The following is a 112,749-nucleotide window of genomic DNA, read 5'->3' as shown; positions in this document are numbered from 1 at the left end:
CAGCGGCATGAGCTTCCTGCTGCGTTTTACCGTATTCAACATCCTGCCGACCCTGATCGAGATCGCGCTGGTCGCGGTGATCCTGCTGATCGCCGTGGGGCCGGTGTTCATGGTTACGGTGCTGGTGGCGGTCGCGGTCTACATCGCGTTCTCGATCTGGATCACCGAGTGGCGCACGCGCTTCGTGCGCGAGGCCAACCTGCGCGACAACGAGTCCAACACCCGCGCGATCGACAGCCTGCTGAACTACGAGACGGTCAAGTACTTCGGCAACGAGGCCTTCGAGGCCGAGCGCTACGACCGCGGGCTGGCGGCCTGGGAACAGGCGCGCACCAAGAACGTCCTGTCGCTGGTGCTGCTGAACTCCGGCCAGGCCCTGATCATCGCCGCCGCGATCACCGTGATCATGCTGCTGGCCACGCGCCAGGTGGCGGCCGGCGAGATGTCGCTGGGCGATCTGGTGATGGTCAACGCCTACATGATCCAGCTGTTCATGCCGCTGAACTTCCTCGGCTTCGTCTATCGCGAGATTCGCCAGTCGCTGGCCAACATCGAGCGACTGTTCGGCCTGCTGGAAAAACCGGTTCAGGTGGAGGACCGCCCGGATGCCCCCGATCTCGACGTCCGGGCGGGCACAGTACGCTTCGAGCATGTGGATTTCGGCTACCACCCAAACCGGCGCATCCTCGAGGACGTCTCGCTGGAGATCCCGGCCGGGCACAAGCTGGCCGTAGTGGGCCCCAGCGGGGCCGGCAAATCCACCCTGGCGCGCCTGCTGTTCCGCTTCTACGACGTCGACGGCGGGCGCATCACCATCGACGGCCAGGACATACGCGAGGTGACGCAAGCCAGTCTGCGCCGCGCCATCGGCGTGGTGCCGCAGGACACCGTGCTGTTCAACGACACCATTCGCTACAACGTCGCCTACGGCCAGCCGAGTGCGGACGAGGAAGCGATTCGCCGCGCGGTGCGCCTCGCGCACCTGGACGACTTCATCGTCCAGTTGCCGGACGGGCTGGATACGATCGTCGGGGAACGGGGACTGAAGGTCTCGGGCGGGGAAAAACAGCGGATCGCGATCGCCCGCATGCTGCTGAAGGATCCACCGATCCTGGTCTTCGACGAGGCGACCTCGTCGCTGGATTCGGGTTCGGAGAAGGCGATCCTGCGCGCGCTGAACGAGGTCTCGGCGCGGCGTACCACGCTGGTAATCGCGCATCGGCTGTCGACGGTGATCGATGCCGAACAGATCGTGGTCATGGAACACGGCCACGTGGTCGAACGCGGCACGCACCGCGAGTTGCTGGCCCTGAACGGTGCCTACGCGCGGCTATGGCGCCACCAGCAGGAAGAGGCCGAGCAGACTCATCCGGCGACGACGGGCGAGTAGCTCAGTCGTCGACGTCGGCCTCTTCCATCCAGGCGGCCTGGATCGCCTCGAGGATGCGCTCGCCGGAGCGGTTCGGATCGTCGTCGAACTCCGGCAGTTCCATGACCCACTGGCGCAGGTCCATGAAGTTGATATTGCGCGGGTCCACGTCGGGGTGCTCGTCCGCCAGCTGAATCGCGATTTCCTGGGTATCGGTCCACTTCATTGCCGTGCCCTCAGTGGTTCTCGGAGACCTGGTTGATGGTGTACTTCGGCAGCTCGACCACTAGATCGGTGTCGGCCACGACCGCCTGACAGGAAAGCCGGGAATCCGGCTCCAGGCCCCAGGCCTTGTCCAGCATGTCTTCCTCGTCCTCGGTCGGCTCCTCAAGGCTGTCGAAGCCCTCGCGCACATAGACGTGGCAGGTCGTGCACGCGCAGGACTTCTCGCAGGCATGCTCGATCTCGATCCCGTTTTTCAGGGCGAGATCGCAGATGCTGATGCCCGGATCGGCCTCAATGGAGGCCCCCTCCGGGCAGAATTCCTCGTGGGGCAGAAAGATTACCTGGGGCATGTTGTCAGTTCCCTGCGTCGTATTCGCTAACGTTGTGTCCGGCGAGCGCGCGCCGGATGCTGTCGTTCATGCGCCGCGCGACGAAGGCCTCGGAGGCCTGTTCCACGCGCTTGCGCGCCGCCTCGATGGCGTCGGGATCGGCACCCTGCTCGCGTTCGGCACGCAGCGCGTCGCGCGCCTGCTCAATGGTCTGGCGCTCCTCAGCCTCGAGGTAGCGATCGCCGTCCGTCTCCAGCGCGGCATCCAGCGCCTCGAGCACGCGGTCGGCCTCGACCTGCTCCTCGCGCAGACGCCGCGCCTCCATGTCCTCGCGCGCGGAGGAGGCGGAATCGCGCAGCATCTGCTCGATCTCGCTGTCGGTCAGGCCGTAGCTCGGCTTGACCTCGATATGCGCCTCCACGCCCTGGGTCTGCTCGCGCGCGGTCACGTTCAGCAGGCCGTCGGCATCGACCTGGAAGGTCACGCGGATACGCGCGGCCCCGGCCACCATCGGCGGTATACCGGACAGGGTGAAACGTGCCAGCGAACGGTTGGCATCGACCACATCACGCTCGCCCTGCACCACGTGCAGCGACATCGCGGTCTGGCCGTCCTTGAAAGTGGTGAAGTCCTGTGCGCGGGTCGCCGGGATCGTGGTGTTGCGGGGGATGATGAATTCGACCAGTCCCCCCATCGTCTCCAGGCCCAGCGACAGCGGGATCACGTCCAGCAGCAGGAGCTCGGTATCGGGCTTGTTGCCGGCCAGGATATCCGCCTGCTGGGCGGCCCCGATGGCCACCACGCGATCGGGATCGATTCCGGCGTGCGGCGCGCGACCAAAGAATTTCTCCACCGCCTCACGGACCGCCGGCATGCGTGTGGAACCACCGACCAGTACGACCTCGTCGATCGCATCCGGCGCCAGGTCCGCATCCTCCAGCACCTGTCGACAGGACGCCATCGTGCGATCCAGTAGCGGCCGGGCCAGTTCCATCAGCGTCGCGCGGTCAACCTCCGCCGTGTGGATCGAGCCATCGGCGCGCACGACCTCGACGCGGGTGCTGTCGGCGTCGGTCAGGGCCTCCTTGGCCTCGCGCGCGGCCAACAGCACGCGGCGCAGGCGCTGCGGATCGCTCTCGCCGGCCATTCCGGCCTGGTTCAGTAGCCAGTCGGCGATCGCGCGGTCCACGTCGTCGCCGCCCAGGGCGGAATCGCCCCCGGTGGCCAGCACCTCGAACACGCCCCGACGCAGCTGCAGAATGGAGATATCGAAGGTCCCGCCACCCAGGTCATAGACCGCAATGGTGCTCTCTTCGCCCTGGTCCAGGCCGTAGGCCACCGCGGCGGCGGTCGGCTCGCTGATCAGGCGCAGAACATTCAGGCCCGCCAGTTGCGCCGCATCACGCGTCGCCTGGCGCTGGGGATCGTCGAAGTACGCGGGCACGGTGATGACCACGCCTTCCAGCTCGTCACCGAGCGTGGCTTCGGCGCGTTCGCGCAGGGTATGGAGGATGTCGGCCGAGACCTCCACCGCCGTCTTGTCCCCGGCCGCCGTCTCGATCCGCGGAACGCTGGAGTCCCCGGTCTTCAGCCGAAACGGCAGCTCACCGGATAGCGTGGCTACATCCGCCGCGCCCCGGCCGATCAGGCGCTTGACCGAGGCAATGGTGTTGTGCGGATCATCCGCCGCGTGCTCTGCCGCCGCGTGCCCGACGCTCACCGCGTCCGGCGCGTAGTGCACGACCGAAGGCAGGATATGCCGGCCCTGCTCGTCCGGCAGGGTTTCGGCCACGCCACTGCGCACGGTGGCAACCAGCGAATGTGTGGTGCCGAGGTCGATCCCGGCCGCCAGGTGCCGCCGGTGCGGGGCGGAGTCGGCTCCGGGTTCGGTGATCTGCAGTAACGCCATCGAAATTCGGCTCCTTCACACGGCGGCGGCTCAGCCGCGCGCCAGGTTCTGTCGGGTTCGTTTCAGCTCGGCCAGCAGGCGATCGAAAAAGCGCAGCTCGAACACGCGGTCCTTGGCCTGTGCCCCAGGCGATGCCGGATCGGCCAGGGCCTCGGCGACCTTCGAACGCGCTTCGTCGCGGGCCTTCTCGAGCTCCATCCCCACCGCGTCCAGTTCCTCGCGGTCGCCGGCGGCTTCGGCCTCTTCCAGCCGTTCACGCCACTCGATCTGGGCCTCGATGAACTCGATGTTCTGGCTGGTATCGCGTTCGGCATCGAACTTGATACCAGCGCGTTCCAATAACGCCACCGCACGACGGTAGTCATCGTCGAGGATCGCGTAGGCCTCGTTGACATCGGCCGCCATGGCCGCGGCCATGCGCCGCGCCTGGTCGCCCTGGAGGACGAAGCGGTCGGGGTGCAACTCGGCCTGCAGGCGCTTGAAGCGCTCGGCCAGCTGCTGGCGGTCGATCTCGAAGGCGACCGGCAAGTCGAACTGCTCGAAGGGGTCGGTCATGACGTCCTGTTGTCCTCGCAACGAACTGGCTTCAGGCGCGGACACCCAACGCAAAACGGGGTGGGACAGTGGTTGCCAGGCAACCACCATGCACCACCCCGGATGCGTGCATCAGTCAGATGCTGAAGCTTTCACCGCAGCCGCACCGGGCCTTCTCGTTCGGGTTGTTGAACCTGAAACCCTCGTTCAGGCCTTCCTTGCCAAAGTCCAGCTCGGTGCCGTCCAGATAGACCAGCGATTTCGGGTTGACCACGAGCTTCACGCCACGATCCTCGAACACCGTGTCGGTGTCTTCGACATCGTCGGCAAACTCCACTACGTAGGCCATGCCCGAGCAGCCGGTCGTCCTGACCCCGAGGCGCACGCCTACGCCCTTGCCACGCTGGGCAAGAAAGCTCTGGATGCGCTCGGCCGCCGGTTCGGTGAGTGTAATCGCCATAGGCACCTCAGGCGGTCTTCTGCTCGGCCTGCTCGCCCTGATCGTGCCGCTCCTGATAGTTGGAGATGGCCGCCTTGATCGCGTCCTCGGCCAACACGGAGCAGTGGATCTTCACCGGCGGCAGGGCCAGCTCTTCGGCGATCTGGGTATTCTTGATCTGGCTCGCCTCTTCCAGGGTCTTGCCGCGCACCCACTCGGTGAGCAGCGAGCTGGAGGCGATGGCCGAGCCACAGCCGTAGGTCTTGAACTTGGCGTCTTCGATCACGCCGTTGTCGTTGACCTTGATCTGCAGCTTCATTACGTCGCCACAGGCCGGGGCACCGACCATACCGGTGCCGACCGTGTCGTCGTTCTTGTCGAAACTGCCGACGTTGCGCGGATTTTCGTAGTGGTCCAGAACCTTGTCACTGTAAGCCATGACCGTTCTCCTGTTGCGTGTTACGCGTTGCGTTCGTGGTGCCGAGTCGGTGGCCTAGTGGGCCGCCCACTCGACGGTGCTCAGATCGATGCCATCCTGGTACATCTCCCACAGCGGGGAGAGCTCGCGCAGCTTGGCGACTGCGGCGCGCACGATCTCGACCGTATGGTCGACCTCCTCCACCGTCGTGTAGCGACCGATAGAGAAGCGGATCGAGCTGTGTGCCAGCTCGTCGTCGCGGCCCAGTGCGCGCAGCACGTAGGACGGCTCCAGGCTCGCCGAGGTACAGGCCGAGCCGGAGGACACGGCGATGTCGCGCAGCGCCATGATCAGGCTCTCGCCCTCGACGAAGTTGAAAGAGACATTCAGATTGTGCGCGACCCGGTGCTCGGCATCGCCGTTCAGGTAGACCTCTTCCATGCCGTCGAGGCCCGCCCACAGGCGGTCGCGCAGCATGCGGATGCGCTCAAGTTCGGCGCCCATCTCATCGCCGGCGACGCGGAAGGCCTCGCCCATGCCGACGATCTGGTGGGTCGCCAGCGTGCCGGAGCGCATGCCGCGCTCATGGCCACCGCCGTGCAACTGCGCCTCGATGCGCACCCGCGGCTTGCGACGCACGTACAGCGCACCGATGCCCTTCGGCCCGTAGACCTTGTGCCCGGAGAAGCTCATCAGGTCGACCGGGAGTTTGGACAGGTCAATCGCGACCTTGCCGGCGGACTGGGCCGCGTCCACGTGGAACACGATCCCATGCTCGCGGCACAAGTTGCCGATCGCCTCGATGTCCTGGATCACGCCGATCTCGTTGTTCACATGCATCACGGAGACGACGATCGTGTCGTCACGGATCGCGTCCTTGAGCTCCTGCAGGTCCACCAGGCCGTTGTCCTTCACGCCCAGATAGGTGACCTCGAAGCCCTCGCGCTCCAGCTGGCGCGCGGTATCCAGCACGGCCTTGTGCTCGGTCTTGACCGTGATGATGTGCTTGCCCTTGCGCTGGTAGAAGTGCGCGGCACCCTTGATCGCCAGGTTGTCGGACTCGGTGGCACCGGAGGTCCAGATGATCTCCTTCGGGTCAGCGCCAACCAGCGCTGCAACCTGCTCGCGGGCAGTTTCCACGGCCTTTTCCGCATTCCAGCCAAAGCTGTGGCTGCGCGAAGCCGGGTTGCCGAACAGGCCGTCCTTGGTCAGGCAGCCCGTCATCTTCTCGGCCACACGCTCGTCGACCGGCGTGGTCGCGGAGTAGTCCAGATAGATGGGCAGTTTCAGGTCACTCATTACTCGTTCACTCCTTTCGCAGCCGCCTAGGCGGTTGCATTGCTCGGTTTCGTCGCACCGCCCTTGAGGGCGTCGCCATGCATGACGACTTCTTGCACGCCGTCCTGCGCCATTTGCGCTCGGTGCCGCTCCAGCACGTCGGCCAGCGTCCGGTTGCTGAGAAAGTCATAGACCTGCTGGCTCAGATCCGTCCACAGGTCGTGTGTCAGACAGCGCGACTCCGAATTGCAGTTGGCCTTGCCACCACAGCGCGTTACGTCCACCGGCTCGTCCACCGCGACGACGATATCCGCCACCGTGATGCCTTCGGGCTCCCGGCTCAGCGCATAACCGCCGCCCGGGCCACGACTGCTGTTCACCAGCCCCTGCCGGCGCAGCCTGGAAAAAAGCTGCTCCAGATAGGACAACGACAGTTTCTGGCGCCGTGCCACCTCGGCCAGCGATACCGGGCCGTTCTCGGTGTGCATCGCCACGTCCAGCATGGCGGTGACGGCGTAGCGTCCTTTGGTCGTCAGTTTCATGGCTGTGTGTGCTTCTCGCTCATTTGCCGCGCAGCTTAAAATACCCGACCAAAACGATCAAGTATTCCCCTGCTGTTTACGTTCTTGTTGGTTTTCCGGCCGCGCAGGAACCTCGCATTCGTCCGGCTCCAGTCCCTCCAGATCGCAGGGCTCGATCGGCCTCGAGTCCGCATCGCCCACCACCTCGCCGGGATCGATCCCCGCGCGTTTCAGGGCCTGGCAGGCCTTGTCCATGCGCTCGTCCAGCTCGTGCACGCGATGCACGATCCGGTGAATCGCATTGGCCACCGGGTCGGGCATGTCGCGGGCCACACCATAGGCATCGAAACCCATGCGGTCGGCCATCTGCTGAAAACGCGGATCCGGCTCCGGTCGCGGACCGATGACCCGCGCCGGGATTCCCACCGCGGTCGCATCCGCCGGGACATCCTTCAGCACCACGGCATTCGACCCGACGCGCGCGCGCTCACCAACGTGGATCGGACCGAGCAGCTTGGCCCCCGCACCGATCACCACCTCGTTGCCCAGCGTCGGGTGGCGCTTGCCGCCCTCCCAGCTGGTACCGCCCAGGGTCACCTGGTGGTAGATCGTGCAATCGTCGCCGACCTCGGCGGTTTCACCGATCACCACGCCCATGCCGTGGTCGATAAAGAAGCGCCGACCGATCTTTGCGCCCGGGTGGATCTCGATTCCGGTCACCCATCGGCTGAAGTTGGCGATCACCCGCCCCAGCCAGCGCATACGATGATTCCACAGCCAGTGCGCCAGCCGGTGATACCAGAGCGCATGCAGACCGGGATACGCCGTCAACACCTCGAAGGCGTTGCGGGCGGCGGGGTCGCGTGCGAACACGCAGCGAATGTCCTCGCGCATCCTGTCAAACATGGTCCGGCCTCATTCCTGAGTCATTTACTAAGGTATCACTTACGTCCGCGTCCCGCTTCAGCGGCCACGCTCAGTGTGCGTCAATATTCCGCGCAACATGCGCACCTCGCTGGCACTCAACCCCGCACGCATATAGAGGTGGCGCAACCGCCTCATCAAATGACGTGGATTCTCGGGATCGAGCACATCGATGGTCGTCAGCGCCTGTTCGAAATGGCTGAACAGGCCTTCCATATCCGCCTGAGTTGCCAGCGGGTCGCGCGCATCGCTGGGCTCAACTGCCACCGGAGCCGACGCCCCGGCCAGGGCCGCCATGCGCAGCGCATAGGTCATCACCTGCACGCTGCCAGCAAGATTCAGGGAGCTGAAATCCGCTACGGTCGGGATCTGGACAAAGGCATTGCAGTGATCCAGCTCGGTATTGGTCAGCCCGCTGTGCTCGCGCCCGAACACCAGCGCCACCGGCCGCTCGGACGCATGCGTCAGCACCTGTTCGGCCGCGACATCCGGACCCAGCACGGGTACGGAGTGGGTGCGCAGCCGAGCGCTGGTGCCGATGACCCACACACAGTCCGAGACCGCAGCCGCCAGGTCGTCCACCACCCGTGCCCGCACCAGCAGGTCATCGGCCCCGGAAGCCAGCGCCGTGGCGTCGGCATGCGGAAACCGCTCCGGCGCGACCAGGACCAGATCGGCAATCCCCATGGCCTTCATTGCGCGAGCGGCGGAGCCGATGTTGCCCGGATGCGTCGTACCGACCAGCACGACCCGCACCCGCCCAAGGCATTCCTCCATTTGCGGGACCCCCTTCATTCAAGGCGTCGGATTGTACACACCGGTGCCCGCGACTTCCCAAAAAAGAGCCGCTTGTGTATTGTTCGCGGCCTTTCCGCGGCGCGTCCACGCGCCTGCGGGACACCCCGCAGAACACCAGGAGACACCCCATGCACCCCATGCTGAACACGGCGGTATCGGCGGCCCGCGAGGCCGGACGCATCACCACCCGCGCCTGGGGACGGCCGGATCGCATGAACACACGCGAGAAGGCCCGCAACGACTGGGTGTCGGATGTCGACCTCTCCGCCGAGCAGGCCATTGTGCAGACCCTGCGCCGCGCCTACCCCGACCACACCATCATGGCGGAAGAAAGCGGCCAGCAAGACGGGGCCGACGCCGAATACGTCTGGATCATCGACCCGCTGGACGGCACCACCAACTACCTGCGCGAGATCCCGCAGTACGGCATCTCCATCGCACTCAAGCACAAGGGGCGGCTGGAACAGGCGGTGGTCTACGACCCGCTGAAAGAAGAGCTGTTCACTGCGACACGGGGCGCCGGGGCGTTTCTCAACAGCCGCCGGATCCGCGTCTCCGACCGCAAGGACCTCAAAGGCGCCCTGCTGGGCACGGGCATCCCCTTCCGCGAAGGCCAGGATCTGGAGCGCTACCTGAGCAGCCTGCGTCACCTGGTGCCGGGTACCGCCGGTGTGCGCCGTCCTGGCTCCGCCGCGCTGGATTTGGCCTGGGTTGCCTGCGGGCGCTTCGATGGTTTCTGGGAGATGGGCCTGCAGGCGTGGGACATCGCGGCAGGCCTGCTGCTGGTGCAGGAGGCGGGTGGCGTGGTCAGCGACTGGGCCGGTAACCCGGACGTGCTGCGCCGCGGCGATGTCGTCGCCGCCAACCCGAAGGTGCTCAAGGCCATGCTGCAGCGCCTGCACCAGGCCGAAAAAGAACGCAGCGCCCAAGCGAGCGATTAAACCCCTCCCTTCGATCGCCCTGCCGGGCTAACGCCCCGGTAGGCGCGCACCCGGCCACCTTCCGCGCCGTTGAGGCTGGGCCTAGTTCGGAATCCGGTGTTTACGTGCCGTCGATCCGCCGCTGGCGATCAGTCGCGTTCCTGGAACCAGAGGATGAGCCGCGCGTGATGCTTCGGCTGTCCCTCGACTCCGCGCCCCGGGCGCAGGTCATACTCCTCGAAGGCAGTCTTGAGCGTCTCGCTCTCCTCCAGCCACTCTTCGGTCATCCGCAGGATGAGCGTGGTGGGTGACGGCCGATGCACCGCCGGATGGAAGCGTTGCGAGATCATCCCCGGCAACGGGGGTTCCGGCTCGGACCGAAAACCGTCGTCGTCAAGGAAGCGCTCCCAGGCCGTCTCCAGCAGGGCAATTGCGGCACCGCGATCACCACTGTCGCGCGCGGAATCCCAGTCACGCAACCCTTGGGCAACATAGGCGTAATCGTTCAGCGTTGCCTCGCCCGCGTCTTCGCTCGGCAAGCCCATCAGGGTCGGCAGTTCATCGGGTGACCCGGCCACCTCCAGCAACCACGAGCGCACGGCCTCTCCGGCCTTCTCGAAGCGCTCGTCGTGGTCAGCCGCCAGCGCCAGCGCGGACAGCAGAAGTCCATGGGCCCCGGTCAGGACCTTTTCGTCGCGCGGCAGACCGCGCTCTTCTCGGGCCACGATCAGGGCTTCGCGGCCACTGTCGACCTTCTCCTGTACCGCCTCCTCGTCGAGTTCGAAGCGTTCGGCCAGTTGCGCGACCGTTTCACCGCTCCGCGGGAGGTAGCCCAGATCGAACACCGTGGCACCTTCCATCCCGAAGTAGGCACGCACTAGTTCGGGATTCTCGTGGTCCGCCAACGCGGACTCCAGATCTTCTTCCGGCCACAGATAGGCTCCGCCTTCGCGGCCTTGATCGTCCACTGCCGAGAGACTCGCGGCAAAGCCACGAAAGCCGTCCGGACCGGGCTCCGCCTGGTCCCCAAGATCATCCTCACGCAGCGCCATGTCGCGTTTGACGAAGTCCAGGTTTTCCAGACCCAGTTCGATCCAGTCCTGGCGGTCGAAGCGCTCACCCGCCTTCAGGTATACCCAGGCCAGCTGTGCCTGATCCTCCAGCATGACCTCGAAATGCGGCTCGCCCCAGTCGGGCGTATCGGAATACCGAAAGAAGCCGCCGCCCAGCACATCGCGCAGTCCCGAGCCACCCATCTCTTCCAGCGTGATATCGAGGAACTCGGGGACCCAGCCCGGCGCCTCGCCAATGTATTCGGCCTCCAGCAATGCGCGCAACCAGGGCGAATGCGGAAACTTGGTTGAGCTGCCAAACCCACCCTGGAGGTCATCCGCTTCACGTTCCATGGCGGTCCACAGGACCTGCGGCAGACGCGCCGCCCGGCTGTCGGACAGGGGCTCTTCACCCTTGCGCAGTCGCTCGGAGAGCTCATCACTGCCGCGGCGGGCAAGGTCGACCAACGCATCGTAATCCGCCTCCAGGCGTTCGGTGATGCCGTCCAGAAACTCCGCAAAATCGTCACGCGGGGCGTACACCACACCGGTAAGCGCATGACCGTCAGGGGTCACCACGACGTTCAGCGGCCATCCCGCGCTACCCGCCGTCGCGCGCTGGAACTCGAGCAGATAGGTGTCTAGCGCCCCATTCACCTCGCGGTCGACCTTGACCGGAATGAAATGCTCGTTCAGACGCTCGGCAATCCCTTCGTCCTTGAAGCTCTCGTCCTGCATGACATGGCAGTAGTAGCAGGAGTAGTACCCGCTGGAGATCAGCAGCGGGCGCTGTTCCTCGCGCGCCTTGTCCAGCAAGGCTGGATCCCAGGCGCGCCACTTCACCGGATCGTCGACATGCAGGCGTAGATACGGAGAAATGCTGTCCGCCATCTCGGGGTTGGCCTGCACCGGTACGGCTACGGCCAGGCACAGGGCCGACAGTGTGGCCAGCACGGAACCGCTCCGAATGAACGGATATCGCATGTTGTTCCCGCCCTGCGACATGACTCGCCTCCATTTAATTCTTCATTGTGCTGTTAGGGGACTGATTCCTGCCGGGGTTCATTCCACCTGGAACGCCCCTATGGATGTACGGGCTCGAACCGGGCGCAACCTTCCTGCAAGGCGCGACCCTCGCCGCTATGCTGCGCTTGGCGTATGAACCCAGGACGCTCCCACCACCGAATCAGTGTCAGGGTTGACGGCATCCGCCGTCCCGACCGAAGCTTTTCCCTGGCACCAGGTACATGATCCGTACAGATGCTGTACAATCTGACCATGGCCAGCGCGACTCAACTGAGCACCCATGATCAAGAAGGTCTCTACCCCATCCGCCACGTGTGCGCGGAGACCGGGATCAACGACGTAACCCTGCGCGCCTGGGAACGCCGCTACGGGCTGATCCGCCCGATGCGCACCCCCAAGGGACACCGACTGTACAGCGCGGACGACATTGCTCGCATCAGGCGCATCCTGGAGCTGCTCGGTCAGGGCATTCCGGTTTCTCAGGTCCATCGGGTTCTCGCCAGTGAAAACGCCGTTACCGCTCTGCCCTCTTCTTCGCAGCCCGACTCCACCACGCCCGCACGCCGCAACCGCGCCGGCTCCAGCGAACCGGGCGTAGCCCCGCATACCCTCGACCCACTGGCCGAGGCACTGTATGCCTCTGTCGTGGACCTGGATGCCGGGCAACTGGAACGCACCTACGCACGGCTGGTCATGCGCCACGGCTGGGACGGGGTGCATGAAAGCGCCTTTCTCGAGGTCTACCGGCGCCTGCGGGGGGAATCGCGACACACGCCTGAAGGGGAAGTACGCCTGGCGGTATTTGCCGCCTGGGCTACCGCGGCTTTCTCCGATCAGTTGCGTGCCGCAATCCGCGCCTGCGAAGAACCCGCGATTCCCTGTCTGGTGCTCGGTGGCGGGCATCAGCAGGTGGGCGGCATGCTCCTGCAACTAGCCTGCGCCCGGCGCGGTCTGAAAACGCTACCGCTGTTCGACGCCACCAGCCCCGAGGCCCTGGACACCCTAGTGCAACGCCTGTCCGCTCCTGCCGTCATCATCCACGGTTCCTCGCAGCTGATGCGTTCCCCCGAGCTTCCACGGGTCGAGGCCATCCTTGATCACCCCGGACCGCGCTGCTATCTGGCAGGCTCGGCCGCTCTGGAACTCTCGCAGGCAGAACATCGGCGCGAGATCGAAGTGCTGCCCGGCGCACCCCTCGAAGCCGCCGAACGACTCAGCCGGCAACTCCTCCTCTGAACCGGACACCCACTGAATCGCGGTCCGAGAGCCCCCCGACGCGCGAACGGCAGCATCAGGAAGAACACCCCTGATGCCCGGCCCCACTCTCGTCTGGCTGCGGCAAGACCTGCGCTTGGCCGACCAGCCCGCACTGCACGCCGCCTTCGAACGTGGCGGAGCCGTGGTCCCGGTCTTCATCCATGCCCCGGACGAAGACCTGCAGTGGGCACCCGGAGCCGCGTCCAACTGGTGGCTGCACCACAGCCTGGAAAAGCTGAATGAGGCACTTGAAGGGGCCGGCAGCCCTCTGATCATTCGCGCGGGTTCGAGCCTCGACACCCTGCGCGAGCTGGTCGCCGAGACCGGGGCCGAGGCCGTGTACTGGAACCGTGTCTACGAACCGGCCCGCGTCCTGCGCGATCAGGGCGTCAAGGCCGGGCTGCGCGCCGATGGCCTGGAGGTTCGCAGCTTCAACGCGGCCTTGCTGATCGAGCCCTGGGACGTCGAGACCGGACAGGGTAGCCCGTACAGGGTGTTCACTCCGTTCTGGCGCGCCTGCCTGCAGCGCGGCATTGAAGAGGACCCGCTCCCCGCCCCCTCCCGCCTGCCGGGGCCCGCGAAACCACCAGCATCCCTGACGCTCGACGACCTGGCACTGCTGCCACAAATCGACTGGGCCGGCGGCCTGCACGCCACCTGGACGCCCGGCGAGCGTGGCGCCCGGGACCGCCTGGAGCGGTTCCTCGGACGGACGATCACAGGTTACTCCGACAGCCGGGACCGTCCGGACCAGGACGGCACCTCCGGGCTGTCACCCCATCTGCATTTTGGCGAGGTCTCGCCGCGCCAGGTGCTGCGCGCGCTGCGCGATGCCGGCATCAGCCCGGAGCAGAAAGGACCCGAGTCCTTCGTGCGCGAGCTTGGCTGGCGCGACTTTGCACACCATGTGCTCTATCACTTTCCACACACGCCGGAGCAGCCCCTGAACCCGCGCTTCGAGGATTTCCCCTGGCGCGAATCGGAGGCCGATCTCGCCGCTTGGCAGCAAGGCCGCACCGGTATCCCGATCGTGGACGCGGCGATGCGCCAGCTGTGGGAAACCGGCTGGATGCACAACCGGCTGCGCATGGTCGTCGGATCCTTCCTGACCAAGAACCTGCGCCTGCATTGGGGGCATGGTGCCCGCTGGTTCTGGGACACCCTGGTCGACGCCGATCTCGCCTCCAACACCTTGGGCTGGCAATGGGCCGGTGGTTGCGGCGCCGATGCCGCACCCTATTTCCGGATCTTCAACCCGCAACGCCAGGGGGAACAATACGACCCGGACGGCCGATTCGTGCGACGCTTCCTGCCGGTGCTCAAGAAGACCAAAACACGGTATATTCACGCCCCGGGCGCCGGCGGCACCCAGGACTATCCCGACCCGATCGTCGACCTGAAAGCCAGCCGCCAGGCCGCATTGGAGGCCTTCGAGGCCGTCAAGAAGACTTCACCCAGTTAAAGAACAATCCAGCAAGGCCCAGACATGACCTTTTCCGAACGCAACCTCGACTACCCCAAAGGCGTCAGCTACAACTTCAGCCGCCACGACAAGACCACCCCGGTACGCGTGACCCATGAGGGCAAGCGCTACGTCGGGCAGATCCTGAACTCCAAAGCCCCCTATCGCATTCGCGTGACCGAGGAGATCATCGCGCCCGGCTCCGCGCGCTTCATCCCGGTACGCGAGATCCAGGTGCAAACCCTCGAGGGCGTCGAGTACCTGCACAAGGGCTACCACGGGCACTAAGTCGCCCGCGGGGGGGTCATCCAGCCGGCTCCTCCCCGAAGGAGTCTGGGGCATGGGGACTCGTGTGCAGATGGGCCCCATGCCCTAAACTCGGAGCATAGTCACGACAGAAACCGACCTGGCGTCGGCAAGGGGTTCGCCATGAAGTATCGGCTGATCGGCATTCTCGGCACTGTCCTGCTGGCTTTTCTGCTCACCAGCCCAGCGGCGGCGGAAAAGCCTTCCGACGAGCGCGCAATTGCGGGGCTGGAACACGGCCAGATCCTCTGGGACATCACCATCGGCGACCCTGAACGCCTGATTGCCCGGCTGAGCGTCATCGAAGAGACCTACGAGGACATGGTGCGCCAAGGCCTGGAGCCGAACATGGTGTTCGCGTTTCGCGGTGGTGCCGCCGCGCTGATCGCGCGCGATACCGAGCACCTCGAGATCGAGGACGTCTCGGCCGTGCGCCACATCCATGACCGTCTGGCCGACATCCAGGAACTCGATGGCGTCCACATGGAGGCCTGCCACATCGCCACCCGCCGCTTCGATCTCGGGCAGGAAGACCTGATTCCGGGCATTAACCTGGTGGGGAATACCTTCCTCTCCATCATGGGCTACGAGCAGCAGGGATACACCACCATCCGGATCGACTAACCCGACGCTCTAAATCCCGTTACAATCCGGGTAGTATCCTTGCTCGCAGTCTGGGGTCGCGGGCGAATCGCACAATAAACACCGGGCCCACAGCGGCGTTGTCTTCGTCCGCTGGCGCACACCCGGTATTGGCGACAGGGAGAGATGGTTGGCTCATCTGGAGATCACGACCTTTGGCACGGTCGGCGTGCGGGTCGAGGGCCGTGATATACCCGCCCTCTCCGGCACCAAACTGGGTCTGTTGCTGACCTATTTGGCGGCCGAATGCCCACGGCGTGTGCCACGCCAGGAACTGGCGCGCCTGTTCTGGCCCGAGCTCGACACCAACAGCGCACGTGTCAACCTGCGTCAGGGGCTTTTCCAGCTGCGGCGGCAACTGCCCAAGCAGCCGCCAGCCACGCTGGAAGCCACGCCGCGTTATGTCCATTTTCAGCTACAGCCGGCGGCGGACATTGACTTCCTCGCCCTGCACCGGCTGCGCGCCGACCGCAGCCATCTGAGCCCCAGCGAATTGGCCGAACAAGCGCTGGCCGTGATCCGGCGCTATCGCGGTCCCTTTCTCGATCCTGTTCGGGCACTTCAGGACCTGCCCGAACTGGCCGCCTGGGCGCAGACACAGCGGGATCATTACTGGTCCCAATTGCTGAACCTGATCGAGGAAGACCTCGAAGACCTCTGTCATTCCATTGATGCCGAGCCGCTGCTCGCCGAAATCCACCGGCTGCTCGCACTGGAACCGCATGAAGACGCCCTGCACCGCCTTCTAATGCTGACCCTGTCGGGCATGGGACATCGTGAGCGCGCGCTGGAACACTTCCGGCGGCTGGAACGCCGGGCAGACGCAGCGCCCGGCAACCTGCTGGTGCGCACCCGCGACGAGATCCTGGCTCCCGCCCAGAAGAACCCTGCGCAAGCGGCACCGTCGAACGCCGCATCCGAGCCCGCCGCCCTGCGTGCCGAACGCCGTCGAGTCACGGTCGTGGCCTGCCTGGTCCAGCCCAACACCAATCTCGATGTCGAAGTGCAGCATGAGCGCATGCAAACCGCGCTGGAACAACTGGATCTGGTGCTACTGAACCACAGAGGCCACGTGATACGCGCCCACGGAAGTGGTCTGCTCGCCTACTTCGGCTACCCCGCGGGCCGCGAGCAAGCCACCGTCGACGCGGTCCACGCCGCGTGGCAAGTCCTGCAAACACCACCAACCAATTGTCAGCTACGCGTCAGTGTCCACTCTGACCTCATCGTAACCGGCGTCGACCCTGATACCCCCGACCCAGCCGGCCAGCTCAGTCAGCATGCACAGACGCTGGCACGTGCCGCCGACATCGGAACGCTTGTGGTTTCCCCACCGGTATACCAGCGTGTCTCGGGGTATTTTCTGTTCAGCCCGCTCGACGGTGACGGCGAGCTCGAAGGAAGCTGGCGCGTCGCTGGCGACCCCGGCCCCCTGGATCGCGTCGACGCTCAGCATGTACGTGGCCTGACCCCCCTGGCCGGGCGTACGGAGGAGCTTGAATGCCTGCTGCAGACCTGGCACCAGACCCTTGATCAGGGCCAGCCACACTTTGTGCTTATCCAGGGGGAAGCGGGGCTGGGCAAGAGCCGTCTCGCCCGGCACCTGGACGAGCGTATCCGTGGGCAGGCCCGCTCGCGCTTCTTGCTGAAGTGCCGCGAAGACCGCTCGCGTCACCTGCTGACGCCCGTACGTCAGGCACTCGCCGCCTGGATCGGGCGCGGGACAATGAACGCCAGCCGGAAACGACGTCTGGCACGCGCCCTGGGCACTATCCAGTCACTCGAACCTGATACGGCCGACGCCCTGACACACTGGCTCACGCACCCGGACAGCAATGGGCTCGAGTCGCTGGCCGAACAGGGGCTGGACAGGGACCGAATCATCGATGTACTCGTTGAAGTCACCCGGCGACGCGCGAGCCGCGGGCCCATCCTGCTCATCTGCGACGACCTGCACTGGATGGACTCGGGTACGGCCGAGTTCCTGAGACGCCTGCATCAGCGCCTGCATGACCGCCCGCTGATGGCCCTGCTCACCGCGCGCATGAGTTTTCGCTCCAACTGGCGCGACGTACCCCTTGAGCATCTGCGACTGCACGCATTGTCGGATACGGCCGCTGGCGAGCTCGTTGAGCGCATCGACACGCAGCATCGTCTGTCGACATACCTGCGACAGCAACTCATCGACCGCGGCGAAGGGGTCCCCCTCTTTCTCGAGGAGCTGACGCGTTACGCCCTGGAAGCGGCACGTACCGGCGCCCTTCCCGACAGCCTGCCACCGGGGCTCGCGAATCTCCTGGTGGCACGCCTGGAACAAACCGGAACCGCGCGCGGCCTGGCCCATGCCGCGGCCGTGATCGGGCGCGACTTTGATACCCGGATTCTGAGCCTCCTCCTGGGGCAGCCGGCTGACGAAATCCGCCGCCAGCTCAGCCGCCTGACGGGCCGTGGATTCATCGAACCCGTCGGCGTACTGGATGGCGTGCGCTACCGCTTCCGCCATGCGCTGTTCCAGCAGGCTGCCTACGAATCGATGCTGGTTGTCGACCGTGCACAGCTGCACAGTCGGCTGGCTGACCTTCTCCGCGACGGACCCAGTCTGGACAGCGTCGACTGGGACCAGGTCGCCAGGCACCTCTATCATGCCCGGCGTTTTGACGAAGCGGTGCCCGCCTGGCTCCAGGCGGGCGAAACTGCGTTTGCGCGTGGCATGCTGCTGGAGGCCTCTCATTACTTCGAAGACGCACTGAGTTGCCTCGATCGCGAACTGGTCGACGAGAAACCATCGGAACAGCGCGATACGCAAACCCTGCGCGCCCTGGGGGGACTTGGGGCCTCGAATCTGGCGCTACTCGGCTACGGCTCCAGTACGGTCCACGCCATATTCGAACGTGCCTTGCGCATCACCGCGCCCCAACGCGACGGAGTGCAGTATTTCCGTGTGCTCTGGGGCCTGTGGCATGGCGCTGGCTCCTGGTACGGCTTTGAGGAAGCCCACCGCCTGGCCGACGACATGGAACAGGTCGCCGTTCAATCCAATGACCGCATGCTACAGATCGCTGCGCATTATGTTCAGGGCAACACGCACTTCTGGAGTGGGCAGTTCCCGCTGGCATTGGAACACCAGACCCGGGCGCTCGATCTGTACCGCGCGGACGATCACCCTCATCTCGTCGCGCGCCACACCGAGAACCCCGCGATCAGTGCACGAGGCTTCATGGCCTGGACACTTCTGTTCTTTGGTAACCATGCCCGCGCCTGGGACGAAATGGACGCCGCTTGTGCCGAGGCAGCCGAACTTGAACATCGCCCCACAGAGGCCTTTGTCTACGCGTTCCGGGCAGCGCTCGGTTTCTTCGCGGACGACCCCGACGAGGCGCTGATCTCGGCCCGCCGCACACTGGCGATCGCCGAGGCCTACGACTATCCCTTGTGGCGGGCCTCCGGCCTGGCACTGCAGCACTGGGCCCAAGCCCGGCAGGGCGACGCCTCCGCCGTGGCACCGCTCCGGGAGCAGGCAGAAGCGCTGCGCCACATCATGGACGGCGTCAGCACCATTTTTCAGTTGTTTGTACTCGACGCACTGCATGCCACCGAAGCCGACCCCTCCGACCGGCTCGAGATTGCGACAGAAACATTGCAAAACTGCCTTAAACGGGGCGACCACGGCTTCGAGCCCTCGACCCGGCGGCTACGTGCCCATGCGCTGCTCGAACGCAGCGACGGCACCGACAGCGAAGGCTGGCAGGAACTGGAGCGAGCACGCCGTCTGGCCCACGACCACGGCAACCCGAATATCGAACGATTGACCCTGCTCGACTATGCCCGCTTCACTCGGGACGACGTCTGGCGCCAGTGGAGCGAACGCGAGATCCAGCGCATCAACCGCTGCATCATCCCGCGCCGACCCACACCCGAAGAGAGGCTGCAGCAGAACCCGCGGCTCGCCTGAGCCGATTCTGGGGGAAACGCTGGCTTGATCAGCGGAAAAAGAAAAGGCCCGAACCTTTCGGTTCGGGCCTTTTCCGAATAATGGCGTCCCCACGGGGATTCGAACCCCGGTCGCCGCCGTGAAAGGGCGGTGTCCTAGGCCTCTAGACGATGGGGACGTAGAGGCAACGTCTTGTTGCTAGTTCGGCGGGCCCTGCGGCCGGCCGCTTCCTCTGCCTCCGGCCGTCTCACGATAGATAATCGTGGTAACGACACCGGTAAACACCAGAAGAAATCCGATCGGAACCGCCGCAATCAGGGGCTTGGACCAGGTTTGTTCCCCGGTGAACATGAGCCCGAAACCGCCGAACAGCCCAACCACTGCGATCACCAGACCCACCCAGATGGATATAACCCCAAAACGATGCATCGGTGATCTCGCTTACACCCGAATTTGGTGGAGCCAGGCGGGATCGAACCGCCGACCTCCTGCATGCCATGCAGGCGCTCTCCCAGCTGAGCTATGGCCCCGTGTCAGGCGAGCGCGTACTGTAGCCAGCACCCCCTGGAGTGTCAACCCGCCTCCGCCGAAATTTTCTGGAGCGCGCGGTCGATCCGGGCGAGTGAACGCTCGCGCCCGATCAGGACCAGCGTATCGTCGATCGGCGGCGATACCGTGCCCCCGGTCAGGGCCACGCGCAGCGGCTGTGCAACCTTGCCCAGCTTCAGATCCAGACGCTCGGCGGTGTGCAGCACGACCTCGTGCAGCGGCTCCTTCTCCCAGGCGCCGAGCGCGCTGAAACCGTCGTGCAAAGTCTGGAGCACGGCCTCGGCATCGGCCGTGAGTTGCTTGCGCGCAGCCTTCTCGTCGTACTCCTCGAACTCGCGGTAGAAGTACACGCTGTTCTCGGCCATCTCGCGCAGGGTGCGCGCCCGCTCGCGCTGGGCAATCACCACATCGCGCATCGCTGGGCCATTGGACGGGTCGATCCCCAGCTGCCCCAGGTGCCAGCCGAACTCCAGCGCCACATGGTCCGGGTCCAGCGACTTGATGTAGTGCTGGTTCAGCCACAGGAGCTTGTCGGGGTTGATCGCGGAGGCGGACTGGTTCACGTCCTGGATGTCGAACAGGCGTACCAGCTCGTCCACCGAAAAGATCTCCTGATCGCCATGCGCCCAGCCCAGGCGCACCAGGTAATTCAGCAGGGCCTCCGGCAGATAGCCCTCGTCGCGATACTGCATCACCGAGACCGCGCCGTGGCGCTTGGAGAGCTTGGCGCCGTCCGGGCCCATGATCATCGGCAGGTGGCCGTAGCGCGGCGGCTCCACGCCCAGCGCCTTAAGAATGTTGATCTGGCGCGGGGTGTTGTTCAGGTGGTCATCGCCCCGAATCACATGGGTAATCTCCATATCCATGTCATCGACCACCACCGTCAGGTTGTAGGTCGGCGAGCCGTCGGAGCGGGCGATGATCAGATCATCCAGTTCGCTGTTCTGGAACGCGACCTTGCCGCGCACCATGTCGTCGACGATGGTCACACCCTCGTCCGGCGTGCGAAAACGGATCACCGGCTCCACGCCCTCGCGCGGCTCGGTGCGCGCACGGCAGCGGCCGTCGTAGCGCGGCTTCTCCTTGCGCGCCTTCTGCTCCTCGCGCATCGCATCCAGCTCTTCCTTCGTGCAGTAGCAACGATAGGCGTGGCCCGCGGCCATCAACTGGTCGATCACTTCCTTGTACCGATCGAAGCGCTCCGTCTGATAGAACGGCCCGTGATCGTAGGTCAGCCCCAGCCAGTTCATGCCCTCGAGGATCGCGTTGACCGATTCCGCATTGCTGCGCTCCAGGTCGGTGTCCTCGATACGCAGCACGAACTCGCCACCGTGGTGGCGCGCGTACAGCCAGGAGAACAGCGCGGTGCGGGCACCGCCAATATGCAGATAGCCGGTCGGACTGGGGGCAAAACGGGTACGAAAACTCATGCGTCAGACACTCGATTCCGGTGGTCGTGAAAGGCGCACAGGGTAGCAGAAGCGCCGCGGACCGACCGCCCGGAAACGAAAAAGGCCGGGGACAAAGCCCCGGCCTGCAAGGATCCCCACAAGGAGAATTCGGTCACGCGCGTGCGCGTTTACGGCAGGGCTGGGATCTCGAAGCGCGGCATCTCGCCGGTCAGCGCATGCATGAAGGCCTCGATGTCCGCGACCTCGTCATCGCTGAACTCCATGCCCAGCATCTCCTGCCCCATGATGCGGATCGCCTCGTCCAGCGTCGCGGTCTCGCCGTTGTTCATGTAGGGGTAGGTCAGCGCCACATTGCGCAGCGTCGGGGTCTTGAACGCGAACTTGTCGGCCTCATCGCCCGTGACCAGATAGCGGCCCTTGTCCTCCGAGCCCGGTACCTGGATACGATGGAAACCGCTGTCGGTCAGCGCCGGCCCGCTGTGGCAGGCCACGCAGCCGTTATCGGCGAACAGCTTCATCCCGCGCATCTGCTGATCACTCATCGCGCCCTCGTCCCCGGCCAGCCAGCGATCCAGCGGCGAGTTCGGGGTGTTCAGCGTGCGCTGGAAGGTCGCCAGGGCCTTGGCCACGTGGTCGGTATTGATCACGTTGTCGCCGTCATAGTCAGGATAGGCAGCCTCGAACTTCTCCTGGTACTCGTTGAACTCCTCCAGGCGCGCGATCGCCTCCTCCAGCGGCATCGCCATCTCGATCGCGTCCTGGATCGGACCCAGGGCCTGGCCTTCCAGATCGTCCTCGCGGCCATCCCAGAACTGCGCGGTGAAGAAGCCGGAGTTCAGCACGGTCGGGGTGTTGCGTTCGCCGACCTGGCCGTCATGGCCGACCGCGCGCGGGATGCGGTCCGCCCAGCCCAGCGCCGGGTTGTGGCAGGTCGCGCAGGAGATCACGCCGGAGCTGGAGATCCGCGGTTCGAAGAACAGCATCTTGCCCAGCTCGATCTTCTCCTTGGTCATCGAGTTGTCCGCCGGGATCGGCGGCAGCGCCGGCAGCGGCTCGAACACGTCGCGGTATTCGGAATAGTCGGTATCGGCCACGGCCGGTGCCGCCGCCCCGAATGCGACGGCCGCGCAGGCCGCCAGCGCCGTCATGCGGAATCCGGAAAGCGTTTTCATACAGGTCTCCCTTGAGCAATGGACATCTGAGAAGCGGGCATCGGTGCGAACCGATATAGACTCGGTCCAAACCACCTGAAACCCACCCTACAGACGTGGGAACCTGGTCGCGATCAAAATCCGGCTCGGGGATGATCTGGATCAATTATCAGCCTCCAGGGGAAGCCGAGTTTGCGCCCAAAACACCGTTTCCCGGGATGCCCGGGCAACCTTGACCCCCTCAAACCGTTCAATTACGGTTCGCCTCTCTCCAGGTGCCCCGGCGTTCAGTCGCCGGGGATAATCGGGAAGCCGGTGCGCGAATCGACATTCGCAAGGCCGGCACTGCCCCCGCAACGGTAGGCGGAGACGGGCGGATCCAATGCCACTGCGGTGCATCCCCGGGATGCCCGCGGGAAGGCGATCCGCCCTGGATGCATCGCGCATCCACTCCGCGAGTCCGGAGACCGGCCTGGAGGACACCCGACGCCGCGGTGGGCGGCCGAGCGGGCCAGACCGGCGTGCTCGCATCGCCCGGCCTCCCCTGCTCCCTGTCCAGCTTCCGGCGTCGTTTCATCCACGGCGTGCGGGGTAGCGCGCCTAGGGAGCACCACAACAATGAAAAATGCCCAACTTCAGCCGGTGCGGCATGCCGTCCCGGCGCTGTCCATGCTGTGCCTGATAACATCGGCAAGCGTCGGCGCCGCGCAGGCCAGTTTCGAGTTCGGCGACGCGGATGACGGGCTTCAAGTCACCCTGGATCCCTGATCCAGGGCCGCTACAGCTATAACCGCGACCCGGACGGTTCCAGCAGCGAATTCGACGTCCGCCGTGCCTGGCTAGACACCTCGGGAACTCTGGTTCACCCCGATCTGAGCTTCCGCCTGCAGCCGGACTTCAGCAGCGGCGAGCTGTCCATGCGCGACATCTGGTTGCAGTACGCACTGGGTGAACACCTGGGCCTGCGGGCTGGCCAGTTTACGGTCCCCTTTGGCCTGTCGCGGGATATCGGCGGACCCAACCGCCTGTTCACCGAACTGAGCATCGCCGGCAACCAGTTCGAGGTTCCGGCCGGCCGCGACACCGGTATCGCCCTGCTGGGCGGCGCCGGCGACGACAGCGCATGGGCCATCGGCGTGTTTGACGGTCGCGGGCGTCTGGATCAGCGCGACGATCGCCCCTCCACATCCGGCCATCTGTTCAGCGCACGCGGCGCATGGGCCCCGGTCGGCATGGTCCCGCGTGACAACACCACGGTGGGCCAAGCCGTGGAGCGCACCGTCGCCCTGGGAGTGGGCGTACAGGCCGCCAACCGTAACCATCTGCGCGACTGGAGCCGCGGTGTGGAAGACACCGTGGACAACCAGCGCGCCGACTGGGTGACCACCACGGCCGATGCCGTAATCAAATTTGGTCATACCTCGCTCTCACTGGCCGCTTTCCGGCGCGACGTCTCGCCAGACCAGACCGCGAGCTACCACGACCTGGGTGCGGAGCTGGAGCTGGCGCAATCACTGCCAATGGAGGGACTGGAGTTCGCCGCGCGCCACGCCGTATTGCGCCACGACGCGGGCGACGACCTTGGCACTGACGAGCGCTGGCAGCGCGAATGGGGCGCCGGCCTGAACTGGTACCACCGAGGTCAGCGGCAGAAGACCCAGCTTATGTGGTTCGACCGCGACGCCGACACCTCGGACTGGGAGTTGCACCTGCAGCACCAGTTCCGCTTCTGAACGAACAGGGAGAATCGCCATGAAACGGACGCAATCCACCCATCAAGCTCTGACCACCGCCCTCACCGCCGTGCTGGTACTGGCTGCCGCGGCAGGCCCGGCCACCGCCGAGGTCAGCGTCGCGATGCCGGGCCCCTGGGGCGACGACTTTGCGGAGACCCTGGACGATCCGGCCGGAGTCGATGCCAGCGAGGCCTTCCAGCGCTTTCGTCAGCAGAGCATGCAGGGCAATTCGGCCGTCTACCGGAGCATCGAGCAGATCTTGCGCTATGACGCTCCATTCGCAGGGCAACTGCCCGACCTTGCCCGCGAACTGGCGCGCAGGGGCGACGACATCGAAACCTGGTTCGCAAAGGAGACACCGGCTCGTGAAGGCGAGCCGGGGGCGCTCCCCAAGGCCTGGGAGGACCCGGAGTTCTCCGCATACAAGGCGGCATTCCGCGAGGCCACGGCCGAGCTGCAACGAAAAGTCGACGCGGCCGACGACTTGGAGGACGAGAGCTTCCAGGTGCGCGCAACCGAGGTCCTGAACGGCGTGCGCCACCAGTGCCTCGCCTGCCACGACAACTACCGCCGTCGCTGAATCACTCTGACACCCGGGGCCGCCGCTTGGCGGCCCCTTTCCCGATCAGCCGCCCGACACTCAGTCGCCATCCATGCCACGGTAGCGGCGCACATGCGCCGGGTCGTACAGCGCACTGTCGCGGAAATCGCCCGGATCCAGAGCCGGGCCCACCAGGATCAGCGCCGAGCGCCGCATGGTCAGGGCCTGCGCCCGTTCCGCGATATTCCCCAGCGTACCGCGCACCACGGTCTCGTCCGGCCAGCTGGCGCGAAACACGATCGCCACCGGGCAGTCGCAGCCATAGTGCGGCCGCAGGTCCTCGACCACGGTCTCGATATTGTGCAGCGATAGGTGGATCGCGAGGGTCGCCCCAGTGGCGGCAAAGCTCGCCAGCCGTTCGCGCTCCGGCATGGAGGACGCCCGTCCCGGCGTACGCGTCAGCACCACCGACTGCACCACCTCCGGCACCGTCAGTTCCCGCCCCAGAGTCGCGGCGGCAGCGGAGAACGCCGGCACGCCGGGCGTGATGCTGTAGTCGATCCCGGCCGCCTCCAGCCGGCGGATCTGCTCCCCCAGCGCGCTGTAAACCGACAAATCGCCGGAGTGCAACCGCGCCACGTCCTGACCCGCCGCGTGGGCCCGTTCGATTTCCTCCATGATCGCGTCCAGCGTCAGCGGCGCGGTGTTGACCACGCGCGCCCCCTCCGGGGCATGTTCCAGCACCGCCTCCGGCACCAGCGAACCGGCATAAAGGCATACCGGGCAGGCCGCGATACGATCGCGCCCGCGCAAGGTCAGCAGATCGGCCGCACCGGGCCCCGCTCCGACAAAATGAACCGTCATCAAAACTCCTCGAAATTCCCGTCTGTCCCGTTCACCGTCCGCACGGCCACCGCGCAGCTCGCCCGTGCCGAGAGCCGCCGCGGCAGCAGCAGGCGCGCCCCGTCGCCGGCCACCGCCAGCGCCGCCGCCTCCGCCACCGAACCGACCCCGGCGGCGGCACGCGAGCGCGAGGAGTCCGTGGACAGGGCAGCGTCGTGCTCGGCCAGCGCGGCCGCCGACCCGAACACCGGCTCCAGCTCCAGGTCGCGCGCGGCCGTCAACAGCACCGGGCTGTCGCCCTTGTGCGCCGGGGCCGCCAGCTGCCGGGTCACGACCGCCTCGCCGCCCCCCGTCCGCAACATGGCGTGCGCCTCGGCCAGCACCTCGCGGACCAGTGCCTCCAGCTCGCCGGCCGTGCAGGCCGAGGCGAAGCCGACGCCGGGGGTCACCCGGACACGTGCCCCGCTCAGCGTTTCCCTCAGCTCCGGCGCAGCGACCACAGGGTCACCGGCCGCAGCGGCTTCCAGCCGGCCATGCCGCCCAGCGGCTCCGCGCGGCTGACGTTGATCCGCGTGAGCTCGCCGCCGTGGCGCTCGTGCGCCGCCGCCAGCACCGCATCCCCTTCCACGGTCACGCTGCTGGCGACCAGCCGCCCGCCCGGGCGCAGCTGGTCCATGCAGTGCTCCACCAGCCCCGGCGTGGTCAGCCCGCCGCCGATGAAGATCGCGTCGGGTGGCGGCAGGTCTTTCAATACCTCCGGCGCCCGCCCGTGGATGCGGCGCAGCGCCGGCACCCCCAGCGTGCTGGCATTTCGCGCGATGCGTTCCAGGCGCTCCGCGCGCGGCTCGATCGCCACGGCGGTGTTGGCCGGATCCGCCAGCATCCACTCGATGCCGATGGCTCCGGAGCCGGCGCCCACGTCCCACAGCCGTTCGCCGCGTCCGGGCGCCAGCAGGGCCAGCGCCACCGCCCGCACCTCGCGCTTGGTGATCTGGCCGTCCTGCTCGAACTGCGCCTCCGGCCGGCCGGCACTGGCCGCCAGCACCTGCGCCGCCGGATCGGCCCGGCATTCCAGCGCCACGGTGTTCAGCGCCTCGATCGCGACCTCCGGCCAGGCCCCGGCGCGCGCGCTGACGACCGCCTCGCGGTCCGCGCCCAGCGACTGCAGCACGGTCAGGGTGGAATCGCCGAAGCCGAGCCCGGTCAGCCAGTGCGCCAGTTCCGCCGGGGTATCCCCGTCGCGGCTCAGGATCAGCAGCCGCGCGCCGTCATGCAGCCAGGGCCGCAGCGCCTCCATCGGCCGGCCGTGCACCGACAGGCAGCGGGTCTGCTGCAGCGGCCAGCCCATGCGCGCAGCGGCCAGGCTGAACGCCGAGGGCGCCGGCCAGACGCAGGTCTGCGCGACCGGAAAACGCCGCATCAGGGTCGCGCCCACCCCGAACCAGAAGGGGTCGCCGCTGGCGAGCACGCACAGCGGCTGCCCGGCGCGCGCCTCGATCCAGTCCAGCGCGGTCTCCAGCGGCGCCGGCCACACCAGGCGCTCCTGCCCCGGCCGCGCCGGCAGCATCTCCAGATGCCGTGCGCCGCCGATCACCGTCGCCGCGGTGTCCAGCGCCATGCGGGCATCCGGGGCCAGCCCGGCGAGCCCCTCCGCGCCCACGCCGACGATATTCAGCCATGGCGCTCGCTCCTCGTTCGTGGCTAGACTGGTCATCCTCATGAGCTCCCGTTCATCCTCCGATACCGGCACCGGGGCGGCGCGCCCGCGGCAGATCCTGCTGCTGGGCGGCACCACCGAGGCCGCGGCGCTGGAACCGCTGCTGGACGGCCACCCGCGGCTGCACGCCACCGTGTCGCTGGCCGGACGCACGCGCAGGCCCGCGCCCTCGCGACTGCCGCGGCGCACCGGCGGGTTCGGCGGCGCCGACGGCCTCGCCGCCTGGCTGCGCGACCACGCCATCGACGCCGTGGTGGACGCCACCCACCCGTTCGCGTGGCAGATCTCGGCCAATGCCGTCGCCGCCACGCGCCGCGCCGGCGTACCCCTGGCCCGGCTGACCCGGCCGCCGTGGCAGGCCGGCCCCGGGGATCACTGGCTGCGCGTGCCCGACCTGGAGGCCGCCGCCCGCGCGCTCCCCGGCCTCGGCCGGCGCGTGCTCATCACCACCGGGCGCCAGCACCTGGAGGCCTTCGAGGCGGCGCCCGAACTGGACTACGTGATCCGCACCATCGACCTGCCGGAACCGCCGCCGGCGCTGCCCCGGGTCACCTGGCTGCGGGCCCGCGGCCCGTTCAGCCTGGCCGACGAGCACCGGCTGCTGGAGACCCACGCCATCGACGTGCTGGTCACCAAGGACAGCGGCGGCGCGGCCACCGCCCCCAAGCTGCAGGCCGCGCGCGAACGCGGCATCCCGGTGGTGATGGTGGACCGGCCGCCGGACGTCCCCGGGGTGCCCCGCTTCCACGCCCCGCAAGCCACCCTGGAGTGGCTGGAAGACCTCGCGCGCGTTCACCGCGACTCCGCCGACTCGACATAGCGCGGGGTGTACACGTGCCGCCGGCCGGAGGGGCGCTCCAGCACCCGGGTCGAGGCGGCGCCCACGATCACCAGCGTGCTCATGTTCGCCGTCGTCGGGTCCACCTCGCCGAGGGTGGAGATCTGCACGTCTTCGCGCTCGCCGCGGCCCACCGCGGTGGCCAGCACGACCAGGGTGTCCGGCCCCTGGGCCTCGCGCACGATGCCCAGGGCCTCCCCCAGCTGCCATGGTCGCGCGCGCGAGATCGGGTTATAGAACGCCATGGCGAAGTCGGCCTCGGCCGCCAGCCGCACCCGGCGCTGGATCAGCGACCACGGCTTGAGGTTGTCCGACAGCGAAATCACGCAGAAATCGTTGCCCAGCGGCGCACCCAGCCGCGCGGCGGCGGCCTGCATCGCCGAGACCCCGGGAGTCACGTCCACCTCGACTCCCGCCCAGCGTTGTGCCTGCGCCCCTTCCAGCGCCTCGAAGATCGCCGCCGCCATGGCGAATACACCCGGGTCGCCCCCCGAGACCACGACCACGTCCCGCCCCTCGGCGGCCATGTCCAGGGCGTGCATCGCACGCGCCAGTTCCTCGCGGTTATCCGAGGCGTGAACACGGTGATGAGGGCCCGCAATCCGTTCCAGGTACGGCCCGTACCCCACCAGATCGGTGGCCGCTTCGAGACGGGCAGCGACCTCCGGTGTGATCCATTCCGGCCCCGCCGGACCCACCCCGACCACACTCAACCGACCGACCACCGGACCGCCATCCCCGATCATCGCCGAACCCCTCGCCCGGGGATCACGATCATCGAGAAATAGGGCACCCGTTCCGGGATCTCGGACAGCGGCAGGACCCGCTCCTCGGCAGTGCTCGCGCGTTCCACGTACCAGGCGCGCTCACTCAGCCCCAGCTCCTGCAGGGCACCGACCACCGCATCGCGATGGGTCCCCACTTTCATGATGACCGCTGCATCCGTCCCCTGCAGGGCCTGGCGCAGATCGTCGATCGGCATCGTGCCCGGGATCACGGTCAGCAGGTCATCGCGCATGGTCAACGGAGTTGGCAGTTGGGCGGCAGAGGCCATCATCGAAGTCACTCCGGGCACAATACTCGTACGAAAGCGCTCCTTGAGCCGCAGGTATACGTGCATGAAGGAGCCGTAGAAGAACGGGTCGCCCTCGTTCAGCACCACGACCGAGCGCCCGGCTTCCAGTTCGGCCGCCAGCTGCTCGGCACAGGCGTCGAAGAACTGTTCGATGCGGCGGCGGTATTCCTCGGAGCCGTGCGGAATCTCGTTGGTCACCGGGTACTCCAGCGGCATCTCGCACTGGCCGGTACCCAGGTGGGCGTCCACGATCGCACGCGCCTGACCGCGCCCGCCACGGCGGCAGAAGTAGGCCACTACCGGGCTCTGTGCGATCAGCCGCGCGGCCTTCAACGTCAGCAGCTCGGGATCGCCAGGCCCGGTGCCGACTCCATACAGGCAGCCCGCCTCCGGGGATGCATTCGCAGGGGAAGAAGTCGTCATATCCGGTCACTCGCAAAGGCGTTGATGGCCGCCGCGGCCATGGCACTGCCACCGCGGCGTCCGAAGATGGTCAGGTACTCGAGGTCCAGCGGGCTGGCAGCCAGCGCCTCCTTGCTCTCCACCGCACCGACAAAGCCCACCGGGATACCGAGTACCGCGGCCGGACGTGGCGCGCCCTGGTGCAGCATCTCCAGCAGGTGAAAAAGGGCCGTGGGTGCATTCCCGATCGCCACCACCGCACCCTCCATATGCGGTCGCCACCATTCCAGCGCCGCCGCCGAACGCGTTGTGCCCATACGCTCGGCAGCAGCCGCCACTCCGTCCTCGCGCAGGCTGCAGATCACCGGGTTATCCGCCGGCAGCCGGGCCCGCGTGACTCCATGGGCCACCATGTTGCTGTCACACAGGATCGGCGCGCCGGCAGCCAGCGCCGCGCGAGCCGCCCCGGCCACGCCAGTCGAAAACCCGACGTCCTGCGGCAGGTCGGTCATGCCGCAGGCGTGGATCATACGGACCACCGCAGACACCAGATCCTCCGGAAAACGATCCAGCGCCGCCTCGGATCGAATAATCGCGAAGGACTCCCGATAGATGGCCGTCCCATCGCGCTCATAATCCGGTACGGCCCCGGCGGTATCGCTCTGCGTCATGTTTCGTCTCCGTTATTCACCATCGCGTTGAGGCGCCGACCCAGCCCGGCCGGTCCCAGCCTGTGCAGGGCCGCGAGCATCCCGACGCGCTCTGCGTGCGTAATCTGTTCAAGCGCCGACAGGGCCGCTCGCAGCTGATCCGGCGAAAGGCCCACAAGTAGGGGCTCCCAGTGCGCCGGTGCACGTTGCAACGACAGGTCGTAATGCCCCGCCCGCGCCGCAAGGACCACCCGGGCATTCGCGGGCCTCCCGCAGTGTTTCTCGCAGCCACTGACATGCAGATATTCGTCACCGGCCAGCAGTCCGCGGGCGGCTGGCCCGAGCATCGCGGCGTCCGCCCGCGTGAATGTCGTACCCGCCGAGCACCCCGCCTGACCGACACAGGCGCTCACCGCGAGGCGAGGATCCCTTGGATCCGTTACACCGCCCCATGCAGCCAGCCGGTCCAGGGCGATCGGCCGCGCCCCGACCAGCAGCACGCTGCGCCAGGGGGTGAGCCGCAGGCGCCCTTCCCCGCCGCGGATCTGCTCGGCCAGCCCCCGCAGGGCCTCGGCGCGCAGGGCTCCGAACGGAAACGCGACCCCGAAGGCGTCGCCATTCAGGCCCGCGCCAATCCCGGAGTCGGCGTTTTCGCTGCTCCGTGCCGCAATCGGATCCCCACCCGGAAGGACTCGCTCCAGTCCGGGAGGCGTCAGGGCCTTCGCGCCGAACCGAGCCAGGGCGCCGGGCAAGCGCCCCGGCGGATCCGGATCCCCCTGGCGCAGCGCCAGGAATTGCTCGAGGACTTGCAAGGCGGCGTCCACAGCCTTCTCCGGGCGTGCCCACCCAAGCACCGTCGCGACCTGAGCCGACGCCCCGACGGCCACGCGAATCCACACGCCACCCGGTCCCGTACAGGCCTCCAGCCGAAGGTCCGCCGGCACCCGGTCCAGCGGCAAATCGCCACCCGCCTCCACCAGCACCCCGACCTTCGGCGGCAGTGCGCGCAGGCGCGGGGTTGCGCCCAGTGCCCGCGCAAGTTGCCGCGCGATGGGCTGTACATCCATGGCGGCCTCCGGGTCGATATCCGTCGCCGGTGCCACCAGCACATTGCGCACCGCCTCCGCCTCGGGATCGCGATCCGCCAGACCCGCCGCCTCCAGTTCGGCCCGTGCCGTCTCCAGGCCCGGCGTGTCCAGACCGCGCAATTGCAGATTGCCGCGACTGGTCAGCTCCAGGTCACCGGAACCGAAACGCAGCGCCACCTCGGCGAGGATGCGCGCCTGCGCCGCGTCAAGCCCTCCGATCGGGTGACGTACCCGCATCAGAAGCCCGTCTCCGGTCGTCATGGGCGCAGCGACTCCGGGACACGCCCGGCGCACACGCGGATGCTCGGCACCCAACGGCTTCGGACCCCTGCTCATGACCGGATCCGCACGCCGCGAGCGACCAGGGTCCAGGCCACCCCGCCGACAACCAGGGTGGTCCCCACGAGCACCCAGAAGGTTGTGGCCCAGGCGAAGGACCCGATCCCCAGCAGACCGTAGCGAAAGCCCTCGACCATGTAGTACAGCGGGTTCAGCGCTGCCAGCGACTGCCAGGGCTCGGGCATCCGTTCCACCGGATAGAACAGCCCTCCCAGATAGATCAGGGGGGTCAGCACGAACGTCGCCACCACGGAGGTGTGGTCGAAACTGCGCGCGTACAGGCCATTCAGCAGGCCGGCCAGGGCGAACAGCGTGGCACTGACCAGCGCGATCCCCAGAGTCGCCGCCAGGTGGTGCAGTTGCAGGTTGGTAAACGGGATCGCAACCAGCGCCACTAGCGCCCCGGCCAGCAGACCGCGGATCACCCCGCCGGTTGCAAAGCCCGCCACGATCAGCCAGGCGGGGAGTGGCGCAACCAGCAATTCCTCGATGTGCCGCTGCAGGCGCGCGCCATAGAACGCCAGCGTCACATTGCTGTAGGCGTTGGTGGCCACGGCCAGTATGATCAGGCCCGGCAGGATGAAATCGGCGTAGTCGACGCCACGCATGGTGCCCAGCTCGCGCCCGACCAGGTGGCCAAAGATCACCAGAAACAGAACGGTCGTCACCACCGATGGCAGCAGGTTCTGCACCCAGGCACGCAGGAAGCGGCGCACCTGCTTGATCACCATCCCGCGGTAGGCAAATCCGTAAGCCGCGAGCCTCATGTCCCGGCCCCCTGCGATGCACTGGCACGTTCCGCGATGCGCTGCAGGAACAGCGACTCGAGCCGGTTGCGCTTGTTGCGCAGGCCCGCCACCCGGACACCGTACACACCGAGACGCTCAAAAAGCGCGTTCACCTCCATGCCCTGCGGCAGGTCAATCTCCAGGGTCCAGCGATCCACCCGCCGGATCGCCAACCCTTCCAGCTCGGGGCACGCATCAAGGGGGGCGCTCAACTCGAGCACCAGGGTCTGCACGTTCAGTCCGTGCAGCAGTTCGCCGGTCTCGCCGCGCGCAACGATCTCGCCCTGATCCAGAATCGCAAGCGAATCGCACAGCGCTTCCGCCTCCTCGAGGTAGTGCGTCGTCAGGAGGATGGTCACACCATCCGCATTCAGCGCACGCAGCAGTTCCCAGGTTGTATGGCGTCCCTCGAGGTCCACCCCCGCGGTCGGCTCGTCCAGCAGCAGCACGTGCGGGCGGTGCACTAGCGCCCGGGCAATCATCAGCCGGCGCTTCATTCCGCCCGACAGCCCCCAGGCGGACTGCCGCCGCCGGTCCGCCAGGCCCACCTGTTCCAGTACCTGGCCAGTACGCTCGCGCGCCCGCCGCGGGGACAATCCGTAATAGGCCGCCAGGGCTTCAACAATCTCGCCCACCGGCTCGAAGCTGTTGAAGTTGATCTCCTGCGGCACCACGCCCATGCAGGCCTTCGCCGCAACCGCCTGTGTCGCCACGTCGAAGCCGCAGACCCGGATCGACCCGCGATCGGCCCGCACCAGCGTGGTCAGCAGTCCCACCAAGGTCGTCTTGCCGGCCCCATTCGGCCCCAGCAGGCCGAAAAAGCGGCCCGCCGGGACTTCCAGGTCCACGTCCGCCAGCCCGACCCGGCCACCGGCATAGCGCTTGGCCACCGACTTCAGGGCGATTGCCGGGGCCATCATGGCGCCAGCCCCCCGGTGTCCCTGGCCAACCCGACGATGCGTCCGGCCCGATCCACCGCGCAGACCTCCAGCGCCGTGGTCTCCGGCAGCATCCCGCGCGCCCGCTTCCAGGCGCGCGCACTGATACGGTCGGCCAGCGCCACACCCTGCTCCAGGCAATCCGCAAGCGCCTGGGCGCTGGTATTCGCCGCGCGGATGCGCGCGACTAGTTCCTGGCTGCCTCCCAGATCCGCCGCCTCCTCCGCCAGCGCGTCGAGATCGATGCGCGACTTGCGGCTGTGGGCATCCAGGTGTCCGGCCGCGAATTTGCTGAGCTTGCCGAACCCCGCGGCCAGCACCACCGCAGGCAGAGGATGACGCCCCAGGTACTTCAGTGCCGCCCCGAACAGATCCCCCATCTCGATCAGCGCCATGTCGTCCAGGCCGTACTGTTCGCGCATCGCCGCCTCGCTGGTACCCCCGGTGCAGCAGGCCACACGCGGACAGCCGTTGGCGCGGGCCACGTCTATGGCCTGATGAATGGATGCGATATAGGCGGCGCAGGAGAACGGCCGGACGATGCCGGTGGTGCCCAGGATCGAGAGCCCCCCGAGGATCCCCAGGCGGGCGTTCATGGTCCGCCCGGCAATGCGTTCGCCACCGTCCACGCCGACCGTGACCCTGAAGCCCCCGCTGTACCCAGCGGCTGCAGCCAGTGTCTCCAGATGCCCCTGGATCATGCGTCGGGGGACCGGATTGATGGCGGGCTCGCCCGGCTCCAGCACCAGGCCCGGGCGCGTGACCGTCCCGACCCCGGCACCCGCCACGAACTCGACACCGGGCGCACCGCACAGATTCACCTCCACCCAGACCCGGGCCCCGTGGGTGGCATCCGGGTCATCGCCGGCATCCTTGATGACCCCGGCAACCGCGCCGCCCGGAGTGGGTTCGAGGTCGTTCAGTGTCAGGCTCACGACCTGCCCCTTCGGCAGGATGACTTCCACCATCTCGAGCCGCCGCCCCTCCAGCAGCCAGCGTGCGCCGGCAACGGCACCGGCGGTCGCACACACACCGGTGGTCAGCCCCGTGCGCAGACGCCCGCTCGTCTCGGGCGTCTCCGGGCGCATTCCGCCCGCCGAGCTGTTCTGCTCAGCCGGTTTCATGCGTTCCCGGGACGGACTCGGCACCCTGCGTGGCGATCGTCTCGCGCAGGCGCACGACCTCGCCCACGATCAGCAGCGCCGGCGACTGGATATCCAGATCCGCCACCCGCGCGGGGAGGTCGGCCAGAACGCCTTCGATGACACGCTGGCCCGGGCGCGTCCCCTGTTCGACCAGCGCCGCCGGCATCGCGCCGTCCGCACCCGCCGCCATCATCTCGCCACAGACCTCGGCCAGGGTATGCAGCCCCATGTAGACGACCAGGGTCTGCTGCGGATGCACCAGCGAGGCCCAGTCCAGATTGGTCTCGCCGGCACGCCGGTGGGCGGTCACGAACTGGCAGCGATAGGCGTGATCGCGATGGGTCAGCGGGATCCCTGCATAGGCTGCACAGCCACCGGCTGCGGTAATCCCCGGCACGATGCGCACTGGCACCCCGGCGGCGGCAATCGCGGCGGCCTCCTCGCCGCCCCGCCCGTAGACAAACGGGTCACCCCCCTTCAGGCGCACCACGTAGTGCCCCTCCCGGGCCAGCGCGACCATGCGATCGTTCAGATCGCCCTGATCACAACTGTGCCGCGAGCGCGCCTTGCCCACGTACAGACGCTGCGCCTTGGGGTTTGCCAGATCCAGGATCGCCTGCGGGATCAGGCGGTCGTGCAGCAGGATATCCGCGTGCTGCATCGCGCTGAGCGCGTCCAGTGTCAGCAGGCCTGGATCGCCCGGCCCCGCGCCCACCAGATCCACGCACCCGGCCCGCCGCTCGCCGCGAAACGGGAGGGTCACCCCAGGGCGTGCACCGGATCCGATCCTGGCCACCTTGTGCTGCCCTGTACCGCTCATGCCTGGAACAGTCGCGCCGTGGCCTGCGGGTTGGAGGGGAACCAGGCATGCAGATAGGTCGCGGTCAGGCGCCCGTCACGATAGATCGCCTCGCCCTGCGACCCCGTCCCGCGCGCACGCCAGCAATGACCATAGGGCTCGAGCCCGACCTCGGAATGGGTGTGATGGAAGGTGTGCCCGCGCAGCTCGCCCTCCGGCAGCGGGGCCGCCTGGAGCCCCAGACCCTGCAGGCGGTCTGCCAGCTGGGCCTTGCCCGGCACCAGCCCGGCCATGGCCGCGGCATGACCCTCGCGATTGGCCAGTTCATCCAGCAGGTAGAGAAAGCCCCCGCACTCCGCCAGGATGGGGCGACCCGCCGCATGATGGGCCTCAAGGTCCGACTTCAGGACAGCATTGGCGGACAGCTGATCCAGATACAACTCGGGGTAGCCACCCGGCAGCCAGACGGCATCGGCCTCTGGTAACCCGTCCCCCGCAAGCGGGGAAAAGAACCGCAGTTCGGCGCCCATCTTCTCCAGCAGGCGCAGGTTGGCCGGATACATGAAAGCAAAAGCCGCATCCCGCGCGATCGCAATGCGCACGCCGGACAGCGCCGCCTCGATCGGCGCAATTGTTTCCGGATCAAAGCGCACCGGCTCCGGGAGCCCTGTCACCCCAGCCTCTTCAATCGCGGCCGCTGCCGCCTCCAGCCGCGCATCCAGATCGGCGATCTCGCCGGCCTGCACCAGCCCCAGGTGACGATCCGGGACACTCAGCGTTTCGTTACGCTGCACGGCACCAAAGAAGCGGATCGCCTCCGGGGTGCAATCCTCCAGCATCCGCGCATGGCCCGGACTGCCCACCCGGTTGGCAATCACGCCCGCGAAGGACAGACCCGGGCGGTAGGTCGACAGGCCATGCACCAGCGCCCCGAAGGTCTGGCCCATGCCGCTGGCATCCACCATGGCCAGGATCGGCAAGCCGAAGGCCTGGGCCAGATCCGCACCGGACGGATCCCCGTCAAACAGCCCCATCGAGCCCTCCACCAGGATCAGATCGGACTCCTGGGCCGCCTCGTACAGCATCGCTCGACAGGCTTCTTCCCCGACCATCCACAGATGCAAGGCGTCGACCGGATGCCCGGATGCCTGTTCCAGGATCATCGGGTCGAGGAAGTCGGGGCCGGTCTTGAACACGCGCACGCGCAAACCCTGGTTGCGGTGGTAACGGGCGATGGCGGCGGTGATCGTGGTCTTGCCCTGCCCCGAGGCCGGGGCCGCCACGAACGCCGCGGGGCAGCTCACACTCACAGCTCGATCCCCTTCTGCGCCTTGATGCCGGCCTGAAAGGCATGCTTGACCACGCCGATCTCGCTCACGGTGTCGGCCGCCTCGATCAGTGCCTTCGGCGCGGCGCGGCCGGTGGTAATAACATGCTGCATCGGCGGGCGGTTCGCCAGGTCTTCCAGCACCTCGGCCACATCCAGGTACTGGTACTTCAGGGCGATATGCAGCTCGTCGAGCAGCACGAGGTCGACATTCGGGTCGCGCAGCATGTCGCGGGCATGCGCCCAGGCATGGCGGGCGGCTTCGGCATCCTTCTCGCGATCCTGGGTTTCCCAGGTATAGCCCTCGCCCATCACGTGGTACTGCACGTTGTCCTGCCCTCGGAAGAAGGCCTCCTCGCCGGTGGCGAACTGGCCCTTGATGAACTGCACGATGCCGACCTGCATCCCGTGCCCGAGGGCCCGGGCGACCATGCCGAAGCCCGAGGAGCTCTTGCCCTTTCCGTTGCCGGTAAGGATCAGGAATACGCCCTTTTCTTCCTGCGCCTCGGCAATCTTGCGGTCCACGATCTCCTTCTTGCGCGCCATACGCTGGGCATGGCGTTCGGCGCGTGCCGCTTCGGTGTCGTCGGTCATGTTGATGTACTCCTTGAGCTTATTGCGTATTCGGGGCGCGTAGTACGGCCTACTCGCCGATCAGAATCATTCGTCCAGTCTCCGGGTCACGGTAGACCTGCCCCATCGACTCGAAGCCGGAGCCGGCCTCCCCGGCACCCTCGGGCGGGTCCGGGATCTCGCGTCCGGGCTCGATCTCGGCGCCGCCACTGGCCGGTTCAAGGCCACTCCCCGAGGCGGCCATCACCACCATCAGGCCCACGGCGAACACGAGCATGATGTCGGCCAGGTTGGCCAGTGGCCCCATCGGCTCTTCGTCGGGGGCATCGAAGCGGCTGGCGCGGTAGTGCGGGACCCTCATGCCGCCGCCTCCAGGCGCTCCATCGCGGCGTCATACCAGCGCCGCCGGAGGCGTCCGAGCAGGAAGCCGAGGATGCCGACCAGCAGCCCCAGCACCGTGGTGTTGAACGCCACCGTAACGGCCTGGGCGAGGATTTCCAGCTCGCCCCGGCCCATCGCGGCCAGCCCTGGACCCAGCGGGATCAGCGTCCCCATCAGCCCGAGCATCGGGCCGATGCGTGCCAGCAGATCCGCGCGGTCAATGCGGCGCCGTGCGCGGTAGGCCAGGCGCTCGGCGTCACCGGTGGCCTCCAGCCGCCGCACCCCGCCGGAGCGTTCGCCCAGTGCGAGCCCAAGCTCCCAGACAGCGACCGCCACCAGCACCAGCAGGCCGACGATCACCGGCTCCAGCAGCCAGCGCACTACGGTGTCCATCAGTTCCATCGTGATCGAGAACGGCATTCGCGTTTACCTCACTAACCTTTGTTCGGCGCTTCTCACCTTCCTGTGTAGGAGGCCAGCCCTCTGGCCGATGGGGTATATCCGGCGGCCCATCGGCCAGAGGGCTGGCCTCCTACAGGAGATACCCAAGGGGGGGGGGTTATCGGCGGCGGCCTGCGGCGATACCGCCGATCAGCAACAGGAACAGCGCGGCGGCGACCAGCCAGGGAATCCAGGGCATGCCGGCCGCCTCGTCGCCGGTCTCCTGGCCACTCTCGGCCTCGGCCGCTTCCGGCAGCTCCTGCATCTCCCGGGCGTCCGGGTCCTCCAGCGGCTGGATCTCCGTGACACGACTGGGGTCGGCCTCCGCCTGTGCGCGATCGATCTGCGCGGACGCGCGCACGGCCTCGAAGGCCTCGCGCAGTTCGGGGTCCTCCAGGCGTTCGGCCACCTCGTCCAGCATCGGGTGGTCGGGGCGTGTATGCCCGCTGCCCGGCAGGCCGTGTTCCGCAACCAGTTCGGCGAAGCGTTCGGACAGGGCGTCCAGTACCTCCGGCTCGGCCTCCCAGAACCCGCGGCTGGCAGCCACCAGATGCACGGCCTGCAGGTGGGTCTTCACATGCACGTTGTGGCCGTCGGCGAGAAATTCGTCCACGCCCAGTCCGTGCCGGTCCTGCAGGTAGATGTCGTGCACCTCGTCCCAGACCCAGGAGCGCACGATCTCGGGGTTGGTGGCCTGCCAGCCCCACAGGTTGTCGACGAAGTCGCGGGCCATGGTGCGGGCCCCGGCATAGCCGTGATCCATCAACGGTTCGATCCACTGCGGGTTCAGGTTCTGTCCCTGCAGTTCGCGCATCAGCGCGCGCCCCAGCGTCTCCACCTGCGGGTTGTCCGGGTCGGCATGCTGCAGCACGCGGTTGTCCGGCACCTCGCCGCGCAGGCTTTCCACGGCAGTGGAGAGCCCGCCCTGGAAATCGAAGCCGTCGTCGTTGTCCAGCAGCCCGTACAGGTGCGAGGCGCGCCCCAGATAGGTGCGCCCGACCCCGGCCACGCGCGACTCGAACGCCTCGTGTGCCGCATCTCCGGATGCAGTCGTGCCGTAGGCATGCCCCATGCGGCGCAGGTAGGCCGCGCCCAGTTCGGCGCGATCCTCCCAGGCACCGGACCGATCCGCGAGGCGGTTGACCCCGGCGCCGTACGCCCCCGGTGCGGTGCCGAACACGCGCAGCGCGGCCTGCTCCCCGGCGGAAGCACCGTCCAGCCCCGCCGCGCGCAGGGCCTCGGTGTCCTCCACCCACTGCGCGGCGACATCATTACGCGCCAGCGACTCGTCGCCGGGATCGCGCAGATCCTCCGCCAGCGGAGCCAGGGCCGCTTCCAGGGCCTCTTCCAGTTCCGGGTGCTCCTCGAGGATGGTCTCCGAGGCGCCATCCAGCGCCAGCCGTGCGGCCCGGTCCAGCCACACGAGCTGGTCCTCGTAGAGATCGCGGAACAGCCCCGAAGTGGTAAACAGGGCATCCCGGCGACGGTCGCGCCCGGCCTCGTCGAGATCCATGCGCTCCAGGCCCTCGACGATCCCGCGACTGTTCCAGGCAGGCCGGATTCCAAGCATGTCCATGCCGAAGGCGATCATCACCCCCTCGTCACGCACGGTGTCGGAGGCCCAGAGGATGATGGCCTCGCTGCCATCCGCTTCCGGATCACCGTGCTCGCGGGCATCCGCGGCGAGTTCCTGACCGATACCCCAGGCGATTCGTGTTGGCACCAGGTCCGCCGACAGGGCATGGAAGTTTGTCCCAGTGGGCAGTACATCCGGCGTGCGGATCGGATCGTTGCCCTGACCCGGTGGCACGAACCGACCCTCCAGGGCGGCCAGCAGATGGGCGCGTTCACTGGCGGGCGAACCCCGTAGCCTGGCGTCCCAGTCGTCACCGGCCTCGCCATCCCCGGCCATCGACTCGAGCATGGTGTCGACGGCCTCGTCCGACCAGTCGCGACCGAACACATGCAGACCCAGCGGCATCTGGTCCTCCTGCATGTCGGTCAGGTAGTGGCCGATCTCGTGCACCAGCAGCTCTTCATCCATCTCCGCGAGCGGAGTGTCACCGTGCCCGTGGTCGTGCCCGTGGTCGTGGTCGTGGTCGTGGTCGTGGTCGTGGTCGTGGTCGTGCCGACGATCATCGTCTTGGCCATGGTCGTGGTCATGGCCGTCATCGTGCTCATGCCCGTCGGAGTGGTCATCGTGGTGCCCATCTCCGTCGTCGTGGCCGTGATGGTGATGGCCCCGAGCCAGTTCGCGTTCGATGGTCTCGGTCAGGCCCAGCTCGTCGATACGCTCGCGCAGGGTCTGGGCGGCGCGCGAGCGGGTGGCTGCATCGGGCTGGGCCGCGGCCTCGTAGGTCTCCACCAGCTGGCGCAGTTCCAGCAGGCTGTCGTAGAGCTCGGTGGCCGCCAGCGGCGGCGTCAGGTGGCTGATCATCACGCCCATTGAGCGGCGCTTGGCCTGGATGCCCTCGCCGACGCCATCGACGATGTAGGGATAGATGATCGGCAGGTCACCGCCGAGGATCTCGGGGTAGTCGTCCGGGGCCAGCCCCGCGCGGCGGCGCGGCAGAAACTCGCGGGTGGAATGGCGGCCGACATAGACCAGTGCATCCGCCTCGAAGTGATCCCGAATCCAGTGGTAGAAACCGGCGTACTGGTGAGTCGGCGGGAAGGTCGTGTTGGCATGCAGCAAGCGCTCGCTGACCTCCCACCCGCGCGGCGGCTGCGGGCCGATGAACACGTTGCCGAACTCGATGCCGGGGAAGAGCATCTCGCCGTTGCGCGTCATGGCCTCGCCCGGTGGCTCGCCCCATCCGGTCAGACCCGGGATGCCTGTACGCACCAGGGCCTTGCGCAGCTGCTCGGTGGTTTCGTGTTCGTCTTCACCGGCCAGCGTGGCCTCCCAGGCGGCCTCGTACTGGGCAAGCAGATCCAGCGCCCGTTCCTGGGCATCGTGCGGGTAGCTCTCGAGCATATGCCGCAAATCACCGACACCGCTTTCCAGCGCGGCTTCCGCCAGTTCGTGCTTGTCCGCGTCCCGGGCCGCCTCCAGGCGTGCCTGCAGGTAGCCGATCGGTCCGTCGACCAGCTCTGCCTGCACCGCGGCGGGCAAGCCGTCGAAATATGCCTGGTACTGATCGCGATCCAGCGAGGCGACCCGGCCGGCGATCGCGTCCAGCGCATCCGCCTGTTCCGGCAGATTCACCGCCCGGTCCTGGATCATGTCCAGCAGGGCCTCGGCATCCTCCGGCACCTTGTCCCCGAGGTCATACCCGGCGGCCTCCAGCCGTTGCAGGATCTCCAGCAGTGATTCCGGGACATCCAGCTTGTCGGCGCCAATGTTCTGGCGACCGGGCGGATGGTTGTAGTAGACGACTGCAACCCGCTTGTCCGCGTTGTCCAGCTGACGTAGCCGGTTCCAGCGCTGCATCCGGTCGGCCAGGGCCTCCACCCGCTCGCCCACCGGCTCGGGCAGGGCCAGCTGCACACCGGTGCGTTCGTCCTGCGTGGGCTCGCCCGCGGTCGCCAGCACCATCGGCTGGCTGGCGCCCTGCAATTCCGGCATGGCCACGTGATAGTGGACCTTGTCCCAGGGGATGCCCTCGTGCGAGAGCCGCCACTCGGTCTCGCTCACGTCCGCCAGACGAATCCCCTTGACCACCGGGACATCCAGCTCGGCGAAGGCCTCGGCCACCGCCTCGCGATTGCCACCGCCGCCCACAACGAAGTCCTGCAGGCTGACGATCCCGCTCAGTTCGGCGGGTGCCGCCGATGCCGCGAGATTCTCGACCGCCTCGCGACTGGCCCCACCCCAGCGCGCGAGTACCGCGAAGCACTGGATATCCCGGGCCTCAAGCGCCTCGCAGGTCGCATCCAGCAGCTCGCGGTCACCGGGACGGTCACCGGTATCCAGGTCCAGCACGACCACGGCCGGCCTGGCATCCAGGCCAAGATCCTCCGGATCGGCCACCGACTGGCCATCCCGGTAATAGCGGATGGTCTCGCGCGGATCCGGTTCCGGCACCTCGATCGAGTGCCCGCCCCGAGCGGCCAGCCAGCGCATCATGCCCTCCATGTTCTCCGGTGTGCGGCCCTGATAGAACGCACGTCCGGTCAGCCAGTCGGCCTGGTTTGAGAAGCGCTCCTGCTGCCGGGCCAGGTGCTCGCGCGGATCCTCGCCCGCTTCAGGGTTCTCGGTCAGTTCGGTCCGGGCCTCCTCGTCCAGTTCCTCCAGCACCACCTGGCCATCGATGCGGGACAACGCAGTTAGGCGCCGTTCGCTGTTGATCGCGAGGATCGGCGCTGACTCGGCCGGTGGCTCTTCGCGCAGCAGACGTTCGAGACGACCGGCCTGGTCCCCGAACACCGCTGCCACGAGCACCGCGTCGGCATCGCGCCACAGCGCCTGGATTGACGAGTCCGACTTGTCCGCCAACTGCTCCGGCGTGCGCAGCACCACCTCGGCATCCGGCACGGCCTCCAGGAATCGATGCGCACCGGCGGCTACCTCGGGGGCCGAGCGCTCGGAGACGATGCCGACGATCTGGGGTCCTGCCCAGGCGGGCGCGCTCCACAGTATGACGATCAGCAAAACCAGGCTGCGTTTCCAGAAGGACATGCGATGAACCCCGAAGAAAATCCGATGGGGCGACGCGACCGGTGCAATGGTGGCGTCGCCAGTCAGTTATGCGCAGGAGGGTGCCGTGGAAACGGCACCCGAAAACCGGCAGACGCGGGCGGTCTCAGCCGCGCTTGTTGGCCGGCTGCCAGAGGACTTCCGCACCGTTCTCGTGACGCGCAAGGACACGGCAGAGCACGAACAGAAGATCCGACAGGCGATTGATGTAGGCCAGCGAGCTTGGCCGCAGCGTCTCATGGTGATTCACCGCCACCAGACGACGTTCCGCGCGCCGGCAGACCGTACGGGCGATGTGGCAGTCGGCCGTGGCCGGGCCACCGCCCGGCAGGATGAACTCTTCGAGCGGCGGCAACTCGGCGTTGAAGCTTTCCAGCTCCACATCGAGCCGCTCCACAGAGGCATCCGGCAGTGCCTGATGCCCCGGCACTGCCAGCTCCGCCCCCAGGTCGAACAGCTCGTGCTGAACCAGAGCCAGCACGCGCCGAACCTCTTCCGGGAGATCGTGGACCAGCACCCGGCCCACGACACTGTTCAGCTCGTCCACGTCGCCAAACGCCTCTACGCGGTGGCTGTCCTTGTCCACCCGCGAGCCATCGCCCAGGCCGGTCCGGCCTTCGTCACCCGTACGGGTCGCAATCTTCGACAGTCGATTACCCATGCATCACCTCTGCTGGTAGCGCAGCTTCACGAACGCCGCCCGCCCCGGCTGGTTATAACCGCGAGCCATCTCGTAGTCCTTGTCGAACACGTTATTGACCGTCGCCTGAATCTGCCATTCCGGCGCAATCTGATAGCTCGCACGCAGGTTCAACAGTCCGTACCCGGCAAGCCGTTCCTCATTGTCGCGATCATTGTAGGCACGGCTCTTGGCGATGACCGAGCTCCCCATGGAGAAACGCTGGAACTGGCGATCCAGATCCACGCGCGCCGTGACGGGCGAGCGGCGACGCAGTTCGTTTCCAGTCTCCCGGTCTTCGGCATCCAGGAAGGTCAGGGAGGCGCGAGAGACCCATTGGGCTCCGTCGTAACCCCCTTCCAGTTCGACGCCGCGAATCCGGGCCTCGTCCACGTTTTCTGCCCGAAATGCGATGGGATCGAAGGTGATCATCTGGTCGAGATCGGTCTGGAAGATGGCGGCATCGGCATAGTACGGCCCGCTGGTGTAGCGGGCGCCGAACTCAAACGTGCGGGAGGTCTCCGGATCAAGATCGGGGTTTCCGAACCCCGGGAAGTAGAGATCATTGAACGTAGGTGCCTTGAACGCCGTGCCGTAGGAAGCCCGCAACCGAACCGTTTCCGAGGCCTGCATGCCCCATGCGACCTGACCGGTCGTCTTGTCCCCGAACTGCTCGTTGTCGTCGTAGCGCAGGCTGCCTTCGAGATCGTGGCGCCCAAGATCCACCTGCACCACGGAGTACGCTCCAACGTTGTAACGCGAACCTTCATCGTAATCGGTGTCGCTCTCGACGCGGTCCTCGTGCGCATCAATACCAGTCACGAGGTAAACGCGATCCCCGAAATCGATATCGTTGCGCCAGTCGATCATGTCGCGACGTGTATCGAACTGGGAAAAGAATTCGCCGTCGAGAAAATTCTCCGACTCGTCACGGCTGTGGCCAACCGACAGTTCCGTCTGCCACTGCCGCGTAACCGGAATACGGAAGCCAGCCCGCAAGGCCGCATGCACAAAGTCCGAGGAGTCCGGCGAGAACTGGGAATCGGTATCGAACTCGGTTGAACCTTCCGAATACAACATATTCCCGAAGACCTCCGCACCGTTGTCCAGACGGTGGGTCACCTTGGTCGCGAGCGAGGTGTTGTCGTAGCCGTCACGGTCGTCATCGCCAACGTCATCCTGGACGTTGATGCCGTCGGTCTCGAAGTGGCTGAGCGAGAAGCTGTAGTTGGTGTTCTCGGTTCCGCCGGCGACACCCACACCCGTTTCCCAGGTGTTGAAGCTGCCGCCCCCGACAAACGCGTTCACCCTTGGCGGTCCCTTCTTGCCCTCGCGGGTAAAGACCTGCACCACGCCGCCAATGGCATCGGAGCCGTAGATGCTGGTACGCGGCCCGCGGACGATCTCCACGCGCTCGATCTCCTCCGGCGGCAGGAACTGCCAGCTTGCCCCGCCGCTGGTGGCCGACCCCATGCGCACCCCGTCGATCAGGAGCAGGGTGTGGTCGGAACTGGTGCCACGCGTGTGGACCGAGGTGGTCTTGCCGAAGGCACTGTTCTGGGAGGTCTCGATCCCGGCGCGGCCTTCCAGCAGGTCGGTGAACTGCTGCGGCTGCAGGCGCTCGATCTCTTCGCGGTCGATGACGGTGACCGAGGACAGGGCCTCGTCGACCGTCTGCGCGATACGCGCGGCCGTGACCTGAACCACATCGAGGGTGTGCGCTTCGGAATCGGAGTCCGGTGTCTCGGCCAGAAGCGGAGTCGTGGCCAGCAGGATGGCCGTGGAAAGTGCTGTGCGTTTCATGTCGTCCGTGTCTCCCGGCGAGCCGCCCGCACGCCGTAAATTCGTCGGGACCACGCAGACAGGGGGAGACAAACACGGGGGAGACCGGCAACAACCGACTAGCGGCCGGGCCGACCATCCGCCTCGCATGCCCGCCGCATGCCGCGCGATCATTCCCTGGCCGGTCTCCGGGCTGACGAACGTTCCGGTGCGGCGCCTTCCCGAACGATTCCGTTCAGTGGCGTATGCCGCGACCATCAGAGGCCATCAGGGCCTCTCGCTCGATCACCGTTGCGGGGGCAGCGTCGGATTCGTCCCGAGTCACCCACAGCCGTGGGCGGACTCACCGATCTTCCCGTTTAACCTCCGGCGAGACACGCCGGCGGGCACCAGAAAACGCACGAAAGCCTACACAATTGGTCAAGAAATTGCCAGGCCCGCAACGTGGCCCCGCGTCAGGAGTGCTGCGCATCCGCCTGCAGATAACGCGCTCCACGCTTGAGCAGCCGACCCCAGGCCTTGTCCTGCAACATGGCATCGAACTCTGGTGAGCGCTCGGCACGCAATGCCACCGGCGGCGTCTGTGCGCCCTCCTCCACCGGGTGCGCCGCCAGCATCTCCAGGCGCTCCGGATTGGCGCCATATTTTTGAACCAGAAATTCGCGCATGGAGTCGGACAACGGCAGGTAGTAGATGCGTGTCAAGCGCAGTGCCAGCCACTCCGCCGTGCGCCCCAGGTCCTGGCGCACCAGGCGTACCATCGCCGAACCCAAACCTGCCTTGGCATCCGCACTCATGCCGACATAAAGCCCACCCAGATAGGCCGCCGGATTCGCATAGATCGCTCGCTGAATACTGGGATTGGTCAGATCCACCAACGGCTCCAGAATCAATGCCAGCTGGATACCGATCCGCTTGGCAGCTTCCTCCTCCAGGGGGTGCCCCGCAAGCTTGAACAGGTCGCCCTCGCGCTGGATGCCGAGTTCCGACAGGTACTCGCAGAAACGATCGGCAAGGCGCAGCTTCTGGTCGTCCGTAAGTTCAATCACTTCTTCGCTGACCCGGATGCCCCGTGCGCTGCGCTTGAACCAGCTCTTCTGACCCTTCTTCTCGACCTCCTTGCGCCGTAATGCCTCCCAGCGTTCAACTGCGGTGGCGTAACGGCTCTGGGCCTGAATGAGTTGGTCACGTGCCGCACGCAGGCCCTCGACGTAACGCAGTGCACGCCCCAGCAGTCGGCCTTCCGGCGAATGCACAGGCGGACGAGACTGCTCCAGCTGCAGCAGGGTCCGCAGTACTTCACGCCCCATCTCGAGGGTTGGCTCGCGCAGCACCTGCGGGTCCAGTGTGCTCACCGGATGTTGCGCCAGCAAGGTTGCCAGCGACCGTAGCCGGCTAACCACTGCAGCCTGCGCAACACGGAAGCGATTGCCCTGGTGCTCAAGCCGGTCCAGTGCATTACCGAGCCGCCAACCTCCCGACCACTCGAAACTCAGCCGGCGGATCTGCCGCCCATTGACCAGCTCAAAGGCGAGCACGAACACGGCCTGTGCATCTTCCAGCGTACAGCGGGTCAGGTCGTCCGAATCCGCCGCCGAGAACAGGCGATCCAGAAACTGTTCGATTCGTCGCACGCCATCCTCGCGGGTTGGCGCAAGACCCTGCAGGCGGTCACGTAACGGATCCGCCAGTTCGGGGGCATCATGGTGCAGTTTTTCCAGCGCGGCCAGCCGTGCATCCACGGTTGCATCGACCAGATCGGCCACGCGCGAGCGCAGCCCCAGCCGACGGTAGATCTCGATCTGCTCCGCGGCTGATGCAAGGCTGGTATCACCGGTCATCTCGCGCACCGCGACCGCGACCCCTTCCGGCGAGATGTCCACCTCGTGCAGCAACACCTCGGCCGCCTTGCGTCGTCGCATGTCCGGGGCCATCTCGGCCATCGCGAGATCACGCGTAACGAAAAGCAAATCCGGTAACAGGTCGATCGTGTTGCGCAACTGCTCGCGCGAACGCTCCTGACGCTTGCCACGCGTGGCATCGGCAATGAAACGCGCCAGCAGACCAATCACCCCGAACAACAGGGTGTAGACGGCAAAGAAGATAAAATTCTGAGCGGGAGCGGCGTGGCCGAAGCCCAGGAAGTAACCCCCCTGCATGGCGAGGAAGGTCACCGGACCTGCGGCCCACAACAGCTGCAGCATGTTCAGCGACCAGGGCACCTTGCGCGCACTGGCCGCGACCTCGGTGATCCGGCTGCGCCCGGCCGCCTCGATCAGCACATGCTCCTGACTCGGGCTCGCCGCCTCCGGGGCCTCCTGCTGCTGCCGCTTGCGAAACCTGCCAAACACCCGTCGTCCCTGCCCTTCAGCGTTTTGGTGAAGTGTAGGGAAAACAGCAGGGTTGCGGGCGGCCGCTTAGCGGAAAATGCTCGGTCGAATGCTGAATACGCTGGAGCTACGCCGCGCTACGACTCTGGGAAGCCGCCTCACCGGGCGGCGTAGAGACCACCGCAGGCGCCGTATCGGAATACAGATAGTCACGGGTCAATGGCACGGCATCCTGTCGCTTGGCCATCTGGATATGGAAGACCACCTGGCGCCACCAGCGGAACGTCGCCTCGCAGCTGGCCAGATAAAACTCCCACATGCGGCAGAAGCGTTCGTCAAAGTGATCCACGGCCTCGGCGCGGACCTTCTGGAAACGGCGGTACCATTCCGCGAGCGTCTCGGCATAGTGCAACCGCCAGAACTCGATATCGGTGGTATGCAGCGGGGTCGGCTCCAGCGCCTCCATCACCTCGGACAGGGCCGGGGTGTAACCACCGGGGAAGATGTACCTGCTCAGCCAGGGGTTGGTCGTACCCGGTGGCCCCTGGCGACCGATCGTGTGCAAGACAGCCACGCCGTCCTCCTTCAGCAGGTCGTTCACCCGCTGGAAGAAGGTGCCGTAGTTGGGCACACCGACATGCTCGAACATGCCGACACTGACGACCCGGTCGTACTGGTCGTTGTGTTCGCGGTAGTCCTGATAGAAGAAGCGAACGCGATCATCGAGGCCCCGGCGTTTCGCCTCCGCCTGAGCCACTCGCAGTTGCTCTCTTGAGAGGGTGATCCCGTCCACCTGGACATCGGCATTCTCGGCCAGATGGAAGGCCAGCCCACCCCAGCCACAGCCGATATCCAGCACCCGCTGGCCGGGCTCCAGCACCAGCTTCTTGCGCAGCATCGCGCACTTGGCCTGCTGGGCTTCCTCCAGGGTCATGTCCGGACGTTCGAAATAGGCACAACTGTAGAACATGCCGTCGTCGAGAAACCGGCGGAACAGCCATTCATCGACGTCGTAATGATGGGAGATATTCTGGTAGCTGCGCGCGATGCGGTTTCCCTGCTCGAGAATCGCGCGGAACATACACACCAGTGGGTGCACACGGCGCTGAAACATGGGCGCGAAGTTGCGCATGGTCACGTCCAGAAACACCCGGATGCCTTCGGGGCCAGGCGACCAGAGCCCATCCATGTAGGTCTCGCCAAGCTGGAATCCGGGATCGCGCGCGATGCGCTTGAGCGCGGCCCGATCATGGAGTTGCAGCGTTATCTCGGGCGCACCTTGCCCGAAATGGCGCTCGCTCCCATCCGGCTCGCGCAGGATCAGCGTGCCGTGGCGCATGTATTCGTTCAGCATCCGTTCGATCATTGCATCCCTTCCCTTGCGAATCGTCTGCTATATTAAACAGAGTCTAGATATCGCAGCCGCTCCGCCGCAAGCCTCTGAAATGGCTGATCCCAGGCATTCCGAAAGGTTCCTCACTCACCATAACGGAATTCATAATGCGGGCCACCTTCTGCCAGCAAGCGCGAGCGCTTCCCTCGCCGCAGCCAAAACCGCTAACCTGAGCCCATGACACTGCGCCCGACCCAAGCCTGCGAACACTGTACTCTGCGTCAGCTCTGCCTGCCGGTGGGGCTGCCACAGCACGAACTCTGGCAACTCGACGAGATTGTTCAACAGCGCCGTCCGATCGAGAAAGGGACGGCTCTGTTCAATATGGGTTCGCGCTTCGATACCCTGTTCGCCGTCCGTACCGGCGCACTGAAAACCGTGCTTAACACCGACGACGGCACCGAACAGATCACCGGCTTCGCGCTCGCTGGCGATCTGCTGGGCCTGGACGCGATCCATTCCGGCCAGCATCCGGTCAGTGCCGTCGCCTTGGAATCCACCAGTGTGTGCGCGGTCCCGTACACCCATGTGGACGATCTCGCCGACCGGCTACCTACCTTCCGACAGCACATGATGAACGTGATGAGCCAGGGACTGGCCCAGGACGAAAGCCTGCACGCCCTGCTCGGACAGCGCACAGCGGAACAACGCCTGGCTACCTTTCTGGTAACCCTTTCAGAGCGTCATCGTGCGCGAGGTTTGTCAACCGAACGCTTCTATCTGCCGATGTCGCGTGCCGACATCGCCAACCACCTGGGGCTAACCCAAGAAACCATCAGCCGCCTGTTTACCCAACTGCGCAAACAGGGCGTGATCAGCCTGCACACCCGGGATCTTGAGATCCTCGAGCCGCAGAGCCTCCGCAACGCCGCTGGCGTAACCATCACACCCGCCGCCAGCAGTGCCTGAGGCTGCCAGGCCACACGACTTCGACAGCTTCTGGGATTTCGCCCTGCGAATCTGGGCCTCCGCACCAGCCCGGGAACGTCTGTTGCGCTGGCAGGAGAGCTATGACGTCGATGTCATCCTCGCCCTGTTCGCCCTGTGGTACCCGGGCGGCATACGCACAGGGGACTGGGAAAAGCTGGTGAAGGCTGCGGCGAACTGGCAAGAACAAACCACCTCGCGCGTGCGCGCGCTGCGCCGCCGCCTCAAACCCGAAGGCCCCCGCCAGCCGAACCGGGCGGCGCTGTACGCCGCCACAAAGGAGCTGGAGGTCGCATGCGAACGAACGGCTGCGTTGCGCCTGTTTCAGTCCGCCCAGAATCTCGGTGATCCGGCCACGACCCCCAACCTCACGCGGCGTCTGCGGCTCCTGTTCCCGGGCCTGACCGTGACCGAGATCCGGCACGGGATACCCCAACTCACACAGGTCGGCTGCACATAGGCTATCCTCCCGGCACATTTTCTACAGGCAAGCGGCATGTCGGACGATCTGCGCAACCAGCTCCTGAAGGCCGGGCTGGTGGACGAAAAACAGGTGCGCAAGGCCAAGAGCCAGAAGCACAAGGCCCAGAAGACACAACCGAAAAAGAAAAAGGGCAAGCCCGCCGACGCCGAAGCCAGCGCCGCTGCGGCTCGCCAGGCCGCGCAGGCCCAGCGCTCGCGGGAGAAGAACCAGGAACGGCAGGAAAAGGCCGAACGCCGTGCGCGCCGTGCTCAGATTCGCGAGCTGGTCAACCAGCACCTGGCCCCGATCCCCACCGGCGACGCCGCGATCGACTACCACTTCCAGTTCGACGGACAGATCCGCCACCTGCCGGTGACCGAGGACACACGCAAGCGGCTAGTCGACGGGCGCGCGGCGCTGGCCGGCCTGGAGTTGCACCCGAGCAAGGGTTTTCGCGTAATCCCGCGCGAGATCGCGGACAGGATCCGCGAGCGGGACGCCGAATGGCCGCTGGTCATCCCGGCCGAGGAAAGCGGTGATACCGAGCCCGATCCGGACGACCCGTACAAGGACTACGTCGTCCCCGACGACCTCATGTGGTAACGCCTCACTCGGGGCTCATGCCTTGCCGGTATCCCCTCCGGCCTGGGCAGTGGGGAGTTCGGCGAAATGCTCGCGCGCGCGGGCAACCAGCTGGGCCGGAAGCCCGTTCTTCTCGGCAATCGTAAGACCAAAGGACACACCCGGCTCGCCAATCAGCAGCCGGTAGGTCGGGGACAGCGTCTCGGCATCGAACTGCATCGAGGCGTTCACGATGCCCGCGTGCTGGGCGGCATAGTCTTTCAGGGGCGCCAAATGGGTATTCACGATCCCGCGCGTGCCACGCGCACGCAATTCGTCCAGCATCGCCATCGCCAGCGCCGCGCCCTCGTCCGGGTCGGTGCCCGTACCCAGCTCGTCCAGCAGGATCAAGCTCTCCGGCCCGGAGTGGTCGAGGATTCGCTTCAGGACCTCCACATGGCCGGCAAACGTCGACAGGTGGTGGAACAGGCTCTGGTTGTCGCCGACATCGACCATCACCTGGTCGAAGCGCCCGATGCGACAGTCCTGTTCGGCCGGGATATGCAGCCCGCACCAGGCCATGGTGACCAGCAGCCCGAGCGTCTTCAACGCGACCGTCTTGCCGCCGGTGTTCGGCCCGGTGATCAGCAACAGCGGCTGCTCGCCATCCAGCCGGATCGACAGCGGCACGGGCTGCGGCCCGTTGCCCTCGGCGAACTGCAACAGCAGCAGCGGGTGGTAGGCCTCGGTCAGCTCCACACCGGCCTCCGCCTCCAGCCGCGGGGCATGGGCATTCATCTGCGCGGATAGCTGCGCGGCGGCGGATGCCAGGTCGATCCAGGTCAGCGCGGTCAGCATCAGTTCCAGCGGCTCGCCATACTGGCGCACCACGTCGGTCAGCTCGCGCAGCAGGCGCTGCTGCTCGGTATTGATCTGGCCGTTGACCGTATCCAGCTGGTTGTTCAACGGCACCGCCTCGATCGGCTCGACGATCTGGTCGCGCCCGCCCATCGCAGTGCCACGGCGCACGCCCTTGACCGCGTTGGCCGCCTCGCCGTGCAGCACCATTACCGCGCGTTCCTGGTGCCACTGCACCTTCAGTGCGTCCTCGCCCTTTTGCGCGACGTCGGAGGCCGCCAGGCGCTTTTTCACCACCGCCTCGACCTCTTCGCGCAGGCGTCCACGCTGCTCGAAAGCCTCGACCAGCGCGGGACTCGCGTCCTCGCGCAGCGACCCGCCGGGGTTCAGACACGCTGACAGGCGCTTTTCCAGCCCCTCGGGCGGGTACAGCTTGTTCAGGTCCGCCGGATAGATCTCGGGGGTGTCCGCCAGTTGGTCCGCCAGCTCGCGGGCCTGACGCATGATCGTCTGGAGGTTGTGCAGCGCCTGCACCGGCAGCGCGGACCCGGGGTTGGACGCCTGGCGCAGCGCCGCGCGCACGTCCGGCAGTTGCCCGAGACGCGGCAGGGTGCCGGCATCCAGACGCTGGCGCGCGACCGTCACCGCGGTCTGCAGCGCGCGCGCCGCATCCAGATTCGGTGCCGGTTCCAGCCCGCGCGCGGCATCCGCGCCGTAGGGCGTCGCGGTCAGGCGCTCCAGCAGACGCTGGATCGCGGGGAATTCGAGGGCCTTCAGATCAACCTGCATGCGATTACCGCCGCTTGTAACATGGATTCCTTCATTAAATGCCTGTTTTCTATGCATATTTTGATATATAACACATTCTGACCAGATATCCGTACATTTCTAAGTCGAACTCCCTTACAACTCAGAATACCGGCAGCCCAACCCCCGATACCACGCTCCAGCTTCCTAACTGGATGCGCAATTTACCTTGGAAGCTATCAAAACTGCGCTTCTGGTGTTTGACACAGGGTCTTCGGTATCGAAATCACCGGGTCGGAAGGCCTACACCTGTCAGGAGGCAAAAGGCAAGGTCTGACCCCATCGCACGGGTTACAGTATCCTTCGCGGGATGGCTTCCCAACCAGAGCCGGTTTCCGGTTCGGCAGACGACGTTGGCCACGGATTCAGGGAACTCGAAAGAGAAAAGCACCAATCCACAGTTTCGCGAGTCTTACTTATGAAGATGCCGCAACGACCTAGAAACCACCAGCTTGAAACCGAATCTGTGAGGGCTCTTCAAGCCATTATACCTTCTACGTGGGTGCTTCGGCTCTTCGACAGTGACTACGGGGTAGATGGTGAGATCGAAATTTTCTCGAATGACGGTCACGCCACTGGAAAGAAATTACTAGTTCAACTAAAGGCGACGGATAACGAAGAACCCAAAACGCCCTTAAAGGTCCGACTTAAGCGGGCCACGGTCAACTATTTGTCCTCGTTTGAATCTCCCGCCCTAATAGTTTTATATATATCGACCGAGGAAAGCCTGTATTTTCGGTGGCTCCACTCATTTGATCCCTACTGGGAGAGCGATTCGGACAAAAGTCGAACCCTTAAATTCGCTAGTGAACACCTGTGGACTAGCGATAAGAACGTAGTTGTTGAACGCGATTTAGCTGAATTTCTAGAGCTCAAATCCGGAGGTTGCGCGTTCCCCAAGACTGTTCCGATTTTCGTTACCCATGATTCTCCAATAGCAAACTCTGCCGCGCATTTCTTCGCTGACTTGGTTCATGAGGGTGAGCCCCATCAACACCTCGTGCGCTTTACGCTTAATGAGGAAACAGACAACAAGCCACCAAGCCATATTGTTTTCGATGCAGAGAAATTGCATCTGGTCCTGGCCAACCGGACGGCTGCTTGCCTACATTTCAAGGAACGGATGCCAGTAGAAAATAACGAATGCCTCCTAAGTGATCTCTTCATTATGGTTGGATTAGGATTCCAGGCATGGGGTTACCCAGTACAAGCAGCCCAGCTCATCTATGGCAGCCTACTATCCTCGTCCGTCCAGTATGTTCCGGAGATAGTCGCATCTATCACCGACATTCTCATTGGCGCCCGAAAGCTAGATGAATTGCTCGATGTTGTCGAGGGGCTTTATGGGGATCCCGATCACGTCGGGTCGACGGCGCAAATAGCTCTGTCACGGGTACTTCGGTTTTATTCGAATGTCAGTTCGAGAGAGTTGGCAGCTCTGTCCGCTTCGCTTCACAGGATAAGCTTGTCTCTCCAGGAAAGAAAGGCTTATGGTGTTGCGGCCACGATAGAGTACAACCACGCGAACATCCTGCGCAAAGAGAAGTCACAGCGCAGAAATGCGGTGCGCCACTATTTCAGAGCTAGACAGCTTTACCCGGCTTACGCGAAAAAAGACTATTGGCTGTCTGAGCTAGGTAGGTGTTTGTTCGGTCTTAGACATTACAGGTTTTCTTCGAGACTATATAAGGCGTCGCTAGAAATTGAGTTCAGTGTCGAGGTTCAAGGGTTATACGCGGACGCGTTGCTGTATTCAGGAAAGGTGGCGCAAGCGCGCGCAGAATTCAAGTCCTATCTTGATAATGAGGCCGAAGGGAAACTGGTGGCGGAATGGCATTTGAAGTGGGTGTGCACTAAGTGGATTATAGATGTTCTAGGTGTTAGAAAACAGAGTCCTACCTACGAAGAAGCGGAAACGGGACAACTGGAAAGCGCAGACAATGACGAGGTCTTGAGGTTCCTTGCGGAAAGAAATATAGTTGAAGGGGAGGCGTGGTTTCGCGTCGGGCGCCGTTTCATGGAGGCTGAAAGGTACGCGGACTCCATTATATGCTTTGTGATGGCGGCATTTTGCGGGCATGAAGAGATGAGCTCCTGGGTTAACTCTTATGTTTGTGCCGTTGCAGACAATAATAGAGCTGCCGAAGCGTTGGTGTTTAAGTGTGCCGTTGATACGATGGGAAGAGATTTCATTCTTTGCTTGTCGGAATTGTCGGGCCAGACGGAGGAGAATCAGACCCGATTTCAACTCGCTATGGTGGATGCCATGGAGACATTGACTGAGCGTCCGGATCGTAAGTCTTCGTTTGAGCTTCGTCTGCACTTCGAGGATGGAACCGATCTTCGGAAGAGGGACGACAATTAATGTGAACGCCATGGGAACGCCTTGGGGTCAGACCTTGCCTTTTGCCCCTTGCCTTTCGCCCCTGTGGTGGTACGGAGGGCAAAAGGCAAGGTCTGACCCCTTCGATGCGCTTCGGGGTCACAATCGAGACCACTGGTTGCTTTAAACTGTTCTTCGAATTCCAGCCAGTCCTGCGCCGTCGCGGCGACGTGAGCGGCAACGCTCACTTCTCCGGTAAAGATAGAGATCTTGTCGCGCGGCACCCACTGTTCCCGCTGCTCCTCGAGGTTCCCCGCACTTTCGACGACCAGTTCGGTTTCACCATCGGGGGAGAAGCTGTGCATGGCTTCAAGGAGCGTCGTCTTGCCACTCTCGTTTAAGCCAACCAGGGTGTGCACGCGCGCGGCATCACTGTCGCGGAACTTGACGGTAGCCGCGCTCACTCCCTTGAAGTTCTTGATGTCGAACCCGGTTATTTTCATTAGCCACCAAGGTTTGTATCTGGAAGGGCTTGATCGAGGGTGCCACAGCACGGGCTGAGAGCCTAACGCCGTTCTTCAGCCAGGACGGCGCAGCGGAGCGGAGCCGCTGCTGGCTGTAAGGCATATTAGGAGCGTCCATCTCATGCAGCTCGATCTCGGCTCATCGTATCTTCACCCGGCCATCACCGAGCAAAGTGGCACACGCAACCCCAAAAGAGTACTGCCGGCATAGACCCTCTATAGACGCCCGCTCTGCCGGCGATATTCTATCACCGAAAATGATCCTGGACGCGCCTCTCTCCAGCTCAACATAGGAATCCTTTCCAATCAGTCGGTACTCGCTCTCATAATGCCAGCAACGTTGTTTCTTGCGGAGCAGTGTTAACGCATCATCGTCATCGCTGATTGCAAACCCTGACGGATACTCTACTGGATAGAGCCGGGGATGATCGTCGGGAATTTCAACCTCGACAGCAACGCCACGAAACGAATTCGCATAATGCACCCACATCAAAGGGTGGGAGTTATCTATAGACAGCGAACAGACTCGCAACCCATCGAGAAAATCCCGTCTCCCATCACTTCTACGAGCAACCTCAGAGAGGCATTCCACATCAAAGCTTTCCCTTGAAAACCCCTCCCATGGATTAAATCCTAACAGCCCCACTAATGGGTCATTCAGCCAGTTGTACGGCGCGCAGAACAGTCGCTTGTTGGTAATCAGGTCGATGACCTCGGGCCCGAAGCTCGCTTTATACTTCCACAGTCGCATCAGGCAGTGCTCCTAACGCCCCACTCACCGGGATTTTGGGAGCGGAGCGAGTAAAATTTCCGTGTGCAGTGGTTTGTTAGACTTTTTTGTCATCGTATATGACATGAACAGGGTATGTAGCTGACCATTTTTCAGAGTCCTTAGGAGCCCAAGTTACAAGAATGGCTGCCTTCCATTGCGTCAAGTCTTCAATATCCATAATCATATTTTCCGTTCCCCACAGTGCTAAGTATAGGTCAGCATGCCGGTAGTTCTTTAGGGTAGAGTGAGAGCAAAGGCTAAGTTTTTTACCATCAGCCAGCAGTAACACTCTGTCTTTAATTAGCTTTTTAGATAGCTTTTCGCCTAAGACCTTAACTAAAAGGGTGTCTTTTACTTGGCCTATTTGTGGAACCACAATCACCGCATCGCTATGGTCACCAAGTAATGCCATCAGTTTCGCAAGGCCAAATTCTGTTCCTTCGATATTGTCACCATATGACTGAACTAAAAATCGCTCTCTTGTCATGAAACTCTCTTTTCTAGTTAATGGCTAACAGTGTATTAGACAGAATCGGGGATATTGGGGTTATACAGATTCTGGATAACACCGACATGGCAGTGATATGCCGCAAGCAAGGCGATCCATACCGTCCGGTTACCAACGCGCAGATGGGAGACCGCTTGGCAACCGAACTGCGGAGTGGAGGTGTTGTGCGTTTCAGCCCCCCGGGTTGCCGAAGTGAGCGCCAATGCCCTGAGACGCTTGTTCATGAAGCGGGCCTCGGGGGGGTAGGGCGTTGATCCCCTGTCCCGGCGGTCAGCAGCCGCAGGATCAGGAGAGCGAAGTCGCGCTGGCGCTTCGGGTCGTCCAGGACCTGCATGGACAGTTTCTCGTGGTCGGTCATGGCGTCGAGGACGGTATCGGTGACGCGCTTGGGGAACAGGCCGTGCATCACCTGGTCGGGGCTGTGGTTCTCGACCTGGGCCATCACAGCGTCGTCGCGGCGGATGCGGTCGGCGATGCCGTTGGCGAACTGGAGCTTGTCTTCGTCGCTCACCTCGGCGCCGAACAGTTCGTTGAGCTGGTCGATGATCTCGGAGAGGCGTTTCTTTTCCGGGTCGTGGGGCTTGCCGGAGCCGACGTCGGAGACGGGCTTGAGGCCGTCATAGTCGGCGCCCTCCTCCGCGAGGCTCAGGCGCTGTTCGGCGCGCTTGTTCAGGCGGTAGTGGGTCAGCTCCAGCTCGTCGACGTCGATGGCGTCTTCTTCGATGTTCTCGATGCGCAGCAGCGGGTGCAGGGCGCGGGCGTAGACGTTGAGCTGTTCCAGCTCGCGGTCCTCGAAGTCGACGATCTGTGACAGGAATTCGTAGCTGCGTACGAAGCTCTGCAGGTTCTTGCGGAACAGGTCGAGCTCGTCGCGGGTGGTGTGGGCGTCCTTCAGCTCCTGCTCGGCGCGGCGCAGGCCCGCCTTATCATTGTTGCGCTCGGCTTCGGCATGGGCGGCCTTCCAGGTCTGGATCTGCTCCAACACCGCCTTGTAGCGGGTGTGGTAGCGCTCCTTCGCCGGCTGGCAGTAGTAACTGAGCTGGCTGGCGCCGGCCTTCGGATCAAAGAAGGCGCGGGCGAAGTTCTCGACCTCGTCCCAGTGGTAGATGCCGGCAGCGTCCAGGCTCTTCTGCAGGTCGTAGACGATCTGATGGTCGGAGACGTCGGCCAGTTCGGCCTTGTTGTAGTACGGGCGGAAGGCCTCGAGGATGTCTTCGGCATCGTTGAAGAAGTCGAGGACGAAGGTGGCCTCCTTGCCCGGGAAGGTACGGTTCAGCCGCGACAGGGTCTGCACGCACTCAACGCCCTGCAGCTTCTTGTCCACGTACATGGCGCAGAGCTTGGGCTGGTCGAACCCGGTCTGGAACTTGTTGGCGACGATCATCACGTTGTATTCGTCGGTCTTGAACGCCTCGGCCAGGTCGCGGCCCTTCAGCCCCGGGTTCAGCAGCGAGCTTGTCTCGGTCACCTCCTCGGGGATCACCTCGTCTGCCAGTACGGAGCCGGAGAAGGCGACCAGCGCGTGCACGTCGGTGTAGCCCTTCTCCTCGATATAAGCGCGCATGGCCAGCGCGTAGCGCACGGCCTCCTGGCGGCTGCCGGTCACCACCATGGCCTTGGCCTGGCCGTCCAGCAGGTGGCGCACGTTGGCGCGGAAGTGCTCGACGATCACCTCCACCCTCTGCGAGATGTTGTACGGGTGCAGGCGCACCCAGCGGGCGATCTTCGTCGAGGCCTTGCGCGACTCCACCTCCTGCTCGTCGGCGTCCGGGTGCGCCAGCTTCCAGGCGGTGGAGTACGTGGTGTAGTTCTTCAGCACGTCGAGGATGAAGCCTTCCTCGATGGCCTGGCGCATGGAGTACAGGTGGAACGGCTCGGGCTTGTTGTCCTGTGATGCCGGCAGTTCCGGATTCGGCGGGCGGCCGAACAGCTCCAGAGTCTTCGCCTTGGGGGTGGCGGTGAAGGCGTAGTAGCTGATGCGCTCGGCCGGCTTGCGCGCGGCCACGGCCGCGTCCAGCAGCTCCTCGGCGCTGATCTCCTCGTCCTCCGGCTTGTCCGTTCCCAGGATCGCCTTCAGCTTGGTGGCGGAGGAGCCGGTCTGTGAGGAATGCGCCTCGTCGGCGATCACCGCGTAGCGCCCGGCGGCCAGGTCCGGGCGCTTGTCCAGCGCGTCGAACAGCGCCGGGAAGGTCTGGATGGTCACGATGATGATACGGGTCTGCTCGGCCAGCGCCTCGGCCAGTTGCTCCGACTTGCTCTGGCTGCCGATATCGCGGGTGATCGGCCGCACCACCCCATGCGCGTGCTCGAAGTCGAAAATAGTCTTCTGGAGTTGACTGTCCAGCACCGTGCGGTCGGTGACCACGATCACGGAGTTGAACAGCTTGTCGCCCGCATCGTCGTATAACGCAGAAAGCTGGTGGGCAATCCAGCCTATGGAGTTGGATTTGCCGGAGCCGGCGCTGTGCTGGATCAGGTAGCGCTGCCCGGCGCCTTCCTCCCGCGTCGCCTCGATCAGGCGGTTCACCACGTCCCACTGGTGGAAGCGCGGAAAAACCAGCAACTCTTTCTTGCGCCGTTTTCCGTGAAAGTCTTCCTCCGGTTTGTCCTCCAGGTGCAGGAAACGGCCGATGATCTTCAGCCAGGCATCCGGCTGGAACACGCGCTGCCACAGGTAGCCGGTGGCGTAGCTGTCGGGGTCCGGCGGTGCAGGGTTGCCGGCGCCGCCCTCCTCGGTGCCCCGGTTGAAGGGCAGGAAGAAGGTATCCTTGCCATTCAGGCGCGTGGTCATCGCCACCTGGTCCTGGCTGACCGCAAAGTGCACCAGTGCCCCGCGCTTGAAGGTCAGCAGCGGTTCCGGCTTGCGGGTGACCGGGTCCTTCAGGGGGCGGTCGCGCCGGTACTGGCGCTTGGCGTTCTCTACCGACTGCTTGAACTCGCTTTTGAGCTCCAGCGTGGCGGTGGGGATGCCGTTGACGAACAGCACCAGGTCCAGCCGCGGGTTGTACTCGCCGCTGCGCGCATGCGGCGAGTAGGAGACCTCCGGCACCACCCGCAGGCGGTTGGCGCGGTACCGCGCCAGGGACTCGGGGTTCATCTCGTGATCGGGCTTGAAGCTGCACAGCTCCAGCTTCACCCCAGGGGTCTTCACCCCGTGGCGCAGCACCTCCAGCGTGCCGTCGCGCTCCAGCTCGCGGGTGACCGCGCGCACCAGGGCCTTTTGCGGGTCTTGCGGGTTCTTCGCGGCGAACTTCTCCCACCGCTCCGGCCAGGCCTCTTGCAGGTAGGCGACCAGATCCTCGGTGTACAGCGCATGCGCGGCGTCGTACCCGCCTGCCGGACCGGTCAGCCAGCCATCGGCGGTCATCGCATCGATGATGTTCTGCTGAAACTGGGCTTCCTTGCTGTCCGCCATTCGCCTTTCCTGTCGACTCTGCCCTGACTCCAACCCTAAACCTGAACGTATCGTCCATCGAGGGCAACCCGCGTAGCGGAACCCTGCGCGTGACCAAAGCCACGACGTCCGCCAAAACAGCTAGACGTCAATTTCATCGAGCTGAATGATTCTGACTCTACGCCCGGTCATGGCTTTCAGTTCTTCGTGCATGGAAATCTGCTCGTCCCGCAATTGATCCTTTGCGCCTTTCACCTCGGAAAAGAACCAATCGCCGGTCTCTGGGTGATAGGAGAACAGGTCGGGGTGACCAGAACGAGCACCCATCAGATAGCCAAAGACATCGCCCGGAACCATCTCTTCGAACAATGTGATTTTCCTGGGATGGCTTTTGGCGCAGTACTTTTCCATGAGGCTCTTGTAGCCCGTCGCCTCAAAAAGCAGCACGGCGCTCAGCCACTCGAAGAAGTGATACTGTCGTTGATGCGCTGTCTGGAGAATTCGCACGTCGTCCGAGTCAAACAGACCCGGATATCGCTGCACCCACTCTTCGCTTAGCTCTCCTGCCCTGAATTTTTCCCGCCTTTCGCGGTGGAAGGTGAACCGAAAATCCGGAGACGTCGCCACTAGGAATACCTCCGATCCTGCTGGATCTCGCTAATGCGGCGCGTCCGTCCTTGTCGCACTCGCCGGCAATGCGTTGCGTCAATGTAGTAGCAACGTGGCTTCGGCTGACTCATCGGCATTTCGACCTCCTTCCTACTCTTCTCGGGTATCCGTAATGGCATCTGCCGCTTCGGCGACCAACTGCTCCTGCCATTCGCCGTAGGTTTGGCCCGTATCCTCAAGCTTCCATTCCGTGCGGCCGCTAGCTGAGCGGCCGATCACCACCGCTGCCGCCGCGCTAGGGCTCGAGAAGGCGTAGTCCCGGGAGAACCTCCGCTGCCCGCCCTCATCTTCGACCAGCACACCATTTTCCAAAAGTTGCTGATAAAGGCGCTGATAGTTATGTCCCGGGGCAGTCCACTCGGCCCGGGCCAGGGACCCCTCCAGCACGAAAAACTCGCCGTCAACCTCCTGTCCATACGCGGTGATCCCGTATTTCGGGAAGCTCAGACGGAAGCACGGCGAGGCCTCGGGTGCCGCATCGGCCCTGGCGACGCCTTCCAGCCCATCGCGGGAAGGCGGCCGGGTGGCGTCGCGCAAAAACTCGAAGCCGAGGACGGGCAGCACGGTACGGATCTGTTCCAGGAAGAAGGCCATGTCGGCCTGATCGGCCTCGGGCAGGCCGATGTAGTCGTGGCGGGTACCGTTGATCAGGGTGCAGCGGCCCACGCGCTGGGCCTGCTGGATCAGCAGGCTCTCCAGGTACTTCACGTGGGCCTTGGTCAGGTTCTGGTCCTTGCTGGTGATCAGGCAGACCTTCTCCCAGAAGTCCTTGCCGCCCTGCTCCTCGGTGCGGTTGTGCTGCTTGAGCCGCTTGCCGACATCATCCGACTGGCCGATGTACACCTGCGGGCGGGCACTGTTCTCCGCGTCCGGCCCCACCAGAAAGTACACGCCGGTGCGCCCGCACTCCGGGCGCTGCACCAGCTCGCTCAGCTTGCCCCGCGGCCCGGTCAACACATGCCCGGTCCAGTTCATGATCTCCGCCGTCAGCAGCCCGTGCGGCGTGCCGTCCACCAGGAACAGACGGATGCTGCGGCCCTGGGTCATTCGGCACCGCCTTGCGCCGAATACCCGGCCGACTCCTCGGCGACCATCGCCAGCTCCGCTTCTTCCGCCTTGGCCCCGGTCGACCAACCACCAACGTCGACCTTACCGGTGACGGCGGCGGAGACAAGGGACGTCTTCCTTTCCTCCATCAACGCAATGCTTCGCTCGCATTGCTCAATCAGAAGTCCGACCTTTTCTAGCTCTAACTCGACTCTCTTACCAAGCTCGGATTGAACCTCAATATCCGGCAGCGAAATTCTAAAAGACCGAATCTGCTCAGGGCTGATGTGTGGGACGCTTACGCCAGTGAGGTCGGTTTCCAGTTCGCGCTTAAATTCTTGGCTGACGAGGATGAGCCAGAGAAATCCCGGATCAAGCCCCTCAATTGCTCGAATCCGAGCTACCCGTTGAAGCAATAACGCCGGTAAATCCTGGCGAGAAACCCTAGCCACGCGGGTGCCGCCTCCAATCCACGGCCGATCCATGCCCAAGACCACATCCCCCTCCCGAAGAAAATAGTCCTCTAGACCGGTCGTGCTTTCCTCGGGCCAAAATACAGCCTCATTCCATCGGATTTCTCCGACCCCGACATTGATGCCCCTCAACAGGCGAATACCATCATCAAAACGAAAGCCTTGACTGGGAAATGCGTATCCAGGAAGCAAATCGATGTAATACCCGAGACGGCCTGGAGTCTTACAGCCATGATCGGTGACGGCGTGAGAGATCACCGCCTGCCGCTTCTCCTTCAGCAGCTCGATCAGCCGCCGTTGCTCCTCGATCAGCGCATCGATCTTCCCGATCTCGTGGTCGAGGAAGGCGGAAATTTTTTTTTGCTCGCTCAGATCTGGAAGAGGAACTGGGGCGTCTTTAAAGTCACCCCTCGACAGAACCATTCGTGTTGTCCCAGTAGCTACACTACTAAAATAAGATCTCGCGTTCTGGGAGTTAAACCAGTGGCAGAGATAACGTGGCTCACATGGAATCGACGCTCTAAATCGAATCAAATGGTAACTGTAAACAGTAGCGCGCTCCGTTTGCCCAACGACCGCCGCGTGACCCACGTCGTCAGCCGTCTCGGAGCTTGGCGTCAAAAGGATATCCCCTGCTTTCACGGAGTGCTCTATAACTTTACTGGGCGGGGCTGTGGTTTCCATAAGTTCGTTGCCGCCACTCAACACCTTCCCTTGGCTTCGATAGACATCGAGATAATTGAACATCTGGACCGAGTGTTCGCCTTCGACTGTCTTTTTGTCGATGCCGCTTGCACTAAAACGGCCCAGATTGCGCGCGCGGCAGACACCCCAGTTCTCAGGTACCACCCCCAACCATTCGACGCCGGAGTCCTTGTACTCGGGATACTTCGGGAAGCTCACGCCGACAGCTCCTCGATCATCTGCTTGATGCGGGTGGTGACGGCCTTCAGGTCGGCGTCGATCTCTTCCAGCGGCCGCGGGGGCTGGAACACGTAGAAGTGGCGGTTGAAGGGGATCTCGAAGCCGACGACGCCGATCTCACCGTCCTGTTCGTCGCGTTTGTCCTCGTCGATCCAGGCGTCGGGGACGTGCGGCTCCACCTCGCGCTCGAAGTACTCGAACACGTCGTCGCCCAGCGGGACGTTCTCGGTGTCACGCAGGTCGCTGTCCGGTTCCGGGTTGCCCTTCTTGTCGGTGCAGATGTCAGCTTCCGGGTCGCGTTCGCTCAGGCCGTTCCACACGGCTTTCAGCGCGGCGGCGGGCAGCTTCACGTCCAGCGCCTTCAACTGGGCCTTCAGGTCAGTCAGGAAGGTCTCGCGGTTGGTGTATACGCGCTCGGCGTCCAGCCGCTCGCAGGCGGCCTGCACGCCCAGGCGGGTGGTCTCATCCAGCTTCTGGATGGGCTTTTCGGCCAGCATGCGTTCGATGCGCTCGGCGCTGGCCTGGAAGTTCAGGCGCAGCGGGCGTTCGACGGTGATGCGGCGGTAGCCGAAGGCCTCGTTCGGGAAGATCTTGCTCTTGTCGCTCTCCTCGAAGGCGCCGTAGCTGCGCACGATTGCGTCGATGTTGGCGTCGTCGATGTACTGGCGCTTGGAGCCGAGCGACTTGCGCATCTTGGCGTAGCGCCCGGTGGCGTCGATGAGCTGCACATGGCCGCGGCGCTCGGCCGGCTTGTGGTTGTTCAGCACCCAGATGTAGGTGGCGATGCCGGTGTTGTAGAACATGTCGGTGGGCAGGCCGATGATGGCCTCCACCATGTCGTGCTGCAGCAGGTAGCGGCGGATCTCGGACTCGCCGCTGCCGGCCCCGCCGGTGAACAGCGGCGAGCCGTTGAGGATGATGCCGATGCGCGAGCCACCCTTGCGCGGGTCGCGCATCTTGCTGACCAGGTGCAGCAGGAACAGCAGCGAGCCGTCGGACACGCGCGGCAGGCCGGGGCCGAAGCGGCCGTTGAAGCCCTTGTGCTGGTGCTCGTCCACTACCTGCTTCTGGACCTTCTTCCACTCCACGCCGAACGGCGGGTTGGCGAGCATGTAGTCGAAGTGGTCGTCCGCGTGCTGGTCGTCGGACAGGGTGTTGCCGAGCTTGATGTTCTCGACGTCCTGGCCCTTGATCAGCATGTCCGCCTTGCAAATGGCGTAAGACTCGGGATTCAGCTCCTGCCCATGCAGGGACACGCTGACATCCTGGCTGATCTGCTGGATGTACTCCTCGCTCTCGGACAGGAACCCGCCGGTGCCGCAGGTGGGGTCGTACACGGTGACGATGCCGTGTGGCTGGAGCTTGTGGTCCTGCCCGGTGAGCACCAGCGAGGTGGTCAGGTGCACCACGTCACGCGGGGTGAAGTGCTCCCCGGCGGTCTCGTTGGAGCTTTCCGCGAACTTGCGGATCAACTCCTCGAACACCAGCCCCATGCCGAAGTTGGACAGCCGCGCCGGGCGCAGATCGATGGCGGCAAAACGCTGCACCACCTGGTACAGAAGGTTGTTGCTGGCGAGCTGCTCGACGTAGTCCTCGAAGTGGAAGTGATCGAAGATCTCGCGGGCGTCCTTGCTGAAGGACTCGATGTAGCTCATCAGGTCCTCGGCCGTCTGCGTATCCGACAGACTCGCGAGCGACAACGGCGAGGTATTGAAGAACGGCTGATCCGCTTCGCGCAGCAGAAACTGCTCGCGGACCGCCTCCGACTTGTTCTCGTGCTCCTTGGCAGCAGCCAGCACGCCATCCTTGGTCGGCTCCAGCACGCACTCCAGCCGCCGCAGTAGCGTGAACGGCAGGATCACCCGCCCGTACTGCGACTGCTTGAAGTCCCCCCTCAGCAGATCCGCCACCGACCAGATCCACGCGGCGGTCTCCGAATGATTCTCCGTGTTCAAGCCCTGCTCCCCTGTTCTTTTTCCCATGCCCGGGACCAAGTCCCAGTGATGGGAACATTGTTGCAGTAAACGAAGGCCGGCGGCGAACACCGGAAAGACAACCGCGCACGGCACGTGCCCCTTTGGGTCGGACGCCGCACCTGGGGGGCAGCCCTGCGGATCCACGGTCCAATCTTGCTTTTTGTCTTGGGCCCGCCAGGGTGGCAAGAGGCAAGGTGTGATCTTCTGGCACGCAGTACGATCCAACATCCATAGTTGGAAGACAGGCCCCGTGAACCTCCGCACCCGGTGGATTCAGTTACCACCGAAAGGCTGGATCCGCTATAGTTCCACTGTCCCCGCTCTACCGCTGGTATCGGGCATTCGAGACTGCGTCCAAGGTCTGTCCGGCGCAGCCAAGCCAGGACACTTCCGATGAAGGACCGGCCTGGTTTGCGGCATAGCCCTCTTCGCGAGGGCTATTTTCTATCTACAGGAACAGGCTGGCTTTTGTCAGGATTTATCGCCCGAGGAGGTTCGGCGCCTCTGGCGTGCCAAGGCGAGGTCCTTGCGCTCCAGATACAAGGCCAGGGCGATCACGCCCGCTACACCCACGACCACAAGCGCGAACAGGAGCCAAATCATGGCTTGACCCGCTTCGTGGCAGACACGCAGGGGTGCCAGTACGAGGACTCTGACAAGTACGCCAATGCGGTACTCCTGTAAAAGGAACCCAGACGGTTCTGCCGTACCCGGGGGGGCGACGCAGGGAGATTCGACGAAACACATGCGCATGCCCCGAGTGTAGCAATCTCATCACTGGCAGGACGCGATGCGCGAATTGACGGGGCACTGCCTCTCTTCTTGGCTAAACAGAATAACCCGCACGCTTAGCTCTCAGATCGTTTGAGCCGTCTTGAGTACATCAGATTTCCACCGGTCCGGCAGCGCCCCGGGCGTCAGCACGTCGACCTTCAACCCAAGCAACTCCGTCAGCTCCACTTGCATGGCGCCGATATCTAAGAGCGACGTTTCCTCAGTGGTGTCTACGAGGATGTCCAGGTCGCTATGCTCCGTATCTGTTCCGTCAAGGACAGACCCGAAAATACGGGGATTCACCCCGTGATTCCGCTCGACGATGCGTCGTATGTCCTCCCTGTGTTCTTCAAGTGCGGCTGACGGTTTCATGCGTCCAGTCTAGCGATTCCCAGAGGCCTGACGAGGCCCTCGCGTCAAACGATCGCTTCGATAAGCCCCGGGCCGTCCTCGGCAGTCCGGTTCGTGCGGCGGGTTCTACCCCGGTTTCAGTACATGTGCTTTGTGCCTTGGGGCGCTGCTGTCCCACTTGCGCGGCCCTCAGCCGCAGGGGTATCTGGGGATCGGCTGCTCACCATTCGGTTGCACACTGATAGAAGCCGTCCTCGCCGTGTTTCAGGAACACGTCATGGAGTACGTGGCTCATCTCGGACCGAGGCAGGTCGTGGTTACGCCCGAAGCCCTTCAAGTCCCAGCCTTCTGCGCGAGCACGATCCGCTGTCCGTTGGCATACCCCGATCATGTAGTTGGCGGCGTGTTTGCGGTTCAGATTGCGTTGCGCCATCGCGTCGGTCGCGCGAGCAGCACCTATCCATAGGAGTCGGCAGCAACGAGAAACGGAGAAGTGTCGAAGCAGATCGGTGATGAGCTCCTTCAAAGCCGTTTCCCCCGGCATAGGGAGGTTCCGTTTCTGCATGCTCATGCTACAGAACTCCCAACTTTCGGCGTGACTAAGGGATTGCGCCACATCCATCCAGTGCTGGCGCCATTCTTCCGGCCATGCTTCTGATTCCGCTGTTTCGATGATCTGGCGTATGAACTGCGTGGGGGAGGGATGCAGAACTATCCAGCTCGCGCGATCGGGCCACCAGGAACGCTCTTTACGCGCGCTCTCGGGAAACCCTTCGGAGTCGGGACACGGGGCAACAAGTTCTTCGTCGAGCAAGGTATTCAGGAGATGGCGCTGATAGTGGATCGCGGCTGGCGTCCAGGGAGCCCCAGAGGCACCCCAGGGACGCACGTTCTCTTTGTCATCCCACCCGCCGCTTCGTACCAACGCGATCAATGCCACCGCGGCCTTCAGCGATAAGTCGCCAGGCTCGATCTGGCGCCGCTCATAACTCCAATGGCGAGAGCAAAATCCCGCGATTTCGTCTTGTTCTCGCCGGGCCGCCTTGGCCGCTTCGTCCGCCCTTTGACGCTCGCAGGCGGGACAGTGGCACGGTGCCCCCTCGATGTGACCGCAGTGGGCACAGGATGCCGACGGCTTCACGCCGGCCAAGTGCTGGGTTCGCGACTGTCTTTCCTCCCAAAGGGGAGAACTGCAGACGTGGCACGGCTGGTCAAGCCGCTTGGCGGGGAACTGTCGCCAGAGTGTGTTGGTACTGCACTCGAGACCGAACCGCTCAATCAGCTCGTGCACTTGATCACCGCGGTAGTACCGAGCCATCAGTTCGGAGAGCTGATCCTCAGTGAGGTGGTTGAGAGCTTCGTTCTGTCCCATCGGGGTGCCGGTTTATAGAGCCCGGTGAGACTTTACGCAGAATACGCCCCGATTGTCACTCATAGGACGTGGCGGGCGGGTGGGTTGCTGGCTAGCGTCGCTCGGATGTCCGACAGACTGACAGCCAACGACAAAGAGCAGCTCCGCCGGTTTGGCCAGCGGATCGCGGAATTGCGGGGCCAGAAAGGTTGGTCGCAGGAGCGTCTGGCGCTGGAGAGCGGACTTGCCCGAAGTTATGTCGGCGGAATCGAGAGGGGGCAGAGAAACCTCGCACTGATCAATATCCTTCGGCTTGCGCGAGCGTTGGCAGCCTCTCCAGCCGACTTGTTCGCACACTGCGAGGCCTAGTCATGGTGGTCGTGGTGTGGCCTCGGTGTCAGACCCCAGCGATCGATAGCCGAGCAACCGCTGGGCACTGCTACCGAGAGGACATCGGCAGTATGTGGGAGCACAATCGCCGGAAAGTCCGGCCATCCGCAGGCACCGGCACCTCGGCGGTGAGCTATGCCTTGGCGATCGAGATTCCCCCACTCCCTTGCAGTGAGGGGCGAAGGACGGGGGTTTAAGACCCTATGGTTTGGTTCAATTTGACGGGAAAACGGCCACCTTTGTGCTTCCCGCGATGGCCCGCAGATGCTCGTTTTCCACCTTGAGGGTTGCCAGCTCAGAGGCCATATCCTGGTTGAGTTCACGGCAGCGACTGAGTTCTTGGCGTAAGGCGGTGTACTTGGCCCGTAGCTCCCGCAGAGCGGCATGCTTCTCGTCGCGCTGAGCCCGTGCCACCTTGTTGACGGCCTCACGGATGCGCTCAGCGAGCGCCGGGTGATTGTTATGGATCGTGGCTCGGCTGACCCCGGCTTCCTCCGCCACGGACTTGATTGAGAGCTTGCGACCGGGCTTGACCACCTTCGGGCGGCCTTGCTCGATCCGAACAATGGCCTGGCGTATGGCTTTCGCAGTAAACTCGCCCCGCGACTGGGGCTGAGCATCCTTTTCAGATGTCGTCATTGGCAGTGCGCTCCTCTGTCGCCGCTTCGGTGTCGGAGAGGTCCTGTTCTGCGACCCCAAGCTCGGCCAGAACAGCCTTGCAGCGTGCAATATCACGCTCGACCCGCTCCGCGCCGCCGGGACCAATGTCGGTCAGCTCAAGCAGTTCGAGCTGCTGTTTGTAGATGCCTTGCCAGACTGGCTTGTGCGCCTCGTCGATCACCGCGTTGGCACAATCTCCGCATCGTGTCTTTTCGACGCCCTGGCCACCGTTGCAGCCACCGGTGTCGGCGGTACACCAGGCCACGCCGGTCGCACGCACATGAACCAGGGGGCTCAAGGTCTTCGCCATCTCGGCGCGGCTCTCCTTGGTCACCAGCGCCTCGTTCTTCGCGCGGAAGGTCCGGATCGGTTCAGCCGCACCACCCGTGAGGATCGCGTCAGGCTGCAACCAGTGTTCTAACAAGTCGTGTTTGATGTCCAACGCTGCCGAACCGACTTCATCGTATAGCTCGGCGTCCTGCTCGCGGTTCATCGCATACAGGCTGGTCATATCGAGCGACCAATGCTTGAAGTGGTCTCGCAGGTAGCGCAGATCCCCGAACGCGCTATGCGCCGCATAGACGGCAAAGGTGCGCCGGAACTGATGCGGTGCGAAACGCCAGTCGAGTCCGCACCCAGCGGCGAAGGCGTTCAGGCGGTAGATGACCCAATCGCCTGAGATCGTTCCGGTCCGACGGTCTCTCGTGTACCTAACTAGGAAAAGGCGATGGGCGTGTTCGCGCCGTCGTGTAATCTCGGGGTCGTTTGGATTGTCCCCGCCCAAAGCGCTCATCGATTGCTCTAGGCGAGCTTGCAACGGACGCGCCAGGCGTTCGGCCACCGCAATCGCACGGTGGGTGAGTTCGGTCACCAACCACTCGCAGGGACCCGTGCCGGTCTTGTAGGAGACGCCACGCAGCCAGTGGTAGGTGTCTCCTTCATCATCCTGCTTCGTGTACGCACACCCATTTACGAGCGAACACAGCTCGGAAACACGGATGCCACTCGTCACCAGGATGATCACCATGCACGCCGTTTGCAGGTGACGGGCTGCATCGTTGATCTCGCCGCTCGTCCAGCCTTGTTTGGCGAGGCGGGGGGCGATGAAACCTGAACTTCGGCCCTGCGCCTGCCACCCCGCGATCTGCGCCTGCAATCCGATGATCTCATCGACTCGATCCAACTTGTCCACGGCCGCCTGGAACAGTGTACGCAACACCTCATCCGGGATGATGGCGGTCTTGCTTTTCTGCCGGTACAGGTTGTTATCGCCCGTCAATCCCGCCAAGTGCATGGCGGATGATTCCGGCCACGGATGGGGCATAGGATCGGCGGTGTGCTGGCTGAGAATATGGAGGGTTTCGATTGCGCTGAAGCGCAGTCGGAGGGTGCTAGCCGAAAGATTCTCTCCCCTGTGGAACTCGACATATTGCTGCGCCACCAGCGGTGTCACCACTCGCAGCGAGCTGACGCCTTTGTCATCCAGCCAAACCAAGAACTGGAGTGTGTTCTTGAAGAACTGTAAGACTGTGCCTCCCCTTGGCCGGACGCGACCCTCTACGCCCAACAGGATGTAGCGCGCCATGCAGGCGCGCAGGGTTTCCCGATAGGCGGTGGGGACCCGTGCAAAGTGCAGCTTCTTTTCGCTGTCCCTGAAGCTAGCGGCAAAGAGGCTGTCGGGCAGCGTCCAGACCGGATCGCCGTAGCGGCTCAGGACGTGCCAACTGCCGTCTGTCAGCCGCATGCCGGTGATTACCGCCTCGGCATCGATAGCGCCCGTCTGAGCGCTCTGGAGGGCTTTTTGCTGCTCCGCGCGGAAGGCGGCTTCGTTCATGCCGCCCCCTCCAGAAGATCCGGATCACGCCAGAAGGGATGCGGGTCCACCTTGGCGCGCTGGCGCTGCATCGCCACCAGTTCGTGGTCGAATTGAGGGGCGATCTCTCCATCAATGATCCGGATGATATGCCCGTAGACCCGCTTCCATCGGCTGGCCCCCATGGAGTCGCGCATGCTCACCAACATCCAGTAGAGGCTGTACACGCGGTGGAGATCATCGCCGGTCACGATGAATGACCGGCACCGAAAACACGCCAGAAACTTCTGACAGTGTTCGCCATTCTTCTTCGGCGCATGCTCGCCGTGCAGCGTGTCCCGGCAGCGGGCGACCGGCGTGTTCTCAGTCGGCAACGTGGAGACCTTGCCGCCCCGAGACAGCAACTCATCGGTGCGGACCTCGCCCATCAAGCGCCAGTCGCGTTCAGCGGTCTCAGGCGCCTCCAGATAGTGGTCGTTGGATATCCGTATTGAATGGTTACCGAGCTTGGCTGTTAAAAACGGGTCCTGGCCGGAAAGGGCGAACAGCCGATTCTCGAAGGTCTTGCGCAGCCGCATCAGGTTCACTTTGAGAGGCTTGCCGTCGGCATCCCGCAATGCATGGCGATTGAGGAATTGACCGACGCATGTGGAAAGACGCCTGTCCGCCAAAGGGACATTTTCCCCCACGTAGCCGCCGCCACCCCGGCTCTCGTAGACGAACAACCGCTTCGGGTGCTTGCTGGCCTCGCGCGGACCGGCGTTGCGCGCGCGCACGAGGTCAATAATTCGGGCCACATCGGGCAGGGCCGTGACCATGGTCTCGATCTCGGAGGTGCGGCGCAGGCTTTGGATGTGCGTTGCGTTCCCGCGACGCTTATAGCTGATCAGAACGAACCGTTCCGCCTTGATCGGGTGCGGCTGCAAGCAGTCCGTGACCAGTTCCAGTGCGGGGGTCGGATTGAGGCCGGTACGCGCCGCAATCGCCAGCACACAGACAGACAGATCCTCGCTGGTCAGTGGGCCGCTGCCGCGTACGATCACCCGCATGTCGGCTTGCAGGGCCTTCAGGACGCTGCGGCGCTCGGGCTCGCTCAAAGGCGACTGCCCTTTCGTGGATCGGTTGGAATGCGGAAACGGATTGCGAGGAAAGATGCCCTTGGCGATCCAACCCGCCTCCCCCATGGCGACCAACACCGACTTGGCATGGGTGTAAAGATTTTTTTGGGACGCGAGCTTGCGGTCCGATTGCCGAAGATGCGCCACGAAATGCTCAATCAACGCACCGTCGAGATCGTCCAGCCGCAAGTCGCGCCCCAGCGCAGCGGCCATCGTGGCGCAGAACGGTAGAAAGCAGAACAGGCCGCTCTTGTGGTAACCGACTATCGTGCGTGGGCTCAGCGTCTTGCCGTCACTGCCGACGCTCGCCTGAGCCATCCGCTCCAGGACGCGCTGTGCGGCGTACACGACCGCATCGCAGCCGCGTCCGTAGTATTTGCTGAAGTCGAGATTGCGAATGCCGGACGAATTCTGCGGCAGCCTAACGACCGTCTGCGCTGGGGGCAATGCGGCCAGGTCCAGTATGTCGTCGGTGTCCGCCCGATCCGGTCGGGAGGCGCTGGATCGCAACGATTTCTTAGCCATCCGCGACCTCTCGGCTCATGACATCAATCTCGCTCTGATAGTCGTTCATCAGCGCGTCTTCGAGCTCCGAGAAGCAGTGCAGGTACTTTTCCGTCGTGGTCACCGAGGCGTGGCCTAGGCGGTCGCGCACGTACATCAAGGCATGCGTCTGCGCCTTGGCCTGCATCATCGCGTACAGCGTGTGCGTGGCGTAGGTGTGCCGCAGTACGTGGACATTGACGTAGGGAATACCCGCAGCAGAGGCGCCCGCCTTCTTCACGATGCCCAGGATCGTCGCGCCGTCATTCGCATACGGCAAGCCATCAGCCGTGAGAAACAGCGTGGGCTGGGCTTCCCCGGAAATGCTTTCCAGCCGGTGTCGCTCCCCGATGACGTACTGCCAGAGGTCTTCCATGACCGTTCTCGGTACATCGATGCCTCGGGGCTGGTGGCACTTGATCACCATATCCCTCGGATCGAGATTGACCCGGATAAACGAGCGATGCTTGGTATAGGACACCGGGTTGATCACATACTTCAGCGGAAAGCTCGCCAGTTCCTCACGGCGCAAGCCCGTAGTGAGCGCCAATCGCACCATCAGGCGGTGCGTGGGGTTCTTGATCGCGTCGAGCAGTTCCCGCGACTGGTATTTGCTCAGCACCTTGATGACGGTCCGCGGGGTCTTGAGCATGATGTCGGCGCTTGTGCGCTCGCCGCCACTGGCGTCTACATGTGCAAGAAATCCCTTGGGCTGCCTGACCGTGACGGTCTCGATGTCGTACGGGACGGTTTCAACCCAGCCCTTGTTCGCGGCATGCCGATAGTACGCACACAGTAACCTCAGCCGGGCATTGATGGTGACGGCCGATAGGCTGCCGCCCTCCGAACTCAGATTCCAGTCCCTGAACTCGGCCAGTATCGTGGATTCCCGATCATTGCCAACGTCGCGCCAGTCGATGGCATTGGCTTCACACCAACCGAAGAACTGGTAGAGCGCTTTTCCGTATGTCACCCAGGACTTCGGGCTCTGAACACGCCCACGCTTGATCAGGTAGGTGATGCAGAAGTCGAGAGCCTCACTGGCCACCCTGCCTTCATCCGTGATGAGAATCGGAAAGCCGGTGTAGCTATGACCGTTGAGCCGGAACTTCCCGGTGCTATAGAAGAGCTCCATGCTGACACTCTATCAGCCCATGTATCACTCTGCCACACGGGAATCATGACATACCCTTGTGCATGAATTCTCTATCGCAGCCGAGGTCCGGGGCCGGATGAGGCCGGCGCCCCGGTTTACTCCTCGGCTTTCTTGAACATCCCGAGGTAGGCCTTCTTCTCCAGCAGCGGTTCGCGCATCACCGCCAGCATGTCGTCCAGGTGCTCCGGCGTGCTCATGCCGACCAGGGATGTTCCCAGCCCCGGCGTGGAGCGGTTGAACTGCATTGCGCGCTGCGCCGGATTGGGCAGGTTCGCCAACTGCTGCTCGACCACTTCCACCGACTGCTGAGCGAGGTGTCCCTTCAGCATGGAATGGGAGGCGAACATGTACACCTCCAGCTGGTGCGCGGCCTGCAGCGGGCTGGCCACATTGCCCTGCCCGGTCGCGGTATTGAAGCGGGTAAAGCCTTCCAGCATCACCTGGTTGAACGGGAGCATCCCAATCTTGAAGTGGTGCCGGGCGTGGTCGTCGCCGGTCACGGTCTGGGCCGCCCGTTCGGCCAGACCCTGCATGGAGGTCAGCGACTGGAACACGGCGGCATCGGTCTCCTCGCGGAAACCCTCGAAGGTGGAGATCCCGTAGGCGCGGATCTTCTTCTCCCGCGCAGCGCGCTCCAGCACCTCGAAGACCGGTTCCAGCTTGCGGTTGGTCGCCTCCTTGCCGATCTGGTGAATATGCACCTCGGGCTGATCGATGATGAAGGCATCCAGCGTCTCGACCCCCATCAGCGAGCGCGACAGCTCCAGCTGGTAGTGGATGTATTCCGGCGTCAGCAGGTGCGCGCCCTTGGCCAGATCGTCCCGCGTGCCCATGCCCTGGGACTCGATCTCGCGCTGGAACCAGGCATCCATGTCCTCCGGCGGACCACCGCGCAGCGTCAGGAACCCGCCCTTGGAGATCAGGAACATCGCCTCACGCGGGACTCCGGCCTCCAGGGCCGTGCGCACCCCTGCCCCAACGGCCGCCAGCGAACGGCCGTAGCGGTAGTGGGCACCGGTGTCCACGACATTGATGCCCTCGGTCAGCCCGCGGGCGACGATCGCGGAGATCGCGGCATCCACCTCGGCTGTGGCGGCACCGCCAAAGGTGCCAATGCCCAGGCTGGACAGGCGCATCTTGGCGCGCGAGAACTCGCTGTAGTGCCCCTCGGCGGCCTTGCCCTCGGCGATGTAGTGCTCCGCATATCGGCGCGTCGCCTTGGCGTTGGCGTATCCGGGAATCAGTTTCTGCGGCGATTCCATAAAGCTCCTCTGCACAGTCCGGAGAGGGCCGGTACTCGTCGCATACCGCCCGCTCGCATCCATCCGGAAAACGCGAATCCTACGTCACCCGGGCCTGATTGCTAAAACCCATCCAAACCGGCGAGTCTCCCGCTCGGCGGGACTCCGCCCTGGGTGGGACCTGCAACCCTTCTGCGATCATGGTTGCGCACCCCCCCGGGGGATTGGTTCATAATGGTGGCGGACGCGTCGCTGCGGCGTGCGAAAGTGGCCTGGTGGTACCCTTGAGCCTTAATTCTTCACCACGGGACCGAGCACTTCCGTTTCGTTGCGCATGTCCGTCATCGAGCGGAAAGCCTTAAGATTCGGAGGCTTCTCCCACCTGAACCGTTGGTTCAAGGTCGATGGTCACTCCGGCGCCCGCGGGGCGCGTCCACCTCATTTTTTGCGGATCGTATGTCCAGGGACGAGACCTCCTTCACGCCTGACGAACTGCGCCAGCTGCGCCTGCGCCTGCGCCGCGAGCGCGCCGCCCTGTCGGACGAGCGGCTCGAGATCCATTCCGCCCTGATCTGCGATCACCTGCTACGATGGTTCCAGCGCTGGCAGCCGCATTGCATCGGCGCCTATCGCGGCCTGCGCGGCGAGGTGGACCTGACCCCGCTGACCGTGGCCCTGGCCCGACGCGGCACCCGCATTGCCCTGCCGGTGATGGATGCCAAGCGCCCCGGACGCATGCACTTTCACGCCTGGGGGCCGGACGCGCCGCTGTGCCACAACGGCTTCGGCATCGCCGAGCCCTGCCCCGATGCCCCGCGCATCTGGCGCCGCGAGATGCAGGTGGTACTGTTGCCGCTGGTCGCGTTCGACCACGCCGGCAACCGCATGGGGATGGGCGCGGGCTACTACGACCGCTACTTCGCCCGCCGCCGCTTCGGCATCCGCCGACCCAAGCTGATCGGCGTGGCCCATGCCCTGCAGGGGGTCGAGGCCCTTCCCAGCCAGCCATGGGACGTCCCGCTGGACGGCGTGGTCACCGAGGACGGCTGGCATGCGCTCCCCCGCCGCGCGCGGCACAATACGCACACCTGACCCACACGCCCGATCCGGCACGAGGAGCCCGCATGGCCTACTGGCTGATGAAATCCGAGCCCGACGAGTTCAGCATTGATGACCTGGAACGCGTGGGCGTGGAGCCCTGGGACGGCATCCGCAACTACCAGGTGCGCAACATGATGCGCGACGAGATGAAGAAGGGGGATCTGGCCTTCTTCTACCACTCCAACGCCAAGCCACCGGGCATTGTCGGCATCCTGCGCATCGAGAAGGAGGCCTATCCGGATTCCTGCGCCTTCGACCCCGAGGATCCGCACTACGATCCGAAGAGCGACCCGGACAATCCGCGCTGGCTGCGGGTGGACGTCGCCTTCGAGGAGAAGTTCGGCGACATCATCACCCTCGACTGGCTGAAGCAGCAGCCACAGATCGAGGACTGCCCGCTGGTGCGCCGCGGCAACCGCCTGTCGGTGATGCCGATCACCCAGGAGCAGTGGGACTTCATCCTGAGCCATGCCCAGCGCGGAAAGTAGCCGCGTGGCCACGCTCTACCACTTCCCGCACGACGCAAAAGCCGACCGCCTGCGCCTGGCCTGTGGCTACAAGGGTGTGGAGCTCGAAACCGTCGCGCTGGACTGGTTCGACGACGAGACCTTCTTCGAGCTGGGCGTGGCCCGCCAGTCGCCGATCCTGCAGATGGATGACGGCGCCTTGCTGACGGACACATTCGCCGCGCTGCGCGATATCGACCGCCTGTTCCCGACCGGCGAGCCCCTGTCGGAAGGCGTAATCCCCGAGGATGCCTGGCAGGCCCTGATGGACTGGCGCAGCAAGGTCGATGTGGTGCTCGATCGACTGTACGCCCCCTTGGCGCCGGGCTGCCACGGCATCGGCGAGAGTGCCGAGGCCCTGGCCGACTACAAGGCCCAGGTGCAGCACCGCTTCGGCCTGTCGCTGGAAGAACTCGCCAACGACCGCTACGACGGCTACAACCAGCTGGCGAAGCTGAGCCGTCTGCCGGATCTGGCGAAACACCTCGCCGCAAGTCGCTTCTATCTCGGCCATCCATCCATCGCCGACTGCGTGATCGCCGCCGACCTCTACCCCCTGCAAATGCACGACGGCATCAACCTGCCGGTCGACATGCTCTACTACCTGCGCCGTGTCGAGGAAACCTTCAACACGGCCCTGGACACCCAGTGGCTCGCCCGCTGAAGTCGTTCAGCCGAAGCGGTAGTGCTTGCGGATGTCGCGGTGGATCTCCCAGGTGCAGCCCATGCCCTCGGGAAAGGTCACCAGGTCGCCTTCGCCGACCGTCACCGGCTCGCCACCACCGTCCGGAGTGACCGTCACCTGGCCCTCCAGGATGTAGCAGACCTCGCGCTCGTCGTAGTGCCAGGGGAAGGTCGAAACCTCCTTCTCCCACACCGGCCAGTCGAATACGCCGAGACGTTCCAGATGCTCCTGCTCCGGCCGATGGATCACTTCAATGGACATCGCGTTCTCCTCTATCCGGGAAAATGGCAAGCCTAACGGGGCCGCGACCGAGCGCCAAAATGCCACCTATCCGCCGGAGCGAAACAGCCGCCTCTCACCCGGGTAAAACCAGCGACCCAGCAGCAAAACGAAGGCGATCACACCCAGGGCGGCCGGCAGATATTCGAGCCAGAGGCCCAGCTCCCAGGCGATATAGGCGGCGACCAGGGCCCAGAGGAAGGGGATGACCGCCAGGATCAGCGCCGGGCGCGGCTGAGCCAGCAGCAGGATACCCAGGGTAACCAGCATGGTGGGGCCGGGCACCACACCCACGTACTGCGCCTGTGCCCAGGGTGTCCCGAGTAGCAGGACCTCCAGCAGGGCATGGCCCACCGTCGCATAGGCGATCACCACGATCGCGAAAACGCCGGCCACACCGCCCGGCCAGCCAAAACCATGACGTCCCAGCAGGGTGAGGGCGAACAGAAGCATCAGGCCCTGTGCGACGAACACGCCCGCCAGACGAGTCGCCCAGAAGTGGAATTCCGCCAGCACGCCCCCGATGAACACGACCCCGATCCAGATCCACAGCACGCCGAGCAAAAGGCCCACGACACGCCCACCCCCCCGGCCGCCCACCAGGGCCATCGCCAGTGCGACGAACACCATCAGCGCCGCGACCCCATGCAACGGCCAGATGGCGCGATTGTATTGCCCGAAAATCGACAGCAGGGTTTCGGCGGCGAATGGCAGCATTCGGGCTCCCGGGAACGATAAAGGGTTTAGGAGAAATTTCTTTAGAGTGCTTCGACGTAGCCGATCATGCGCTGGCGCATGTCGTCATCCGGCATCGGGCCGTAGAGGGCTCCCATGTTCTCCCGCATGTGCTCCACGACCGAGGTGGCCGGGATCGCGCAGGTGATATCGGGGTGCGAGACGATGAACTTTAGCAGGAATTGCGGCCAGTTCTCGCAATCGATCTCCTCCGCCCAGTCCGGAAGTGGCTCGTTCTCGAAGCGGTTGATCAGCTCCTTGCGGCGGAACGGGCGGTTGGCGATCACGGCCACCCCACGCTCGCGGGCCAGCGGCAGCAGGCGGTCCTCTGCTTCGCGGTCGAGGATGTTGTAGGTCAGCTGCACGAAATCCAGGTCCTCGCGATCGAGGATACGTTCGAGTTGTTCGTGGCGGCGGCCGTGGGAGGTCGTGACCCCGATATAGCGGATCTCGCCTGCGTCGCGCTTCTCGCGCATCGTCTCCAGATGCGCCTCCCAGTTCTGCAGGTTGTGCACCTGCTGCACATCCAGAGTGTCCAGCCCCCACAGGTCCAGCGAGTTCGCATGCTGATTACGCCCGGTGCTGGTGCTGCCCGTCCAGATTTTGGTCGCCGAGATCAGGCCTTCCGGATATCCCAGTTCCTGCAGGCAGTGTCCCACCACCGCCTCAGCGCGCCCGTACATCGGCGAGGAGTCGATCATCCCGCCACCGTGTCGAAAGAACGCATCGACAATCTCGGTGCGCAGCGCGAGGGCATCCGGGTCATCCGCGACGTTGAAGGTGATCCAGGTGCCCATGCCGATCACCGGGAGCTCCTCGCCCGAGGAGGGAATCGCCTTCCTGTTCGGTTCGCGTTCCTCGCCGGCCGCACCCGAAAGCGGCCAGCCGGTACCGGCGGCGATGGCCGAGCCGGCCATCCACTGGAGGAAAGTACGGCGTGATCGCTGGTTGGGGCGTTTCGACATGGGTTGGCGACGCATGGAACCTAATCACGTGGTCCCCTCGAAACCACTGGAAGTTCCAGACCCACAGAATTTCGGCTCGCCACAACGAAAACGGCCCCGGGCAAATGCCTCGGGGCCGAGACAGGCGAACGCGTCGCCCGGGGCTTCCGCCGGACTAGATGAACAGGCAGATGTCCGACTCGCCGGCGAACTCGAAGAACGCGGCGGCGCCGGCATACTCAATGCCGTCAATGAACTCGCTGGTGTCCATGTCGAACAGGTCCACTGTCATCTGGCAGGCGATCATACGCACATCGGCCTCCTGGCAAAGTTCCCGCAAATCCTCGAGATCCGAGACGCCTTTCGCCTTCATCTTCTTTTTCATCATCGTCGTCATCATGCGTTGCATGCCGGGCAGACCCTGGAGCATGACCGGCATGGGCATGGGCATGGGCATCCCCGGGTTGCCCAACGACGTGACCTGCAGATCCATCTTCTTGCGCAGCAACTGCAGCCCGTAAAAGGTGAAGAACACTTCGACTTCATAGCCGAGCGCGGCCGCGGTCGAGGCCAGGATGAACGGGGGATAGCCCCAGTCCAGACTGCCCTTGGTCGCAATAATGGCCAACTTCTTGGTATCGCTCATTCACTCCTCCTTGGTGGTGGAGGATGGGTTCGCCACAGCCCCCTGCGCGTGACCCACCCCCTGTGGACCGAGGTCACCCCTTGCGACCTCGATACTTGGACAAAGCAACGGTAATTCGGACCTGCTATTTGGAAGCCAGGCGTGCCTTGCGCCAGTCCCGAATCAACGCGCAACCCGCGCAGATTCCGAGCGCTGCAAGACTGGCCCACACAGATATCGGGACCAGTATCATGGCCAGCGCAAAAAGCAACCAGGCAACAACCGTCATGGTGATACTCCGTCATGGCCCCCGCCCCCCGACGAGGAAACCATGTATCGCGGATCTTACAGGGAGACGCCTTTCAGCGCCTCCTGGCGCACTTAGGGACGCTCCGCGGTCGCGTCCCGGGACGTTTCGGTAGCCGGCGTGTGCTGCTCGGCGTTACCGGCCGACTCCGATACAGTATCCGATTGTGCGTGGCCTGCCGAGCGGTGCACATCGGCGGCCGAGGCACGGCCGCCCGTGCGGGACACGGGCCGGGCATCCACGAACTGGTTGTTCAGGCGCTGGATATATGCCTCGGCGCGGTCGCGCAACGCATGCAGGCGGCCAATTTTGCGCCGGCTCAGGCCCAGCGGGGCACGGCGCAACATCAAGCGCCACGGGCGCGTGTTCTTTTCAAACGCGGCCCGCCAGTTACCTGCCGCCGACTCCGTCGGCAACGTGCGGGCGACGCGACGGGCGACCCAGCGGCGGTTGAAAAAGTGGAGCCCGACCAGCACAAACACCAATGCAGCAGCACCGATCGACGTCCAGATCGGGTGATCCCCCATCGACGCCCAGGCCGAACCGTCCATCCAGGGCCCGAATCCGCCTGCCGTGTTGTAGCCAATCACGCCCAGGATCACGGCAATCACCGCGAACATGGCGGCATCGACCTGCATGACCCGGCGCCGCCACCGCTCAAGGGCCCGACGCAGGGCCGGTAGTGCATCCATTTCGATGGATTCGGCGATCGCCTGCAGGGATCCGAGGATGCGGTACGAGCGTGACGAGCTGATTTCCTGGATCTTCTCGTGGATCTCCGCGCGGTCGCGCTGCGACTTCTCCTCGTAGCGTTCGCGCACCTGCTCGTCGCCGATCTCGACCCCGGCGCTTTCGTTGAACATGCAGTAGAAACGCCCGGTGGCATTCCCCTGGCGCACGACCGCGCGCTGCCAGGCGGAGACGACTTCCTCAAGATTGTCCTCACGCCAGGTGGTATCGATCTGGTTAAGCACAAACACCAGCTTGTTGAAGTCGTTGCGCTCGGCAACCCGGTTGACCAGGTGTTCCAGCGTGTCGCGCATCGCGCCTGGCTCCGGGTGCCGGGCGTCGAAGAAAACGACTACCAGGTCGGACAGATCGATGATGTGGTCGGTCAACTGCAGGATCGTCGCGCGCTGCTCGTCGGCGTCGAACCCGGGCGAATCGATCAGGATTCGCCCACGCAGGCGCTCGGAGTTGGCCGTCTTCATCGCCAGAAAATGGTCCACCGTACGGCCACCACCATCGGTGATGCGCTCGATCTCGTCAGATACGCGGTAGAACGGGAAACGCGGATCGCCGTCCAGCGCCAGCCCCGGCAGCTCCTGCACCCGTTCGCTGCCGCCATAGCTGATGACCGTGAACTTGTCATCCACCGCCTGCGAGCCGCTGCGCTGCACAGTGGTGCCGACGTACTCGTTGATGAACGTCGACTTCCCCGACGAAAACGTCCCCAGTACCGCAATCATCGGCCACCAGGAGATGGTAAAGGCGTAGGAATCGTCCTGCGGATTCAGCAGCCCGGAGGCATAGCCGACCCGGTCGAGTTCGCGAAAGGGATCGACGACCCCCTTGAGGACCGGATTTTCTTCGGCGAGGCGATCGCTCAGCAGCTTGAGCTGCTTGCGGACGCGGCGACCAGGACGATTAAACATGCGGACTCCGTTGCGGCGGCGGCCGCCCGGCAGACACAGCTACTATGTGCCCGCCGAACGCCTCCGCGATGTGAGTTGGCTCCATTCATCATACCCACTGCGTCCACACCTGTGTGGCTCGCAGTCAGGACCTGGTCCCCACTCGGGGCCCAGAACGTCGGAACGACGTTTACGGGTTCAAGTTCTGCTAACGGTATCCATCCAGGTATGCCGAACCCTCTTCATGATGCCGCTCGTATACCGGAGTGAGGCGCTCGATCATGCGCTGCCGTTCGCGCTCGGGCAGCACCTCCAGTGCGCCCTCCCAGGCGTCCATCGCACCTTCGATATCGCGCATGGCAAACAGCGCGTTACCCAGTTCGCCATACAGATCCGCTCGCTGCACCGAATCCTTCGGCAGCGCCTCCAGACCCTCGCGCAGCACGCCCACCGCCGCGCGCGGACCCCCACGCCAGTAGGCATCACGCCCGGCCTGCAGAGCCGACTGGGCAAACTGCGCGACACGCTCGGCGTCCGCCTCGACCGCCGCATCACCTTCAAACGCAGGCTCGCGCTCGGCCGCCAGGTCCGGTGCCGGATCGACCTCCGCGTCTTCCTCAACGTATGGCTGATCATGCGCGGCCCCCGTCATGGGGTCAGGATCTCCCTCTTCCTTGAGGTCCCGGGCCGGCCCCGGACGGACATCGTCCTTCGCGACCTCATCCTCCGCATCGGTGTCGTCCGCCGGCACGGCATCGGCCTGCTCGGCCGCCTCGTCCTCGGGGACCGCTTCGGCGCTCGGGGCGAGGAAATCGCGCGCCGACCACGCGATGAACCAGAGCACGATCACGATCACGATGAAGTAGCGATTGATGAAACTGCGCGGCTTTTCTGCTTTATCCATGCGTCACCCGTCGGTTTGCCTTCCAGGTCAATCCTACATCCTCTGTAGCGGTCCGCGCACCGCGCGTTTCTTGCGCGAGGCGATCAGTCATTCATCTCCGGCGTAAGCTCGGTATCGTCATCGAAGGATGGCTCTTCGCCCATGCCACCCTCGGTAGGTGGCGGATCACCTGGACCATCTCCGCTTCGCTCACCCGGGGGCTCGGCATCGCGAGGTGGCATGTCCTGCCCTGCTGGCGGCTGGCCTTGCGGTGGTTGCCCCTGTGGGGGATCCCCGGCGGGGGGCTGACCTTGCGGGGGCTGACCTTGCGGGGGCTGACCTTGCGGCGGCTGACCTTGCGGCCCCTGTCCCGGTGGCGGGCCTTGTGGATCGCGGCCCCGCGGATCACGAGCACCCGGGGGCTCGCCTGGTTCGGCGTCGCGCTGTTGCGGGTCACGCTGCTGTGGCGGCTCGCCCTGCCCGGGCGGCGGGGCACCTCCCGGGGTACCACCCGGCGATGCCCCGCCCGGGGGACCTCCGGGTGCGCTACCCGGAGGGGGCCCACCCGCGGGGCCGCCCGGATCGCCACCCGGGGCCTGAACCTGGTCCAGGCCGTGTCCCCGCTCGCTCTCGAATGCGGGACGCTCACCCAGACCGGTGGGTCCGGAATAGGGCGCAAGGCCGGAGTTGTCACCGGGTGCGTATTGCGCGGAAACGGCAAAGGGGGCGGCCATCAGGGCACCAAAGACCCCGGCCTTTAGAAGACTGCGTGATTGGCTCATGACGAAACCTCCGTCGGAGCTGCCTGCATGAGTTCGGGGCCGGACGACTGCCCGACCCCCGTGGGTCGCGCCAGGATTCAGGATCCGTTGGCGTCGTCTTGCTGCTCTTGCATGGCCTCGCGGTGGCGACGCATTTCCTCGCGATAGACCTCGCGCGCGCGCTCCGCGGCCTGGCGGTGTGCCTCGCGCATTTTCTCGCGCTCAGCCTGGCGCTCGCGCATGTGCTCGCGCATCGCCTCCCGGTCCTCGGGATCGAAATCCGGGTCGAAGTCGCGCATGCGCTCCTTCCCCCCGGGGCCATACGGCATGCCGTACTGCATCGACCCGCCGTGATAAGGGCCATGATAAGGCCGCTGGCCATAACCGGGACCATACCCATGATCCCAGCCATGTCCGTAGCCATAACCGTGGCCCGGCCCATAACCGTGCCCGGGACCATAGGGGCCCGGCCCCATGGGCCGGCCGTACATCATGCCTCCATGGCCAGGGCCTCGAGCACCCTGCCCGTAGGGCCCGGGGATGCCTTCTCGATGCATCATGCCCGGACCGCCAGGATGTCCACCCTGACCGTGCATTCCCGGGTAGCCATAGGGACCAGGGATCATGGGTGCATACATCGCGCCCGGCTTGTCAGACGCTGGGTCTGCGTCCTGCGCCAGCGCTGGCCCCGCCAGCAGCAGACCGCCAAGGCACGCGGCACCCCAAAAAATGTGGCGTGGTCGCTTCATGTTTGGACTCCTTCTCCAGGCACCGCCAGATTCAAGCGCCATGCAGCATTCTGGCGAACTGCGCATTCTCCTAAACGCGTGTGACAACACAATTGCCGTAGTTACTCCCGCCAATTACGCTAGCGAAGCACTGATCAGTGTTTCCCCAATACCAGCATATCGCAGTGCCCAACACTCAGGTGCAACTGCCCGTCCGCGATATCCCGGCGACGCGAGCTGGCCCATTCCTGGTACATCGGACGTGCCTGCGGCTCCATCTCGGCGGCCGCCTCCGCCCAACCTCCGATCAGGGCAGCCGCAAGCACCGCCTGGTCCGCCCCCAGCTGCCAGTCACTCGTTTCGATCATCACCCGACAACCCTTGTCGGCAAATGCATGGGCACAGTAATCCGCGGCATCGGGCCCCAAGGCCGGGCCAAAACCCTTGTCCGTACGCTGATGGCAATTCACTGCGGTACGCACATGCTCATCGGCCGGATGCGGGTGGCTCCACTCGATGCGCCCGTCGTAGCTGAGCGCCAGTAGTACCGGGACTGGCCACTGGGTCAGCATCGTCACCAGACGGTCGAGCCAGTCTGCGGAGACCAGATCCAGCAATGCGGAGGCCGTCACCAGACTGGTATCGTGCGGAATCGGTGGCGGGCCTGCGGAAAAATCAGTCACCTGCCGGGCAATGGTGACGGCGCCGTCCGGCTCGGCGATCATCGCCAGCAGGTCGGCGTCGTGATCCATCAGCGTCCAGTGCTGGGGCCCAACCAGGCGCGGCGCCAGGTAGCGCAGGTTGGAACCGGCACCGCTGCCCAGGTCCACGATCTGCAGGGGCGTCGCGCACTCCGCAAGCGCGTCGTTCAAGGGGCCGAGCAGGGATTCCGGCCGGGCGGCATGATCCGCCGGTTCGCGCAGGGCCAGCCAGTCCCTGGAAAAGTACTCGGCCATCTCAGACCGCCTCCAGGGAAACATTGATCCATGTACACGCTCGCTGCTTCGTCGCTTTTGCGTGCGAACGAGGCGCGGTGACCGCCGTGCAGTCATTCTGCACAAGGGAACGGCAACGCCGCTCCCACGCCCGTTTTTGATAACAACGGGCGGCCGAGCCCCCTCGGGGTTGGCACCCCAGGTTCCCCGATCCTGCGTTGCGGCCCGAATCAGTCAACAACGGGCCGGTAGAACCACTACCGGCTGCGCACCGCGCCTTGTCTCGGAAAACCTGGGGTACCCACGCGAGCGTGTACATGGATCAGTGTTTCCCAAGCCACTGGGCCAGACGCCGGGTACCCTCTGCCCAGTCCGGTAGAGACTCGGCATGCGCGCGACCCGCGCGGCCCATACGTCGACGTTGTTCGGGGTCGTACAGCAGCCCCTCCAGTGCACGGCGCAAGGCCTCCACATTGCCGGGCGGCACCAGCAGGCCCGCCGGCTCCGGCACAGTCCGGGGAATGGCCCCACCGGTGGTCCCGATTACCGGGAGGCCGCGCATCATTGCCTCGGTGAAAGCCATGCCAAAGCCTTCGTAGGCGCTCGGCAGCACGAAGATCGAGGCCTGGTCATAAAGCCCTGCCAGGCCCTCGTGTGTCAGCACGCCGGGTGTCGAGATCCGCGCTTCCAAGCCCCCCTCGGCGATGGCGGCACGGACGGCGGCCGTGTAGTCCCGGTCGCGATCCATCGCACCGGCCAGCTCGGCACGCCAGGACCGATCGCGCAGACCGGACAGCGCACGCACCAGTTCGAGCTGTCCCTTGCGCGGCACCCAGGCGGCCACGCACAACAGCACCGGCACCCCATCCTTCGGGCCGAGGGCCAGTGACGCCGGTTCCACGCCGGGCGGGATGCTGCAAAGGCGCTCGGGCGGCACACCCCAGTCGGCCACCTGAGCCCGCGTGTAGTCACTGGTCACGACCACCCGTTCGGCGAGGGCCACGGCCGCACGCTCCGCCTCGAGGAGTTCCTGGGAGCGTGCAGGCGTCAACCCCGCCTCCAGGCCGAGGGGGTGATGCATCAAGTAGACAAGCCGCAGGCGCCCTGCGTGATGCCGCAAGGTGGCGGGATGCGCACCCGCGGCCAGTCCGTCGACCAGCACCCGCATGCCGTCGGGAAAGCCCGCCAGGGCCTCTTCGAGGGCCAGTTCCCCGCGCGCATCAGGCCCGGGGAACTGGCCTTCCAGCTCGCGCAGCTCGACCTGCCAGCCCTGCTCGCGCAGCCCGGCGATCATGTGTGCGTCGTAGCGGTACCCGCCGGTGGGCTGGTCCAGTGCTCCGGGGACCACGAAACCAAGCTCGGGCATATCTCAGGGAGCGCCCTCGTAGCTCGCCCAGGCCACATGGGACTCGTGCAGGGTCACCGCGACGGCGTCCAGTCCCCGGGCCGAATCGCCCAGATCACCCCTGCCGATGGCCTGCGCCACACGCTGGTGGATCGCGTGGGCCAGAAACTCGGTGGTCGTGTTCTGCCCGCGAAAGTCTTCGCGCTCATCGAGGTTCTGATAGTTGAGCTCGTTCAGGATGGCCCGCACGACCTCGCTTGCCCGGCCGATATCCACCACCAGACCATCGGCATCCAGCGCCGCACGACGGAAGGTCACGTCCACCACATACGTGGCACCGTGCAGGTTCTGCGCCGGGCCGAACGTCTCGCCGGAAAAGCTGTGAGCGATCATGAAGTGGTCACGGACATTCAGGCTGTACATACGTTTTCCTTGCGTGATGGTGCGGGAGGGATCAGTAGCGAATGCGGTGGCACAGCGTACGGTCCGCCTCCGGCCCTGTCACCCGCTGCATCACGGCCGGGAGATCGGCAAATGCGTCCTCGCCGGTAATCAGGCCGTCCAGGGCCGGGGTGTCGAGCAGCGCGAGTGCGAGCGCCAGCCGCCGCCGGTAATCCCAGCGCGGCGCCCGCTCGGGCGGGATGCGTCCGACCTGCGAGCTGCGCAGGATCAGGCGGCGTGCGTGGAAGCCCTCCCCCAGCGGCAGATCCGCCATCCGATCACCGTACCAGCTCATCTCCACCACCCGTGCCTCGACGCCCGCCAGGCTCAGCGCCTGGCGCAGGCCAGCCGGGTTGCCGCTCGCATGCACCACCAGATCCAGGTCCTGCAGGGAGGCTTTCTGCGCGGCCTGCTCCGGAGTCAGGAGGGTCAGGTCGAGGGCGGCGCAGATCTCTTCGCGCGCGGGGTTGGGGTCGATCACGGCGACCTCGGTTCCGGGAATGCTTCGCAACAACCAGGCGGCGAGCAGACCCACCACGCCCGCGCCGATCACGGCGATGTGATCCCCGGGACCGGCGGCACTGTCCCAGACCGCGTTGATCGCGGTCTCCATGTTGGCCGCCAGCACCGCACGCTCGGCGGGGACACCCTTCGGCACCGGCACCACGGCCTGGGCCGCCACCACATACTCCGACTGGTGCGGGTGCAGGCAGAACACCGTCTGCCCCGCCCCGGGGCCTTCGACGACGTCGCCCACACTGATGTAGCCGTACTTGACCGGTGCCGGGAAGTCGCCCGCCTGAAAGGGTGCGCGCATCGCGGGGTACTGGCTGGGGGGGACGCGACCATGAAACACCAGCGACTCGGTCCCGCGGCTGATCGCGGAATAGCGGCTGCGCACCCGCACCTCGTCGGCATGGGGCGCCTCAAGGGACTCGTCACGTAACTCGCCCTGGCCGGGTCCGGTGACCCAGAAGGCGGTGGCACGGGGGACGCTCATGGAGCGGTTCGATCATCGTCCGGCATGGGGCCAGTGTGGTCGATGGTCGTGATTCCCGGCAACTCGCGGGCGTTTCCACGGTCCTAAAGGAAACACTGATCCATGTACACGCTCGCGCTCGAGTCGCTTTTGCGTGCGAACAAGGCGCGGTGACTGCCGTGCAGTCATTCTGCACAAGGGAGCCGCAACGCCGTGCGCGCGCAAAAGCGGCCGAGCCCCTTCGGGGTTGGCACCCCAGGTTCCCCGATCCTGCGTTGCGCCGCTTGCGGGTAGAACCACTACCCGCCGCACGACGCGCCTTGTCTCGGAAAACCTGGGGTGCCAACGCGAGCGTGTACATGGATCAGTGTTTCCTTACCACTGTGAGGACTACACTCGAACCATGGACTCCACGCTGACCCCCAACCGCTGGCCGGAACGTGCGCGCACGGGGCTGCGCACCTGGACGCGGGACTGGGCACTGGCCGGCACGGCCGGACTGGCGCTCTCCGCACTGCTGGGCTGGCAGATCGGTGCCGTGGCCGCCCTGCTGGTCGCACACGCAGGGATCTGGATTCTGCTGGGGCTGATGCTGGTTGTGAACACTCCACAGGCCGGCCTGACCGATGCGCACCGCGGACCCGGCCCAGCCAACCGTGTAACGCTGGCCCGCGCTGCTATCGCCACGCCCCTGGGGGCGCTCGTCCTGGCCCCGGTCGCGGTCCCCGACACGACTGTCATGTTGTGGATCCTGGCCCTGGCCGGAACGGCCCTGATCCTGGACGGCGTGGACGGTGCCGTCGCCCGCCGCACCGGCAGCCGCACGGCCTTTGGCGCGCGCTTCGACATGGAACTGGACGCGGCCATCATCCTCGCCCTCTCGATCCTGGTCTGGTGGATGACGGCGGTCGGGCCCTGGGTGGTGCTGATCGGCGCCATGCGCTACGTGTTCCTGGGTGCACAGCGCATCTGGCCCTGGCTGGCCGCGGACCTGCCCCCGAGCCGTCGGCGCCAGGCCATCTGTGTCATGCAGAGCGTTGTCCTCCTGATCGCCCTGATCCCAAGCCTGCCTGCGGGCGCGACAATCGCGATCACGCTGATCGGGCTCGCAGCCCTGACCGGTTCGTTCGCCACCGACATCCACTGGTTACATCGCCACCGCCCCGGAGGTTCGACATGATCAACGCCCGTGCCCTACGTTCGCTGCTCCTGGCCGGCCTGCTGGCCCTGGTCCTTCCCTTTTCTGCCCTTGCCCAGGCCGATCGCTGGGAGATCGATCCGGAACACTTCGCCGTCGGCTTTCTGGTTGACCATGCCGGCTACGCCAAAGTCCTGGGCATGTTTCTGGAAGCCGAAGGCGAATTCACCTTTGACCCGCAGACGCGGGAGCTGCGCGAAGGATATTTCGTCGTGCAGACCGACAGCGTATTCAGCAACCACGAGGAGCGCGACGACCACCTGCGCAGCGACGACTTCCTGAACGTCGAGGAATACCCGGAGATGCGCTTCACCGCGACCCAGTACGAGCCTACCGGTGATGACACCGGACGCCTGACCGGCGACCTGGAGCTGCTGGGTGAGACCCGGTCGGTCACCCTGGACGTGACGATCAACAAGGTGGGGCGCTATCCGTTTCCGCTCGGCGGGGTGTTCGGCCGACCCTACGTGCTGGGCGCCTCGATGCGCGGCAGCTTCGACCGCTCGGACTTCGGCATGACCTATGGCCTGACCCGCGACCTCGTGGGGGACGAGGTCGAACTGATCATCGAGTTCGAGGCCCAGCGCCAGTAAGCCCGGCGCAGGGCATCAAGTGGCCGCCACGGCCCCCTCGCTTTTCAACAGGTCGCGCAGCGTACGCCCGTCCAGACGGTCACGGCGCGCGGCCTCCAGTTCCTCCAGCGTGGCTTCGACTGCCGGGTCGCCCTGCAAACGGCGCAGGGCACGGGCATCCGCATCCTGGCGCAGGGCTTCCAGGATCTCGTCCACCCGAATCCGCTCCAGATCACGCCCCGGCACATAACATGTGCCATCGGTGCCGGCACGCACCAGCAGCCCCGCTGACTCGAGCGCCTGCGCGACCTCGCCCAAGGCATTGCCCGGCACTGACAGATCATGCGCCACATGATCCAGTGTCGGCGGCGAGCGGCCATCGAGGAAACGCTGACCCACCTGCTGCATCAAGTGCAGGCCCATGCGCTCGCGCGCCGCGCCGGACAGGCGCAGGCGCAGCCCGCGCACCGTCATGTACTCGGGATGCTGCACGTAGAAGGCCACATTGGCCCCGATCAGCAGGATCAGCCAGGCCAGATAGATCCAGATCAGCAGCAGGATCATGATCGCGAAGCCTGAATAGATCGCGTCATAGCGCGTGGACCCGGCCACCATGGTCGCGAACCCCCAGCCCACGCTCTGCCACAGCAACCCGGCCACAACGGCCCCGACCAGGGCCGGGAACAACCGTACCCTAGTGTTTGGCACGAACACGTAGATGAAGGTGAACGCGGCCATAATCAGCAAGTACGGCACCATCCGCGAGGCGCCGGTGATCAGCGTGCCGAACGGCTCGATCCCGGCCACGGTCTGCATGGCGGTGGTGGACATCACTGTCGCGGTAATCCCCAGTGCGGACACCACCAGCAAGGGCCCGATCAGGATCACCGAAAGATAGTTGGAAAACCGCTGGGCAAAGTTACGACTGTTCTCGACCCGCCAGATGGTGTTGAACGCCAGCTCGATCTTCTGCACCAGCGCGATCACCGTATAGACAAGGAACAGCAGACCGACAAAACCCAGGACGCCGACGCGCATGTTGTCGACGAACTCGATGACGTTGTTCGCAATCTCGACCCCCTGCTCCCCCAACGGCTCCAGAAAGCCGAGGACGACCGGCTCTACGGCGTTGTGTGCACCGAAGGCCTTGAGCACCGAGAACGACAGTGCAATCAGCGGCACCATTGAGAGCAGCGTGGTGTAGACCAGACTCATCGCGCGCAGCGTGAGCTGGCCTTCCTTGGCCTCGTGCACGATCGCGCCCGCACCCCGCACGATGCCAAGCAGCAGGGCCTTCCAGCGTGGCAGCCGCGTCAGGTCGGTATCCTGCACGAGCGATACCAACCGCTGGCGCTGGGCCTCGATGCGCTCGGCCAGCGTCAGCGCCGGCACCCGTCACTCCCTGTAGCCGTCAACCTCATGCGGGCTATTTTTGCTGCCACCGGCCCTTGCGATCCTGGTACCAGTAGCCGGAAGGTGCCTCTTCCACCCAGACCCGTGCGAAGGTCTCGCGAATCCGGTCCTCCCAGTCCGGGCGGTCGTTCGCCCGCGCGATCTCGCGGTAGAGCGAGTCGCGATCCGAGTTTTCCTCGCTCACCAGCCGCTGTACGGTGCTGCGGTCACGCAGCGGGACCTCGGACAGATCACGGATCACCACATCGGCATTACGCCCGAAGCCGATTGCCCCGCTGCGGAAATGGGGCGAAAGCTCCGGGGCCCGCTCACGCATGGAAGCGCGGATACGGTTGATCGCCGGGGTTTGGATCTGCAGGTCGGGACTCTGCGCGGCAGCCGGGCTCACGACCCGGTCCAGCACCCACGCCAGCACCGGGACCGGGAGACTGGCATTCGCCTGCGTATTGCGCGGCATCAGCATCGCACCGGGCTCCGCTTCGGATGGCCCCTCCGATTCCGGTGTGCCTTCTTCCACTTGCAATGCGTCGCGCACGATCGCACGTGCCGCCTCTTCGGCCGCGGCCGTCGGGAAATAGATATTGATGGTCACACAGCCCGCCATCAGGGCGAACACCAGTGCCAGTCCCGGAATACTCCACAAAGCCTTCATGCCGTACGTCCCTTTTCGAGGCGGTCAATCCCGCATGTTCATCAATCTACACCATCATCCTGAACGGCAACCAAACACCGAGCACCTTAAGGAGACGCTGATTTAATCGCACGTCCGCGTTGGTGCCCCCTGTTTTCCGAGACAAGGCGCGTCGTGCAGCGGGTAGTGGTTCTACCCGCAAGCGGCGCAACGCAGGATCGGGGAACAGGGGGCACCAACCCCACAAGCTATTGAAAGCAGGGGCTCGGCCGCTTTTGCGCGGGAACGGCGTTGCGGCTCCTTTGTGCAGAATGACTGCACGGCAGTCACCGCGCCTTGTTCCCACGCAAAAGCGACTCGAGCGCGGACGCGCGATTAAATCAGCGTCTCCTTAAAGAAACAATGATTAATGCACGACCGGCCCATCACCCGCCTGGATAGTCGCGAGGCGGCCGATCAGCTCGGGCCAGTCAATTCGGCGGTTGTAGCCGATGACCTGGATCTGCGGGATACCCCCGCCCTGCACCAGCACAAACCCGCCATCAGGCCGATCGGCCACACCCGATGCGGTGCAGACCTCGCCACGCAGCTCGCAGCGAAATCCGAGACGGCGGTAGCTGAAGTTCTCGAACACCCGCAGGAAGATCGAGGACGCCGCGGCCTGGAAGCCACCGCCCAGCTCGGTAATGTCTTCCACCGCACGCTGGCTGATCCTCCGGCGCCCCCGATCGCGCTCCGGCGTCATCAACTCCAGATCCATGTGCACCGGCGACCAGTCCACCATCACCAGGTCGCGCACGTGCCCGGAAATGCGACCCTGCACGCGTCCAAAGTCGAACGCCTGTGTCAGCGGATCCAGGTCCAGCCGCTGGATCTCGGCCGAAAGGCCCAGTTCCGGGGCATAACCCAGCAGGTCATGGATGTATACGTCGCGCAGCACAACCTCGCCGTTGAACACCTGGACCAGCAAACGCCCATCCACGTTCAAGTCCCCCCGCTCGTAGCGCACTCGGGGAATCATTCCAGCCAGCTGTCCGGAGAACCGCGGCCATCCCAGCACCTCGGTCAGCGGCTCCAGACTGATCGCGCGAATACCCCCCTCGAAGCGCACATCCGGCCCCGTGTCCGTTTGTCGCAACTCGAAAGCCCCGACGCGCAGCCCGCCATCGAAAATGGGGATCTCGGTTGCGGCGAGCAGCTCCAGGCCGGCCGGCAGGGTACGGATCTGCGCCTCGAACGCATCGAACGGCAGCCCGTACAGGTGCGCAGCATCCAGCGCAAAGGTGCCGGGACTGCCCGCCTCGGCGGCCGACCAGTCAAGTGCCCCGCGCGCACCGGCCAGGCCGAAACGCCCCCGCCGATCGCTGGCATCCAGTTCCGACCATTCCAGATCCGCGCGGCGCGGCTGCGAGCCCGCCAGTTCCACATGCCCTGCGATCTGTCCCCCTGTGGCGAGATTCCCCAGCACGGTTCCGGCCAGCCAAGGTGCCAGCAGGGAGTCGTAGACGGGCGCGAGTGCATGGACCTGCCCATGAAAGAGGCCATCCAGCCCCGTCTCCGGGTCAAAGGCCACCGCCTCGCCTCGCGCCTCCAGGGCTTTGCCGTAGCGAAGATTCAGCGCGTCCATGCGTAATGCCAGGGCCTCGGGGTCTCCCTCCACTCCCCTCAGGGAGATCTCCACCGGGCCCTCCTCATCCAGATCCACGAACCACGGATCGATGTAGACGACGCCCCCGTCCAGCGCGAGATCCAGATCCCACCGCGTACCGTCGCCGGACAACTGCGCCTGGCCGCGCAATTCCTCGCCGGCCTGCAGGCCCAGCGGATCGCTGAACGCAACATCTTCCAGCGCCAGACGCGCCGTGGCCCAACCGTCCGGGCGCAACCGCAGGTCCAGGTCGGCCTGACCACCTTCCATGGCCACCGGCAACTCGACGGGCAAACGGTCGAATGCGGCCAGCGCCTGGAGATCGATCCCCTGCAGCCGGGCGTCGATATCCCAGCCGCGCTCGGGGGCGAAATCCGCGCGCAGGCTTCCGCGCCCACCGAACCACCCGGGCCAGTCCCCGGACAGCCGCAGATGGCCGCTGTCGCGGCCCCAGGCGAGCGACAGGCGATGCCCGTCCAGGCGCAGGTCGCCGGAGCGCCCCCACAGGCGCGCATCATCGCAGGCCACTTCGCGCCGGGTCAGGCGCAGATCGGCACACTCCACCCGCGCGGCCGTCAGCGTGCCCACCGGGTCCGGCAACTCGATACGCTCGGCGCGCAAATCGAGGCTCAGCCGACCGTCGCGCCAGCCAACGCGGGAACTCAGCCCCTCGGCACTCAGGGCCTCGTGCATCAGCGATTCGATATTCAGATCGGCCCCGAAGGACACATCGGGCTCGGCCACCACCGGGAACGGCATCGCCACGATGCCGCCCGCGCAAAGCCCCGCCAGCATCCAGCACACCGGACGGGGCACGGGCCTCAGTCTCCCGAACTGCCGCGCTGACGTTCGCGCAGGGGCAACACCGCCCGCGCCAGCCACTCGCGCAGGGCAAAGCGCGAGGTCTCGATGGCCTCGGCCGTGGGCAGAAAGTCGCGCAGGCTGCGCGGGTCACCGGTGCTACCACGAAAGCCGGCAGGCGCTGGATAGGCGTCGAATCCGGCGCGTTCGAAACACTTCAGGGCCCGCGGCAGATGCATCGCCTGGGTCACCACGAGCACGGCCTCCACGCCCTGCCCCTGCAGGCGCTGGCGCGTATGCGTGGCGTTCTCGCAGGTGTTGCGCGAGGTATTCTCCAGCCAGCGCACCGAGACGCCGAGATCCTGTTGCAGGGTCGCGGCCATCAGTTCCGCCTCCGAACGCCGCCCGGACAGCGCTCTCGGCGCCCCACCCGAAACCACAATGGGCAGGTTGGTCGCACGGTGCAGTCGCGCGCCCTCGCGCACACGCTCGTGGGTGCGGGGGTTCAGGGCATCATGTCCGGCGTCCTCCGCACGGCCCACCCAGCGACCACCGCCCAGGATCACGATCGCATCCGCCCGCCCGGTCGCCAGTACGCTGTCACGAACCTCGCGTTCCAGCGTATCAGCCAGGGGTTGCGCCACGACCTGCAGGCTGGGCAGCACCAGCGCCAGTAGCCCAAGCGCCAGGAGCGGCCGACCACCACGCCAGTCAGCCCGCCACAACAGCACACCCAGTACCGTCAGGGCGATGCCCAGCCCTGGCGGCAACAGCAGGTGTTCCGCGATGGTTTGCAGGGACGCGAGCATGGGCGGTCCCCTGGGATTTACTTCTTGCCCGGGGAATAGAGGTAGTGGGCATAGGTCGCCACATCCTCGGAGACCCGGCGGATCAGGTGATCCAGGCTGATGATCGCGAACTCCAGCAGGTTCACCGCGATATACGGGTTCTCCACCCGCAGGCGGTCGTACATCGAGCGCGACAGGCGCAGCAGCCGTGTCTTGTCGCTCAGTGCACGCATGCGCACGCCGCGCGGCACGCGGTCAAAGAACGACATCGAACCGGCCAGCTCGCCGGTCTGCATGCGGCCCACCTCGATCTCCTGGCTGCCGTCGTCGTGATACAGCGCGGCCGTCCCGCTCACCACGAAGAACAGCGACTCGCCCACCTCGCCGATATCCGCGATCACCTGCTTGTGGTGGGTCTCCACCACCTCCAGGTATTCGAGCAGGACTTCGACCTCCGCAGGCGTCAGGGACGCGGAGATCGGGTGCTTGGAGAGGAATTCGGTCAGCAGTTCCTTGGACATGAGGGGGCTTCCTTCTGACGGGTCCGCAGTAGAAGTGGGAGTGATTTAGAGTATAACGAACGCGCCGTCGGCACAGGCGACGGGAATCACCAAGGAGGCCTGCGTTGATCGACATTGATGCCCTGCGCCGACATCTGCCGCGCCGCCTGCGCGAAGGTCGGGCCCTTCTGCTCGCGGCCGGGGCCAAGCCACCGGACAGCCCACCGGGGCTGGAACAGATCACCGTGGAGGTCTTTCTCGAACACCCACCCGAATCCCGCGTGCCAATGGTCCTGCTACTGGACACCCTCAGCGAGCTGGATATCCCGACCGGCCAGCACCTGCTCGGCGGGCTGCGGGATCGCTGGGCCGACGAGGTCCTGATCCTGCATCGGCTGGACGACGAACGCTGGGGGCTGAACGACTTTCTGGCACTGGGCTTTCGCCGCGACCTGGACGCCGAATCGGCCGCACCGGATCATGCGGTCTACCGCACCAGCCTGTACGACTACAAGCTGACGCCGGACTGGCTGAATGCCCGCTTCTGGGCCAATCCCGAGATGTGGGACAAGGCGCGCTGGTAGGCGCGCCGCACGTACGGACCTAATCCTTCTCGGGATTCAGCCGCGGGTGGGTCTCCTCCCCCCACAGCAGCACCAGCGCGCCGGACAGGAACATGGCGATGGCCACGAACCAGAAGCCCCACGTGACCGAGCCCCCGATGTGGGCCACAATCCCCAGACCCAGCGCACCAACGCCGTAGCCGAGATCGCGCCAGAAGCGGTAAGTACCGATCGCCGAGCCGCGCCAGTTCGGATGGGCAATATCGGCGACCGCCGCGCTCAGGTTGGGATACAGAAGCGCCATCCCAAGGCCGGTCACGGCCGCCGCGAACGACCACCAGATGACCCCCTCGCCAAGCAGCGTAAGGGCCACGCCCGCGCCGCAGATCCACATGCCCCAGACGATGGGCTGCATCCGTCCCACATGGTCGGAGAGCTTGCCGGTGGCGAATTGCGAGCCACCCCAGACAAAGCCGTAGATCCCGACGACCCAGCCAATCGCGGCCAGGCTCAGTCCCTGCTGATACAGGAATACCGGATAGAACACCCAGACCAGGGCATCGACGAACTTCTCCACCAGGCCCGCCTGGCTGAACGCGGCCATGCGCCGGTCACGCCAGGACATCAGCGTGAACACCTCCCAGGTGGTCGGTTTATCGGCGATGGATTTGGGATAGCGCGGTTGTGGCCCGGTGGATTGCCCGGCGGCATGCCGTACCCCCTCGGCCCTGGCCCAGTCCAGGGTCTCGCGCACCCACAGTGCGGTCATCAGGATCGCGATCGCGATCACGACTACGCCGAATACGAACACCCCCATGCGCGGCCCGAGGGCTGCGGCCATATAGCCGGTCACGATCCCGGCCACGGCCACCCCGACATAGCCGGAGAACTCGTTCATGCCCATGGTGAAGCCGCGTTCGTCGCCCCGGGTGATGTCCATCTTCGCGGTCTGGGTCATCGACCAGGCGAGCCCCTGGTTCACGCCCAGCAGGATGGTGGCGGCCACGATCCAGCTCCAGGACGGGGCGTACAGGATCATGAACGGGATCGGGATGGCTGCCATCCAGCCGAGCATCAGCACGGTCTTGCGCCCCATGCGCTCGGACAGGCGTCCGGCCACGAAATTGAGCACGCCCTTGACCACGCCGAATGCGACGACGAACGCGGTCAACAGCATGAACGAACCCTCGGCCACGCCGAACTCGTCCTCGGCCAGCGCCGGGATTACGGTGCGCATCATCCCGATCGTCAGGCCGACAAAGAAGACCTGGATCAGCTGCTGCCCGAACTGCCCGAGGTTCTCGCGGATCCCGTGGGTCAGGTGTTCATAGGCCTGCGCGGCCCTGGATGGATCGCTCATCAGAGTTCCTTGTCTTGCGCTACTCAGGCCGCGATATTGGCCGCTACATAGGCATCCATGCCCGCCGGTCGCGGGCGGATGTCACTCGTCAGGAAGTCGACGAACGCATCGCGATCGCTGAATGCGAGCCCCGGGTTAAAGCGTTTCTCGAAACCCAGGGTGGAGGACGGCTTGCCCGACAGACCCGCGCCGCAGGCGCTTCCGGCATAGTGGCCCGGATAGATCTCGAGCTCATCCGGCAGCCCCAGCAGCCGCTGATGCAGGCTGTCGTAGAGCCGCCCGGCCATCTCGCGCTCCTGCCCGGCCAAGTCGGGGCGCCCGACGCTCCCGATAAACAGCGTGTCACCCGTCAGCACGAACCAGGGCTGGCCGCCGCGACGCTTGTCGGTCACCAGCAGGCACACGCTGTCCTCCGTATGCCCCGGCGTGTGGACAACCTCTACTTCGACGTTACCGGCCTCGATCCGGTCGCCGTCGCGCAGGGGATGAAAATCGAACTCGACCACCTCGCGATCCGATTCATGCAGGCAGTACTTCGCGCCGGCACGCTCTGCCAGATCACGTCCACCGGAATAGTGATCGGCGTGCACATGGGTATCGATCACGTGCGTGATCTCGACGCCGATCTGGCGCGCCTGCTCCAGGAACCACTCTTGATCACCCTCGACGACGTCCACTGCGATTGCCTTGCCGAGCGACCCGCACCCAAAGAGATAGGACAATGACGATTCTGTAGTCGGCAACTGACGGAAAAACATGACATACCTCCTGGATCATCCATGATGACAACAAGGATCCGGCGAGAAAGGGAATACGGTTGCTTCCATTCCGGGGAAGCCCCTCCGCAACCGAACGGACCCCGGCGGGCACGGTTTTAGTCTAATATTCGTTAGAATATAAACTATTCCGCAGCCGAGGGGATGTCAAATATGTTCTGACCAATGCAGATGGGGTCCAGCGCAGGAAACGGACGAACGCCCGACTGCACGCGGGGCAGGCGTCGCCGTTAGGGGCGCTGACGCGGAGAAAGCGAACCGGCATCGCCACCACAAGGCGGCTTCAGCGCCCGGAAGGGTCTAGGGAAACATTAACTAGTGTTTCCCTTGTTCCAGGGGGAGCCCCTGATGGCGCCATTCGGCCACGCCTTCATCAAGACGGACCGCGCGGAAACCATGCTCGCCCAGAATCGCAACCGCGTCGCGCGCCATCAGGCAATACGGCCCCCGGCAGTACGCGACCACCGGGACATCCGGCGCCAGTTCGTCCAGACGTTGTTTCAACTCGCGCAGCGGGATGGAGCGGGCATGTGGCAGATGCGCGGTGGCGTACTCGGTGTCCGGGCGAACGTCCAGCACGATGATCTCGCCCTTGCGTGCCTGCTCCAGCAACTCCCGACCGCTCAGCGGGACCATATCGCCGGCGCTGGCCGCCATATCGCGCACGGCGCCCTGCAACTCCAGCAACCGGCTCTCGGCCAGCTCCCGCAAAACGACCCAGAAGTCCGCGACACGCGGGTCTGCCAGGCGATAGAAAATGCGTCGCCCTTCGCGCCGGGATTCGACAAGATGGGCCTGCCGAAGCTCTTTCAGGTGGGCGCTGGCCAGCTTGACGCTGATCTGTGCATCCGCCGCGAGGTGATCAACGCTCTTCTCGCCCTGAACCAGGATCTCGATCAGTTCCAGTCGTTTCGGACTGGACGCCGCCTTGCCGATTCGTGCGACCTGGTCATAGAGCAAATCCTTCAGTTCGCGATCGGACATGAACGCATTCCAGATGGGGAAGTCGGCAAGGTAGACCGCACCGCCCCGAGGTGCAAGGCCCAAGCGGGAACGCGGTCATGTTGTGCCCTGCCCATTCTTGAGTAAATTACTCGGGAACTATTTATTAGAAGTTGGTAACTAACTAACCGACAAGCCGTGCCCGCAGCTGGGCACCCGTTCCCGAAAGGAGGACAACCATGAGCCAACTGATCCACAACTTCCCGGCCGACGGCGTCGTCACCATCAACCGGGTGATCCTGAAGCCGGAGTACAGCATCGATGACCTGCAGGAGCGTGTCGCCATGCTGTGCGAAAACGTGAAGACCTATCACTCGGATACCGGCTTCGTTGGCGGCTTCGTCGCGCTGAACTCCGGAGCCGTATCCAACGAAGGCTCCACCATCGGCCAAGCCGTGGAGAGCCCGATGAAGGACAAGGAGGCGCTGATCATCACCTTCTGGCGCAGCTTCGAGGAGCACGAGGCCTCGCACCAAAGCGAGACCTTCCAGCCGCTTTTCCAGGAGGTCCTGGAGCTGTGCGAAAACGGTAACGAAGAGATCGCCTACGAGATGCTCTGGTCGGGTGCGGCGTATTCCCCGGAAGAGGCCAAGGCCGCCCGCGAGGCGAAGGAAACCCATCAGGCGGCCTGAGCCCGTGCTGATGACAGAGTGACCTCCAGTCGTACTTCTTTCCTGCGACTGTGCCCATTGCCGGGACCTTGTGTCCCGGCTTTTTTATGGATCACGCCGTAGCGAGCCCTACCGACGGGGTTCGTCGTCCGGCGAGGACTCGTTCATCTCCGGCGGCGAGGCGAGCGTGTGCGTCTTTTCGTCGTAGCGCCCCTTCAGCTCGTCGGAACGCGTACGCTCCCACAGCGGAACACCGACGAAATACCCAGCGCGGCCGATGGCATGCGCGGCCACCGGGGCGGTCAGCAGCAGAAAGCCGATTACGGCCACCGCACGGGCGGTCACCCCCCCCTCTCCAAAGTAGATGGCCACACCGACCATCATCAGACCGGCACCAAGCACTCCGGCCTTGGTCGTGGCATGCAGCCGCATGGGGAGATCCGGCATGCGCACCAGCCCGAGTGCCGCGACCACCATGAACGCAGCGCCGGAGACCAGGAAAAAGCCCGTAATCAACTCAATCATCTTCGCGGTGCCCCCCTTTCTCCAGATAGCGGGCAAAGCCGATCGCGGCGAGGAATGCGGTCAGCGCCAGGACCATGGCCACGTCGATGAACGGGGTCCGGCCACTGGATATCACGTACACGGCGATAAAGCCGATGGTCAGCGACGCGATCAGCTCCAGCGCCACCACCCGGTCGGGCAGCGTCGGCCCCAGATAGAGACGCCAGAACCCCAGCACCAGCGAGATACTGAGCAGGACATTGGCGACGATGATGGCGATTTCGAACATCTGTGCCCCCGCTAACGCAGGACCTCCAGGGCCCGGTGTTCCAGATACTTGATCGAGCGGATCACCGCGTCGCGGTCTTCCAGGTACATCACATGGATGTAGAGCACCTTCCGGTCTGTGGATACGTCAAGACTCAGCGTACCCGGCGTCAGCGAGATCAGGTTCGCGACGATGGTGATCTCGCCATCGGTCTGTGCATCCAGCGGGAAGGCGATCACGCCCGGCACCATGTGGTGCGTGGGCGTGATGACATCGTAGGCGACCTTCAGGTTCGACAGGAACAACTCCCACAGGAAGAACCCAATGAAGGCAAAGAATCGGGGCACCCGGCGGGCGTAGCTCGCAAACGCCGGCATGTCGCGCAGTGCGAATGCCAGCAGGACATAGCCGAGGAAGAAACCGATCAGTAGGTTGCCCCCGGTGAAGTTGCCGGTCAGGAACACCCAGATCAGGGCCAGCGCGATATTCCAGGTCAGCGCGATCATTGCCGTGCCTCCCCGAGGACCGCCTCGATGTACTGCGACGGATCCAGCAACTGTTCCGCCGACATCGCCGCCATCTGATAGATCGGCTCGCCGTACAGGCCGATGGCCACGGTCATCAGCGCGAGCATGATCACCGGCACCCACATCCAGATCATCGGGCCGGAGCTGACATCACGGAGCTCGTCTTCGACCCCTTCCGGCTGCGCCTTCCAGAACACCTCGGCCCAGATCTTGATCATCGAATAGAGCGTCAGCAGACCAACCACCAGTGCCACGGCCACGACCCAGTAGGCTTCGGCCTCGATGCCCGCGCGGATGATGATGAACTTGGCGAAAAACCCGGACAGCGGTGGCAGACCCGCCAGCGACAGCGCCGGAATCAGGAACAGCACCCCCAGCATCGGGTTCGTGCGGTAGATGCCCCCCATGTGCTTGAGCTCATGGGTGCCCTTCATCACGAAGGTAATCCCGCTGATCAGGAACAGATTCGCCTTCACGATGATGTGGTGCATGATGTAGAACACGCCACCCACCAGCGCCAGCGGCGTAAACAACGCCAGTCCCATGATCATGTAGCCGATCTGGCTGATGATGTGAAACGACAGGATGCGCCGGAACTCGTAGTGGGCGGCCGCCCCGAGCACGCCGGTCAGCATCGTGGCCGCAGCGACCCACAGCAGGATCTCGTGGGTGTAATCCACATCCTGGTTAAAGATCAGCGTGAACACACGGAACAGCGCATACACCCCGACCTTGGTCAGCAGGCCCGCGAACAGCGCGGAGACCGCGACCTTCGGCGTGTGATAGGACGCCGGCAGCCAGAAGAAGAACGGGAAGGCCGCCGCCTTCACCCCGAACGCGACCAGATACAGCATCGCGATCACGGTGATCAGCCCGGTATCCTCCACCGTGGAGAGCTTGTCGCCGATGTCCGCCATGTTCAGCGTACCGGTCAGACCGTAGGTCAGGCCGATCGCAGTCAGGAAAATCATCGACGACAGCAGGTTCAGGGTGACGTACTTGATCGCCCCTTCCATCTGCGCGCGCTCACCACCCAGGATCAGCAACGCGAAGGACGCGACCAGCATCACCTCGAACCAGACGTAGAGGTTGAAGATGTCGCCGGTCAGGAACGCGCCGTTCACCCCCGCCAGCAGCAGGTGCAGCAGGGGATAGTAGCCGAACTTCTCCGACATCTTGCCGATGCCGGACAGGGAGTAGACCGCCGTCGCAAACCCGATGATGCCGCTCAGCACCACCATGATCGCGGCCAGCATGTCGGACACCAGCACAATCCCGAACGGTGCCGGCCAGGAACCCATCTCCATCACGATGTGGCCGTGTTCCCAGGTCTCCAGCAGCAGCCAGACGGTGGCTGCCAGCATCGCACCTGTGCCGAGCACACCCAGCGCGCGCTGGGCGAAATGCGAGCGCCAGAACATCACCGACAGCGCGCCGGCGAGCAGCGGGATGATGACCGGAAGGGCAACGGACATATTCATCGATCCGTGTCCTTCATCTGGTCCATGTCATCGGCCTTCACGACCTCGTAGGCGCGATGGATCAACACCACGGCGAAGGCCAGCACGCCGAAGCCGATCACGATCGCGGTCAGCACCACCGCCTGTGCCAGCGGATCGGCGGACAACCCCTCGGGCATCGTGGCGCCCGGCGGGATCAGCGGCGGGGCGCCCGGCAGCATTCCGGCCATCGTGAAGATCAGCAGGTTGGCGGCGTTCGACAACAGTACGAGGCCGATCACCAGCTTGACGATCGAACGCCGCAGCATCATGTAGATCGCAGCGGCATACATGCCGCCGATCACGAAGGACATGACGACTTCCATCAGTCTTCCGCCTCCGCCAGATTGAGCATGATCGTCAGCACCGACCCGATCACGACGAGATAGACGCCGATATCGAAGACCAGCACGGTGGAGAGCTTGATCTCGCCGAAGACCGGGGCCGTGAATTCCCACCACTGGGCGGTGAAGAACGCCTGTCCGAGGAAGGCTGCGGGCAACGCGCTGACGACCGCCAGCACCATACCGGCCCCCAGCAGGTCCCGCGGGTCCACGCGCAGCACCTTGCGCGCGGAACGGATATCCATCGAAAACAGGTACAGCACGATCGCCGCGGCCGCGACCAGACCACCGATAAAGCCGCCACCCGGCTCGTCGTGCCCGCGTAGCAGCAGGAACACGGAGAACAGCAGCAGAAGCGGCAGCAGGAAGTGCCCGGCCGTACGCAGGATCAACGAATGCATATTCATCGGCGGTCCTCCGCACGGAAGCGGATCATCGCGTACACCCCGATCGCCGCCAGAGCCAGCACGAAGATCTCGCCCAGCGTATCCAGGGCCCGGAAGTCCACGAGCACCACATTCACGATGTTGCGGCCGTACCCAGAGGGTTCCGACTCCTCAATGAAGTACTGCGCGATGGAATCGAACAGGCGCGCATCGAGTGTGCTCAACATCAGCAGCGTGATCATGCCACCGGTAATCAGCGCGATCCCGGCATCGCGCAGCCGCAGCGCGCTGGACGACAGGCTCAGGAACCCCGGCAGGCGGAACAGCACCAGCACCAGCACCAACAGGATCACCGTCAGGGTCTCCACCAGCACCTGGGTAATCCCCACGTCGGCCGCGCTGTACAGGACGTAGACCAGCGCCACCGTAAAGCCCAGCGACCCCAGTGCCGCCACCGCGCCCAGACGCGAGCGCGTCGTGACCGCAAACAGCATCGAGGCTGCAAGGACCGCGATGATCGCCATTTCGTGGATCCGCAGACGCTCGAAGTGCACCGTGCCAACACTCACGTCAAACAGCTGTGCAGTCACCCCGACCAGGCCCGCGGTCATCACGACGATCACGATCACGTAGTAGCGCAGATAGCCGTTCTGCAGCACGCGGGTCTGCCATTCGGAGAACCAGACCAGGCCATCCATCATCTTGAAGTAGCCCTTCTCGGGGCCGTACTCGGCCGCTTGGTCCACCCAGGCCAGGGCCCGGCGCGCCTGCTCCCAGCGCCAGTAGAGCAGACCACCCGCGATCAGACTGAACGCGGAGATCGCCAGCGGCCAGTTGATGCCGTGCCACAGCGCCAGGTAGCCATCCACCGGCGCGCCCTGCACGCTCGCCGCCGCGGCGTTGACCAGCCCTTCGTCCGCCAGCCCCGGCCCGAGACCGAAGATCAGGCCCAGGCTCGCCAGCACGACCGGGCCGGCCAGCATCGCCGGTGGCGCCTCGTGGTGCGGGGTCTTGGGTGTTTCCACCCGAGCCCCGAACCACGGCCGAATACCGACGATCGCGGCCACCGCCACGCCGAGGATTGCAGTCAGCACCGCCAGCAGCGTCAGGATGCCCACCAGACCCGGCGCCTCGAGCACCGACTCCAGCATCAGCTCCTTGGCTACGAAGCCGAACAGCGGGATCACCCCACCCAGCGAGAGCGCGGCGAGGATCGCAAAGGCCGCGGTAACGGGTAATGCGGTGCGCAGCCCGCCCGTCTGCAGGAAGTCCTTGGCCCCGGCCTCGTGGTCGAGGATGCCGGCGACCATGAACAGGGCTCCCTTGTACAACGAATGCGCCAACAGGAAGGCCATCGCGGCCATCAGCGCGGTCTCGGTGCCGATACCGATCAGCATGGTCAGTGTGCCCAGTGCCATCACGGTGGAATAGGCCAGAACCTGCTTCACCCCAGTACTGCGGAAGGCCAGAAAGACGCCGGTGAACATCGTGATCGCACCGAACAGTGCCAGCGTGGTGAACCAGATCTCGGTGCCGCCCAGCGACGGGTTCAGGCGCGCCAGCAGGTAGACCCCGGCTTTCACCATGGTGGCCGAGTGCAGGTACGCGGAGACCGGCGTCGGCGCGGCCATCGCGCGCGGCAGCCAGAAGTGGAACGGGACCTGTGCCGACTTGGTAAAGGCCCCGATCAGTATCAGGATCAGTAATGGCAGGTACAGCGAGTGCTCGCGGACGACATCGCCATTGGCCAGGATCTCGGAGAGTTCGTACGAGCCGCCGGCCATCGCCAGCATGACAATCCCTGCAAGCAGAGCCAGGCCACCACCAACGGTCACAATCAGGCCCTGCAATGCGTACTTGCGGGCGTCCGCGTTCTCGTGGTTATAGCCGATCAGCAGATAGGACGTGATGCTGGTCAGCTCCCAGAACACGAACATCGCGATCAGGTTGTCCGCCAAGACCAGCCCCAGCATGGAGCCCATGAAGGCGAGGATGATTACGTAGAACCGCCCGAGGTCTCGGTGGCCCTCGAGATAGCGCCCGGCATAGGTGACGATGAAGAACCCGATGCCCGAGATCAGCAGCGCGAACAGCAGTGACAGGCCATCCACCAGGAACGACAGGTGGATATCCAGGCCCGGCAGCCAGGGCCAGCTGAGTACGATGGACTCCCCGCTCGAAACCGCGGGCAGGAAACTCAGGAAATAGACGAACAGCGCCGCCGGGAGGAGCCCCAGCACCCAGCCGCTGGCGCGACCGGTGACGCGATGGACCGCGGGCGCAATCGCGGCCACCAGAAATGTTGACAGAATTGCGTAGAGCATCCGGCCAGCTGAGTCCTTTTGCGTCGGGCGTTATCCGCGTGACACCGACCGATCTGCCGGGAATCACGCTACTGGAGTTGCGTCCGTCACCAAGGACCACCGGCGACGGCTTCAAAACAGCTGCGAAAGCCTAATGGCTCAACCGCCGCCACGCAAGAAACGCGAATCGGGACACGTTTCAGCGCCTGCTCGCGGCAGAGTTGGGGTGACCGCGGGATCAGTACCAGTCGCTTCGGCGGCGGCGCAGCGGGATGCGCGTCAGGATGATGCCGAGAATCAGGCTGCCGACGGTCACGGCCGCACCGGTCATGAACCAGCGCCGCTGGCTGTCGGCCTGCATCACCTCGACCTGGCGACGGTACTCGTCCGCGGAATCACGGGCCTCGACCAGTTCGCCCTCCAGTCGACGATTCTCTCGCTGGATCTCCTGCGGCCGCGCCGCCACCTCGCGCAACTCCTCCAGCTCCGATTCCATATCCGCAACCTGCACCTCGAGTCCGTCACGCTCGGACTCGAGTTCGTTGCGGATATCCAGGAGCTCGGCGATGCGTCCCTCCTGGTCGTCCGCGCCCGAGCGGATCTCGGCCAGCTCGGCCTCGACCTCTTCCAGACGCTCACGGGAATGCGGCTCGTCCTGCAGATAGCGCGTCAGGATCCACGCCTCGGTACCGCTGGGCAGGCGAATACGGGTATGGCCATCGCCGCTCTCCTCGAGCACCGTGACCTCCTGCCCCGAACGCACAGAACTGATAATTCGGCTGTTCGGTCCGGTGCCATTGCGCACCCCGACTTCCAGTTCGTCGCTGACGAAACGCGTGGTCTCGGCCATCACCGCCGTCGCGGTCAAGCCACCCAGAATCAGAATCCCGGATACCATCAGCCCGCGCATCACCCGCTGCATCTGCATGCCCATTTCCTGCCTCTCACCTGGTTGCCCGATCCGGCCATTGAGTGAGCGTCGCCATCATGGCCGGGGGGCGCATTCTACAGTGGCATTCGCGGCTCGCGGGAACGCACCGCCTGCGGGGTGATCCGGATCACATTCCGGCCTCCGTATCCCGGGCCGGCATCGACCGCCCCGTGAGCCGTTCGCGCACCGTGCGTGCCGGAAAGGTCACCAGTTCGAACAGCGCAGGCAACAGGCGCCGCAACTGCAGCGCGACCACGGCAAGCAGGTGCAGCACCCCGGTCAGCAGCGCGAGCAAGATGCCCAGCACGCCCCCGATCAGTACCCGTATCGCCTGCAAAAGGGATACCAGCCACAACGGCGTCAGCGCCACCACCAGCGGCACCACCAACCCGATGGCCGCACCGACCATCTGTTCGGTCCAGTACAACGTGGGTGGAGGCGCCACTTCCCCGGCCATCAGGGTCTCCAACAGCTCGTTGCGGTAGCGGACCCACTCCAGGTGATAACCGGCCAGGCCCGACAGCACCACCACGGCGGCGAGCACCATCAATGCCGTGACCACCAGCCCCATGCGGGCCCAGTTGTCGCGTTCCATCACCGCCTGCGGCAACAGCCGGATTGCCCCGCGACTCTCGGCCAGCAACCACCCGCTCACCAGCGCGATCCCCAGCAGCAGCGCGATAATTCGATCCGACAGCGTCCCGGGCCCACCGTCGTCCGCCCCCGGGAACTGCCCGGCGAACGGCGGCCCGAAAAGCTGGTGGTACACAGTGACCGCCAGAACTGTCAGCACCAGTCCCACCACCCCCAGGAGCCCCTGGCTCAGTGCCTGGACATACGACGGCAGTTGATGCCGAACCGAGGGTTCGGTCTGCTCGCAACGTGTCAAGGCGCGGTCCAGACGGTCGCCCTGGCGGAGCAAGTCACCCAAACGCCGTTGCAGGCCCTCCAGGCGATCGACTAGTTGATCCACCGGAGTCTCGAGCCGCCGCCGGGCGGCCAGCATGCCCTGCGACAATTGTCGGTGTTCTTCCATGCCCAGTCGCGCGATACGCAGGATCGTCTCCTGGATATCCTGGGCCAGCCGCTGGCTCTGGGGCGTATCGCTGACGGGCGTGCTCGCCAGAGCCTCGAGACGGCTCACCCAGGCGGGTTCATCGAGCAGACGGGTCTCGTCCCGCTCGTAGGCCTCGCGAAGGGCACGCAAGGTATCGGTCGCCTCCTGGCGAAGCTGCGGCATCTGCGCCAGGTCATGCCCCACCAGATGGCCATAACGACGCTCCAGGGCCTCCACTGCCCCGTGAATGCGATCAGCCTCCAGACGCGCCAGATAGCGGCGATGCCAGCCCGTTACGGCGTCCCGCAGATGAACGAGGTGTCGCCGCAGGGCACACATCACGCGCACCAGTCCGCCGGTAACCGCGAACAGTACAGCGCGTACCGGATTCCGCGCCCAGTCCAGCAGCACGATGGCGACGATGATCGCCAGAGTCACAATCAGGATCGTGATAGCCACGCCACCCCCTCATCGGTTCTGTCTGTGCCCCGGATGTACCGAGCCCCACCCCTGCACGGTTGGCAACGACCATTCACCCGTCGCCGATCCTCTCCCCGCCGGATTATGGCCGATCCCGCCGTTCGACGCGCGAGGACCGTGGGGAAACGCTGATGAATGAACACGCTCGCGCTGGTACCCAGGTTTTCCAAGCCAAGGCGCGTCGTGCAACGGGCGCGGGAAGAGCATTGCGGCTCCCTTGTGCAGAATCCCTGCATGGCGGTCACCGCGCCTTGTTCGCACACGAAAGCCGCCCAAACGCGGGTGTGCACATCAAGCAGCGCTTCCCTGCCACTCAAGTTTGCGGTGGGCACGCCGATAGCAGGGTAAATCCCCGGAGAACTTCAGATGCTGCAGACCGACCTACTTCCCGTCGCCGCTCCCGAACGCATGGGACAACCCGGCTGGCTGGACGCCGGTTTCACTGCTGGCTGGTTGCCCGCCTTTCGCCATCGCGGTACCGGCGAGGTGCATGCCAGCCATCTGGAAGACGGCCGCCTGGCCTGTACTCATATTCTCGACACCCTGCCCGCGGGCTGGATCGCCGATCGGGACGCCGAAGGCCGCCCCGGCGCGCTGGTGGCCGACATCCAGGCGGGCTACCTGCGCGGGTCGCGCTTCTACACGCTGGCCGAGCTGTTGCGCTACCCCAGCGATGCCTGACGTCCGCGGCTGAGCGGCCGCGAACGCGCCACGTCGGTGACCGGCGGAATTGCTTTTGCGCGCGGGTTTCGGTCCAATACCGGGCTTTTCCCCGAGCGGCGCCCCCATGCAGAAGAATCAGTACGATCGCGACGAACTCCTGGCCTGCGGCTACGGCAACATGTTTGGCCCGGGCAACGCCCAGTTGCCGGTCCCCAACATGCTGATGATGGATCGCATCCTGGAGATCAACAGCGACGGCGGCGAGCATGGCAAGGGCCAGATGATCGCCGAGCTGGATATCGACCCGGACCTGTGGTTCTTCGCCTGCCACTTCCCCGGCGATCCCGTGATGCCCGGCTGCCTGGGACTCGACGCGATGTGGCAGCTGGTCGGCTTTTACCTCGCCTGGCTGGGCAACCCCGGCCGCGGCCGCGCACTCGGTGTGGGCGAGGTGAAGTTCACCGGTCAGGTCCTGCCCACCGCGAAGAAAGTCACCTATCGCATCGACATGAAGCGGGTGATCTCGCGCAAGCTGGTGCTCGGTATTGGCGACGGCATCGTCGAGGTCGACGGCCGGCCGATCTACGAGGCACATGACCTGCGCGTGGGCCTGTTCACCTCCACCGAGAATTTCTGACCTGAACGGCGAGCCTGCTCCGGCAGGAAGCTAGTCCGTCGCCAGCGGAGCAGCCGTGGCGTCGGGGTGAAAGCGGTGGCCCTGGCGCAGGCAGTAGCGCAGCCACTTGAACAGAAACCGGTTGTGCCGCCAGCGGCAGCCCAACCCCGGGTGCCCCGCGATCGTGTCGATCACCAGGTCCTCGCCACTGCGCCGGCAGTGACGCCCCAGCACTTCGGCCTGCCGCGCATCGTGGAACAGGCGCACCCGGGCATCCGGTTGCAGGCGCGGTTCGTCACGCCCGGCAAACGCATAGGTCAGTCGCAGCGTGGTCGTATACCGCGTGCGTTCTAGTACCTCCATGTGCAGATCCAGCGCCCCCTCGACTCGCGAGACCGAGCGTACCGGCTGGCGGTGCAGCTCCGGGCACAGGCGCCGCACGGACAGGTAGTTCTCCTCGTACATCTCCATCAGCGCCGCGAAGGTCACAGGGCGCGGCTCGAGATGGGCAGGGGTGCGGGTATCCAGCAACATGCCGCGCAGTCTAACAGCCCCCGAACAAACACTGGCCAATGAATCCGCACGAAAGAGTGCCCGGTTTCCCACGATCCACCTTCCGCTTTGTCAGTGGCCAACGCCATCCAGCCCGAGTTGGCCGGCGGCCAGCGGCTGCCGAAAACCATACCCAAACCGCCCGTCCGGCACGGGACACCCCTGGCCCTTTTTGGTACCGTCAAGTCAGATGGGAACCACCGGCGTGCAACCAACAAGGACTCACGACTTCATGGATATCAGTGTCGTCACGACCCGGCCGTTTACCGATCAAAGGCCCGGCACCTCGGGCCTGCGCAAGCGGGTACGGCAGTTTCGACAACCGCACTACCTGGAGAATTTTGTCCAGAGCATTTTCGAGGCGCACCCCAGCCTGTGCGAAGGAGAACTGATCCTGGGCGGGGATGGCCGCTTCCATAATCGCGAGGCGATCCAGACCATCCTGCGCATGGCTGCGGCCAACGGCGTCAAGAAGGTCGCGGTCGGCCACGCCGGACTGCTGTCGACCCCGGCCGCCAGCCACCTGATCCGCTCGCGCGGTGCCACAGGCGCCATCATCCTCTCGGCCTCCCATAACGCCGGAGGGCCGGAGGGAGACTTCGGCGTCAAGCTGAACACGGCCAATGGCGGGCCCGCGCCGCCCGGCGTCACCGATGCCATCTACGAGCACAGCAAGTCGCTCACCCATTACCGCATCGCCAGCGGCACGCCACATGTCGACATCGACCACCTGCACAGCACCCATCTCGGGGAGATGTCGGTCGAGATCATCGACCCCGTGGGCGCCTATGCCGACCACATGGCGACGCTGTTCGACCTCGAGCGCATCGGCGAACTCCTGCGCTCGGACTTCTTTCGTATGCGCTTCGACGCGATGCATGCGGTCACGGGGCCCTACGCCGAGGAGATCCTGATCAACCGTCTGGGCGCCCCCGCCGAAACCCTGCTGCGCGCGGAGCCGCTGGCCGATTTTGGGGGACGCCACCCGGACCCGAACCTGGCCCACACCCGCGAGTTGTGCGAGGCCCTGTACGGGCGTAACCCGCCGGACTTTGGCGCGGCCTCCGATGGCGATGGCGACCGCAACCTGATCCTGGGCCCGCATTTCTTCGTCACGCCCTCCGACAGCCTGGCCATCATGGCGGCCAACGCCCACCTGATACCCGCGTTCTCCGACGGCCTGAAGGGTGTGGCGCGCAGCATGCCGACCAGCCAGGCCGTGGACGTGGTCGCCAAAGCGCTCGGCATCCCCTGCTTCGAGACCCCCACCGGCTGGAAATTCTTCGGCAACCTGCTGGACGACGGCCGCATCCGCCTGTGCGGGGAGGAGAGCTTTGGCACCAGCTCCGACCATGTACGCGAGAAGGATGGCCTGTGGGCCGTGCTGTTCTGGCTGAATCTGCTGGCCGCCCGCCGCCAGTCGGTGGAAGAGATCGTGCGCGACCACTGGCGCGACTACGGTCGCCACTACTACACCCGGCATGACTACGAAGCGCTGGATACGGCCCGTGCCGAACAGGTGATGGCGCGTATCGGTGAACAGCTCTCGAGCCTCCCGGGACAGTCGCTCGCCGGCATGCGTGTCGCGGAGACGGACGACTTTGCCTACCGCGACCCGGTGGATGGTGGCGTGACCGAGCATCAGGGACTGCGGGTCCTGTTCGAGGGCGGCGCCCGCATCGTGTTCCGCCTCTCCGGGACTGGCACCGAAGGGGCCACCCTGCGCATCTACATCGAGCAGTACGAGACCCACCCGGAGCACCTGGACCGCGAGCCGCAGGAGCTGCTGCGCCCGCTGATCGAGGCCGCCGTGCGCCTGGGTGATCTCCCGGGCCTGGCCGGGCGCGACAAACCCGATGTAATTACCTGACCCGCGCCCGGTCCACCGCTGATGGACATCGTCGCCACCCGGCAGCGCTGGACGCATGGCTATGCGTTCGTGCTGGCCGCCACCGCCTCGGCGGTCGGGCTCGGCAACATCTGGAAGTTTCCCTACATCCTCGGCCAGAACGGCGGCGGCGCCTTTCTGGCCGTGTACCTGCTGACGATCGCGCTGATCGGCATCCCGATCATGATGGCCGAGGTCATGATCGGGCGGCGGGGTCGCCGCTCCCCTGGATACGCGGCGCTCGCGGTCGCCCGCGAGGCGCGAGTGCGCGACGCCTGGCAGATGGTCGGCTGGGTCGGGATCATCGCCCTGTTCGTGATTATGACGTTCTACGTAGTGGTCGCCGGCTGGGTCTTCTCCTATGTCCCACGCGCCGCCGGCGGCGCCTTCACGGGCATCGATGCAACCGAGGTCATCGCGGTCTTCGAGAGCGTCCAGACATCACTTTCGGGCATGTTGCTGTGGACCACCTTCGGCATCGCGGCGACCTTCGCGATTGTGGCCCTGGGGCTGCGCAACGGGCTGGAGCGTGGTGTAGCGCTGGTCATGCCGCTGCTGTTTGTCCTGCTGCTGGCCGCCATGGTCGGCGGTCTCTGGGTCGGGGACGTCCAATTGGCCCTGGACTTCATGTTCCGTCCGGACTTCTCCGCCCTCGACCGTCACAGTCTGCTGATCGCGGTCGGGCATGCATTCTTCACCATGACGCTCGCCGCCAGCGTACTGATGATGTTCGGTGCCTACCTGCCCCGGCAAACCTCCATCGCCGGCACCGCCGTCGGGGTCGCGATTGCGGACACCGTGATTGCGCTGATCGCCGGTGTGGCGATCTTCCCGATCGTCTTCGCCTATGGCCTGGATCCGGCCACCGGGCCGGGCTTGATGTTCGAGGCACTGCCGCTGGCGCTGTCCGCGATCCCGGCGGGCGTCATGCTCACGACGCTGTTCTTCGCAACGCTAAGCCTCGCGGCCTTCAGCACCATGATCGCGAACGTCCAGGTATTCGTGCATCTATTGCACGACCACTTCGGTATCTCCAACCTGCAGGCCGCCCTGGGCAGCGCGCTGGCCATCTGGGGCTTCAGTCTGATCACCATATTCTCGTTTACGGGGGCCGGCTGGGCCCAGATCGACCTGGTCGTGCTGGGGCGCGAACTGCCAACGCTGTACCACCTGCTGGAACACACGGCCATCAACATCCTGCTGCCGGTCAGCGGCCTGCTGATCGCGGTGTTTGCCGGCTGGATCCTCCCGGTGGCGATCACTCGCGACGAAATGGGACGGCCCACAGCGGCCTTCCATATCTGGCGTCTGATCCTGCGCTATGTTGCGCCCATCGCCCTGCTGACCCTGTTCTGGCAACTGTCCACGTTCAGCAGCCACTTGCCTTTGACCTAGGGAGACGCTGATTTAATCGCACGTCCGCGTTGGTGCCCCCTGTTTTCCGAGACAAGGCGCGTCGTG

Annotated in this window: 107 protein-coding genes, 2 tRNA genes, 1 other RNA gene, 1 pseudogene and 2 riboswitches (1 of these 113 cut by a window edge); of the genes and pseudogenes, 27 read left to right on the top strand and 84 right to left on the bottom strand. The window is 64.9% G+C overall.

The window, feature by feature from the left end; translation table 11 throughout:
- Positions 1-1,390, top strand: partial view of an ABC transporter ATP-binding protein/permease gene (locus F623_RS0109405; RefSeq protein WP_018861793.1) — the 3' portion only. Its footprint begins 428 nt before the window's first position; 1,390 of the gene's 1,818 nt are visible here — the last part of the coding sequence; its start codon lies off the left edge, out of view; its stop codon occupies positions 1,388-1,390.
- 1 nt (position 1,391) lies between these two features.
- On the opposite strand, the gene iscX is transcribed toward F623_RS0109405, so the two are convergent.
- The 10 genes from iscX to F623_RS0109355 form a co-directional block, all read right to left on the bottom strand.
- Positions 1,392-1,595 (bottom strand): Fe-S cluster assembly protein IscX, encoded by a 204-nt coding sequence (gene iscX, locus F623_RS0109400; protein ID WP_018138879.1) that lies wholly within the window; start codon positions 1,593-1,595, stop codon positions 1,392-1,394.
- A 10-nt stretch (positions 1,596-1,605) separates the two neighbouring features.
- On the bottom strand, positions 1,606-1,944 hold the full coding sequence (fdx, locus tag F623_RS0109395) for an ISC system 2Fe-2S type ferredoxin (RefSeq protein WP_018861792.1): 339 nt from the start codon (positions 1,942-1,944) through the stop codon (positions 1,606-1,608).
- Positions 1,945-1,948: 4 nt separating this feature from the next.
- The gene (gene hscA, locus F623_RS0109390) at positions 1,949-3,832 is read right to left on the bottom strand and encodes a Fe-S protein assembly chaperone HscA (protein WP_018861791.1); all 1,884 of its coding nucleotides are present in this window, start codon (positions 3,830-3,832) and stop codon (positions 1,949-1,951) included.
- Positions 3,833-3,862: 30 nt separating this feature from the next.
- Entirely contained in the window at positions 3,863-4,387 is a 525-nt protein-coding gene (gene hscB, locus F623_RS0109385; RefSeq protein WP_018861790.1) for a Fe-S protein assembly co-chaperone HscB, read from the bottom strand.
- Positions 4,388-4,502: 115 nt separating this feature from the next.
- Positions 4,503-4,826: an iron-sulfur cluster assembly protein IscA gene (gene iscA / locus F623_RS0109380; RefSeq protein ID WP_018861789.1), complete on the bottom strand. Its 324-nt coding sequence runs from the start codon at positions 4,824-4,826 to the stop codon at positions 4,503-4,505.
- A gap of 7 nt (positions 4,827-4,833) precedes the next feature.
- Positions 4,834-5,244 carry a Fe-S cluster assembly scaffold IscU gene (iscU, locus tag F623_RS0109375; protein ID WP_018861788.1) on the bottom strand — a complete coding sequence of 137 codons (411 nt, stop codon included), beginning with the start codon at positions 5,242-5,244 and terminating at the stop codon, positions 4,834-4,836.
- A gap of 54 nt (positions 5,245-5,298) precedes the next feature.
- Positions 5,299-6,522: an IscS subfamily cysteine desulfurase gene (locus tag F623_RS0109370; protein WP_018861787.1), complete on the bottom strand. Its 1,224-nt coding sequence runs from the start codon at positions 6,520-6,522 to the stop codon at positions 5,299-5,301.
- A gap of 26 nt (positions 6,523-6,548) precedes the next feature.
- A complete protein-coding gene (locus F623_RS0109365) occupies positions 6,549-7,043 on the bottom strand; it encodes an Rrf2 family transcriptional regulator (RefSeq protein WP_018861786.1) in 495 nt (164 codons plus the stop codon).
- Positions 7,044-7,100: 57 nt separating this feature from the next.
- Complete coding sequence (gene cysE, locus F623_RS0109360) at positions 7,101-7,928, bottom strand: serine O-acetyltransferase (protein WP_196799770.1); 828 nt, start codon at positions 7,926-7,928, stop codon at positions 7,101-7,103.
- Between the two features lie 57 nt (positions 7,929-7,985).
- Positions 7,986-8,723, bottom strand: coding sequence for an RNA methyltransferase (locus tag F623_RS0109355; protein WP_018861784.1), 738 nt, complete (start codon positions 8,721-8,723; stop codon positions 7,986-7,988).
- A 149-nt stretch (positions 8,724-8,872) separates the two neighbouring features.
- Between F623_RS0109355 and F623_RS0109350 the strand changes: the two genes are divergently transcribed.
- Entirely contained in the window at positions 8,873-9,685 is an 813-nt protein-coding gene (locus F623_RS0109350) for an inositol monophosphatase family protein (protein WP_018868479.1), read from the top strand.
- Between the two features lie 128 nt (positions 9,686-9,813).
- Here F623_RS0109350 and F623_RS0109345 read toward each other — a convergent pair whose 3' ends face one another.
- Positions 9,814-11,700: a thioredoxin domain-containing protein gene (locus tag F623_RS0109345; protein ID WP_369772000.1), complete on the bottom strand. Its 1,887-nt coding sequence runs from the start codon at positions 11,698-11,700 to the stop codon at positions 9,814-9,816.
- A gap of 276 nt (positions 11,701-11,976) precedes the next feature.
- Between F623_RS0109345 and F623_RS0109340 the strand changes: the two genes are divergently transcribed.
- The 5 genes from F623_RS0109340 (at position 11,977) to F623_RS0109320 (ending at position 19,361) form a co-directional block, all read left to right on the top strand.
- Complete coding sequence (locus tag F623_RS0109340) at positions 11,977-12,978, top strand: MerR family transcriptional regulator (RefSeq protein ID WP_018861781.1); 1,002 nt, start codon at positions 11,977-11,979, stop codon at positions 12,976-12,978.
- Positions 12,979-13,051: 73 nt separating this feature from the next.
- Complete coding sequence (locus tag F623_RS0109335; RefSeq protein ID WP_018868481.1) at positions 13,052-14,461, top strand: deoxyribodipyrimidine photo-lyase; 1,410 nt, start codon at positions 13,052-13,054, stop codon at positions 14,459-14,461.
- A gap of 24 nt (positions 14,462-14,485) precedes the next feature.
- Positions 14,486-14,749, top strand: coding sequence for a hypothetical protein (locus tag F623_RS0109330; protein ID WP_018861779.1), 264 nt, complete (start codon positions 14,486-14,488; stop codon positions 14,747-14,749).
- A gap of 141 nt (positions 14,750-14,890) precedes the next feature.
- Positions 14,891-15,391 carry a hypothetical protein gene (locus F623_RS0109325; protein ID WP_018861778.1) on the top strand — a complete coding sequence of 167 codons (501 nt, stop codon included), beginning with the start codon at positions 14,891-14,893 and terminating at the stop codon, positions 15,389-15,391.
- Between the two features lie 148 nt (positions 15,392-15,539).
- A complete protein-coding gene (locus F623_RS0109320) occupies positions 15,540-19,361 on the top strand; it encodes an AAA family ATPase (protein ID WP_018861777.1) in 3,822 nt (1,273 codons plus the stop codon).
- Positions 19,362-19,442: 81 nt separating this feature from the next.
- On the opposite strand, the gene F623_RS0109315 is transcribed toward F623_RS0109320, so the two are convergent.
- The 5 genes from F623_RS0109315 to F623_RS0109295 form a co-directional block, all read right to left on the bottom strand.
- Positions 19,443-19,518: transfer RNA gene (locus F623_RS0109315), tRNA-Glu, on the bottom strand.
- A 20-nt stretch (positions 19,519-19,538) separates the two neighbouring features.
- Complete coding sequence (locus tag F623_RS0109310; RefSeq protein WP_018861776.1) at positions 19,539-19,769, bottom strand: hypothetical protein; 231 nt, start codon at positions 19,767-19,769, stop codon at positions 19,539-19,541.
- A 25-nt stretch (positions 19,770-19,794) separates the two neighbouring features.
- Positions 19,795-19,870 (bottom strand) — tRNA-Ala (locus F623_RS0109305).
- A 42-nt stretch (positions 19,871-19,912) separates the two neighbouring features.
- Entirely contained in the window at positions 19,913-21,319 is a 1,407-nt protein-coding gene (gltX, locus tag F623_RS0109300) for a glutamate--tRNA ligase (RefSeq protein WP_018861775.1), read from the bottom strand.
- A 149-nt stretch (positions 21,320-21,468) separates the two neighbouring features.
- A complete protein-coding gene (locus tag F623_RS0109295; protein ID WP_018861774.1) occupies positions 21,469-22,449 on the bottom strand; it encodes a cytochrome-c peroxidase in 981 nt (326 codons plus the stop codon).
- Positions 22,450-22,708: 259 nt separating this feature from the next.
- A riboswitch (cobalamin riboswitch) is annotated at positions 22,709-22,943 on the top strand.
- Positions 22,944-23,070: 127 nt separating this feature from the next.
- On the opposite strand from F623_RS0109295, the pseudogene F623_RS0109285 reads away from it, so the two are divergent.
- Positions 23,071-24,185, top strand: a pseudogene (locus F623_RS0109285) (porin).
- A 19-nt stretch (positions 24,186-24,204) separates the two neighbouring features.
- Positions 24,205-24,768, top strand: a complete 564-nt coding sequence (locus tag F623_RS0109280) for a cytochrome c (protein WP_018861772.1) — start codon at positions 24,205-24,207, stop codon at positions 24,766-24,768.
- Between the two features lie 60 nt (positions 24,769-24,828).
- Here F623_RS0109280 and cobM read toward each other — a convergent pair whose 3' ends face one another.
- Genes cobM through F623_RS0109265 form a run of 3 tightly spaced genes read right to left on the bottom strand, consistent with a single transcriptional unit; the run spans position 24,829 to position 27,286 of the window.
- Positions 24,829-25,593 carry a precorrin-4 C(11)-methyltransferase gene (cobM, locus tag F623_RS0109275; protein WP_018868485.1) on the bottom strand — a complete coding sequence of 255 codons (765 nt, stop codon included), beginning with the start codon at positions 25,591-25,593 and terminating at the stop codon, positions 24,829-24,831.
- Positions 25,593-26,021, bottom strand: a complete 429-nt coding sequence (locus F623_RS0109270; protein WP_026279376.1) for a cobalamin biosynthesis protein — start codon at positions 26,019-26,021, stop codon at positions 25,593-25,595. Before F623_RS0109270 ends, cobM begins: the two co-directional genes overlap by 1 nt.
- A 29-nt stretch (positions 26,022-26,050) precedes the next feature.
- Entirely contained in the window at positions 26,051-27,286 is a 1,236-nt protein-coding gene (locus F623_RS0109265) for a bifunctional cobalt-precorrin-7 (C(5))-methyltransferase/cobalt-precorrin-6B (C(15))-methyltransferase (RefSeq protein ID WP_018868487.1), read from the bottom strand.
- A gap of 4 nt (positions 27,287-27,290) precedes the next feature.
- Here F623_RS0109265 and F623_RS0109260 point away from each other — a divergent pair, with 4 nt between their 5' ends.
- Positions 27,291-28,109, top strand: a complete 819-nt coding sequence (locus tag F623_RS0109260; RefSeq protein ID WP_018868488.1) for a cobalt-precorrin-6A reductase — start codon at positions 27,291-27,293, stop codon at positions 28,107-28,109.
- On the opposite strand, the gene cobJ is transcribed toward F623_RS0109260, so the two are convergent.
- The 17 genes from cobJ to F623_RS0109175 all read right to left on the bottom strand — a co-directional run bounded on the left by cobJ (position 28,082) and on the right by F623_RS0109175 (position 48,869).
- Positions 28,082-28,873: a precorrin-3B C(17)-methyltransferase gene (cobJ, locus tag F623_RS0109255; RefSeq protein WP_018861767.1), complete on the bottom strand. Its 792-nt coding sequence runs from the start codon at positions 28,871-28,873 to the stop codon at positions 28,082-28,084. The genes F623_RS0109260 and cobJ overlap by 28 nt on opposite strands.
- Positions 28,870-29,625, bottom strand: coding sequence for a precorrin-2 C(20)-methyltransferase (locus tag F623_RS0109250; RefSeq protein WP_018868489.1), 756 nt, complete (start codon positions 29,623-29,625; stop codon positions 28,870-28,872). The genes cobJ and F623_RS0109250 overlap by 4 nt, the downstream gene beginning before the upstream one ends.
- A complete protein-coding gene (locus tag F623_RS0109245; protein ID WP_018861765.1) occupies positions 29,622-30,275 on the bottom strand; it encodes a precorrin-8X methylmutase in 654 nt (217 codons plus the stop codon). Before F623_RS0109245 ends, F623_RS0109250 begins: the two co-directional genes overlap by 4 nt.
- A complete protein-coding gene (gene cobG / locus F623_RS0109240) occupies positions 30,272-31,603 on the bottom strand; it encodes a precorrin-3B synthase (RefSeq protein ID WP_018868490.1) in 1,332 nt (443 codons plus the stop codon). Before cobG ends, F623_RS0109245 begins: the two co-directional genes overlap by 4 nt.
- Before the next feature lie 71 nt (positions 31,604-31,674).
- The gene (locus F623_RS0109235; protein ID WP_038040478.1) at positions 31,675-32,448 is read right to left on the bottom strand and encodes an ABC transporter permease; all 774 of its coding nucleotides are present in this window, start codon (positions 32,446-32,448) and stop codon (positions 31,675-31,677) included.
- A complete protein-coding gene (locus tag F623_RS0109230) occupies positions 32,445-33,389 on the bottom strand; it encodes an ABC transporter ATP-binding protein (protein WP_018868491.1) in 945 nt (314 codons plus the stop codon). Before F623_RS0109230 ends, F623_RS0109235 begins: the two co-directional genes overlap by 4 nt.
- Positions 33,386-34,495, bottom strand: a complete 1,110-nt coding sequence (locus F623_RS0109225; protein WP_018875748.1) for a cobalt-precorrin-5B (C(1))-methyltransferase — start codon at positions 34,493-34,495, stop codon at positions 33,386-33,388. Before F623_RS0109225 ends, F623_RS0109230 begins: the two co-directional genes overlap by 4 nt.
- 22 nt (positions 34,496-34,517) lie before the next feature.
- Positions 34,518-35,372, bottom strand: coding sequence for a uroporphyrinogen-III C-methyltransferase (gene cobA / locus F623_RS0109220; RefSeq protein WP_026278698.1), 855 nt, complete (start codon positions 35,370-35,372; stop codon positions 34,518-34,520).
- Positions 35,369-36,661 (bottom strand): cobyrinate a,c-diamide synthase, encoded by a 1,293-nt coding sequence (locus tag F623_RS0109215; RefSeq protein ID WP_018868493.1) that lies wholly within the window; start codon positions 36,659-36,661, stop codon positions 35,369-35,371. The genes cobA and F623_RS0109215 overlap by 4 nt, the downstream gene beginning before the upstream one ends.
- Positions 36,658-37,272: a cob(I)yrinic acid a,c-diamide adenosyltransferase gene (cobO, locus tag F623_RS0109210; protein ID WP_018861758.1), complete on the bottom strand. Its 615-nt coding sequence runs from the start codon at positions 37,270-37,272 to the stop codon at positions 36,658-36,660. The genes F623_RS0109215 and cobO overlap by 4 nt, the downstream gene beginning before the upstream one ends.
- 49 nt (positions 37,273-37,321) lie before the next feature.
- Positions 37,322-37,612, bottom strand: coding sequence for a DUF2149 domain-containing protein (locus F623_RS0109205; protein ID WP_018138715.1), 291 nt, complete (start codon positions 37,610-37,612; stop codon positions 37,322-37,324).
- Positions 37,609-38,052 (bottom strand): MotA/TolQ/ExbB proton channel family protein, encoded by a 444-nt coding sequence (locus F623_RS0109200; RefSeq protein WP_018174775.1) that lies wholly within the window; start codon positions 38,050-38,052, stop codon positions 37,609-37,611. Before F623_RS0109200 ends, F623_RS0109205 begins: the two co-directional genes overlap by 4 nt.
- Before the next feature lie 139 nt (positions 38,053-38,191).
- Positions 38,192-42,694: a cobaltochelatase subunit CobN gene (locus tag F623_RS0109195; protein WP_018868494.1), complete on the bottom strand. Its 4,503-nt coding sequence runs from the start codon at positions 42,692-42,694 to the stop codon at positions 38,192-38,194.
- Between the two features lie 124 nt (positions 42,695-42,818).
- Entirely contained in the window at positions 42,819-43,373 is a 555-nt protein-coding gene (locus F623_RS0109190; RefSeq protein WP_018861756.1) for a cob(I)yrinic acid a,c-diamide adenosyltransferase, read from the bottom strand.
- A 3-nt stretch (positions 43,374-43,376) separates the two neighbouring features.
- Positions 43,377-45,194, bottom strand: coding sequence for a TonB-dependent receptor domain-containing protein (locus F623_RS0109185; protein ID WP_018868495.1), 1,818 nt, complete (start codon positions 45,192-45,194; stop codon positions 43,377-43,379).
- A 140-nt stretch (positions 45,195-45,334) separates the two neighbouring features.
- Positions 45,335-45,582, bottom strand: a riboswitch (cobalamin riboswitch).
- 46 nt (positions 45,583-45,628) lie between these two features.
- Positions 45,629-47,524 (bottom strand): hypothetical protein, encoded by a 1,896-nt coding sequence (locus F623_RS0109180; protein ID WP_018861754.1) that lies wholly within the window; start codon positions 47,522-47,524, stop codon positions 45,629-45,631.
- A 106-nt stretch (positions 47,525-47,630) separates the two neighbouring features.
- Positions 47,631-48,869, bottom strand: a complete 1,239-nt coding sequence (locus F623_RS0109175) for a cyclopropane-fatty-acyl-phospholipid synthase family protein (protein WP_018861753.1) — start codon at positions 48,867-48,869, stop codon at positions 47,631-47,633.
- A gap of 204 nt (positions 48,870-49,073) precedes the next feature.
- Here F623_RS0109175 and fnr point away from each other — a divergent pair, with 204 nt between their 5' ends.
- Genes fnr through F623_RS0109160 form a run of 3 tightly spaced genes read left to right on the top strand, consistent with a single transcriptional unit; the run spans position 49,074 to position 50,889 of the window.
- Entirely contained in the window at positions 49,074-49,805 is a 732-nt protein-coding gene (gene fnr, locus F623_RS0109170) for a fumarate/nitrate reduction transcriptional regulator Fnr (protein WP_018861752.1), read from the top strand.
- Positions 49,798-50,283, top strand: coding sequence for a TIGR02444 family protein (locus F623_RS0109165; RefSeq protein WP_026279378.1), 486 nt, complete (start codon positions 49,798-49,800; stop codon positions 50,281-50,283). Before fnr ends, F623_RS0109165 begins: the two co-directional genes overlap by 8 nt.
- Before the next feature lie 36 nt (positions 50,284-50,319).
- Positions 50,320-50,889: a DUF2058 domain-containing protein gene (locus F623_RS0109160; protein ID WP_018868496.1), complete on the top strand. Its 570-nt coding sequence runs from the start codon at positions 50,320-50,322 to the stop codon at positions 50,887-50,889.
- A gap of 15 nt (positions 50,890-50,904) precedes the next feature.
- Here F623_RS0109160 and F623_RS0109155 read toward each other — a convergent pair whose 3' ends face one another.
- Positions 50,905-52,494, bottom strand: coding sequence for a DNA mismatch repair protein MutS (locus F623_RS0109155; RefSeq protein ID WP_018868497.1), 1,590 nt, complete (start codon positions 52,492-52,494; stop codon positions 50,905-50,907).
- 436 nt (positions 52,495-52,930) lie between these two features.
- On the opposite strand from F623_RS0109155, the gene F623_RS13505 reads away from it, so the two are divergent.
- Positions 52,931-54,877 carry a DUF4365 domain-containing protein gene (locus tag F623_RS13505; RefSeq protein WP_196799769.1) on the top strand — a complete coding sequence of 649 codons (1,947 nt, stop codon included), beginning with the start codon at positions 52,931-52,933 and terminating at the stop codon, positions 54,875-54,877.
- On the opposite strand, the gene F623_RS0109140 is transcribed toward F623_RS13505, so the two are convergent.
- From F623_RS0109140 to F623_RS0109100, 12 genes are all read right to left on the bottom strand, one after another.
- Positions 54,874-55,338 (bottom strand): AAA family ATPase, encoded by a 465-nt coding sequence (locus F623_RS0109140; protein ID WP_018868500.1) that lies wholly within the window; start codon positions 55,336-55,338, stop codon positions 54,874-54,876. The two genes, F623_RS13505 and F623_RS0109140, sit on opposite strands and share 4 nt — an antisense overlap.
- Before the next feature lie 160 nt (positions 55,339-55,498).
- Positions 55,499-56,110, bottom strand: a complete 612-nt coding sequence (locus F623_RS13420; protein WP_155984199.1) for a hypothetical protein — start codon at positions 56,108-56,110, stop codon at positions 55,499-55,501.
- A gap of 76 nt (positions 56,111-56,186) precedes the next feature.
- Entirely contained in the window at positions 56,187-56,618 is a 432-nt protein-coding gene (locus tag F623_RS13415) for a hypothetical protein (RefSeq protein ID WP_155984198.1), read from the bottom strand.
- Positions 56,619-56,653: 35 nt separating this feature from the next.
- Positions 56,654-56,863, bottom strand: coding sequence for a hypothetical protein (locus F623_RS13410; RefSeq protein WP_155984197.1), 210 nt, complete (start codon positions 56,861-56,863; stop codon positions 56,654-56,656).
- Positions 56,860-60,054 carry a type I restriction endonuclease subunit R gene (locus F623_RS0109135; RefSeq protein ID WP_018868501.1) on the bottom strand — a complete coding sequence of 1,065 codons (3,195 nt, stop codon included), beginning with the start codon at positions 60,052-60,054 and terminating at the stop codon, positions 56,860-56,862. The genes F623_RS13410 and F623_RS0109135 overlap by 4 nt, the downstream gene beginning before the upstream one ends.
- A 120-nt stretch (positions 60,055-60,174) precedes the next feature.
- Positions 60,175-60,660: a VRR-NUC domain-containing protein gene (locus tag F623_RS0109130; RefSeq protein ID WP_018868502.1), complete on the bottom strand. Its 486-nt coding sequence runs from the start codon at positions 60,658-60,660 to the stop codon at positions 60,175-60,177.
- Positions 60,661-60,792: 132 nt separating this feature from the next.
- Complete coding sequence (locus F623_RS0109125) at positions 60,793-61,749, bottom strand: GIY-YIG nuclease family protein (protein ID WP_018868503.1); 957 nt, start codon at positions 61,747-61,749, stop codon at positions 60,793-60,795.
- Complete coding sequence (locus F623_RS0109120) at positions 61,746-63,125, bottom strand: restriction endonuclease subunit S (RefSeq protein WP_018868504.1); 1,380 nt, start codon at positions 63,123-63,125, stop codon at positions 61,746-61,748. Before F623_RS0109120 ends, F623_RS0109125 begins: the two co-directional genes overlap by 4 nt.
- Positions 63,122-65,101, bottom strand: coding sequence for a class I SAM-dependent DNA methyltransferase (locus tag F623_RS0109115; protein WP_018868505.1), 1,980 nt, complete (start codon positions 65,099-65,101; stop codon positions 63,122-63,124). The genes F623_RS0109120 and F623_RS0109115 overlap by 4 nt, the downstream gene beginning before the upstream one ends.
- Before the next feature lie 492 nt (positions 65,102-65,593).
- Positions 65,594-65,725 carry a hypothetical protein gene (locus F623_RS13595; RefSeq protein ID WP_018145167.1) on the bottom strand — a complete coding sequence of 44 codons (132 nt, stop codon included), beginning with the start codon at positions 65,723-65,725 and terminating at the stop codon, positions 65,594-65,596.
- A gap of 252 nt (positions 65,726-65,977) precedes the next feature.
- Positions 65,978-66,268, bottom strand: a complete 291-nt coding sequence (locus F623_RS0109105; RefSeq protein ID WP_018868507.1) for a nucleotidyltransferase family protein — start codon at positions 66,266-66,268, stop codon at positions 65,978-65,980.
- A 199-nt stretch (positions 66,269-66,467) separates the two neighbouring features.
- Positions 66,468-67,619: a hypothetical protein gene (locus F623_RS0109100; protein ID WP_018868508.1), complete on the bottom strand. Its 1,152-nt coding sequence runs from the start codon at positions 67,617-67,619 to the stop codon at positions 66,468-66,470.
- Between the two features lie 105 nt (positions 67,620-67,724).
- Between F623_RS0109100 and F623_RS0109095 the strand changes: the two genes are divergently transcribed.
- A complete protein-coding gene (locus F623_RS0109095; RefSeq protein WP_018868509.1) occupies positions 67,725-67,967 on the top strand; it encodes a helix-turn-helix domain-containing protein in 243 nt (80 codons plus the stop codon).
- A gap of 234 nt (positions 67,968-68,201) precedes the next feature.
- Here F623_RS0109095 and F623_RS0109090 read toward each other — a convergent pair whose 3' ends face one another.
- The 5 genes from F623_RS0109090 to F623_RS0109070 all read right to left on the bottom strand — a co-directional run bounded on the left by F623_RS0109090 (position 68,202) and on the right by F623_RS0109070 (position 74,540).
- Entirely contained in the window at positions 68,202-68,627 is a 426-nt protein-coding gene (locus F623_RS0109090) for a hypothetical protein (protein WP_018868510.1), read from the bottom strand.
- Positions 68,614-70,482 carry a tyrosine-type recombinase/integrase gene (locus F623_RS0109085; RefSeq protein WP_018868511.1) on the bottom strand — a complete coding sequence of 623 codons (1,869 nt, stop codon included), beginning with the start codon at positions 70,480-70,482 and terminating at the stop codon, positions 68,614-68,616. The genes F623_RS0109090 and F623_RS0109085 overlap by 14 nt, the downstream gene beginning before the upstream one ends.
- A complete protein-coding gene (locus F623_RS0109080; protein WP_018868512.1) occupies positions 70,479-72,104 on the bottom strand; it encodes a hypothetical protein in 1,626 nt (541 codons plus the stop codon). Before F623_RS0109080 ends, F623_RS0109085 begins: the two co-directional genes overlap by 4 nt.
- On the bottom strand, positions 72,097-73,257 hold the full coding sequence (locus tag F623_RS0109075) for a site-specific integrase (RefSeq protein ID WP_018868513.1): 1,161 nt from the start codon (positions 73,255-73,257) through the stop codon (positions 72,097-72,099). Before F623_RS0109075 ends, F623_RS0109080 begins: the two co-directional genes overlap by 8 nt.
- Before the next feature lie 116 nt (positions 73,258-73,373).
- Positions 73,374-74,540, bottom strand: a complete 1,167-nt coding sequence (locus tag F623_RS0109070) for an aldo/keto reductase (protein ID WP_018868514.1) — start codon at positions 74,538-74,540, stop codon at positions 73,374-73,376.
- A gap of 225 nt (positions 74,541-74,765) precedes the next feature.
- On the opposite strand from F623_RS0109070, the gene ssrS reads away from it, so the two are divergent.
- The 4 genes from ssrS to F623_RS0109055 all read left to right on the top strand — a co-directional run bounded on the left by ssrS (position 74,766) and on the right by F623_RS0109055 (position 76,790).
- Positions 74,766-74,951: non-coding RNA, 6S RNA (ssrS, locus tag F623_RS13230), on the top strand.
- Between the two features lie 24 nt (positions 74,952-74,975).
- Positions 74,976-75,611, top strand: coding sequence for a 5-formyltetrahydrofolate cyclo-ligase (locus F623_RS0109065; RefSeq protein ID WP_018868515.1), 636 nt, complete (start codon positions 74,976-74,978; stop codon positions 75,609-75,611).
- Between the two features lie 32 nt (positions 75,612-75,643).
- Positions 75,644-76,108, top strand: coding sequence for an EVE domain-containing protein (locus tag F623_RS0109060; RefSeq protein WP_018868516.1), 465 nt, complete (start codon positions 75,644-75,646; stop codon positions 76,106-76,108).
- A 4-nt stretch (positions 76,109-76,112) separates the two neighbouring features.
- Positions 76,113-76,790 (top strand): glutathione S-transferase family protein, encoded by a 678-nt coding sequence (locus F623_RS0109055; protein ID WP_026279379.1) that lies wholly within the window; start codon positions 76,113-76,115, stop codon positions 76,788-76,790.
- Between the two features lie 6 nt (positions 76,791-76,796).
- Here the strand turns inward: F623_RS0109055 and F623_RS0109050 are convergent, their stop codons facing one another.
- The 12 genes from F623_RS0109050 to F623_RS0108990 all read right to left on the bottom strand — a co-directional run bounded on the left by F623_RS0109050 (position 76,797) and on the right by F623_RS0108990 (position 87,428).
- Positions 76,797-77,072, bottom strand: a complete 276-nt coding sequence (locus tag F623_RS0109050) for a cupin domain-containing protein (protein ID WP_018861744.1) — start codon at positions 77,070-77,072, stop codon at positions 76,797-76,799.
- 66 nt (positions 77,073-77,138) lie between these two features.
- Positions 77,139-77,807 (bottom strand): DUF6064 family protein, encoded by a 669-nt coding sequence (locus tag F623_RS0109045; RefSeq protein ID WP_018861743.1) that lies wholly within the window; start codon positions 77,805-77,807, stop codon positions 77,139-77,141.
- Positions 77,808-77,848: 41 nt separating this feature from the next.
- The gene (locus tag F623_RS0109040) at positions 77,849-78,742 is read right to left on the bottom strand and encodes an aldo/keto reductase (RefSeq protein ID WP_018868518.1); all 894 of its coding nucleotides are present in this window, start codon (positions 78,740-78,742) and stop codon (positions 77,849-77,851) included.
- A 202-nt stretch (positions 78,743-78,944) separates the two neighbouring features.
- The gene (locus F623_RS0109035) at positions 78,945-79,415 is read right to left on the bottom strand and encodes a DsrE/DsrF/DrsH-like family protein (RefSeq protein ID WP_018861741.1); all 471 of its coding nucleotides are present in this window, start codon (positions 79,413-79,415) and stop codon (positions 78,945-78,947) included.
- 360 nt (positions 79,416-79,775) lie between these two features.
- The gene (locus F623_RS0109025; RefSeq protein WP_018861739.1) at positions 79,776-81,356 is read right to left on the bottom strand and encodes a dynamin family protein; all 1,581 of its coding nucleotides are present in this window, start codon (positions 81,354-81,356) and stop codon (positions 79,776-79,778) included.
- A gap of 187 nt (positions 81,357-81,543) precedes the next feature.
- Complete coding sequence (locus tag F623_RS0109020; RefSeq protein ID WP_018861738.1) at positions 81,544-82,239, bottom strand: hypothetical protein; 696 nt, start codon at positions 82,237-82,239, stop codon at positions 81,544-81,546.
- Positions 82,240-82,322: 83 nt separating this feature from the next.
- The gene (locus tag F623_RS13405) at positions 82,323-82,460 is read right to left on the bottom strand and encodes a hypothetical protein (protein WP_155984196.1); all 138 of its coding nucleotides are present in this window, start codon (positions 82,458-82,460) and stop codon (positions 82,323-82,325) included.
- A 617-nt stretch (positions 82,461-83,077) separates the two neighbouring features.
- Positions 83,078-83,728, bottom strand: coding sequence for a hypothetical protein (locus F623_RS13550; RefSeq protein ID WP_231367701.1), 651 nt, complete (start codon positions 83,726-83,728; stop codon positions 83,078-83,080).
- Positions 83,729-83,862: 134 nt separating this feature from the next.
- Positions 83,863-84,663 carry a hypothetical protein gene (locus F623_RS0109005; RefSeq protein WP_018861735.1) on the bottom strand — a complete coding sequence of 267 codons (801 nt, stop codon included), beginning with the start codon at positions 84,661-84,663 and terminating at the stop codon, positions 83,863-83,865.
- A 301-nt stretch (positions 84,664-84,964) separates the two neighbouring features.
- Positions 84,965-86,008 (bottom strand): glycosyltransferase family 4 protein, encoded by a 1,044-nt coding sequence (locus F623_RS0109000; RefSeq protein WP_018868520.1) that lies wholly within the window; start codon positions 86,006-86,008, stop codon positions 84,965-84,967.
- A gap of 3 nt (positions 86,009-86,011) precedes the next feature.
- On the bottom strand, positions 86,012-86,410 hold the full coding sequence (locus F623_RS0108995) for a 6-carboxytetrahydropterin synthase (protein WP_018861733.1): 399 nt from the start codon (positions 86,408-86,410) through the stop codon (positions 86,012-86,014).
- Positions 86,411-86,441: 31 nt separating this feature from the next.
- Positions 86,442-87,428 (bottom strand): zinc-binding alcohol dehydrogenase, encoded by a 987-nt coding sequence (locus F623_RS0108990; protein ID WP_018861732.1) that lies wholly within the window; start codon positions 87,426-87,428, stop codon positions 86,442-86,444.
- A gap of 382 nt (positions 87,429-87,810) precedes the next feature.
- Here F623_RS0108990 and F623_RS0108985 point away from each other — a divergent pair, with 382 nt between their 5' ends.
- Entirely contained in the window at positions 87,811-88,587 is a 777-nt protein-coding gene (locus tag F623_RS0108985) for a CDP-alcohol phosphatidyltransferase family protein (RefSeq protein ID WP_018868521.1), read from the top strand.
- Complete coding sequence (locus tag F623_RS0108980) at positions 88,584-89,198, top strand: YceI family protein (RefSeq protein ID WP_018868522.1); 615 nt, start codon at positions 88,584-88,586, stop codon at positions 89,196-89,198. The genes F623_RS0108985 and F623_RS0108980 overlap by 4 nt, the downstream gene beginning before the upstream one ends.
- 15 nt (positions 89,199-89,213) lie before the next feature.
- On the opposite strand, the gene F623_RS0108975 is transcribed toward F623_RS0108980, so the two are convergent.
- The 5 genes from F623_RS0108975 to F623_RS0108955 form a co-directional block, all read right to left on the bottom strand.
- Positions 89,214-90,569: a YhjD/YihY/BrkB family envelope integrity protein gene (locus F623_RS0108975; RefSeq protein WP_018868523.1), complete on the bottom strand. Its 1,356-nt coding sequence runs from the start codon at positions 90,567-90,569 to the stop codon at positions 89,214-89,216.
- Positions 90,570-90,603: 34 nt separating this feature from the next.
- Positions 90,604-91,242, bottom strand: coding sequence for a YdbL family protein (locus F623_RS0108970; protein WP_018868524.1), 639 nt, complete (start codon positions 91,240-91,242; stop codon positions 90,604-90,606).
- A gap of 385 nt (positions 91,243-91,627) precedes the next feature.
- The gene (locus tag F623_RS0108965; protein WP_018868525.1) at positions 91,628-93,664 is read right to left on the bottom strand and encodes a hypothetical protein; all 2,037 of its coding nucleotides are present in this window, start codon (positions 93,662-93,664) and stop codon (positions 91,628-91,630) included.
- Between the two features lie 26 nt (positions 93,665-93,690).
- The gene (locus F623_RS0108960) at positions 93,691-94,479 is read right to left on the bottom strand and encodes a YdcF family protein (RefSeq protein ID WP_018861726.1); all 789 of its coding nucleotides are present in this window, start codon (positions 94,477-94,479) and stop codon (positions 93,691-93,693) included.
- 17 nt (positions 94,480-94,496) lie between these two features.
- Positions 94,497-94,979 (bottom strand): Crp/Fnr family transcriptional regulator, encoded by a 483-nt coding sequence (locus tag F623_RS0108955; protein WP_012982173.1) that lies wholly within the window; start codon positions 94,977-94,979, stop codon positions 94,497-94,499.
- A 104-nt stretch (positions 94,980-95,083) separates the two neighbouring features.
- Between F623_RS0108955 and F623_RS0108950 the strand changes: the two genes are divergently transcribed.
- Positions 95,084-95,542 (top strand): DUF6231 family protein, encoded by a 459-nt coding sequence (locus F623_RS0108950; protein WP_018861725.1) that lies wholly within the window; start codon positions 95,084-95,086, stop codon positions 95,540-95,542.
- A 19-nt stretch (positions 95,543-95,561) separates the two neighbouring features.
- Here F623_RS0108950 and F623_RS0108945 read toward each other — a convergent pair whose 3' ends face one another.
- The 3 genes from F623_RS0108945 to F623_RS0108935 form a co-directional block, all read right to left on the bottom strand.
- Positions 95,562-96,881: an MFS transporter gene (locus F623_RS0108945; RefSeq protein WP_018868526.1), complete on the bottom strand. Its 1,320-nt coding sequence runs from the start codon at positions 96,879-96,881 to the stop codon at positions 95,562-95,564.
- Between the two features lie 23 nt (positions 96,882-96,904).
- On the bottom strand, positions 96,905-97,639 hold the full coding sequence (locus F623_RS0108940; RefSeq protein ID WP_026279380.1) for an MBL fold metallo-hydrolase: 735 nt from the start codon (positions 97,637-97,639) through the stop codon (positions 96,905-96,907).
- Positions 97,640-97,972: 333 nt separating this feature from the next.
- Positions 97,973-98,641 (bottom strand): metalloregulator ArsR/SmtB family transcription factor, encoded by a 669-nt coding sequence (locus F623_RS0108935; protein ID WP_018861722.1) that lies wholly within the window; start codon positions 98,639-98,641, stop codon positions 97,973-97,975.
- Positions 98,642-98,838: 197 nt separating this feature from the next.
- On the opposite strand from F623_RS0108935, the gene F623_RS0108930 reads away from it, so the two are divergent.
- Positions 98,839-99,291, top strand: coding sequence for a hypothetical protein (locus F623_RS0108930; RefSeq protein ID WP_018861721.1), 453 nt, complete (start codon positions 98,839-98,841; stop codon positions 99,289-99,291).
- A 108-nt stretch (positions 99,292-99,399) separates the two neighbouring features.
- Here the strand turns inward: F623_RS0108930 and mnhG are convergent, their stop codons facing one another.
- The 9 genes from mnhG to F623_RS0108885 form a co-directional block, all read right to left on the bottom strand.
- Complete coding sequence (mnhG, locus tag F623_RS0108925; protein WP_018861720.1) at positions 99,400-99,795, bottom strand: monovalent cation/H(+) antiporter subunit G; 396 nt, start codon at positions 99,793-99,795, stop codon at positions 99,400-99,402.
- Positions 99,788-100,063, bottom strand: coding sequence for a cation:proton antiporter (locus F623_RS0108920; protein ID WP_018861719.1), 276 nt, complete (start codon positions 100,061-100,063; stop codon positions 99,788-99,790). The genes mnhG and F623_RS0108920 overlap by 8 nt, the downstream gene beginning before the upstream one ends.
- Positions 100,064-100,074: 11 nt before the next feature.
- Complete coding sequence (locus F623_RS0108915) at positions 100,075-100,548, bottom strand: Na+/H+ antiporter subunit E (protein WP_018861718.1); 474 nt, start codon at positions 100,546-100,548, stop codon at positions 100,075-100,077.
- Positions 100,545-102,050: a Na+/H+ antiporter subunit D gene (locus tag F623_RS0108910; RefSeq protein WP_018861717.1), complete on the bottom strand. Its 1,506-nt coding sequence runs from the start codon at positions 102,048-102,050 to the stop codon at positions 100,545-100,547. The genes F623_RS0108915 and F623_RS0108910 overlap by 4 nt, the downstream gene beginning before the upstream one ends.
- Entirely contained in the window at positions 102,047-102,394 is a 348-nt protein-coding gene (locus tag F623_RS0108905; protein ID WP_018861716.1) for a Na+/H+ antiporter subunit C, read from the bottom strand. Before F623_RS0108905 ends, F623_RS0108910 begins: the two co-directional genes overlap by 4 nt.
- Complete coding sequence (locus F623_RS0108900) at positions 102,394-102,819, bottom strand: Na+/H+ antiporter subunit B (RefSeq protein ID WP_018861715.1); 426 nt, start codon at positions 102,817-102,819, stop codon at positions 102,394-102,396. Before F623_RS0108900 ends, F623_RS0108905 begins: the two co-directional genes overlap by 1 nt.
- Entirely contained in the window at positions 102,816-105,122 is a 2,307-nt protein-coding gene (locus F623_RS0108895) for a putative monovalent cation/H+ antiporter subunit A (protein WP_019572172.1), read from the bottom strand. Before F623_RS0108895 ends, F623_RS0108900 begins: the two co-directional genes overlap by 4 nt.
- 217 nt (positions 105,123-105,339) lie before the next feature.
- Positions 105,340-106,029 carry a TIGR04211 family SH3 domain-containing protein gene (locus tag F623_RS0108890; RefSeq protein ID WP_018861713.1) on the bottom strand — a complete coding sequence of 230 codons (690 nt, stop codon included), beginning with the start codon at positions 106,027-106,029 and terminating at the stop codon, positions 105,340-105,342.
- 130 nt (positions 106,030-106,159) lie between these two features.
- A complete protein-coding gene (locus F623_RS0108885; RefSeq protein ID WP_018868529.1) occupies positions 106,160-107,548 on the bottom strand; it encodes a hypothetical protein in 1,389 nt (462 codons plus the stop codon).
- A 387-nt stretch (positions 107,549-107,935) separates the two neighbouring features.
- Between F623_RS0108885 and F623_RS0108880 the strand changes: the two genes are divergently transcribed.
- Both F623_RS0108880 and fabA read left to right on the top strand, forming a co-directional pair.
- Positions 107,936-108,250 (top strand): hypothetical protein, encoded by a 315-nt coding sequence (locus tag F623_RS0108880; protein ID WP_018868530.1) that lies wholly within the window; start codon positions 107,936-107,938, stop codon positions 108,248-108,250.
- A gap of 106 nt (positions 108,251-108,356) precedes the next feature.
- Positions 108,357-108,869 (top strand): 3-hydroxyacyl-[acyl-carrier-protein] dehydratase FabA, encoded by a 513-nt coding sequence (fabA, locus tag F623_RS0108875; RefSeq protein WP_018861710.1) that lies wholly within the window; start codon positions 108,357-108,359, stop codon positions 108,867-108,869.
- Positions 108,870-108,899: 30 nt separating this feature from the next.
- Here fabA and F623_RS0108870 read toward each other — a convergent pair whose 3' ends face one another.
- Complete coding sequence (locus F623_RS0108870) at positions 108,900-109,382, bottom strand: DUF1249 domain-containing protein (RefSeq protein ID WP_018861709.1); 483 nt, start codon at positions 109,380-109,382, stop codon at positions 108,900-108,902.
- A 250-nt stretch (positions 109,383-109,632) separates the two neighbouring features.
- Here F623_RS0108870 and F623_RS0108865 point away from each other — a divergent pair, with 250 nt between their 5' ends.
- Both F623_RS0108865 and F623_RS0108860 read left to right on the top strand, forming a co-directional pair.
- Entirely contained in the window at positions 109,633-111,270 is a 1,638-nt protein-coding gene (locus F623_RS0108865) for an alpha-D-glucose phosphate-specific phosphoglucomutase (protein WP_018861708.1), read from the top strand.
- A gap of 21 nt (positions 111,271-111,291) precedes the next feature.
- Positions 111,292-112,683, top strand: a complete 1,392-nt coding sequence (locus F623_RS0108860) for a sodium-dependent transporter (protein ID WP_018868531.1) — start codon at positions 111,292-111,294, stop codon at positions 112,681-112,683.
- The last annotated feature ends 66 nt before the right edge of the window (positions 112,684-112,749 follow it).

Origin of the sequence: Thioalkalivibrio sp. ALD1, from assembly GCF_000381245.1 — a bacterium.
GTDB lineage: Bacteria > Pseudomonadota > Gammaproteobacteria > Ectothiorhodospirales > Ectothiorhodospiraceae > Thioalkalivibrio.
This window is presented reverse-complemented; position numbering and strand designations above follow the sequence as displayed.

Bases quoted from the DNA above. Each gene is read 5' to 3' on its own strand.
- iscX (WP_018138879.1), bottom strand. From the start codon at position 1,595: ATGAAGTGGACCGATACCCAGGAAATCGCGATTCAGCTGGCGGACGAG.
- fdx (WP_018861792.1), bottom strand. From the start codon at position 1,944: ATGCCCCAGGTAATCTTTCTGCCCCACGAGGAATTCTGCCCGGAGGGG.
- hscA (WP_018861791.1), bottom strand. From the start codon at position 3,832: ATGGCGTTACTGCAGATCACCGAACCCGGAGCCGACTCCGCCCCGCAC.
- hscB (WP_018861790.1), bottom strand. From the start codon at position 4,387: ATGACCGACCCCTTCGAGCAGTTCGACTTGCCGGTCGCCTTCGAGATC.
- iscA (WP_018861789.1), bottom strand. From the start codon at position 4,826: ATGGCGATTACACTCACCGAACCGGCGGCCGAGCGCATCCAGAGCTTT.
- iscU (WP_018861788.1), bottom strand. From the start codon at position 5,244: ATGGCTTACAGTGACAAGGTTCTGGACCACTACGAAAATCCGCGCAAC.
- F623_RS0109370 (WP_018861787.1), bottom strand. From the start codon at position 6,522: ATGAGTGACCTGAAACTGCCCATCTATCTGGACTACTCCGCGACCACG.
- F623_RS0109365 (WP_018861786.1), bottom strand. From the start codon at position 7,043: ATGAAACTGACGACCAAAGGACGCTACGCCGTCACCGCCATGCTGGAC.
- cysE (WP_196799770.1), bottom strand. From the start codon at position 7,928: ATGTTTGACAGGATGCGCGAGGACATTCGCTGCGTGTTCGCACGCGAC.
- F623_RS0109355 (WP_018861784.1), bottom strand. From the start codon at position 8,723: ATGGAGGAATGCCTTGGGCGGGTGCGGGTCGTGCTGGTCGGTACGACG.
- F623_RS0109350 (WP_018868479.1), top strand. From the start codon at position 8,873: ATGCACCCCATGCTGAACACGGCGGTATCGGCGGCCCGCGAGGCCGGA.
- F623_RS0109345 (WP_369772000.1), bottom strand. From the start codon at position 11,700: ATGCGATATCCGTTCATTCGGAGCGGTTCCGTGCTGGCCACACTGTCG.
- F623_RS0109340 (WP_018861781.1), top strand. From the start codon at position 11,977: ATGCTGTACAATCTGACCATGGCCAGCGCGACTCAACTGAGCACCCAT.
- F623_RS0109335 (WP_018868481.1), top strand. From the start codon at position 13,052: ATGCCCGGCCCCACTCTCGTCTGGCTGCGGCAAGACCTGCGCTTGGCC.
- F623_RS0109330 (WP_018861779.1), top strand. From the start codon at position 14,486: ATGACCTTTTCCGAACGCAACCTCGACTACCCCAAAGGCGTCAGCTAC.
- F623_RS0109325 (WP_018861778.1), top strand. From the start codon at position 14,891: ATGAAGTATCGGCTGATCGGCATTCTCGGCACTGTCCTGCTGGCTTTT.
- F623_RS0109310 (WP_018861776.1), bottom strand. From the start codon at position 19,769: ATGCATCGTTTTGGGGTTATATCCATCTGGGTGGGTCTGGTGATCGCA.
- gltX (WP_018861775.1), bottom strand. From the start codon at position 21,319: ATGAGTTTTCGTACCCGTTTTGCCCCCAGTCCGACCGGCTATCTGCAT.
- F623_RS0109295 (WP_018861774.1), bottom strand. From the start codon at position 22,449: ATGACGGCGCTGGCGGCCTGCGCGGCCGTCGCATTCGGGGCGGCGGCA.
- F623_RS0109280 (WP_018861772.1), top strand. From the start codon at position 24,205: ATGAAACGGACGCAATCCACCCATCAAGCTCTGACCACCGCCCTCACC.
- cobM (WP_018868485.1), bottom strand. From the start codon at position 25,593: ATGACGGTTCATTTTGTCGGAGCGGGGCCCGGTGCGGCCGATCTGCTG.
- F623_RS0109265 (WP_018868487.1), bottom strand. From the start codon at position 27,286: ATGACCAGTCTAGCCACGAACGAGGAGCGAGCGCCATGGCTGAATATC.
- F623_RS0109260 (WP_018868488.1), top strand. From the start codon at position 27,291: ATGAGCTCCCGTTCATCCTCCGATACCGGCACCGGGGCGGCGCGCCCG.
- cobJ (WP_018861767.1), bottom strand. From the start codon at position 28,873: ATGATCGGGGATGGCGGTCCGGTGGTCGGTCGGTTGAGTGTGGTCGGG.
- F623_RS0109250 (WP_018868489.1), bottom strand. From the start codon at position 29,625: ATGACGACTTCTTCCCCTGCGAATGCATCCCCGGAGGCGGGCTGCCTG.
- F623_RS0109245 (WP_018861765.1), bottom strand. From the start codon at position 30,275: ATGACGCAGAGCGATACCGCCGGGGCCGTACCGGATTATGAGCGCGAT.
- cobG (WP_018868490.1), bottom strand. From the start codon at position 31,603: ATGACGACCGGAGACGGGCTTCTGATGCGGGTACGTCACCCGATCGGA.
- F623_RS0109235 (WP_038040478.1), bottom strand. From the start codon at position 32,448: ATGAGGCTCGCGGCTTACGGATTTGCCTACCGCGGGATGGTGATCAAG.
- F623_RS0109230 (WP_018868491.1), bottom strand. From the start codon at position 33,389: ATGATGGCCCCGGCAATCGCCCTGAAGTCGGTGGCCAAGCGCTATGCC.
- F623_RS0109225 (WP_018875748.1), bottom strand. From the start codon at position 34,495: ATGCGCCCGGAGACGCCCGAGACGAGCGGGCGTCTGCGCACGGGGCTG.
- cobA (WP_026278698.1), bottom strand. From the start codon at position 35,372: ATGAGCGGTACAGGGCAGCACAAGGTGGCCAGGATCGGATCCGGTGCA.
- cobO (WP_018861758.1), bottom strand. From the start codon at position 37,272: ATGACCGACGACACCGAAGCGGCACGCGCCGAACGCCATGCCCAGCGT.
- F623_RS0109205 (WP_018138715.1), bottom strand. From the start codon at position 37,612: ATGAGGGTCCCGCACTACCGCGCCAGCCGCTTCGATGCCCCCGACGAA.
- F623_RS0109200 (WP_018174775.1), bottom strand. From the start codon at position 38,052: ATGCCGTTCTCGATCACGATGGAACTGATGGACACCGTAGTGCGCTGG.
- F623_RS0109195 (WP_018868494.1), bottom strand. From the start codon at position 42,694: ATGTCCTTCTGGAAACGCAGCCTGGTTTTGCTGATCGTCATACTGTGG.
- F623_RS0109190 (WP_018861756.1), bottom strand. From the start codon at position 43,373: ATGGGTAATCGACTGTCGAAGATTGCGACCCGTACGGGTGACGAAGGC.
- F623_RS0109185 (WP_018868495.1), bottom strand. From the start codon at position 45,194: ATGAAACGCACAGCACTTTCCACGGCCATCCTGCTGGCCACGACTCCG.
- F623_RS0109175 (WP_018861753.1), bottom strand. From the start codon at position 48,869: ATGATCGAACGGATGCTGAACGAATACATGCGCCACGGCACGCTGATC.
- fnr (WP_018861752.1), top strand. From the start codon at position 49,074: ATGACACTGCGCCCGACCCAAGCCTGCGAACACTGTACTCTGCGTCAG.
- F623_RS0109160 (WP_018868496.1), top strand. From the start codon at position 50,320: ATGTCGGACGATCTGCGCAACCAGCTCCTGAAGGCCGGGCTGGTGGAC.
- F623_RS0109155 (WP_018868497.1), bottom strand. From the start codon at position 52,494: ATGCAGGTTGATCTGAAGGCCCTCGAATTCCCCGCGATCCAGCGTCTG.
- F623_RS13505 (WP_196799769.1), top strand. From the start codon at position 52,931: ATGAAGATGCCGCAACGACCTAGAAACCACCAGCTTGAAACCGAATCT.
- F623_RS0109140 (WP_018868500.1), bottom strand. From the start codon at position 55,338: ATGAAAATAACCGGGTTCGACATCAAGAACTTCAAGGGAGTGAGCGCG.
- F623_RS13420 (WP_155984199.1), bottom strand. From the start codon at position 56,110: ATGCGACTGTGGAAGTATAAAGCGAGCTTCGGGCCCGAGGTCATCGAC.
- F623_RS13415 (WP_155984198.1), bottom strand. From the start codon at position 56,618: ATGACAAGAGAGCGATTTTTAGTTCAGTCATATGGTGACAATATCGAA.
- F623_RS13410 (WP_155984197.1), bottom strand. From the start codon at position 56,863: ATGAACAAGCGTCTCAGGGCATTGGCGCTCACTTCGGCAACCCGGGGG.
- F623_RS0109135 (WP_018868501.1), bottom strand. From the start codon at position 60,054: ATGGCGGACAGCAAGGAAGCCCAGTTTCAGCAGAACATCATCGATGCG.
- F623_RS0109125 (WP_018868503.1), bottom strand. From the start codon at position 61,749: ATGACCCAGGGCCGCAGCATCCGTCTGTTCCTGGTGGACGGCACGCCG.
- F623_RS13595 (WP_018145167.1), bottom strand. From the start codon at position 65,725: ATGATTTGGCTCCTGTTCGCGCTTGTGGTCGTGGGTGTAGCGGGCGTG.
- F623_RS0109105 (WP_018868507.1), bottom strand. From the start codon at position 66,268: ATGAAACCGTCAGCCGCACTTGAAGAACACAGGGAGGACATACGACGC.
- F623_RS0109100 (WP_018868508.1), bottom strand. From the start codon at position 67,619: ATGGGACAGAACGAAGCTCTCAACCACCTCACTGAGGATCAGCTCTCC.
- F623_RS0109095 (WP_018868509.1), top strand. From the start codon at position 67,725: ATGTCCGACAGACTGACAGCCAACGACAAAGAGCAGCTCCGCCGGTTT.
- F623_RS0109090 (WP_018868510.1), bottom strand. From the start codon at position 68,627: ATGACGACATCTGAAAAGGATGCTCAGCCCCAGTCGCGGGGCGAGTTT.
- F623_RS0109085 (WP_018868511.1), bottom strand. From the start codon at position 70,482: ATGAACGAAGCCGCCTTCCGCGCGGAGCAGCAAAAAGCCCTCCAGAGC.
- F623_RS0109080 (WP_018868512.1), bottom strand. From the start codon at position 72,104: ATGGCTAAGAAATCGTTGCGATCCAGCGCCTCCCGACCGGATCGGGCG.
- F623_RS0109075 (WP_018868513.1), bottom strand. From the start codon at position 73,257: ATGGAGCTCTTCTATAGCACCGGGAAGTTCCGGCTCAACGGTCATAGC.
- F623_RS0109070 (WP_018868514.1), bottom strand. From the start codon at position 74,540: ATGGAATCGCCGCAGAAACTGATTCCCGGATACGCCAACGCCAAGGCG.
- F623_RS0109065 (WP_018868515.1), top strand. From the start codon at position 74,976: ATGTCCAGGGACGAGACCTCCTTCACGCCTGACGAACTGCGCCAGCTG.
- F623_RS0109060 (WP_018868516.1), top strand. From the start codon at position 75,644: ATGGCCTACTGGCTGATGAAATCCGAGCCCGACGAGTTCAGCATTGAT.
- F623_RS0109050 (WP_018861744.1), bottom strand. From the start codon at position 77,072: ATGTCCATTGAAGTGATCCATCGGCCGGAGCAGGAGCATCTGGAACGT.
- F623_RS0109045 (WP_018861743.1), bottom strand. From the start codon at position 77,807: ATGCTGCCATTCGCCGCCGAAACCCTGCTGTCGATTTTCGGGCAATAC.
- F623_RS0109040 (WP_018868518.1), bottom strand. From the start codon at position 78,742: ATGGCCGGCTCGGCCATCGCCGCCGGTACCGGCTGGCCGCTTTCGGGT.
- F623_RS0109035 (WP_018861741.1), bottom strand. From the start codon at position 79,415: ATGAGCGATACCAAGAAGTTGGCCATTATTGCGACCAAGGGCAGTCTG.
- F623_RS0109025 (WP_018861739.1), bottom strand. From the start codon at position 81,356: ATGTTTAATCGTCCTGGTCGCCGCGTCCGCAAGCAGCTCAAGCTGCTG.
- F623_RS0109020 (WP_018861738.1), bottom strand. From the start codon at position 82,239: ATGGATAAAGCAGAAAAGCCGCGCAGTTTCATCAATCGCTACTTCATC.
- F623_RS13405 (WP_155984196.1), bottom strand. From the start codon at position 82,460: ATGCCACCTCGCGATGCCGAGCCCCCGGGTGAGCGAAGCGGAGATGGT.
- F623_RS13550 (WP_231367701.1), bottom strand. From the start codon at position 83,728: ATGAAGCGACCACGCCACATTTTTTGGGGTGCCGCGTGCCTTGGCGGT.
- F623_RS0109005 (WP_018861735.1), bottom strand. From the start codon at position 84,663: ATGGCCGAGTACTTTTCCAGGGACTGGCTGGCCCTGCGCGAACCGGCG.
- F623_RS0109000 (WP_018868520.1), bottom strand. From the start codon at position 86,008: ATGCCCGAGCTTGGTTTCGTGGTCCCCGGAGCACTGGACCAGCCCACC.
- F623_RS0108995 (WP_018861733.1), bottom strand. From the start codon at position 86,410: ATGTACAGCCTGAATGTCCGTGACCACTTCATGATCGCTCACAGCTTT.
- F623_RS0108990 (WP_018861732.1), bottom strand. From the start codon at position 87,428: ATGAGCGTCCCCCGTGCCACCGCCTTCTGGGTCACCGGACCCGGCCAG.
- F623_RS0108985 (WP_018868521.1), top strand. From the start codon at position 87,811: ATGGACTCCACGCTGACCCCCAACCGCTGGCCGGAACGTGCGCGCACG.
- F623_RS0108980 (WP_018868522.1), top strand. From the start codon at position 88,584: ATGATCAACGCCCGTGCCCTACGTTCGCTGCTCCTGGCCGGCCTGCTG.
- F623_RS0108970 (WP_018868524.1), bottom strand. From the start codon at position 91,242: ATGAAGGCTTTGTGGAGTATTCCGGGACTGGCACTGGTGTTCGCCCTG.
- F623_RS0108965 (WP_018868525.1), bottom strand. From the start codon at position 93,664: ATGCTGGCGGGGCTTTGCGCGGGCGGCATCGTGGCGATGCCGTTCCCG.
- F623_RS0108960 (WP_018861726.1), bottom strand. From the start codon at position 94,479: ATGCTCGCGTCCCTGCAAACCATCGCGGAACACCTGCTGTTGCCGCCA.
- F623_RS0108955 (WP_012982173.1), bottom strand. From the start codon at position 94,979: ATGTCCAAGGAACTGCTGACCGAATTCCTCTCCAAGCACCCGATCTCC.
- F623_RS0108945 (WP_018868526.1), bottom strand. From the start codon at position 96,881: ATGAGCGATCCATCCAGGGCCGCGCAGGCCTATGAACACCTGACCCAC.
- F623_RS0108940 (WP_026279380.1), bottom strand. From the start codon at position 97,639: ATGTTTTTCCGTCAGTTGCCGACTACAGAATCGTCATTGTCCTATCTC.
- F623_RS0108935 (WP_018861722.1), bottom strand. From the start codon at position 98,641: ATGTCCGATCGCGAACTGAAGGATTTGCTCTATGACCAGGTCGCACGA.
- F623_RS0108930 (WP_018861721.1), top strand. From the start codon at position 98,839: ATGAGCCAACTGATCCACAACTTCCCGGCCGACGGCGTCGTCACCATC.
- mnhG (WP_018861720.1), bottom strand. From the start codon at position 99,795: ATGATTGAGTTGATTACGGGCTTTTTCCTGGTCTCCGGCGCTGCGTTC.
- F623_RS0108920 (WP_018861719.1), bottom strand. From the start codon at position 100,063: ATGTTCGAAATCGCCATCATCGTCGCCAATGTCCTGCTCAGTATCTCG.
- F623_RS0108915 (WP_018861718.1), bottom strand. From the start codon at position 100,548: ATGATCGCGCTGACCTGGAATATCGCGCTGGCCCTGATCTGGGTGTTC.
- F623_RS0108910 (WP_018861717.1), bottom strand. From the start codon at position 102,050: ATGAATATGTCCGTTGCCCTTCCGGTCATCATCCCGCTGCTCGCCGGC.
- F623_RS0108905 (WP_018861716.1), bottom strand. From the start codon at position 102,394: ATGGAAGTCGTCATGTCCTTCGTGATCGGCGGCATGTATGCCGCTGCG.
- F623_RS0108900 (WP_018861715.1), bottom strand. From the start codon at position 102,819: ATGAATATGCATTCGTTGATCCTGCGTACGGCCGGGCACTTCCTGCTG.
- F623_RS0108895 (WP_019572172.1), bottom strand. From the start codon at position 105,122: ATGCTCTACGCAATTCTGTCAACATTTCTGGTGGCCGCGATTGCGCCC.
- F623_RS0108890 (WP_018861713.1), bottom strand. From the start codon at position 106,029: ATGCAGATGCAGCGGGTGATGCGCGGGCTGATGGTATCCGGGATTCTG.
- F623_RS0108880 (WP_018868530.1), top strand. From the start codon at position 107,936: ATGCTGCAGACCGACCTACTTCCCGTCGCCGCTCCCGAACGCATGGGA.
- fabA (WP_018861710.1), top strand. From the start codon at position 108,357: ATGCAGAAGAATCAGTACGATCGCGACGAACTCCTGGCCTGCGGCTAC.
- F623_RS0108870 (WP_018861709.1), bottom strand. From the start codon at position 109,382: ATGTTGCTGGATACCCGCACCCCTGCCCATCTCGAGCCGCGCCCTGTG.
- F623_RS0108865 (WP_018861708.1), top strand. From the start codon at position 109,633: ATGGATATCAGTGTCGTCACGACCCGGCCGTTTACCGATCAAAGGCCC.
- F623_RS0108860 (WP_018868531.1), top strand. From the start codon at position 111,292: ATGGACATCGTCGCCACCCGGCAGCGCTGGACGCATGGCTATGCGTTC.